The 115,343-nt window shown below is 38.3% G+C and carries 91 protein-coding genes and 4 tRNA genes (2 of these 95 cut by a window edge); 34 read left to right on the plus strand and 61 right to left on the minus strand.

Going from position 1 to position 115,343, the window contains the following annotated elements; translation table 11 throughout:
* A protein-coding gene (locus DKG80_RS12925) for a tellurite resistance TerB family protein (RefSeq protein WP_109831779.1) crosses the window boundary here: on the minus strand, positions 1 to 98 show its 5' end (the start). The gene continues 298 nt to the left of window position 1, outside the view; 98 of the gene's 396 nt are visible here — the first part of the coding sequence; it begins with the start codon at positions 96 to 98; the stop codon falls past the left edge of the window.
* Positions 99 to 170: 72 nt separating this feature from the next.
* On the opposite strand from DKG80_RS12925, the gene DKG80_RS12930 reads away from it, so the two are divergent.
* Together DKG80_RS12930 and DKG80_RS12935 are read left to right on the plus strand one after the other, a co-directional pair.
* Positions 171 to 761 carry an acyl carrier protein phosphodiesterase gene (locus tag DKG80_RS12930; protein WP_109831780.1) on the plus strand — a complete coding sequence of 197 codons (591 nt, stop codon included), beginning with the start codon at positions 171 to 173 and terminating at the stop codon, positions 759 to 761.
* Complete coding sequence (locus tag DKG80_RS12935; protein WP_109831781.1) at positions 758 to 1,198, plus strand: hypothetical protein; 441 nt, start codon at positions 758 to 760, stop codon at positions 1,196 to 1,198. Before DKG80_RS12930 ends, DKG80_RS12935 begins: the two co-directional genes overlap by 4 nt.
* A gap of 25 nt (positions 1,199 to 1,223) precedes the next feature.
* On the opposite strand, the gene DKG80_RS12940 is transcribed toward DKG80_RS12935, so the two are convergent.
* Positions 1,224 to 2,300, minus strand: a complete 1,077-nt coding sequence (locus DKG80_RS12940; protein ID WP_109831782.1) for an LptF/LptG family permease — start codon at positions 2,298 to 2,300, stop codon at positions 1,224 to 1,226.
* Between the two features lies 1 nt (position 2,301).
* A complete protein-coding gene (gene tgt / locus DKG80_RS12945) occupies positions 2,302 to 3,432 on the minus strand; it encodes a tRNA guanosine(34) transglycosylase Tgt (protein WP_109831783.1) in 1,131 nt (376 codons plus the stop codon).
* A 44-nt stretch (positions 3,433 to 3,476) separates the two neighbouring features.
* On the opposite strand from tgt, the gene DKG80_RS12950 reads away from it, so the two are divergent.
* The 3 genes from DKG80_RS12950 (at position 3,477) to rsmG (ending at position 5,987) form a co-directional block, all read left to right on the plus strand.
* Entirely contained in the window at positions 3,477 to 4,610 is a 1,134-nt protein-coding gene (locus tag DKG80_RS12950; RefSeq protein WP_109831784.1) for a glycosyltransferase, read from the plus strand.
* The gene (locus DKG80_RS12955; RefSeq protein ID WP_109831785.1) at positions 4,601 to 5,209 is read left to right on the plus strand and encodes an RNA polymerase sigma factor; all 609 of its coding nucleotides are present in this window, start codon (positions 4,601 to 4,603) and stop codon (positions 5,207 to 5,209) included. The genes DKG80_RS12950 and DKG80_RS12955 overlap by 10 nt, the downstream gene beginning before the upstream one ends.
* Before the next feature lie 154 nt (positions 5,210 to 5,363).
* Complete coding sequence (rsmG, locus tag DKG80_RS12960; protein WP_109831786.1) at positions 5,364 to 5,987, plus strand: 16S rRNA (guanine(527)-N(7))-methyltransferase RsmG; 624 nt, start codon at positions 5,364 to 5,366, stop codon at positions 5,985 to 5,987.
* A 110-nt stretch (positions 5,988 to 6,097) separates the two neighbouring features.
* Here the strand turns inward: rsmG and DKG80_RS12965 are convergent, their stop codons facing one another.
* The 5 genes from DKG80_RS12965 to DKG80_RS12985 form a co-directional block, all read right to left on the minus strand.
* Positions 6,098 to 7,648 carry a polyamine aminopropyltransferase gene (locus DKG80_RS12965; RefSeq protein ID WP_245907011.1) on the minus strand — a complete coding sequence of 517 codons (1,551 nt, stop codon included), beginning with the start codon at positions 7,646 to 7,648 and terminating at the stop codon, positions 6,098 to 6,100.
* 4 nt (positions 7,649 to 7,652) lie between these two features.
* Positions 7,653 to 8,015, minus strand: a complete 363-nt coding sequence (gene speD / locus DKG80_RS12970; protein WP_109831787.1) for an adenosylmethionine decarboxylase — start codon at positions 8,013 to 8,015, stop codon at positions 7,653 to 7,655.
* A 160-nt stretch (positions 8,016 to 8,175) separates the two neighbouring features.
* Positions 8,176 to 9,045, minus strand: a complete 870-nt coding sequence (locus DKG80_RS12975; protein ID WP_109831788.1) for a DUF350 domain-containing protein — start codon at positions 9,043 to 9,045, stop codon at positions 8,176 to 8,178.
* Between the two features lie 13 nt (positions 9,046 to 9,058).
* A complete protein-coding gene (locus DKG80_RS12980) occupies positions 9,059 to 9,883 on the minus strand; it encodes a hypothetical protein (RefSeq protein WP_221409128.1) in 825 nt (274 codons plus the stop codon).
* A gap of 62 nt (positions 9,884 to 9,945) precedes the next feature.
* The gene (locus DKG80_RS12985) at positions 9,946 to 10,503 is read right to left on the minus strand and encodes a DUF4178 domain-containing protein (RefSeq protein ID WP_109831789.1); all 558 of its coding nucleotides are present in this window, start codon (positions 10,501 to 10,503) and stop codon (positions 9,946 to 9,948) included.
* A 675-nt stretch (positions 10,504 to 11,178) separates the two neighbouring features.
* Between DKG80_RS12985 and DKG80_RS12990 the strand changes: the two genes are divergently transcribed.
* The 5 genes from DKG80_RS12990 to DKG80_RS13010 all read left to right on the plus strand — a co-directional run bounded on the left by DKG80_RS12990 (position 11,179) and on the right by DKG80_RS13010 (position 16,609).
* Complete coding sequence (locus tag DKG80_RS12990; protein ID WP_109831790.1) at positions 11,179 to 12,264, plus strand: serine hydrolase domain-containing protein; 1,086 nt, start codon at positions 11,179 to 11,181, stop codon at positions 12,262 to 12,264.
* 149 nt (positions 12,265 to 12,413) lie between these two features.
* Positions 12,414 to 12,683, plus strand: a complete 270-nt coding sequence (locus tag DKG80_RS12995; RefSeq protein WP_221409129.1) for a hypothetical protein — start codon at positions 12,414 to 12,416, stop codon at positions 12,681 to 12,683.
* A gap of 191 nt (positions 12,684 to 12,874) precedes the next feature.
* Positions 12,875 to 13,603 (plus strand): YqjF family protein, encoded by a 729-nt coding sequence (locus DKG80_RS13000; protein ID WP_109831792.1) that lies wholly within the window; start codon positions 12,875 to 12,877, stop codon positions 13,601 to 13,603.
* Between the two features lie 540 nt (positions 13,604 to 14,143).
* Positions 14,144 to 14,710: a helix-turn-helix domain-containing protein gene (locus DKG80_RS13005; protein ID WP_109831793.1), complete on the plus strand. Its 567-nt coding sequence runs from the start codon at positions 14,144 to 14,146 to the stop codon at positions 14,708 to 14,710.
* 252 nt (positions 14,711 to 14,962) lie between these two features.
* Entirely contained in the window at positions 14,963 to 16,609 is a 1,647-nt protein-coding gene (locus DKG80_RS13010) for a sulfatase family protein (RefSeq protein ID WP_109831794.1), read from the plus strand.
* Positions 16,610 to 16,807: 198 nt separating this feature from the next.
* Here the strand turns inward: DKG80_RS13010 and DKG80_RS13015 are convergent, their stop codons facing one another.
* Positions 16,808 to 17,971, minus strand: coding sequence for a hypothetical protein (locus tag DKG80_RS13015; RefSeq protein WP_109831795.1), 1,164 nt, complete (start codon positions 17,969 to 17,971; stop codon positions 16,808 to 16,810).
* A gap of 314 nt (positions 17,972 to 18,285) precedes the next feature.
* Between DKG80_RS13015 and DKG80_RS13020 the strand changes: the two genes are divergently transcribed.
* The 9 genes from DKG80_RS13020 (at position 18,286) to DKG80_RS13060 (ending at position 34,536) form a co-directional block, all read left to right on the plus strand.
* Complete coding sequence (locus DKG80_RS13020) at positions 18,286 to 19,449, plus strand: LamG domain-containing protein (protein WP_109831796.1); 1,164 nt, start codon at positions 18,286 to 18,288, stop codon at positions 19,447 to 19,449.
* 271 nt (positions 19,450 to 19,720) lie between these two features.
* A complete protein-coding gene (locus DKG80_RS13025; RefSeq protein WP_109831797.1) occupies positions 19,721 to 23,326 on the plus strand; it encodes a glycosyl hydrolase 115 family protein in 3,606 nt (1,201 codons plus the stop codon).
* A gap of 279 nt (positions 23,327 to 23,605) precedes the next feature.
* The gene (locus tag DKG80_RS13030) at positions 23,606 to 25,855 is read left to right on the plus strand and encodes a T9SS type A sorting domain-containing protein (RefSeq protein ID WP_109831798.1); all 2,250 of its coding nucleotides are present in this window, start codon (positions 23,606 to 23,608) and stop codon (positions 25,853 to 25,855) included.
* Positions 25,856 to 26,110: 255 nt separating this feature from the next.
* Positions 26,111 to 26,962, plus strand: coding sequence for a LamG domain-containing protein (locus DKG80_RS13035; RefSeq protein ID WP_109831799.1), 852 nt, complete (start codon positions 26,111 to 26,113; stop codon positions 26,960 to 26,962).
* 508 nt (positions 26,963 to 27,470) lie between these two features.
* Positions 27,471 to 28,052, plus strand: a complete 582-nt coding sequence (locus DKG80_RS13040) for a hypothetical protein (protein ID WP_109831800.1) — start codon at positions 27,471 to 27,473, stop codon at positions 28,050 to 28,052.
* A gap of 108 nt (positions 28,053 to 28,160) precedes the next feature.
* Positions 28,161 to 29,861 carry a tetratricopeptide repeat-containing sensor histidine kinase gene (locus tag DKG80_RS13045; RefSeq protein WP_162555871.1) on the plus strand — a complete coding sequence of 567 codons (1,701 nt, stop codon included), beginning with the start codon at positions 28,161 to 28,163 and terminating at the stop codon, positions 29,859 to 29,861.
* Positions 29,862 to 29,892: 31 nt separating this feature from the next.
* Positions 29,893 to 30,654 carry a LytR/AlgR family response regulator transcription factor gene (locus DKG80_RS13050; protein ID WP_109831802.1) on the plus strand — a complete coding sequence of 254 codons (762 nt, stop codon included), beginning with the start codon at positions 29,893 to 29,895 and terminating at the stop codon, positions 30,652 to 30,654.
* Between the two features lie 172 nt (positions 30,655 to 30,826).
* Positions 30,827 to 33,505 (plus strand): sialidase family protein, encoded by a 2,679-nt coding sequence (locus tag DKG80_RS13055; protein WP_162555872.1) that lies wholly within the window; start codon positions 30,827 to 30,829, stop codon positions 33,503 to 33,505.
* Positions 33,506 to 33,858: 353 nt separating this feature from the next.
* Positions 33,859 to 34,536 (plus strand): class I SAM-dependent methyltransferase, encoded by a 678-nt coding sequence (locus DKG80_RS13060; protein ID WP_109831804.1) that lies wholly within the window; start codon positions 33,859 to 33,861, stop codon positions 34,534 to 34,536.
* A gap of 91 nt (positions 34,537 to 34,627) precedes the next feature.
* Here DKG80_RS13060 and DKG80_RS13065 read toward each other — a convergent pair whose 3' ends face one another.
* On the minus strand, positions 34,628 to 35,479 hold the full coding sequence (locus tag DKG80_RS13065) for a nuclear transport factor 2 family protein (RefSeq protein WP_109831805.1): 852 nt from the start codon (positions 35,477 to 35,479) through the stop codon (positions 34,628 to 34,630).
* 203 nt (positions 35,480 to 35,682) lie between these two features.
* Between DKG80_RS13065 and DKG80_RS13070 the strand changes: the two genes are divergently transcribed.
* Entirely contained in the window at positions 35,683 to 36,639 is a 957-nt protein-coding gene (locus tag DKG80_RS13070; protein WP_109831806.1) for a TRM11 family SAM-dependent methyltransferase, read from the plus strand.
* Entirely contained in the window at positions 36,629 to 37,432 is an 804-nt protein-coding gene (locus DKG80_RS13075) for a DUF1853 family protein (protein ID WP_109831807.1), read from the plus strand. The genes DKG80_RS13070 and DKG80_RS13075 overlap by 11 nt, the downstream gene beginning before the upstream one ends.
* On the opposite strand, the gene DKG80_RS13080 is transcribed toward DKG80_RS13075, so the two are convergent.
* The 24 genes from DKG80_RS13080 to DKG80_RS13195 form a co-directional block, all read right to left on the minus strand.
* Complete coding sequence (locus tag DKG80_RS13080) at positions 37,416 to 37,811, minus strand: DUF5367 family protein (protein ID WP_109831808.1); 396 nt, start codon at positions 37,809 to 37,811, stop codon at positions 37,416 to 37,418. The genes DKG80_RS13075 and DKG80_RS13080 overlap by 17 nt on opposite strands.
* A 64-nt stretch (positions 37,812 to 37,875) precedes the next feature.
* Entirely contained in the window at positions 37,876 to 38,718 is an 843-nt protein-coding gene (locus DKG80_RS13085; protein ID WP_109831809.1) for an NmrA family NAD(P)-binding protein, read from the minus strand.
* A 92-nt stretch (positions 38,719 to 38,810) separates the two neighbouring features.
* A complete protein-coding gene (locus DKG80_RS13090) occupies positions 38,811 to 39,668 on the minus strand; it encodes a helix-turn-helix transcriptional regulator (RefSeq protein ID WP_109831810.1) in 858 nt (285 codons plus the stop codon).
* Between the two features lie 122 nt (positions 39,669 to 39,790).
* Complete coding sequence (locus DKG80_RS13095) at positions 39,791 to 40,681, minus strand: ChaN family lipoprotein (RefSeq protein ID WP_109831811.1); 891 nt, start codon at positions 40,679 to 40,681, stop codon at positions 39,791 to 39,793.
* Positions 40,682 to 40,755: 74 nt separating this feature from the next.
* Positions 40,756 to 41,457: an HmuY family protein gene (locus tag DKG80_RS13100; RefSeq protein WP_109831812.1), complete on the minus strand. Its 702-nt coding sequence runs from the start codon at positions 41,455 to 41,457 to the stop codon at positions 40,756 to 40,758.
* A 48-nt stretch (positions 41,458 to 41,505) separates the two neighbouring features.
* On the minus strand, positions 41,506 to 43,698 hold the full coding sequence (locus tag DKG80_RS13105) for a TonB-dependent receptor (RefSeq protein WP_109831813.1): 2,193 nt from the start codon (positions 43,696 to 43,698) through the stop codon (positions 41,506 to 41,508).
* Between the two features lie 5 nt (positions 43,699 to 43,703).
* Entirely contained in the window at positions 43,704 to 45,125 is a 1,422-nt protein-coding gene (locus DKG80_RS13110; RefSeq protein WP_109831814.1) for an FMN-binding protein, read from the minus strand.
* Positions 45,126 to 45,217: 92 nt separating this feature from the next.
* Positions 45,218 to 46,156 carry a sirohydrochlorin chelatase gene (locus tag DKG80_RS13115; RefSeq protein WP_109831815.1) on the minus strand — a complete coding sequence of 313 codons (939 nt, stop codon included), beginning with the start codon at positions 46,154 to 46,156 and terminating at the stop codon, positions 45,218 to 45,220.
* A 531-nt stretch (positions 46,157 to 46,687) separates the two neighbouring features.
* Positions 46,688 to 47,140 (minus strand): SRPBCC domain-containing protein, encoded by a 453-nt coding sequence (locus DKG80_RS13120; protein WP_109831816.1) that lies wholly within the window; start codon positions 47,138 to 47,140, stop codon positions 46,688 to 46,690.
* Positions 47,133 to 47,462, minus strand: a complete 330-nt coding sequence (locus DKG80_RS13125) for an ArsR/SmtB family transcription factor (RefSeq protein WP_109831817.1) — start codon at positions 47,460 to 47,462, stop codon at positions 47,133 to 47,135. Before DKG80_RS13125 ends, DKG80_RS13120 begins: the two co-directional genes overlap by 8 nt.
* A gap of 316 nt (positions 47,463 to 47,778) precedes the next feature.
* Positions 47,779 to 48,156, minus strand: a complete 378-nt coding sequence (locus tag DKG80_RS13130; protein ID WP_109831818.1) for a hypothetical protein — start codon at positions 48,154 to 48,156, stop codon at positions 47,779 to 47,781.
* A gap of 8 nt (positions 48,157 to 48,164) precedes the next feature.
* Positions 48,165 to 48,554 carry a hypothetical protein gene (locus DKG80_RS13135; RefSeq protein WP_109831819.1) on the minus strand — a complete coding sequence of 130 codons (390 nt, stop codon included), beginning with the start codon at positions 48,552 to 48,554 and terminating at the stop codon, positions 48,165 to 48,167.
* Positions 48,555 to 48,770: 216 nt separating this feature from the next.
* Positions 48,771 to 48,965, minus strand: coding sequence for a hypothetical protein (locus tag DKG80_RS13140; protein WP_109831820.1), 195 nt, complete (start codon positions 48,963 to 48,965; stop codon positions 48,771 to 48,773).
* Positions 48,962 to 49,429, minus strand: a complete 468-nt coding sequence (locus tag DKG80_RS13145) for a hypothetical protein (RefSeq protein ID WP_109831821.1) — start codon at positions 49,427 to 49,429, stop codon at positions 48,962 to 48,964. Before DKG80_RS13145 ends, DKG80_RS13140 begins: the two co-directional genes overlap by 4 nt.
* Positions 49,430 to 49,930: 501 nt before the next feature.
* The gene (locus tag DKG80_RS13150; RefSeq protein ID WP_109831822.1) at positions 49,931 to 50,461 is read right to left on the minus strand and encodes a hypothetical protein; all 531 of its coding nucleotides are present in this window, start codon (positions 50,459 to 50,461) and stop codon (positions 49,931 to 49,933) included.
* Between the two features lie 1,515 nt (positions 50,462 to 51,976).
* Positions 51,977 to 53,266, minus strand: a complete 1,290-nt coding sequence (locus tag DKG80_RS13155) for a sensor histidine kinase (RefSeq protein ID WP_109831823.1) — start codon at positions 53,264 to 53,266, stop codon at positions 51,977 to 51,979.
* Positions 53,263 to 54,618: a sigma-54-dependent transcriptional regulator gene (locus DKG80_RS13160; protein WP_109831824.1), complete on the minus strand. Its 1,356-nt coding sequence runs from the start codon at positions 54,616 to 54,618 to the stop codon at positions 53,263 to 53,265. Before DKG80_RS13160 ends, DKG80_RS13155 begins: the two co-directional genes overlap by 4 nt.
* A gap of 68 nt (positions 54,619 to 54,686) precedes the next feature.
* A complete protein-coding gene (locus DKG80_RS13165) occupies positions 54,687 to 55,901 on the minus strand; it encodes an ABC transporter permease (protein WP_109831825.1) in 1,215 nt (404 codons plus the stop codon).
* The gene (locus DKG80_RS13170; protein WP_109831826.1) at positions 55,898 to 57,160 is read right to left on the minus strand and encodes an ABC transporter permease; all 1,263 of its coding nucleotides are present in this window, start codon (positions 57,158 to 57,160) and stop codon (positions 55,898 to 55,900) included. Before DKG80_RS13170 ends, DKG80_RS13165 begins: the two co-directional genes overlap by 4 nt.
* A 2-nt stretch (positions 57,161 to 57,162) precedes the next feature.
* Positions 57,163 to 57,828, minus strand: a complete 666-nt coding sequence (locus DKG80_RS13175; RefSeq protein WP_109831827.1) for an ABC transporter ATP-binding protein — start codon at positions 57,826 to 57,828, stop codon at positions 57,163 to 57,165.
* A gap of 6 nt (positions 57,829 to 57,834) precedes the next feature.
* Positions 57,835 to 59,277, minus strand: coding sequence for a TolC family protein (locus DKG80_RS13180; RefSeq protein ID WP_109831828.1), 1,443 nt, complete (start codon positions 59,275 to 59,277; stop codon positions 57,835 to 57,837).
* The gene (locus DKG80_RS13185; protein ID WP_109831829.1) at positions 59,274 to 60,518 is read right to left on the minus strand and encodes an efflux RND transporter periplasmic adaptor subunit; all 1,245 of its coding nucleotides are present in this window, start codon (positions 60,516 to 60,518) and stop codon (positions 59,274 to 59,276) included. Before DKG80_RS13185 ends, DKG80_RS13180 begins: the two co-directional genes overlap by 4 nt.
* A 423-nt stretch (positions 60,519 to 60,941) precedes the next feature.
* Complete coding sequence (locus DKG80_RS13190) at positions 60,942 to 62,120, minus strand: DUF1501 domain-containing protein (protein ID WP_109831830.1); 1,179 nt, start codon at positions 62,118 to 62,120, stop codon at positions 60,942 to 60,944.
* Positions 62,121 to 62,123: 3 nt separating this feature from the next.
* Positions 62,124 to 63,500 carry a DUF1800 domain-containing protein gene (locus tag DKG80_RS13195; RefSeq protein WP_109831831.1) on the minus strand — a complete coding sequence of 459 codons (1,377 nt, stop codon included), beginning with the start codon at positions 63,498 to 63,500 and terminating at the stop codon, positions 62,124 to 62,126.
* A gap of 181 nt (positions 63,501 to 63,681) precedes the next feature.
* Here DKG80_RS13195 and DKG80_RS13200 point away from each other — a divergent pair, with 181 nt between their 5' ends.
* Genes DKG80_RS13200 through DKG80_RS13210 form a run of 3 tightly spaced genes read left to right on the plus strand, consistent with a single transcriptional unit; the run spans position 63,682 to position 66,086 of the window.
* Positions 63,682 to 64,770: an aldose epimerase family protein gene (locus tag DKG80_RS13200; RefSeq protein ID WP_109831832.1), complete on the plus strand. Its 1,089-nt coding sequence runs from the start codon at positions 63,682 to 63,684 to the stop codon at positions 64,768 to 64,770.
* Positions 64,771 to 64,815: 45 nt separating this feature from the next.
* On the plus strand, positions 64,816 to 65,517 hold the full coding sequence (locus tag DKG80_RS13205; protein WP_109831833.1) for an SDR family NAD(P)-dependent oxidoreductase: 702 nt from the start codon (positions 64,816 to 64,818) through the stop codon (positions 65,515 to 65,517).
* A complete protein-coding gene (locus DKG80_RS13210; RefSeq protein WP_394342235.1) occupies positions 65,511 to 66,086 on the plus strand; it encodes an NADPH-dependent FMN reductase in 576 nt (191 codons plus the stop codon). Before DKG80_RS13205 ends, DKG80_RS13210 begins: the two co-directional genes overlap by 7 nt.
* Before the next feature lie 416 nt (positions 66,087 to 66,502).
* Here the strand turns inward: DKG80_RS13210 and ftsZ are convergent, their stop codons facing one another.
* From ftsZ to mraZ, 13 genes are all read right to left on the minus strand, one after another.
* Positions 66,503 to 68,179 (minus strand): cell division protein FtsZ, encoded by a 1,677-nt coding sequence (gene ftsZ, locus DKG80_RS13215; protein ID WP_109832050.1) that lies wholly within the window; start codon positions 68,177 to 68,179, stop codon positions 66,503 to 66,505.
* 139 nt (positions 68,180 to 68,318) lie between these two features.
* Positions 68,319 to 69,614, minus strand: coding sequence for a cell division protein FtsA (gene ftsA / locus DKG80_RS13220; RefSeq protein WP_109831834.1), 1,296 nt, complete (start codon positions 69,612 to 69,614; stop codon positions 68,319 to 68,321).
* A 5-nt stretch (positions 69,615 to 69,619) separates the two neighbouring features.
* Positions 69,620 to 70,387: a cell division protein FtsQ/DivIB gene (locus DKG80_RS13225; RefSeq protein WP_109831835.1), complete on the minus strand. Its 768-nt coding sequence runs from the start codon at positions 70,385 to 70,387 to the stop codon at positions 69,620 to 69,622.
* Positions 70,384 to 71,766 carry a UDP-N-acetylmuramate--L-alanine ligase gene (gene murC / locus DKG80_RS13230; RefSeq protein WP_109831836.1) on the minus strand — a complete coding sequence of 461 codons (1,383 nt, stop codon included), beginning with the start codon at positions 71,764 to 71,766 and terminating at the stop codon, positions 70,384 to 70,386. Before murC ends, DKG80_RS13225 begins: the two co-directional genes overlap by 4 nt.
* The gene (murG, locus tag DKG80_RS13235) at positions 71,763 to 72,872 is read right to left on the minus strand and encodes an undecaprenyldiphospho-muramoylpentapeptide beta-N-acetylglucosaminyltransferase (RefSeq protein WP_109831837.1); all 1,110 of its coding nucleotides are present in this window, start codon (positions 72,870 to 72,872) and stop codon (positions 71,763 to 71,765) included. The genes murC and murG overlap by 4 nt, the downstream gene beginning before the upstream one ends.
* Positions 72,872 to 74,032, minus strand: coding sequence for an FtsW/RodA/SpoVE family cell cycle protein (locus DKG80_RS13240; protein WP_109831838.1), 1,161 nt, complete (start codon positions 74,030 to 74,032; stop codon positions 72,872 to 72,874). The genes murG and DKG80_RS13240 overlap by 1 nt, the downstream gene beginning before the upstream one ends.
* Complete coding sequence (murD, locus tag DKG80_RS13245; RefSeq protein WP_109831839.1) at positions 74,029 to 75,402, minus strand: UDP-N-acetylmuramoyl-L-alanine--D-glutamate ligase; 1,374 nt, start codon at positions 75,400 to 75,402, stop codon at positions 74,029 to 74,031. Before murD ends, DKG80_RS13240 begins: the two co-directional genes overlap by 4 nt.
* Positions 75,403 to 75,405: 3 nt before the next feature.
* Complete coding sequence (mraY, locus tag DKG80_RS13250; protein WP_109831840.1) at positions 75,406 to 76,620, minus strand: phospho-N-acetylmuramoyl-pentapeptide-transferase; 1,215 nt, start codon at positions 76,618 to 76,620, stop codon at positions 75,406 to 75,408.
* Between the two features lie 7 nt (positions 76,621 to 76,627).
* Positions 76,628 to 78,091: a UDP-N-acetylmuramoyl-L-alanyl-D-glutamate--2,6-diaminopimelate ligase gene (locus DKG80_RS13255; RefSeq protein WP_109831841.1), complete on the minus strand. Its 1,464-nt coding sequence runs from the start codon at positions 78,089 to 78,091 to the stop codon at positions 76,628 to 76,630.
* A 1-nt stretch (position 78,092) separates the two neighbouring features.
* Positions 78,093 to 80,195: a penicillin-binding protein gene (locus DKG80_RS13260; protein ID WP_109831842.1), complete on the minus strand. Its 2,103-nt coding sequence runs from the start codon at positions 80,193 to 80,195 to the stop codon at positions 78,093 to 78,095.
* Positions 80,188 to 80,556, minus strand: coding sequence for an FtsL-like putative cell division protein (locus DKG80_RS13265; RefSeq protein WP_109831843.1), 369 nt, complete (start codon positions 80,554 to 80,556; stop codon positions 80,188 to 80,190). Before DKG80_RS13265 ends, DKG80_RS13260 begins: the two co-directional genes overlap by 8 nt.
* Before the next feature lie 13 nt (positions 80,557 to 80,569).
* Positions 80,570 to 81,490: a 16S rRNA (cytosine(1402)-N(4))-methyltransferase RsmH gene (rsmH, locus tag DKG80_RS13270; RefSeq protein ID WP_109831844.1), complete on the minus strand. Its 921-nt coding sequence runs from the start codon at positions 81,488 to 81,490 to the stop codon at positions 80,570 to 80,572.
* A gap of 3 nt (positions 81,491 to 81,493) precedes the next feature.
* The gene (mraZ, locus tag DKG80_RS13275; RefSeq protein ID WP_109831845.1) at positions 81,494 to 81,934 is read right to left on the minus strand and encodes a division/cell wall cluster transcriptional repressor MraZ; all 441 of its coding nucleotides are present in this window, start codon (positions 81,932 to 81,934) and stop codon (positions 81,494 to 81,496) included.
* Between the two features lie 308 nt (positions 81,935 to 82,242).
* On the opposite strand from mraZ, the gene DKG80_RS13280 reads away from it, so the two are divergent.
* The 7 genes from DKG80_RS13280 (at position 82,243) to DKG80_RS13310 (ending at position 85,676) form a co-directional block, all read left to right on the plus strand.
* Positions 82,243 to 83,550 (plus strand): MFS transporter, encoded by a 1,308-nt coding sequence (locus DKG80_RS13280; protein WP_109832051.1) that lies wholly within the window; start codon positions 82,243 to 82,245, stop codon positions 83,548 to 83,550.
* Positions 83,547 to 84,851 (plus strand): lysophospholipid acyltransferase family protein, encoded by a 1,305-nt coding sequence (locus tag DKG80_RS13285; protein ID WP_162555873.1) that lies wholly within the window; start codon positions 83,547 to 83,549, stop codon positions 84,849 to 84,851. Before DKG80_RS13280 ends, DKG80_RS13285 begins: the two co-directional genes overlap by 4 nt.
* 2 nt (positions 84,852 to 84,853) lie before the next feature.
* The gene (gene arsC, locus DKG80_RS13290) at positions 84,854 to 85,195 is read left to right on the plus strand and encodes an arsenate reductase (glutaredoxin) (RefSeq protein WP_109831847.1); all 342 of its coding nucleotides are present in this window, start codon (positions 84,854 to 84,856) and stop codon (positions 85,193 to 85,195) included.
* A gap of 96 nt (positions 85,196 to 85,291) precedes the next feature.
* Positions 85,292 to 85,380 (plus strand) — tRNA-Ser (locus DKG80_RS13295).
* A gap of 42 nt (positions 85,381 to 85,422) precedes the next feature.
* Positions 85,423 to 85,496: transfer RNA gene (locus DKG80_RS13300), tRNA-Arg, on the plus strand.
* Between the two features lie 22 nt (positions 85,497 to 85,518).
* Positions 85,519 to 85,593 (plus strand) — tRNA-Pro (locus DKG80_RS13305).
* Between the two features lie 11 nt (positions 85,594 to 85,604).
* Positions 85,605 to 85,676: transfer RNA gene (locus tag DKG80_RS13310), tRNA-Glu, on the plus strand.
* A gap of 280 nt (positions 85,677 to 85,956) precedes the next feature.
* Here DKG80_RS13310 and DKG80_RS13315 read toward each other — a convergent pair.
* The 11 genes from DKG80_RS13315 to DKG80_RS13370 form a co-directional block, all read right to left on the minus strand.
* Positions 85,957 to 86,991 (minus strand): LacI family DNA-binding transcriptional regulator, encoded by a 1,035-nt coding sequence (locus tag DKG80_RS13315; RefSeq protein ID WP_109831848.1) that lies wholly within the window; start codon positions 86,989 to 86,991, stop codon positions 85,957 to 85,959.
* Between the two features lie 640 nt (positions 86,992 to 87,631).
* Positions 87,632 to 88,636 carry an L-rhamnose/proton symporter RhaT gene (locus tag DKG80_RS13325; RefSeq protein ID WP_109831850.1) on the minus strand — a complete coding sequence of 335 codons (1,005 nt, stop codon included), beginning with the start codon at positions 88,634 to 88,636 and terminating at the stop codon, positions 87,632 to 87,634.
* A gap of 107 nt (positions 88,637 to 88,743) precedes the next feature.
* A complete protein-coding gene (locus DKG80_RS13330) occupies positions 88,744 to 89,787 on the minus strand; it encodes an aldose epimerase family protein (RefSeq protein ID WP_109832052.1) in 1,044 nt (347 codons plus the stop codon).
* 133 nt (positions 89,788 to 89,920) lie between these two features.
* Positions 89,921 to 91,009, minus strand: a complete 1,089-nt coding sequence (locus tag DKG80_RS13335) for a mandelate racemase/muconate lactonizing enzyme family protein (RefSeq protein WP_109831851.1) — start codon at positions 91,007 to 91,009, stop codon at positions 89,921 to 89,923.
* A gap of 69 nt (positions 91,010 to 91,078) precedes the next feature.
* Positions 91,079 to 92,518, minus strand: coding sequence for an aldehyde dehydrogenase (gene aldA, locus DKG80_RS13340; protein ID WP_109831852.1), 1,440 nt, complete (start codon positions 92,516 to 92,518; stop codon positions 91,079 to 91,081).
* Positions 92,519 to 92,635: 117 nt separating this feature from the next.
* Positions 92,636 to 93,400 (minus strand): SDR family NAD(P)-dependent oxidoreductase, encoded by a 765-nt coding sequence (locus DKG80_RS13345; RefSeq protein WP_185140170.1) that lies wholly within the window; start codon positions 93,398 to 93,400, stop codon positions 92,636 to 92,638.
* Between the two features lie 83 nt (positions 93,401 to 93,483).
* On the minus strand, positions 93,484 to 94,503 hold the full coding sequence (locus tag DKG80_RS13350; RefSeq protein WP_109831854.1) for a zinc-dependent alcohol dehydrogenase: 1,020 nt from the start codon (positions 94,501 to 94,503) through the stop codon (positions 93,484 to 93,486).
* A 628-nt stretch (positions 94,504 to 95,131) separates the two neighbouring features.
* Positions 95,132 to 97,342, minus strand: a complete 2,211-nt coding sequence (locus DKG80_RS13355) for a T9SS type A sorting domain-containing protein (protein ID WP_109831855.1) — start codon at positions 97,340 to 97,342, stop codon at positions 95,132 to 95,134.
* A gap of 87 nt (positions 97,343 to 97,429) precedes the next feature.
* A complete protein-coding gene (locus tag DKG80_RS13360; RefSeq protein ID WP_109831856.1) occupies positions 97,430 to 98,977 on the minus strand; it encodes an Ig-like domain-containing protein in 1,548 nt (515 codons plus the stop codon).
* Between the two features lie 18 nt (positions 98,978 to 98,995).
* The gene (locus DKG80_RS13365; RefSeq protein ID WP_109831857.1) at positions 98,996 to 100,732 is read right to left on the minus strand and encodes a RagB/SusD family nutrient uptake outer membrane protein; all 1,737 of its coding nucleotides are present in this window, start codon (positions 100,730 to 100,732) and stop codon (positions 98,996 to 98,998) included.
* Positions 100,733 to 100,750: 18 nt separating this feature from the next.
* The gene (locus DKG80_RS13370) at positions 100,751 to 103,882 is read right to left on the minus strand and encodes a SusC/RagA family TonB-linked outer membrane protein (RefSeq protein ID WP_109831858.1); all 3,132 of its coding nucleotides are present in this window, start codon (positions 103,880 to 103,882) and stop codon (positions 100,751 to 100,753) included.
* Positions 103,883 to 104,272: 390 nt separating this feature from the next.
* On the opposite strand from DKG80_RS13370, the gene DKG80_RS13375 reads away from it, so the two are divergent.
* Complete coding sequence (locus DKG80_RS13375; protein WP_162555874.1) at positions 104,273 to 105,808, plus strand: tetratricopeptide repeat protein; 1,536 nt, start codon at positions 104,273 to 104,275, stop codon at positions 105,806 to 105,808.
* A 392-nt stretch (positions 105,809 to 106,200) separates the two neighbouring features.
* Here the strand turns inward: DKG80_RS13375 and DKG80_RS13380 are convergent, their stop codons facing one another.
* The 3 genes from DKG80_RS13380 to DKG80_RS13390 are packed head-to-tail and all read right to left on the minus strand — an operon-like array spanning position 106,201 to position 112,752.
* Entirely contained in the window at positions 106,201 to 107,901 is a 1,701-nt protein-coding gene (locus tag DKG80_RS13380; protein WP_109831860.1) for a hypothetical protein, read from the minus strand.
* A gap of 39 nt (positions 107,902 to 107,940) precedes the next feature.
* Positions 107,941 to 109,710, minus strand: coding sequence for a RagB/SusD family nutrient uptake outer membrane protein (locus DKG80_RS13385; protein WP_109831861.1), 1,770 nt, complete (start codon positions 109,708 to 109,710; stop codon positions 107,941 to 107,943).
* 18 nt (positions 109,711 to 109,728) lie between these two features.
* Positions 109,729 to 112,752 carry a SusC/RagA family TonB-linked outer membrane protein gene (locus tag DKG80_RS13390; protein ID WP_162555875.1) on the minus strand — a complete coding sequence of 1,008 codons (3,024 nt, stop codon included), beginning with the start codon at positions 112,750 to 112,752 and terminating at the stop codon, positions 109,729 to 109,731.
* 464 nt (positions 112,753 to 113,216) lie between these two features.
* Here DKG80_RS13390 and DKG80_RS13395 point away from each other — a divergent pair, with 464 nt between their 5' ends.
* Both DKG80_RS13395 and DKG80_RS13400 read left to right on the plus strand, forming a co-directional pair.
* Positions 113,217 to 114,872, plus strand: coding sequence for a sulfatase-like hydrolase/transferase (locus DKG80_RS13395; protein ID WP_162555876.1), 1,656 nt, complete (start codon positions 113,217 to 113,219; stop codon positions 114,870 to 114,872).
* A gap of 135 nt (positions 114,873 to 115,007) precedes the next feature.
* Positions 115,008 to 115,343: the 5' portion of an RNA polymerase sigma-70 factor gene (locus tag DKG80_RS13400; RefSeq protein ID WP_109831864.1), read on the plus strand. 243 nt of this gene lie beyond the right edge of the window; 336 of the gene's 579 nt are visible here — the first part of the coding sequence; its start codon is at positions 115,008 to 115,010; its stop codon lies beyond the right edge, outside the window.

A 115,343-nucleotide genomic window follows, 5' to 3' on the forward strand; every position in this document is an offset into this window, starting at 1 on the left:
GCTTTAGCCACTTCATTGATAAGCTCCACTTCTTCATCGACCACCTCTCCATCAATTTTAGCTAATTGTATCAAGGCGTTCAAATGAATTTTAGACATAGCTGTTTTGTTTAAATATGGTCTCTAACAAATATAGGAAATAGATATAAAAGCCTTAACTTATTAGTAGAAATGAATTTTTTAGCGCACCTATACTTATCGTTCGACAACGAGGAAATAGCCGTCGGCAATTTTATCGCCGATACGGTCAAAGGAAGAAAGTATACTGAGTTCCCTAAGGGGATTCAAAACGGCATTCTTATCCATAGAGAGATCGATAGATATACTGATAGTCACGAGATCGTCAAAGCAGGGAAACGACGATTATCCGAATACAGACACTACTCTAGTGTAATAATAGATATCTTCTATGATCATTTCCTAGCTAAGAATTGGCATCAATATTCAAAGGAACCTCTGGACAAATTCACAAAGCGTAACTACCAATTAATTTATGATCAAATCGATGTAATACCAGAGAAGGCAAAGCACATCTTATCTTATATGGAACCTGGTGATTGGCTGTACAATTATCAGTTTATGGAAGGAATTGAATTTGCATTGAATGGTATGTCTCGCAGAAGTTCGTACACCAACAATATGGATATGGCTATCAAAGATTTAAAGCGAGATTACAAGCTATTGGAAAAAGAATTCAGAGTGTTTTTTATAGAAGTAATGGATCACATCCATAATTTTACCGATCAATTAGTGAATAAATGATCGTTTCTAAGCCAAATTCTTCTACCCTCCTTTCCTTAAGTATTTTTCTCGCTATTGCCTTTGGGCTGTTTATCTATGGCATGGTATCTATCACAAGTGCCACTGATAAGTTTTGGTGGACAGTATTGATATATTCTTCTGGGCCTATCGGAGTGATGGTAACAATAAAGGTCTTGACTGGTATCAAAACAATGAGAATCGGGAAAGCCAAATTTGAAGTAAAATACCCTTTCAGAATTAAGAATGTAAAATTCGAAGGCTCAGATATTCAATCTTGGAAACATGAATCTATCAAAACCTATGGAGGTCAATACGATGAAATTACATGGATTCTAAAATCAGGAAAAAAAGTAAGCTTGAGCAAACAAGAAAACTCTGATTTCGACAAGACTTTGAAATATATGAATTCCAAGTTCTCTAAAATTAAGACCTCGTAAATCCTCTAATGTGCTTGGATTTTGATTACTTCGGCACTGCCTTATAGAGTAAAAAGGTCACAATTGTCCCTACAATATTTGGTATCCATATGGCTAAAAGTGGATTCATGGTACCAGCCTCGGCTATAGCTTTGACTAAAACAAACATGATGATAAATACAAAGGCTATCACAAATCCTAAAGCGATCTTAAACCCGGTACCTCCACGAGTATTTTTTTCTGCTGCTACTGCTACTCCCATTAAAGTCAAAATAACAGCTGTAAAAGGTGTCATATAGCGGATGTAAATTTCGTTTTGATATATCGCTATATCATCAGCACCCCGATCCTTCAACAAAGCCACATACTCTCCAAGTTCGTCTAAGTTCATAGCTTCCTGCAACTGATACTTATTTTTAAAATCTTCAGGGTTTAGATTCAAGAGAGAATCTAATTCTTTGCCAGTACAATACTTCTCTCCAAAACTCGTCACCTCTCTTCGATGGAAATCTTTGAACCTCCATTTACCAATAGAATCTACCCATACCATTTTCTTGGCAGTGAGTTTCTCCTTCATTTGATGATTCTCGATTTTCTCTAGAGTAGCCTTATATCCAGTATTCGACTTGTTATTATACCTCTGAAGATAGAGATACAAATCTTCACCAACCTTGAAATGTATATCTCTTTCATTGAAGTAAAATGGCTTTTTGAGATACTCTATTTCAAACTGAATTCTAAATTTATTGGAGTTAGGTATCCACCAACCATTAGCATAAAAAGTACCTGCTGAGATCAATACAGACGCTGCAAAAAATGGAAGCATCATTCTTCTAAAACTAACCCCACCTGCCAAAATCGCTACAATCTCAGTTTTAGCAGCCATAGTAGAGGTTACTAATACGGAGGCAATGAATATTGTAATGGGGGCTATCAAATTGGCTATCCAAGGGATAAAGGATAGGTAATAGTCAAAGATTAAATCTCCCTCGACTCCATTTCGAACAAACTTCTCGTTCTTCTCTGTAAAGTCTATCGTCACGATAATCAATACGAGCAGACCTACTACAAATACGAAAGTGGTCAAGAAGCGCTTAAATATGTACTTATCTAATAGTTTCAACCTAAAGTCTCTTTGTCAATTTAGGAATCATTTGATTTTTCCAGCTAGCAAAATCCCCAGCTTGAATATGAGCTCTAGCTTCTTTTACCAGCCATAGATAAAACGATAGATTGTGAACACTTGCTATCTGCGATCCGAGCATTTCATTACTTTTTATTAAATGACGAAGATATGCCTTGCTATAGGCTACATCCACATATCCTGCCAAGTTAGGGTCAATGGCTGAAAAATCCTTAGCCCATTTTTCGTTCTTAATATTGATAATACCTTCAGATGTGAATAACAATCCATGTCGAGCATTACGAGTAGGCATCACACAATCAAACATATCAATCCCAAGTGCAATACATTCCAGAATATTTTCTGGTGTACCTACTCCCATTAAATAACGAGGTTTATCCTTAGGTAAAATGTTACAAACTAGATCAGTCGATGCATACATCATTTCAGCTGGCTCACCTACCGAAAGTCCTCCAATAGCATTGCCCTCTCTGTCAAATGAAGCGATGGCCTCAGCAGATTGCTCTCTCAAATCATGATAGGTACTGCCTTGAACAATTGGAAAAAGTGCCTGACTGTAACCATACTTAGGCTCAGTCGCATCAAATCTATCACAGCACCTTTTCAGCCATCTATGGGTCATTTCCATGGATTCTCTGGCATACTTTCTATCACATGGATATGGTGTACATTCATCAAAAGCCATTATTATATCTGCACCGATGGTGCGCTGAATATCCATTACACTCTCGGGAGTGAAATTATGCTTAGAACCGTCGATATGCGATTGAAACTTTACTCCTTCTTCCGTGATCTTTCTTCGATCCTTCAGAGAATACACTTGATATCCTCCACTATCAGTCAAAATAGGCTTGTCCCAACCATTGAACTTATGAAGCCCTCCAGCTGATTCTAGCACGTCCAATCCAGGTCTCAAGTATAAGTGATAGGTATTACCAAGAATGATCTCAGCCTTGACGTCTTCTTTCAGTTCTCTCTGATGAACCGCTTTCACTGTCCCCGCTGTCCCGACTGGCATAAAAATAGGCGTTTCTATCTCTCCATGATCAGTAGTGACCACTCCAGCTCTAGCCTTTGACTTAGTATCTTCTGCTTGTAATTTAAAATCCATGTGGTCGGCAAAATTATGAGTATTTGGAAAATAATGTTTTACCCATGTCCACATATATTTGCTTCCTATTCGACCATGATATGATTTCAGAAATTTTATTCTATACGACTGCTGCTATTCTATTCATCCAGACTCTTTATTGGGGACTTAGTTGGGTGAAAATTCTCAACCATTACCCTACTAAAGAAAGCACTCCTAAACCTACATCCGTCATAGTTTGTGCTCACAATGAGATTGACAACCTAAAGGAACTAATCCCTTTACTTCTCGAACAGGATCATCCAGAGTATGAAATAATTGTAGTGAATGACCGCTCCAATGATGGAACCTATGATTTTCTTCTCAACTATAACCACCCTTTGGTCAAGCCAAGTAGAGTAGATACGGTTCACGATCATATCACAGCAAAAAAGTATGCAATTACTCTAGGAGTGAAGGCTGCACAGTATGAAAGACTTTTATTCATAGATGCGGATTGTCGTCCAGACTCTTCGAAATGGATCCAAAGCATGACTAATAACTTTGAAGAGGATACCAATTTTTCAATAGGAGTCTCATTATATAATAAAGGAAAAGGACTTCTTAATTACATTATCAGACTAGAAACCCTTTTTACAGCCATCAACTACACAGGATTCGCATTGCTCGGCAATCCTTATATGGGAGTAGGAAGAAATCTAGCTTATCGAAAATCTAACTTCCTTGAAAATAAAGGTTTCAACAAATATCAACGAATCACTGGAGGAGATGACGATTTACTAGTCAACCAATTAGCTAAATCTAAGACAACCATTGTGGCATTAGGAAAAGATGCATTGAACCATTCTATTCCTAAAACTTCTTGGGGAGAATGGTTAAGGCAAAAGACGAGACATATCTCCGTCAGCAAACATTATCGATTCTTGGACAAACTATTGCTTGGGATTCAAAACCTTACGCACTCGCTATTTTGGGTTTCATTGGTTAGTTTAGCGCTTAGTACCGATCAGTACATATTGCCAGCCGGACTGCTTTTGTTTAGAATGTTTTTCATGGCTTTTCTTTGCCATAGCACATCCAAAAGATTCGGAGACCGTATGAACATTGGACTAGTCCCTATTTTGGACGTTTTGTATGTATTTTACGTTAGTATCGTAGGTACTAAAGCGATTTTCACGAAGAACGTTAGATGGAAGTAAATAAGCAGTTTTCTGATAAAGCACTCAAAGATTTCAAACTCATAGACAAAGCCGTAGACGACGGCAATGAGCAGGCTTTTGCCGAACTCATGGAGCGATATAAGCGTCCGGTCTATCATATGATCCTCAAAATGATCCGAAATACGGACGATGCTGAGGATCTAACCATAGAGGCTTTTGCTAAAGCTTTTAAAAACTTACACAAGTTCAAAAAAGACTACACTTTCTCTACTTGGCTGTTCAGAATCGCAACGAACAATACAATCGATTTCATCCGAAAGAAGAAATTGAAGACTTTCAGCTTAAATACCTCATTCACTGATGACGCTGGAGAATCTGTCAATATTGATGTAGAGGATAATAACCTAAACCCTCAGGAAGAAGCTATAAAGGCCCAAAAAATCGAACTTGTACAGATGTTCGTGACCAAACTTCCTCCTAAGTACCAACGACTCGTTAAACTGAGGTATTTCGATGAGCTGTCTTATGATGAAATAGCTAAGACTCTAGAAGCCCCATTAGGAACTGTCAAGGCTCAGCTTCACAGAGCGAGAGAATTGATGTACGATTTAGTGAAGGATAAGAAACCTCATATATAGTCAAGCTAAAGAAAATAACATTAGAAGCCCCTCAATTTATGCAGGGGCTTTTTTATATCACGAGACCATTGAGTCTCCGATTTATTATTAACTACCTCAAGTTCTCTTCAAATTCTTTCCCCTCGAAAATAAGTACGATTAGTACATTTGCCGCATGATCGATTTAAAAGCATTTTTCCCTGATCTTACTGGAGATCAAATTAAAAAGTTTGAGCAGTTACCTGCTCTTTATGAGGACTGGAATGCCAAAATCAATGTGGTTTCAAGAAAGGACATTGAAGAATTGATGACTCGCCATGTCTTGCATTCTTTGGGTATAGCTAAGGTCATGAAATTCGTTGATGGGTCTGACATACTGGACATCGGTACAGGTGGTGGTTTCCCAGGCATTCCTTTAGCCATCATGTTTCCTAATTGCAAATTTGTACTTGTAGATAGTATTGGTAAGAAAATTAAAGTGGTCAATGGAGTCGCTGAATCTCTGGGTTTGACGAACGTCACTGGTATTCATGAACGCGCCGAGAATATCGATCAAAAATTCGACTTTATTGTCAGTAGAGCGGTGACTCGTATGAAACCATTCTACCAATGGACTAAGGGTAAGTTCAAAAAAGAAAACAACAATCCTCTCAAAAATGGCATCCTGTATCTCAAAGGTGGAGACTTAGAAGAAGAAATGTCTGAGTCTAAACTTCGATACAAAATGCATGACCTTTCTAATTTCTTTGAAGATGAGTTCTTTGAAACTAAGAAAGTCGTCTATGTGGAAAAGCAGTAGGTAATTGATAGTCAGTAGACCATAATCTAGAGACTATAGTTCATAGTAGAAACCTTAATAAGAATCCAAGTTTAAATCTATTGTAGGAATAATTCAGCAACTCAATAGAATCAATACAAATCCCAATTCCCTTTCAAGTAGTACTTGTATAGTACTGGATCATGGATTCGGTTGACTCGGATGCTGTCTACTTGTGACCCGTAGAAATTCTTACCAAAAGAAGTCATCATTGTCATTGCTTCAGTATTTACCCATTGCGTCGGTACGTTGAATTGAAGTTGTTGTAACCCTTTTTTAAGATTGGGATGCTTGGATTTTATTCCCAGCGCCCATCCCCATTCTCCCATTGTGATGACTTGGTGATGCATAGGAACTACTTCGAAACCAGCCTCTTTCATTGTTAAATTAACACATCTGAAGGCTTTCGTCGCGAAATACGGACTGCCTGCCTGTGTAACTATAACTCCATTTGGACGAAGTCTTCTATAACAATTACGATAAAATTCATAGCTGTACATCCTTCCTAACTCTACACTTCGTGGGTCAGGTAAATCAATAATGATCACATCATAATAGGCGCTATCATTCATCACATACTGAAAGGCATCGTCATTAATCACTTGTACTTTCTCTTCACTTAGTGAGTTTTGATTAATTGAGGTAAGAATAGGATGAGTCCTTGCCAGCTCTGTCATTTTAGGGTCTAGATCTACGAGCTTAGCAGTCTTCAGAGAAGGATATTTTAAGACTTCTCTCACTGCACATCCGTCACCTCCTCCCAAAATAAGGACTTCAGTGGGGTGCTTAGACAAAGTCATAGCAGGATGAACCAATGGCTCGTGGTACATCACTTCATCTCTAGAGCACAATTGCTGATTTCCATTGAGGTAAAGCCAATAGTCGTTTTTCCATTGCGTGATGACTATGCGCTGATAGGAAGTCTGCTCAGTAAAGACGACTTTATCCTTATATCTGGATTGTTCTCCGAAGAGAATAATTGGCTTGGTGTATATGCTCCCTAATACAATCGTCCCTAATACAATAGTGGCTGCTGCAATTAATATTCTTGACTCTGACTTTAGAATTAGCTTCCGAGTGGTTAGCAATAGACTAACAGCAACAGCCAAATTCACTATACCAAGTACAAAAGGCGTATACATGAGTCCCAAAAATGGCAAACCTATAAAAGCAAAGAACACTCCTCCTAAAAGACTACCGTAGTAATCGTTCTCAAGAATACCCGAGATATTGTGTCGCAGCTCTTGAAACTCCTCGTTGATCCGAATCACTAGTGGAATTTCCATTCCTATCATCAAACCAATCAAAATGGACAAGACGTAAATGATGACTTCATGGAGAGTACTGTATGCGGCCATCGTATACACTGACAGTGGCGCAAAAGACACTGTGAATGACAGTACAAACTCAATGATGATGAATTTCACCAGCAGATTTCCGCCTATGCTTTTACTCAGTCTACTCCCCAGCCCCATTGAGAATAGCATAAGACTAATAATCATGATCCACTGAAAGATGGAATCTCCTAAGAAGTAGGTAGCTAAAGTCGAGAGTACGTATTCGGCTACTACTCCAGAGAATCCTGTAGCGAATATGGTAGCTTTCAGCAGTAGTGATCTGCTGATTTTAGAATTGGAAGTCAAAATACTAAGACTGAGAGTGGACTTGGTGAACTGAGGAGCGCTGAACTTCTTGAATATTCTCACAAGAAATCCCCATCGAACTAGAATTGAAGAGCTGCTCGATCAAGCTCAATTCTATTTGGCCTTTGCAGGTCAAAATATCAACGCACGCAAAATTGTTTTCCGGCCATGTATGAATGGTCAAATGGGATTCACTCAATAGCAACATGGAGGTCAATCCCTGAGGGGTAAACTTGTGAGAGCACTTATCCAAGACTGTCAAACCAAGTTTATTGGCTATTTCAATTAAAAACGCTTCGACTACCGCAGCGTCTTCCACTTGAGTAGTCGAGGAGGTTTTCAGATCGATCAAGTAATTATATACCATGGCGTATTACTTTATGGCGCAGTTTTGGAATGGATCTAAGTCTCTTAAAATACTCGTTCCCCCTTATTGAAGGGGGAATAACTCTTATCTGTATTACCATTCCCTTTCATATAAGGAATCTGAAAATTATCTAACTTATTCAAACCCTTCCTTCATTTTCTTAAAAGCACCAAGTAATCAGTACTGACCCTCCGATGTATCCAAATGCTTCTACGATAGCTGCACCGATATTAGGATGTTCTTGATTGATGATTTCGTCTGTCAGCTTCTCTCCCGGTAGCAAGATCTTATCCGTCAAGTATCTCATCACTGGAAGCATAATCATACCTATCCCGATTTCTAGACCTGCCTCTGTCAGACTTGTAGACCAACTTTCAAAATCACCTGACAATCCGAAACGAATCAAGTTACCCATAGCGATAATCGCTCCTGCTAGACCTACTCCTACCGCTACATTTCCTTTTTCGATGTGTTCGTGAATATCATATGGAGTAATCATGTTGTACACTCTGAATACCAATATCAATGACAACAATCCACTCAACCAAAACCCAATGGCTAGATGTATACCTGACATCAAGTCTCCATTACCTTCGCCTGTCACGGCTCCGAAGATGATCAAGCCAATAGCTATCGACACAGACCCTTCGATGATTCCTGTTCCTACATTTTGATCTTCTATGATCTCCTTTCTGACTTTAAACTTTCTCAAAAGCACCTTATCGGTAAATAACATAGATACATTCAAAAGTACAATTGCTAATGAAGCATAGATAGCGATCATCTCTACATCCATCCATAGTCCTTGACTAGGACCTACAATTGCACTACCTATCGCTAGTAATAATCCTATAAAGTAGCCTACGTGAGCTATGCTAAATGCTAAATTGTCTTTCTTGACAAGCTCTTGCTTTACATCAATTGACTTATTGAGCAATTGGTAAACGACCTTCCCTATGAAGAAGAAAATCAAAGCGGTGAAGGCATATACCAGTCCTTCGTACGCTGTATTTAAAAATTCTTGTAACATCTTCTTTCTTTAATTATTTACCAAAACCTCCACTTCTCGATCTATATCCAGTGCTGCTTGAGCTTCTAGAGTCATTTCTAGATGTCTTGCTATAGCTACTTCCTGAACTGTAACTTCTGGATGAGCTCGCTGCAGCAGATCTAGCCACATTGTTTCTTACCTTTTGCTTGAAAGAAGAAGGTCTACTTCCCCAGTTTGTCTTTTGCCCCGTATTCGAAGAAGTGTATGATCGAGTACCGTAGTAGTTGTTCGGACCATAGTAGCTTCTACCTGTACCGTAGTAGCCTCCGTAGTAGTTATTCCAATAGCTATATCGCGCTGGATAGGCAATCATATTGAACATGGAGCTCATGAAAGCATATCTACCATAAAACTCCCAAAAGCTATTTCCTCCAGAGTCTCTACGCCACTGTCCATACTTCTCATTTCCCACATAGTTGTCATACCCAGCAGGAGATGTTTCCTTGTGCAAGACCCCATTCTTTTTAGACACGATCGTCATGCCCATGTCATCAATGTGCTGCTCAAACTCCACTGGAGACACGTCGTACCAAGTGGTCTCACGAGCCATCACTGTATCTGGCTTCTCTATGATCACTCTATACTGATGTCTATAAATGTCTTCAGATTCATCCGCATCCATATCATAAAGCAGGATACTGTAAGTTGGCTCATCGGACAACTGTCTGATCAGCTCGTCTATAGGAGACTTGCGCCACTCACTCAATCTATCTCTAGATCGATCTTCGTACGAGTTGCTTGATCCTCCACTACAAGTCTTGAACACGATGAACCCGACGAGTAGGACAATAATGATATTAATAATGTTGTTATTCATAGGTCTCTTAATATGGTATCTATAGGATAATTATAATTTGCAATTAGTATCAAAGTGAGGTGTCAGTCAGCCGCAGGAACGATGTTAGAGATTTCATGTTCTTCGATGTACTTACCTTGAAACACCTCAAATTTCTTCTCGTCCCACTGCTCGATAGTCAGTACCAGCTCTTCTCTCCTATCTTCATAGCTCCAGCTAATGAACTCATCCCATACATCGGGCTTGTTGTTGATATCATGGAAGTAGCCAGAGGCTTCTTCATCCAGATAGTAATCTACTCCTTCATAGGTTATCTTGTTGAGAGGCTGTTTACCATCCATCAAGTCGTTGAAGATATCGTCTCCTAAGCTGGCTAAACTCAACTTCTCCGTCACTGTGATCAGTAGCTCCCCGTCTTCTTCGATCTCTAGATAGAATACACCTTTGGAATTGGAGATTTTGAACTCACGGGTGAAGTGATTGTCTCCCCAGTCGTATTCGTAGATTTCCTCTACTACCCAACTCTCTAGCTCGTAGTCAAAGATAAACCCAACATCCAAATCATGGATTTTCATGTTGGTCACATCGTAGTGAGGTTCTTCTTCTTTCTTCTTCCCAAAAAGGTTTTTGAATAAGGACATTTGGTGATTATTTAGGCTTAACAGTTCTATTGATAAGACGCAAACATAAAATGACTGCAACTATTAGTAGTCATTGAAAGGGAGAATGTTACAACTTGACAAGAATTCTTTGGTTCACTTCGCCTCACTGACTCGTAGGACGCCTCAATGTTCACCCGAAAGCTTCCTGCAATGTGCAGCGCCTCGTCCCGAAGACCCGAAACCTTCCTGCAGCTTGCAGCGCCTCGTCGGGTAGACCCGAAAGCTTCCTGCAGGTTGCAGGAGACCGTCGGGTAGACCCGAAAGCTTCCCGCAGATTGCAGGAGACCGTCGGGTAGATCCGAAAGCTTCCCGCAGGTTGCAGGAGACCGTCGGGTAGATCCGAAAGCTTCCCGCAGGTTGCAGGAGACCGTCGGGTGGATCCGAAAGCTTCCCGCAGGTTGCAGGAGACCGTCGGGTGGATCCGAAAGTCTCTCGTAGGTTGCAGCGCTCCGTCGGGTGAAGCTGAAACCTTCTAGGTAGGTTGCAGCAGACTTTCGGTCTCACCCGAAAGTATCTCTTTTTCCTGTGCTATTTGAAGGGAGTCTTTGTAGATTAACGCCTCCTTTATTCACCAGCTACATATCAGGAAGTATTGTTTGCTATCTATTGGTTTATTGGTGGTATCAAGGGTAAAACACAAATTTGATTTTTGCAATGAACAACTCTTTTTTAGCCCTACTTTTAGCTACATCCTTCGTAGTGTATAGCTGTGATAACATTAAAAAAAAGACAGATCCTGAAAAGGAACAACAAGCTATCAATGACTATTTTGATCAAATTGACAGCTTAATATTAACAACCAGTCCGAGAAAGTTTAATGGGGTAATCTCAATTACTCAAAATGGAAAAAGTGTTTACTCAAAGGCTTATGGATATTCCAATCTTGACAGTCAAACACCAATAAGCTTGAATGACAACTTCCGAATTCAGTCTAATAGCAAACAAATCACCGCAGTAATTATCCTAAGAGAAGCCGAGAAAGGTAATATAGAACTTCATAGTCCTATCAGTAAATACTTGCCTGACTTCACTACGACATGGGTTGACTCGGTTACTGTACATCAGTTAGTCAATATGTCTGCGGGAATAGCTGCTTTAGACGAGCCGTTGCTTTTTGAACCTGGAACGAGCTTTCATTACAGTAATCCTGCCTATGGACTACTTGGTAGAATAATCAAGAATGTTTCAGGAAAGAAATACACTGAATTAGCAAATAGCTTATTCAAAGAAATAGGAATGAATGACACTTATTGCTATCAGTTTGACGGAGAAAATCAAAAACTAATCAACGGATATCAATGGACTGGAAGTGATTACAACTTTGTTGAATTTTCAGAGCTAGGATTTACAGAAGACACTTGGAATGACTTCATACCTACTGGCGGAATAATCTCTAATGTAAAAGATCTACATACTTGGGACACCAAACTTCATCATGGAGAGCTGTTAAAACCAGCGTCGTACGAAATCATGACCAACTCAGAAGTCCCAGATTTGTTTGCTGCTTTGAGTGATGAAGAGATGTCCTATGGATATGGAATTGATATTGCACATCAGCCGTTTAGGTATTTAGGACATGGAGGTTCTGGGTTTGGTTTTGTATCAATCAAGTTCATTATACCGGAGCAAGACATGGATGTGATAGTCCTAGAGAACTTGTATCATACTGATATCCCTACAAGATATCACTTTGAAAAGGAGATCAGAAAAATATTGATCAATGGAGACTCAACTAAATAGTAACTCCTATCGAAAACATATTTAAAAACCTTAATTACAACAGTGTTTCAGAGCTACTGAAACATGTCATAGATCAGTATAGAGATGCATGGCTACAACCTGATAAAGCAGATGAATTGCTTGAGCTAGCTCTTCAGCATTTGACTCTTTTGAACATCAAATACCCAAACCACCCTTTGATCTTAACTAATATCGGCGCTATTCTTTCTGATCTTGGAAAACACAAGGAAGCTTTAGCTTACCTTGAGTCCGCCAAACCTGAAAATTCAGCTGACAGAAACTTAGTCAAGAATATGGGTATCGTTAAAATGAACTTGGATAATGAAGACTTAACTGCAAGAACCTATTTCGATAAAGCCAAAAACTTACAACCTAACGAGCTTACTATCGAAGCATTTTTTGACCCTCATGGGTATTGAGTGAATTGTTCTTTGGCTGGTTACGTTTTATGTACTTTCAAAAAACATTTAGCACGTAAAGTATTTGTTGCTTCTTACCGAAAGGAATTTTAGCTGAAGTAAAGGTTGGCGATTCTTTACTTAACATATTTGACTGTCCAAAAGATCAATCCCTCACGATAATCCCCAATGAATATAGGAATAAGAAAAACATGACGAATCATCAAATTTTGGAAACCGTAGATCATAGACCTTGGGAACTAGCAAAAGGCAAATGGAGCTACTATCAAGAATGGAATCAGGTAGTTTTTCTTCATTGGAAAGTAAGTCAATCAATTCTAAGAAAGTTTGTTCCTGAACACCTTGAAATTGATTTATATCAAAACCAAGCATGGATATCTTTGGTAGTTTTTAGAATGGATAACATAAGACCACGACTCCTTCCTTCATTCCCTCCAATTTCTAATTTTGACGAAATCAACATCAGAACCTATGTACAACAAAATGGAAAGTCTGGAGTTTATTTCTTAAGCATTGAGGCTAGCAAACGTCTGTCGACATTAATAGCAAAGAACTTATCAGAACTACCCTATAGATACTCTTCAATCAATAGAAACTCACTATCAAACTTTAGTTCTAAAAACACCAACTATAATGACCATCTCAACTTCACATATGAAGTCAAAAATGAAACTCCCAAAAAATCAGAGTTAGACCTATGGCTAACAGAACGGTATGCTTTATTTCAGACCTCTCGATACGGCCTTAATAAATTTGAAATACATCACATAGAATGGCCAATCAAAAACATTAAACTTTCAACATTGAAATATCACTATTCTAGATTTCTAGAACTATTCAGTGGAGAACCAAACCTGGTGCATTTTTCAGAGGGTGTACAAGTACTTGCATGGGCTAAGGAAAATCAAAATATAAAATGATCCCCCAATTATACTATCAGCCTAATTGACCATTTTTAATCACTATAATCGTACTATGGATAAACAATCAATAAACGAAATACCTCAATCTTTCGAGCTTGATGAGCTGATTGAAACACTTATTGTTCTTGACAAAATAGAACGCGGCAAACAGGATGTTCAAAATGGAAATACTGTATCCCACACTGAAGCAAAAAAACGACTCCGTAAATGGTTGAAATAGTTTGGCAAACCATACTCTCCGAAACTTAGTTAAAATAAGGTGAATTCATAGAAAAAGACTCTTAAACAATAATTGAGATCATTTCAATTTGATTTAAAATATGTAGTATGAAGGCATCTCTTGGACTAGAAGCCTGCAAACTACAAGTAGACTTAGAATAACTAGCCTTCCTCCTTTGATAATTCTACGATGAAAAAAAATCTAGTAACCAACTTATCCAGACAAGCATGACGTAAAGGTGTCGCAGACGTGTCGTAGCGATTAAAAAGATCAGAATATACTTTTGTTCATCATTTAATAATGAAAATGTCAAAAGCATGAAAACGAGAATTAAAGAGCTGAGAAATAGAAAAGGATTATCTCAAGAAGAATTAGCTGAAATGTCTGAACTAAGCTTGCGAACAATACAACGAATTGAGAATGGACAAACTGAACCACTTGGAGACTCCTTAAAAAAAATTGCTTTTGCACTTAAAGTTGATCTGGATGAGCTTACAGATTGGGTTGTTCAAGAAGACATTGTATTCTTAAAAATACTGAACTTATCTGCTCTGACTTTTTTATTATTCCCAATTCTTGGTGCTATTATCCCATACTACATGTGGAATTCTAAGAAAAACACTATAAAAGGGATTCAAAATGTAGGGACTAATGTTGTAAACTTTCAATTGACCTGGAATTTACTTCTGTTTTTAGGTGTAATTCTGACTACTGCATCAACCATAGTTCTTAGCAAAAGCCCTTCCATTGCCATGCTTATTTCACACAATGGCGTATTGATCAGTGCCTTGTATACTGTGAATTTCTTACTGATAGTATTTAACACGACTAGGATTCAAAATGAAGAACCTTTAAAATATTACCCGAAAATTAAGTTCTTGTAGCATAGACAACCTATTTACATTAATTAAATACTCTTACTGATCTACCTATCGAAATTTAAGTCAGTTTAAAAGCAAAACACTAAACATTGCCAACGCTCAAAAACCTCATCAACCGTTGCCTTAAAGGCTTCAAATAAATACGCCCCTACAATTGGCGCAATGCCTCCCCCTTTGAATAAGTAATGTATATGCTCAATGCAAATGGCTCTTGAGATTAAGCCTTAAATTGGTGTTTGGAAATATGTACCTAATATGAATATACTAACAAGACTAACGCTGGCTATACTGATAGCCGCATCGATCGCTTCATGTTCGCAAGTAAAAGAAGAGAAAACTGAAGCTACTCAACCCAATATCATCTTTATCATGTCGGATGACCATACTACGCAAGGTATCGGAGCATACGGTAGTCGCTTGGCGAGCTTGAACCCTACGCCTACTATCGATCGGCTAGCGAAAGAAGGTATGATGTTCAAAAATGCTTTTTGCACTAACTCTATCTGTACACCATCCAGGGCATCCATCATGACAGGACAGTATGGACAGGTCAATGGTGTCTATGACCTTAGTGGAGCGCTAGACTCTGCACACCAGACCTTGGCGATAGAAATGGGAAAGTTGGGTTATAACACAGCTATCATTGGTAAGTGGCACCTTAAGCACGCACCAGAGGCATTTGACTACTACAATGTCCTTCCGGGACAAGGCGACTACTTTGACCCTACTCTATACAGTAGTGAAGAAGTGGCAGAAAAGACCTTATTCAAGTTCGAAGAAGGGATGGAAAGAGAGGTCAACGCCACTAAGTACGACGGACATAGCACCGATGTGATTACTGACCTGACGCTAGAGTGGTTGAAAAATAAAAGAGACAAGTCAAAGCCTTTCTTCTTGATGCACCATTATAAAGCTCCTCATGATTTCTTTGAGCACGCCCTTAGATATGAGGACTATCTAGCAGATGTAGATATCCCTGAGCCAGCCAGTCTTTGGAACAATGAAAACAATGGCTCTATCGGAACGAGAGGTATCAATGACCAACTGATCGACACGATTGGTTCTTCGATTGGACATCGAAACATCATCCGAAATATGGGAATGCACATGGAGATAGATCCTTCGATTCCTGATCCTGAGTACAAGAGATTGGCTTACCAAAAATACCTGAAGAAGTACCTCAGATGTGTAAAAGGTGTGGATGACAATGTCAAAAGACTATTCGACTACCTAGACGCTGAAGGTTTGATGGACAACACTATTATCATCTATACTGGCGACCAAGGTTTCATGCTAGGCGAGCACGACTACATAGATAAAAGGTGGATGTATGAGGAATCTATGCGCATGCCTTTCTTGGTGAGATACCCAAAAACCATTGCAGCTAGGACGCAAACTGATGCTATCGTCAACAATACAGATTTTGCTCCTACTATAATAGAATTGGCTGGAGGTACTGCTCCTGAATCTATGCAAGGTTCTAGTTTCAAATCAATCCTAGAAACAGGACAAGAACCTGAGGGCTGGCAGCAAGAGACTTACTACAGATACTGGATGCACATGGCTCACAAGCACAACAATCCCGCACACTTCGGTATTCGTACCAAGGACTATAAGTTGATTTTCTTCTATGGTGTAGACTACAAGGAGCGTAGCAACGAGGCTCAAGCATGGGCTCACAACCCTGCTTCGATGGGAGACTTCCAGACTCCAGCAGCTTGGGAACTATATGATATGAAAAACGATCCGAAGGAAATGAACAATATCTATGGTCAACCGGGCTATGAAGAAATCACTGCGGATCTGAAAGCAAGACTGATCAAACTGAGAGAGAAAGTAAAAGAAAACGACGCTGACTTCCCTATGGTTCAAAAGGCCGTCCAAGAAAACTGGGATAATTGATACCCGATTTTTCAGTTTAGACCATTAGGATAAGCATCATAATGAGAGCTACGTGGTAATCTGTATCTATAACACTACTAATGGATAACAGATTACCACGCTACTCTTTCTTTTCCTAGTCATCATGTTTTGTCGAAATCGATTATGTCAGAGAAGATCTAAGGAATGATCTCTAGGATTTTCTAAGCACCAATCAATCTATTCCCTATCCAGTAAAACAAACTCCATATCATAAGACTTGCGGAGCCATCCTGTCACTTTGAATAAAGCTATGAAATCATCATCTGCCTCCAACTCGTGTCGTTGATAAAATGCAGCTAAAGAATCCTTCTGCGTGAAGTAATCCAATGCGCTGATTGCTCCACAGTCTTGATCGGATAAGAAAAACCTCATCTCATTGCCAGTAGGAGTCGAAATTTTGGCTACGATAGTATAGTCGGTGTTCTTATTATCTTGAGTGATGATATCTCGATAAGTTACTTTCTTCTTGGTCACAGGGTCAGTTCGCTCGAGCACCTGACTTCTGTAGTTGTACTGAGGAAACTTCTCTTTTAAGATATTCTGAAGCACACCCATTGTCTTAGACTGACCGAAGTATACCAAGTTCTGATTATCCAGCTGCGAAACACTCCATTCAGATATTTGCACGATGTCAAATGGGTAGTCATATTTAGCCCAAAACTGTGCTATTTCTTTGCTACAATACGGTGCTGCCCAGTTAAAATAATGATGCTGGCTTGGATAGAGTTTATCTTTTAGTTCAGGGTTATGAAGAAGGTAATCTTCTAGTTCATCAGCAGAATTGATTTCATAGTCTCTAATGATGCCTTTGGTACTAGTCAGCGTAGGTCCCTCTATCGTAAAGTAATCACCAAAAACTACAGTGGTACTCATCCCATTATTCATTAGACCTTTCCAAAAATCATCTATTGATGGTTTGGTAACGAAGAATATGGCGATTGCTAAAACTACCATTGCTATAGCTCCATATATCCACTTTGCTAGTGAGATATTTTTCTCCGCATCATGGGTTTGCGTAGCACGGTAGGATTCAAACTGAACTTTATATTGCCCTTTAGCTATTTGGAAAACGATCTCGTTGGAGTTGGCAGATTGATAGTATTCATCCAGCTTTTTTCTCAGATGATAGACATACACTCGGACTTTGTTATCCCACTTTACTGGGTCATACTTCGTACTAAAAAGTTCAGTTCCGATAGTGACCTCTTTCACGTCCTTGTCAGCAAGGGTTGACTCTACCAAAAACCTCAAGAGACGTACATTGACTTTGGATCGTGAAAAAGCCTTGTCGGAAATGATTCTGTCCAGCTGTTCTAGTATTTCTTCTTTACGGTAATCCATCAATGGATAAACCTACAACAGCCTAATTCAATTAACAATTCTTTATTCAGTCAGTTCAAAAACAATATTGACACTTAACAGCATAAACACCTAATAAACTAAAACTTACATAGCATATTAACGGTTTAAATCTTTCTTTTCAGTACTATCACTACCTCTCTATCAGAAAGCTTAAGTAAAAGCACCCAATCGAATAATTGTTCAGTTGTTGTTCGAATTCTATCTAGGTATCTAATATCTATTTCACAGTCATTAATTGTTAGCATTGAATTTGAGAAATCAAGTACGAAATAGATAATCTAAATTAAGTGACAATGAAAATCCAATTGCTACTATTAGCTGTTGTAAGCTGCTGTTTACTTTCATTCAGTGGATACCATAAAAATGAAAAGAATAAAAAAACAAAGAAGGAAGACATAGCCAACATACCTCTACCTAAAATGCTTGACAAAGACCTTAAATGGGAATTTCAGGCAGATCTATCTGACGACTTCAACTATGAGTTTGATCCAGTAAATGAGAAAACAACATTCGGCAAAGGAAAATGGGTCAATTTCTACCACGCCAACTGGGATGGCCCAGGGACTACATACTGGAAATACAATCATGTATCGGTAGATGGCAATGACCTACTAATCACTTCATCAAGGTGGGATAAAAAGAATGAGTTCAACCCTATCTACAAAAAAGGAGTGAAAATGAATAAAATAGATGGCGGCATCAATGCAGGATGCATCACTTCTACCAAGAAAGTGAAATACCCAATATTCATTGAGTCCAGCGCCAGTGTGGCCAATATTACACTGGCTTCAGATGTATGGCTTCTAAGTCCGGACGCTACACAAGAAATCGATATCATGGAATGCTATGGAGGTAAAGGACAAGGAAACGAGTTCTTTGCTAAATCTATTCATGTCAGCCATCATTCTTTTATCAGAAAGCCGTTCACAGACTACCAACCTAGAGACAAAGGGGCTTGGCAAAATCGTAGTGATGTCAAAGCGTGGGGAGATCACTGCTGGAATGGCGGCGACCGAAAATATGTAAGAACTGCAGTTTATTGGAAAAGCCCAGTTCACTTCGAGTACTATATCGATGGAGAACTAGTAAGAGTTCTTTATGACAAAGCGCTGGCTACTAAAGTCAATGGTAAGTGGCAATATGGCTACCCAACAATGACTGATGGGAAGTTGGATGTAGAGAAAGGTAAGCAAAGGATCGAATCGTTCAGTACGATGGACACTTATTCATTCAAAGAATTAAAGAAAGCTAGCAAGAAATCTTCCGTAAGCATCATCGATCCGTACGAGTATCAAGGCGGTAAAGGATATACCAAGGAACTTGATATCATCATCAATATAGAATCGCAAGACTGGCACGTAAAAGCCGGCAGAACTCCAAGTGACGAGGACTTAGCTAACCCTGACAAGAATACTATGAAAGTGGATTGGATCAGAGTATTCAAACCTGTGAAATAATCCAGTCTCAACCATTGAGCAGTCATCGCAAGTGTAGGTCTCTAGCTTACTCTTGTGATGACAACTTTCTCTTCCTCCTCTTTACCTATAGCCCCCTAAACCGACATCAACTACCTGAAATACTATACATTACAATCATTTTAAACGGTTAAAAAACGTAATTCGAGTCTTATAATCGCTTGCAGCCTTATACATCATATACTTTTGATCCAAGGCTTTCTTGTCGTCTTCTGACAAGCCAGCACTTTGAGTATAATTGATAAGACAAAGCATGAAAAAACAGCACTCTTTTTTCGCGGTTTTGATCCTAATGATGATCGCTACTGCATGTGTACAGACTAAAAATGATTTCCCTCTTTTTCTAGAAGGTCAAGTTCCTACCCTCTACGTTGCCAAAGATGAAGCTCCGCAAATCCGAAGAGCAGTCTTCGATCTTCAGAAAGATATAGAAGCAGTCACTGATCAAAAGCCTGACATAGTAAATAGCATCGATGAAGCTGGTAAAAATGTGATCATCATCGGGTCAGTTAACGATCAGGTAATAGCTAATCTGAAGAGTCTAAATCATCTAGACGAAGCCCAAGGTATAGAAAAACTAAAGCAGGCATTTTTATTAAAATCTCTAGACAATCCTCTAGACAAAATTGAGAATGCCTTAGTGGTGGCTGGTAGTGATGCTCTAGGAACTGTATATGGAATCTATGAAATCTCAGAGCTTATCGGAGTGTCTCCGATGTATTGGTGGGCAGACGTAGTGCCGAAGAAAAAGGATCAGGTAATACTAGAAGATTGCCTTGTGCTCCCGAAAGAGCCTTCTGTGGAATACCGCGGTATATTCATCAATGATGAAGAAGCTCTAACTCAGTGGAGTGAAAAAACATCGGTTGAGAAACTGAATGGACACCCAAGTCCTGAAGTTTACAAGCGCATATTTGAACTTCTTTTACGCCTTAAGGCCAATGCTATTTGGCCAGCAATGATGCAGCGTAGTGCCTATTTCTATGAGGCCAGAGATGAAGATGGAACCCCAATCAATCCTAAGAACGCAAAAGAATACGGCATCTATGTAGGTTCTTCTCATTGTGAAAACATGGCGAGAAACAACTTCGCAGAGTGGTACGAATGGGCTGATGCGCACGCTGACATGTATGACGCTAAGGGCGTACCAGTGTGGGACTACACGGTAAACCCTAAGACCATAGAGGCTTACTGGCAAGAACGTTTAAATGAAGCCAAGGACTATAATATGATCTACACTTTAGGTATTAGAGGTGTTCATGATTCTCCTTTCTTGTACGAGAACTTAGAAAACCCAACACTAGAGAATAAGGTGAAACTGCTACAAGGGGTAATCAACCGTCAGCGCGAAATGATAAAAGAAACGTTCGGCTCTGAAGATGCAGTACCGCAAGTGTTCGTTCCTTACGAAGAAACTGGTGAGCTATACAACGGGGAGAGTAAAGACGGAAAAGAAAAATGTGAAGGCATAAAGCTTCCAGAAGACGTCATGATGGTATGGACAGAAGATAATTTCGGGTATGCTCGTCAGCTACCTAGACCACACGAGCAAAAACGTGCTGGAGGAAATGGAATCTACTATCACTTAGCCTATCAGGGTGGCGCAACTTATGACTGGTTATACACTACTCCACTCCCTCTAATTCAGGAGGAACTAAGAAAGGTATATGACCAAAATGTGAGAAAAATCTGGATGGTGAATGTGGGAGATATCAAGCCTGCTGAGATGGGACTTCAGTTTTTTATGTCTCTAGCCTATGACATAGATTCATATCCCAAAAACACAACTAAAGATTTCCTTCAAAAAACTGCTAAACAGCAATTCGGAGTAAACGATAGCGAAGCAAAAGATATAGCTCAGTTAATCACCGATTTTCACAACTTTTGCCGTTCTAAAAAGCCAGAACACTTATTTCCATTCTGGGATTGGAAATATGAAAACAATGGACGCTATCGTTTTGCTAGTCTTTTTGACTTTGGTGATGAATCGCAACGCAAGGTTCAAATAGCTAATGAATTAGAGCTAAGAGCTAAGTCCATTTACGACCAACTTGACGAATCTGCAAAATTACCTTTCTGGCATCTGGCTTACTATCCTATTCGATCGACACGTCTAATGCACGAAAAATCTGTTTACTATAGAAAAAACGTCGCTTATGCCAAGCAGGGTCGCTTTGCCAGTGTCAATGCTTACAAAGTTCTATCAGAAAATGCGGAAGCAGCTATTCAAGCTGATTTGGAAGTATATAAACAAATAGCGGATGGAAAATGGAATGGAATCATGGATCCATATGCACTTTATAATTTCCAAGAACGCATTTTCGATGTAGCTAATATTCCAAACAATTTAGTCTATGACGAAAGCTTCAGCGAAGAAGCTGTTAAAGGAATTGGATCGATATGTGAAGGTCAGGCAATCGGTGATGAAAAAGTAGAACTACGTTTCTCATCATTCGAGAATAACGAAAGGTTTATTGATATTTTCAACCGTGAAGAAAAAGCTAACCAATGGTCTATAGAAAGTGATGTTGACTGGATCAAATTCTCAAAAAGCAGCGGGACTTTAGATATTGAAGAACGTTTATGGTTGAGTGTTGATTGGGAGAAAGCCACTACTGGAGATAATATAGCTACCGTCACAGTGAAGGACACCCAAGGTTTCACAAAGTCATACCCAGTAAAAGCTACGAAGTACGACCTCAAACTAAAAGAAAAGTCATACATAGAAGGAAATGGTTTGATAGCTATAGAAGCTGAGCATTACACAGCTAAGCACGATAGTAAAACAGCAAAATGGTCTGAATATGAGAATTTTGGCTACACAGGTTCATCCATGTTTATCCAAGGCGGTACTAAGGTTACGAATGACATACAGTCCAATGCAGCAAGTCTAGAATACTCGGTATACTTCGCCAGCACTGGTACTTTCTATGGTCAGCTATACCGCATACCTACTCTCAATGAAGGTAAAGGCAAAACCTCAGAAGTGGCTATAGGGCTAGATGAAAATACTCCTCAGGTTCTCTCGGGGATCAGACACAAGGGTCAGCGCACATCAGCTACTCTGCCAAGTGGTGCTAAAGAAAGATGGAGCTGGGAAAACAACATTCTGACTCATATTGAAAAGATGCCTTTTGAAATTACCGTAGAAAAAGCAGGTTATCACACTATCAAAATATATCAAGTAAATACCGGAATAGGTCTAGATCGATTGGTAATCTGTACAGATGAACAAGCTAAGTCAACACAAAAAAGAGCTTTACTGGGTGCTCCTGAGAGTTATAACAATATAGTGGCTTATACTCCTGCGAAGAAAGCTCAATTACCAAAAATCGCGAAGGAAATAGCTAAAGTGAGAAGCTACCCTAAGCCTGAACCATTAACTGATGCGAAACTCAATTTTGCATTATACTCAATGATCGATGCTTTAGGGTTTACTCCTGTGAATCAACGTCATGTTTTCGATGAAAACAAAAATCAATTTGGCTGGCGTAAATCAGATGCGAACCGCATATGGCATCATCACAATGAGGCTTCAGAACGCGTCATTTTCTGGCAACGAGATGGCCTTACAGGTAAGAAGGAAGCCAAGTTCTATGTAAGACTCAAGAAAGGTAAATACAAGGTAAAATACTATATGGGAGACGCTCGAAACAAAGCTGAAATGATCTATTTCAAAGGAAAAACTTTCGACATGTCATTTGCCATAAACGGTAAGAGCTTGATGAAAAATGAGAAAGTCTATTCTGGTAAACAAAAGATAGAAACAGTAGAAGTCGAGATTGGCAATGATGAGTTACTTGAACTGACACTATCTGGTCAGTGGATAATAAATGCACTGGAAATCGACAGAATGTAAAGGCATATCCTGATAGCGAGGAATAAACAACCGTAGCAATCGATCTAAGTTGCAGCAGATCTGAACTCGAATCGTTTCGTTCCTCGCTATTACACATCTGATTTACCTAAAGCACTGCTCTTCAAGGCAATGTAAACTAGACAAAAACCTAATGATACCTAGATACGCTCTGTGTGACACCTTAACCTATGAAGCATAGGTGTGATACAGTTCGTATTTTAGTTATCGCTGAATTATCTCTTCCTAACCTAATGATTATTATGATACAGATTAACTATTATGAAACAATTTCTACTCACAGTATTGTCACTGATCCTAGTGATTCCAATTCGAGCTCAAGTCAAAGTAAATGTCAATCTCAATGTAAAGCATAAGCTCGGAGATGTTGAGACCTTTGACCGTCAAAAATTTGTAAATTTTCACAGCACAGTAGATCAAAAAAACTGGCAAACTGACAATAAAATAGATGACCTAATCGGAGATTTTCTTGGCAAAAGAGATGTTCATATTGGTAGAAATACCGGAACTATAAAGTATGCGCTCAACAGCGTAGTCACTGAAGACCCTACTCGCCCAGGTTTTGCTGATCCTGCTAGTATCGCCAGCTACGGCAAAACGGTGAGGAAAGGCTATGATTCAAAGGAATGGGCGCAACAATACGAATACCTAGATGATCAAATATTATGCAATCAAATTCATCCTTTTTATCCTGATGGTAAGAAGACTAATAAAGGGTGGGCATTTTCTCAAACTGACACCGAGGAAGAACCTTTAGGCACTGCCTCTGGAGAGTTTTTAGGTCGTTTTATCCAAGAGTATTATGGAACGACTGACGAGGGTTCTCCTGAAGAAATTAAAGGGAAGCCATTTCCTAATTTTGTAGAGATAGTGAATGAACCTCTTTGGGACCTAGTAACAGTTCCTACTAGCAAAGGTGAAACTCCTCATAGCCTGACCAAGGCATTCGAATTTCACAGCAACGTAGCTAAAGAGGTTCGTAAATACAACGCTGATGTACAAATCGGAGGGTACTGTGCCGCTTTCCCTGATTTTGACAAGGACAACTTCCAAAGATGGCATGACAGAGATAAACATTTCATGGATGTAGCAGGTGCTGATATGGACTTTTTCACCATACACTTATATGATTTCCCTACATTCAACAAAAAAGCTAAGTATCGTAAGGGTAGTAACATGGAAGCTACATTGGATATGATGGAGCAATATAGCTGGATGAAATTCGATAAGGTGAAGCCAATTATGATATCAGAGTACAATGCTCAAACCCATGACTACAACAAACAAGGCTGGTCAGGGTACAGAGATTGGCTCAAAATGAAATCGACGATTTCTATGATGATGCAGTTCATGGAACATGCTAACAATATCAACTACGCCATGCCTTTCTTTATGCTAAAAGCAGAATGGCAATATAACGCTGACGCAGGTCCTACCTCAGTTCACGGTGCAAGAATGCTTCGCAGAGAAAACGAGCCTACCAGCTACTCTGGCGACTTCGTTTATACAGAAGTAATTAAATTATATGATCTTCTAATGGATATCAATGGCACACGTGTCGATTCATATTCGAACAATCAAGATATTATGGTTGATACTTATGTAGAAGGAGATAAGGCATATGTTATGATCAACAACCTTGACTTTGTAAAACATGAGATTGACCTAAGTTTATCAGGAATAGATATTTCTGCTACTGACATAGAAGTGAGACACCTTCATCTCAACGGAACTAGTGACAGATCTATGCCCGTTTTAGATATCGACAAGTATTCAGAATTACCAACTGATCTGACGATTGATCCTGAAAGTACTTATGTCATCGTACTCACATATCCATCTGATATTACCATCGATGAACAACTAGATGAAACAAAGTATTATGCTGAAACCTATCTACAAACAATCGAAGCCAACTCAACTATTGCTTTTGATGTGAACGATGTTAGTCTGTCAGATCATGGTGAAGCGGTTCTTCGTCTTGGAGTAGGACGTGATCATGGTTTATCTCTTTCTCCTACTATCAAAGTGAATGATACTGAAATTACACTACCTTCAAACTTTAGAGGTGGAGATCAGGCAGACAGGGATAACTTCTTTGGAGTACTAGAAATTCCATTTTCATATGATCTCCTAAAGAAAGACAATAAAGTAGAGGTAACTTTCTCAGACAATGGAGGACATGTCAGTACTGCCATCCTTCAGGTATCCAACTTCAGTACAGACTTAGGAAATAGAGATGTCGCTACTGATGTTAGTTCTCTGGAATTCGAACCTTCAGACATCGTCATATACCCAAACCCTACTAAAAACCACTTCATTGTCGAAGTTAAAAATTCTTCTCAGCCTTTTCAGGTTAAAGTTTACTCAATGGGTGGAAAATTAATGCACCATTACTCTGATGCACATAATCTTCAGAAATTCGATACTGATACTTTAAGTACTGGTGCGTATTTAGTAGAAATTGAAAACCAAAACATCAAAGAACGATCTCTTCTGATGGTAGAATAATATTTAGTTAGTAGTATATATATCATTAGACCAGCCTTCGTGAGGAGGTTGGTCTTTCTCATAATAATCTATTCGCCTTAGAATTATAGATAGATGACAACTAGCCCAACCCTAAAATTTGACTAAATCTAATTCTCTTTATTTCCGGTTCGAAAAAGACATAATACACACTGTTTCAATCAATAAACAAAAAGAGGGGAATAGTATCAAGACCTACTTTCGTAAATCTATCTATTCAAAAAAGGAAGTATAAAGATGAAAGACATTATTATCACAGCAGCGCTTAGTCTACTATTTTTGGCTAGCTATGCTCAACCAGAAATAGCTGGTAAAAAGTGGAAAATAGTCAAGGAACTTAGCGATGAGTTCAAAGGCAAAAAGATCGATGAATCTAAATGGAATATCGATCCTCTCAAACACCCAAACCTCAATTGGCTTGGTAGAGAGCCTGCTATATTTAAGAGAGAGAGTTTCGGAATCAAAGATGGATATTTGACCATCGAAGCTGGTAAACTTCCTGAGTCTGTTAAAATCGAAAATAACGGAAGGTCATATGACTATAAGTACCATGGAGGGATCTTGAGATCATGGGTTACTTCTTCTATTGGTCACTACTATGAGTGCCGCATGAAGATGAACAAAACCGAAATGGGAGGCGGTTTTTGGTTATGTCACAGAGGTGAATGTGGTGATAAAACTGAAATTGACATCACTGAATCTGTAGGAGTCCTCACTGAAGAAACTCACAAATGGGCACATAGATGGGATCAGATTATGCATTCTAACTCTATCCATAGAAAAACTGCTTGTAACGATGAGAAAAGAGACTCTGGAGCGACGTACCCTTCCACCAAAAACCACGAAAAGTTCTATGTCTATGGATTCTATTGGAAAAGTGCTACTGAGCTATTGTTCTACCTTGATGGTGAATATCAATATACTTTGACACCACCGATACCTTTTGATAACGATCTCTACGTGCAATTCTCCATAGAAGCTTATAACTGGAACCCGATCCCGAAGGAAGGCAGTATGGTTGCCACTGGTACTCTAGAGGAACGAACTACGCTAGTGGATTATATCAGAGTGTATAAGCTGGAAGAATAAGTGGTTATCTACTTTTATTCCTTCCTTACTCTTTCGTCTCTAAACTTAGCAAAGAGTAAGCGACACAATAATTGCCCTACCCGAATTGCTATTCATAACATGTCACTCAGAACTGAATAAGCATCTACTCTATTAATATTTTTACTTTGGTTGTCATCATCTTAATGATTGAGACGACCAAAGTAAACCTAACACCTATTTTCTTAGCCCTATACAATCCAATCACCTTCCTCATATAGAAGGATCTAATAGCTTTTGTAGAGAGAGTTTCATTCTCTCTATGGAAACCGCTGTCTTTAATATCAAAGGCTTTAAAACTAATACTGAGATAAGTATTTCTTATTGTGCAGTCAGGTCAGTCAGAAAATTCATCTGAAATTCTATAGAAAATTATAATGATACGTTAGGTACAATACTGTATTTTTATACTCTAAAAATTTCTGCACCCAAAAGGAATAAAGACCATTTGAGCAGTAAGGATAGTTAATAGTTCACACTAAAAAATAACATGGAATTAAAAATTAAAAAAGAGGTTAATAAGGCGGATAAAGTCGTTTCAAACATTGAATTTAACGACAATGCTATTGCGGAAATAGTTACGTTTTGGACAAACGTTAAATACCAATCACCACAATTCCCATTGGATCTTACGCCAAATGACAATCAACTCAATACATTATATAAGGATGGGAAAATACCTTCCTTTGGAGTTAATCAAACTATTACTTTTGAAGTAACGGTACCTGAGGCTGGCCCAATAAGCTTACCCCAAATAATACAGTTAAAGGTTAATTTCTTAGGAGAGCAACATGATCCTGACAACATCCCTACTTTAGACACATGGAATAAATACTTTAAATCAACTGAAAATCTAAAACTAGTCTGCACACCTGATGGATCAGCATACCTATCTCCAGGAAATAAAGAATCTAATTCGATTACAGTTTCGGTAGTAGACAATACCACAGATGATTCCTCTAATAAGTCCAAATACTTTTCCTATGAAGTGTTAGTAGCTTTTGACATAAATGGAGATACCTATTACGCCAACTTTGACCCTCTTGCAAAAGTGACTTCGGGCAAAACTTAATTGACTGGATTGTAAATTATACCTGTGAATTATCTCAATATACTGGTCCTATTTTTTGTTTTGCTTTCTTTAGATGGAGTGGCTCAAAACAGAATAAAAGCGGACAGTTTGATAAAGAGGCTGAACTCAAACACGCTATCTAAAGAGGAACGTTTTGAAACTTTATGGAAGATATCAATAGAACATCCTGATGCTGTATTGGCTATTCAATATGCCAAAGAATCTTTAGATTTAGCTATCAATATGGATCAGCCTCTTCTTCAAGCTAGAGCTTATGAAGAGATTAGCGTGAATGAACGTTTACTTGGCAACAACGCAAAATCTATGGAGGCTAGCTTAAAGGCTTTAAAAGTAGCTGAGCAGCTAAATGCTGAGGATATGAAAGCCTCGATATTAGTGCAATTAGGATCTAACGCTACGAATGATAAAAACTATAGCCAGGCAAGAGTTTATTTTCATAAAGCAATCACTGCGTATCAAGAAAATGGTAATCTGATACATTTAGCACTTACCATTAATAATTTAGGAGAAGTCTTTCGGCTTGATGAACAACTTGATAGTGCTTTGTTTTACTTTAACAAAGCCTTAAAAATCAATGATTCATTAAACCACCCAGTCATAAATTCTTATGCCTTAGGTAATTTGGGAATGGTCTATAATGCACAAGGTCATCTAAAGGATGCTCGAAAGGCTTTAAGATCATCACTAGAAATGGTCACAAAACTAGGTGACCCTTATACCCATTCAGTATATCTCGCCGATTTGGGGCTAGTCAATCAAAAAGAAAATCATTGGAAACAAGCCTTATCAGACTTCACTGAAGCACTGCAAATCGCCCAAAAGAATGGACTGAAAGAACAAATTCGAGATATCAGTAGATTGTTGGTTTTGTATTTCAAATCAAGAAACAATTATAAAGAGGCTTTGCACTATCAGGAACTTTTCCAAATCTATCAAGACAGCTTGGTTAACAAAGCAAATGTGAAGAAACTGGAACAACTAAAAGCTAATTATCAAATCGACCAGAAAGAAGCAGAAATCTACTACCTCAATGAAATTAATGAACGGCAAAAGCATGAAATCATAACGGTGATTGTCATCATGATTATTTTCATAGTACTGAGTTTCTTACTGTATAAAAGTAACCATCAAAAAATCAAAGCTAATTCAGCGCTTCTATTGCAAAAAGAGTTGATCGCAACCAGAGAAGAAGAAAAAGCTTTACTGCTAAAGGAACTAAATCATCGAGTGAAAAACAACCTACAAATGATAAGTAGCTTACTCAACTTACAAGAAAATGAACTTAAGGGACATCCAGCGGAACCGGCCATTGCTGCAGGAAAACATAGGGTAAATGCATTAGCACTCATACATCAGAAACTATACCGCGAAGAGGTACACACCAAAATTGAGTTAAGTGATTATATAGAAGAACTAGTTCAAAATTTATGTTACTCTTTCAATAGCAAAGTCAATCCTTCTATTTCAATCGAAAAAGTATCTATTAGTATAGATCAGACTATACCAATTGCTCTAATCATCAATGAACTTGTCACCAATGCACTTAAGTATGCTTTTAAGGGAATTGAGCACCCCGAACTCGGTGTGAATGCCAAATTAAACGATCAGCATTTGATACTGGAAATACAAGATAATGGAGTAGGTTTTACTCCCAATTCACAAGAGAAAAACCATTCTTTTGGTATTAAACTGGTGAATTCACTGGTCACACAGTTAAAAGCCAGTATTACCATTTCCAGTAATAGCGGAAGCCTATGGGTTGTCTCCATTCCTTATCAAAAAACCTAAAATTTGATTCTACATTCCACCATTATAGTTTATGACCCCAGAAAGAATAAAAGTACTTATCGTAGAAGACGAAATATTGTTAGCACAAGACATTGCCTTGCGCTTATCTAAACAATATGATGTAGCAGGTACAGCATCGAGTGTAGATGAGGCCATTTTGTTACTTGAAAAATATCAAGATATCGACATACTTCTCCTTGACATTATGCTCGAAGGTGAACAAGACGGTATTGATCTAGCCAAAATTATCAATGACAGGTTTCATCTGCCTTTTATTTTTCTTACTTCTCATGCTGATATCGCCTTGGTTGAACGTGCCAAGGCTGTTCGTCCCGCTGCCTATATGCTCAAGCCATTTAATGATCGTGAGATTCCTGTTGCGATAGAACTGGCATTGTCCAACTTCTCGTATCAACCCAAAGAACCGGTACTTCATAAAAAGAACCCGTTCCTACCTACAGAAAATGAGGTTTTGAATATTTCCGACAGGTTGTTTCTTAAAAAAGACAATCACTTTCAGCGTGTATCATTGAGTGACATATCACTACTAGAAGCAGATGGAAATTACACGACAATCTATACTCAATCTGATCAATATATTTACTCAACATTATTGAGAAAGATGGAAGAGAAACTACCTTCAAATCAATTTATTCGTGTCCATAGAAGCTTTATTATTAATATCGATGCCGTAAATGGTTTTGAAGGAAATCTCCTATTTATTCAAGACAAAAGAATCTCAGTAGCCAAACAATATAGAGAAACGGTGTTTAGCATTTTTAGCCCTTTTTAGCCCAGAAGATTAATCACAATTGGTCAATCTCCACTTTTCACCCTTCATCCGACCAGTGAAAAATTATAACCAAAAAGAGGTCAACCGAAATCTAACATTTATTGCCCCGCTGTGACCAACTGGTAGTCAACATTTTTGTCCTCATGCAGATGACATTAAATTTTGAATGACAATGACTACACGAATTTTAATAGGGTTGATTGTACTAGCACTAGCAATTGGCAATTCAATCACAGCCTTAGCACAATCCCCCGTTGACTTCTCTAAAATGGACAAGGAACGTATTCCTTCCGATCCAGCAGTACAATGGTATCAATTTGGTCCAGGTGGTGCAGGTAATAACTACCATATCTACTGGCACTCAACTGATCCAAATACTGCATTCCTTGGTCCGAATATGGGAAACTCATATCGTACAACCGACAGAGGATGGACTTATGATGGTATCATGGACCCCGATGGCCCTGGCTATAAGTCTTGGAATCGTGGACCAGTCGAAATTTATTCTCCTGAGTTTTCTCACCAAGATGAGAACTTTGGAATCTGTGCTATGGAAAACGCCAACTATGTATACACCACAGTTAATAAAGGATTGAACTGGAAGCGTAGAGACGACATCAGTGCCCAGTTCAAAGACCAGCACATCAATACCTTCGAAGTAGACCCTACCAATGACAATATTTGGTATGCTGGTACTGGACATGTCCGTGATGCCAATCACATGTTCTTCAATCACAAAGCCCCTCACGGCATTTTTGGTTCTCAAAGAAAAGTACCCTTACCTGGTGGAGGAACTGTAGACTTTGGTCATCGAGGTAAAATCTTTAAAAGCATTGATAAAGGTGAAACTTGGAAAGAAATCACCCCAAAGGGTATAGAGCCTCTAGCTCAAATCACCAAGATCTTCGTACACCCAGGCAATCCAAAGGTAATTTTTGCACCATCGACTTATGGTTTTTATAAAAGTAAGGATGGCGGTAAATCTTGGAAGCTTCTTGCAGGAACTGGCCTAGACAACGACATCATTCGATCTGCTGACATGCACTATGATAAGAGAACAGGAAAGGTGACCCTGTACGCAATCGACCTTGTCAAATATATTCCCAACGGCAAAAGTATGTCCTACAATGGTGGTATATATAAAAGTACTGATGAAGGAGAAAGCTGGGTCAACATCAATGCTAATATGCCAATCAAAAAAGACCTATTGAGTAGCTTTTTTATCAAGAAGGGTTACTACAAATATGGCCTAGCGAAATACTTCCAGATCCATGAAAAGGAAGCTATGAGTCTCTACCCTGAACTACCGGATGAGATGCTTCATTCGATCAGTGTAGTGAGAGTCAACCCCTCAAACCCTGATCACGTGATGCTAGTGAACAACTACAAATCTCAATTTACTTTCCCCGGAGGTATGCTATGGCGTACAGACAATGGCGGCAAAAGCTGGTATGTCACGCTGAGAAATGGAAAAGCATGGGAAGGCAAAGACAAAGCCCTTTGGGAAGCTAGAAATAATCCTACCGCACACAATGTATCTTGGGTAAGTCAAACAGAATGGGAAAATCGTGATGAATATGACCGAAAAGCAGGAGCTTCTATAGAGTTCAACAGTGATGGGTCTACGATCATGTATCAAGTGGCAAAAGTAGTCTGTATCTCCAATGACAACGGTGATACGTGGCTAGAAAATGACGAGCAAGTAGCTACAAAGGGTACGGAAAACTGGGTAGGAAGCGGGAATAGTAATCTCCCAGGAAATGAAATTGTACAAGACCTGCGTCTTAAAAAAACAATATACTTCTGCTCAGGCGAAAATACGATCTGGACAAATACCAATGACGGTGGAAACATAAGATCCAATGGACTGGCAGTAAGAAAACTACATAGTCCCAACAAGGAAAAACCTATGGAGTGCTCTGTAAGCTCAGTAATCGTTGACCCAGAAGATGATAAGACACTCTATTGTGTTCATAATCGACAGGCATTTTTCGGTAAAGTGATGAAATCAACTGATGCTGGTGAGACTTGGGCCCAGCATGGTGTAATTTTTGATCCGAAAAAATATGGTAATCCTGTAGGATTAATAGTCCCTCAGCAAAACTTGACAATCGACCCTAACAACCCCAATAGGTTTTATATCAGTATTCCCGATAAATCTGTCAACGATGTAACGGGAAGACCTCCTAAATCATTTGATATGCATGGAGTACTCCGATCAATGGACGGTGGTAAAACTTGGAAAAACATTAATGATGGTCTTCCTAATAAAAAAGCAGTTCAAAAAATAGGCCTTGATGATCAAAACAAAGGAGCGATGTATGCCGCTATTTCTGGTACAAACAGCAAACCAGGTGGGTTGTTTCAGTTAAAAGATGGCAGTGACACTTGGGAGAAAGTCAATATACCAAAAGGTATGGTCAGTGTCCATGATTTTTACTATTCTGAATCTGACAACAGATTTTATATTTCAGGAGGAACGATGAAAGGAAAAATCCAGCATGGAGGCGTATGGTACAAAGAAGGTACAAAAGACTGGCAACAAGTATTCCCATATCAGTTTACCAATAACATTAGAGTCTCTAAGACTAACCCTAATGTATTGCTAGTTTCAATACCTTCTAAAGGGACGGATATGTTAAACCCTGGTATCTATAGATCACTAGATAAGGGTATTACTTGGTATAAAATCAACTCTGGCAACATTCAGTCTGATAGATTAAATGACTTAGATATCAACTACCACAAGGATGGAGTCTACTACAGCTCAACATATGGAGCAGGCTATTACTACGCAATCGACCGAAAGATTATTCCTGAAGGGGATATTAATTCTTTAGGGATTAACTAATACTACAAGAGTAAGATCATATTCCAAAAACCGATCTTCATCCCGGAGGTTTTCATGACCAACCATGAAAACTATCCGGGAACTTGTAGCTTCTTATTCCTAATAAGTGATCACACCTACTATAGGAATGGTTATTCGGCATAAGAAATCTAGAATAAAATGACCTTCCCCTTACCAACACTTGTCAACTATGCTTGCAAGGTGTTGGTAAGCATAATTACCAGACCCTGTCAAGCATAGTTGACAGACGCTGTCAAGGCAAAACCTAAAAAACATTGTGAATAAGGAGTTCTTAGCCTACATTGGTTTTTGTAAAAAGTCTGTAATTCAATCAAAACAAATCATCTAAAACCATGGCTGAATCTCTCAACTCTGACCAAGAATTAACACTTGAAGAACTTGCTTCTCATCTAAGAAAGCCTGAAGGAGAAAAGGGCAAAGAAGTTGGCACCCTAATGAACGATGGCAACAAGTATATTTGCTTAAATACTTACCATATACTAGCTCCTCAAAATAAGGATCACATTCTTGAAATTGGGATGGGTAATGGGTTCTTCATTCGCAACCTCCTTGAGATGGCTGATGATTTGTCATATGTGGGATTAGATTTTTCTTCTACGATGGTAGCAGAGGCCTCTCGTATCAACGAAGACTTAATAGATCAAAACAAAGTGCAGTTCGAATGTGCTTCTATCGAAAAAATCCCATTTCCAGACAATAGCTTTGACAGTATTACCACCACCAACACGCTCTACTTTTGGCCACAGCCTAATGAAAATATCAAAGAACTCATCAGAGTACTCAAGCCTAATGGCAAACTCCTCTGTGCTTATCGCTCCAAAAACTGTCTGGATAGTCTTGAACTAACTCAATTTGGCTTTCAGAAATATGAAATCAATGAATTAGAATCGATGTTTAAAAGTGCAGGATTATCAAATATCTCTACTCAAATCATAGAAGAACCCGATCTCGAACTAGACGGAATAGCGCATAAAATAGAAGGAATCTTTACTAGTGGGGTTAAAGCTTAACCCCCAAAAAGGTTACTTATCGTTTGATTTATACTGATCAAAAAAAGCCCTGACCATTTCTAGCCAAGGCATCACAATAATTTAGGGCATCTTAAAACTTGCCATTTGAGTTTTTCCATTCTTCTTCTGGAAGAATATTCTCTATAACATCCCAGTGCTCAGCAATTTTGCCGTTTTCAACTCTGAACAAGTCATAGAAGGCATTATAATCATCTCCAAAAGTTCCTTCACTTACTGTCAAAACGAAGTTCCCTTCACCCAGTACTCTATGAACTTTATCATATTTGAGAAAAATTCCTTGTCCAGCTAAAGCTTCAAGTGTTGCAGTAAGTCCTGATACTTGATCTGGAATACTAGGATTGTGCTGAATGTAATTGTCACCATCAAAATAGCCTGCTAGTTTATCCATTTCTCCATTTACCAAAATGTTATTTACAAATTGACTCACTAGTTCTTTATTCTCTTCAGTCTTTTCAAGATCAGTGATTTCAGTAGGGCCATCTATCATAGTATGTCCACTTGGGTTTGGCTCTGTAGGGGTTTCTTGAAAGTTGTCCCAGTGCTCTACAATTTTACCATCCTCAAATCGGAAGATGTCAAAACCAATCTTTGGTCCAAAAAAGTTGTAATCAGTATGAGTAAACACGAAATCACCATCTTCAAAAGCCCTCACAGTATTTACTCTAGCAGAGTTAGGAGGTAGTTGAGCAAGTACTTCGCCAAAACCCTCAAGTCCATCCGCAACACTTAGGTTGTGTTGAATATATTTATCAGGGTTGATATAGCTACTAGGCTCCGAATCACCAGTTTCAATGCTTTTCAAAAGAGCTACAACCTTCTCTTTGTTAGTTATTTCTGTTTGTCCATCGGAGTTATCGTCATCTGAGCAAGCAAAGATTGCAACTCCAAAAATCATCACTATGCTTAAAAATATCTTATTCATTTTTCTGTAATTAATTTAACAGCACAAAGGTGTAGGCAGGTCAAAAAGTGAGGATAATACATATAACGCTTTACATGGTAATTTTGAGCCGACAGATACTATTTTGAAAAGAATAGTATGACGACTTTCAATAAATGTAACTTCAGAATAGAACTCCTTGCACAAGCAGACTATAGCTTTGCTGCAAATAGCTCCTCATCTGAATGCAAAAACATCGTTACATCTATTCCTTCAAATATGATTACCATCACAGTGAACTGTGCAAGCTGGAATCTAGACAGCTGTTCGGTAAAGAGGAGAAAGACAAACTGCTTTTTTGTGATAAAGAAGTAGAGCCATCCATAAGCCCTTTCATTAAAAATAGAATCGAAATTGTTTCCTCCGCAAGCGATTATGATCGACTCTTAATGGACGTTTGGGACAAGCATATTCAGACTCCTGGTTTTAGGACAGAGTATATCAATTTGGAAGGAGAAAAGGTTGAGTTTAGCGAGAGGCGTAGAATCGAAACGGACTTTGGTTACTGTGTCGATGCAGCTCCAGATTTTAAGAACCCAATGATTACCTATGGGATTTGTTTCATAAGAGGTGTTTGGTATTTCGGCATTTTGACCAAACACAGCATAGAATGGCTCAAGCACAATGATAAACCTTGTTCATTTAGCAATTCCATAGAAATGATCACAGGAAAAGCCTTGGTGAGTATTGCTTCTCTAGGTATTCGCGAACAAAAACTACTGGATGGATGCTGTGGTGTAGGAACAGTACTGTTAGAAGCTTGTATCTCAAAATTTTCAATTGAAGGCTGTGACATCAACGACAGCTCATATAGCCATACACTTGAAAACCTCAAATTCTATGGCTACGAAGCCAAAGTTCACCATTGTGATATCAAGGATTTGGATGGTAGATATGATTCCGTAATTATCGACCTTCCATATAACCATTATGCCTATGCAGATGATGAGATTGTCTGGAACATCATCGAATCAGCAGCTCGGTTGGGTAACAGAGTAGTGATTGTTTCCATCGCAGACATTAGTCAAATGATACTGCAAGCAAAACTCAAAGTCGTAGATCATTGTCTAGTTGACAAAGCTGGTAAGCGGAAGTTTACGAGAAGAATTTGGGTGTGTGAAAGTCTAAGTAATGATGAATAATATTGATAAGAGAGTCACAGGCTATCTAAATACTTCAGTTCTATGGAGAGATACACTTCAAGGCTTGCAGCAATATCAACCTAATAAGACTACCACAATTGATACCTCCTCCATTGCCTCCAGCGAGAACATCCGCTTGGGTAAGCTCACAGAACAGTTTGTATTGGCTGAGCTTGAACGAGACCCCTCACTGGAGGTGATGGTCACCAACCTTCAAGTATTCAAAGACCGTGTGACTATAGGTGAACTAGACTGCTTACTCAAAACACCCAATGAATGCATTCACCTAGAAATCGTCTACAAATTCTACCTCTATGATCCTTCTATTCCCGACGAACTTAGCCGATGGATTGGTCCAAATAGAAAGGATAGCTTGGTATTTAAATTAGCAAAGCTAAAAGAGAAGCAACTACCTCTTCTCTACCACCCAGAAACTCAGAATTTGCTCCAAGAGTTAGGAATTGGGGCTCTGGACTTTGAGCAGCAAGTCTATTTCAAAGCACAACTTTTTGTTCCGTACCATTGGTCTAAAACAGATTTGCCACTGATAAACAATGAATGTATCATCGGTTATTACTTAAGACCTGACGATCTGACCAACTTCTCGGACTTTGAATTCTATATTCCTAACAAACTAGACTGGCTTATTGAGCCTCATCTTGATGTGAAATGGATGTCTATAGATGACTTAAAAAAACATCTATACACCTTACATTCTAATCAAGTTTCACCTATGTGTTGGGTAAAAACTACTGATGCTCAACTTCAGAAGCTCTTCATTGTCTGGTGGTAGTTGATCTTGCTACCGACCACGAAGTCCACCAAACGACTCCGACATACTCCATTCCTATGAGCCAAAAACCTACGTCTCCATAAAAGCTCGAATAGCTTCCTCCTTCTGGGATAATGAAGAATGGAACAGTCACCAATCCATCCAAAAACGCAGTAACGATAAACATCAATACGCCCAATACAAGTCCATTGGCTAAGCTTCCATTTCTATAATAGACTTTGGCTCCGCACATTGACAAAGGCAATATTGCTAACGCTACTACTATATTTCCTTGCAGCTCTTTGTTAGCCATTAAGTCAATAGTCAACCCTATCGTATAAAGTGCTACTCCCAGTATCCAAACAATGATTGCTATAATTACAGCTCTTATATAATTCATGATTGATAAAATTTGAAGGATTGCTCTTAAGGATAAACCCTTCGAGCAACCCTAAGTCTAGAATTTATACAGCAGCTTCTTGAGTTTGATTCCAAACACCAGTCTTAGCCGTTTCGGTTACATATTGGCTAAAGTCCTTTGCCTTTCGCCCTAGAACTTTCTCGATATCATTAGAGATCCTGTTGTTTCCCGGAGCATCCAATACGTTTCCGAATAGATAATTGATCAACCATACATGGTCTGCTGGTACGCCAGCACCTTCCAAGAAGGAGATATACTCTTCTAGAGAAATTGGTGTAAAACCTATTTTTCTTCCTGTCGCCTTCGAGATCTCATCAACTACTTCCTCGAACGTAAGAGTTCTAGGACCAGTAAGTTCATAAAGTTGACGAGCATGATCATCGGAAGTAAGTGCTGCCACGACAACATCTGATATGTCATCGGTATCTACATATGGAACTTGAGCCTCAGGTTTTGGTAGAGCCACATGACCTTCCAAAATCGGTTGGATAAAAAAGCTCTCGCTAAAATTTTGACTAAACCATGATGCTCGGACTATAGTATAATCAATCCCTGAATCCATTATGATCTTCTCACAGGCTTCAGCCTCTAGCTCTCCCTTTCCAGAAAGAAGTACTACCTTTTTGATTCCTGATTTGATAGCAAGGTCAGCCAATTGCAGTATAGCTTCCTTAGCACCTGGAACCGCTAGATCTGGCTGAAAAGTGATATAAACTTTCTCCATTCCTTCTAATGCTGGAGCCCATGTTTCAGACTTATTCCAGTCAAATGGAATATTCGCACTTCGTGACCCTATTCTGACATTGTAATCCAAAGCATTCAGCTTTTGAGCTACTTTTCTTCCTGTTTTACCTGTTCCTCCAATTACTAAAATATTCGTTTTCATATTACTTGGTTTTAAATTTTTGATAATTCAAAACTCAAGAATCACCATTTAAACGGCTTGTTCAGGAAGTATAGTGATTTGTTCGAAAGGTATTATTGACTCAATCTACTGGGACGGTAACCAAACTTTTGATGAAATGCATTGGAGAACGAACTAAGACTATCATAACCGACTTGCCAAGCAGCCTCTTGGATCGTCAAGCTCTCCTTTTGAATAAGATCATGAGCCTTGGTCAGACGTTCATTTTGTAAATACTTAAAAACTGGTAAACCAAACATGGCCTTAAAATTGGTCTTGAGTTTAAAGGTATTCAACCCTATTTCTTGTGCTAGTTCAGTGAGTGAAGGAGGGTTTTCGAAGTTCTGGTTTAAAATATCTTTAGCCAGATTAAGTTTTTGTCTTTCATCACTTGGTATTGACTGGTCAGGTATCTGGGACAGTTGTCCAAAGAAGTGTGCCAAGAGCGTAGTTACTTGATTTTTGAAAAACAATACCTTGGCCTTACCCTGATAATTTGTATTAAAAAGCTGATCGACGCATGCTTGCATCTCTGGAGGCATGAAAAAATTAGGTCCTTCTACATAATGATCATTTGGATTCACCAATTGTCCCAGCATCTCTCCAAATAACTCTCCTTCTAGCTTAGGAAGTTCTGTAAGGTTAGTCATTTTAGTAGCAATAAGAATACACTCTAGCGGCTTCGATGCAGAGACTAAATGTTCGAAATCAACATTCTCATCTGCATAAAATGAAAGAGCCATTCCTTGTGTACGACTAAACGATCTCGCTTTATCTCCATACCGAACAGTCAAATCTACATTACCTGCCCCATAGAATGCTACCCCTAGCACTGGCTCTTCAAACCCACAAACATCCAACGTATCGCTGGATGCCTCGCTTGTTTCTACAAGCACTGTGAAATCCTGATAATCAAACACATCTCGTATCATAGCCTCAATATAATATAGTGGAGAAAATTAAGGACGTTCTTCGCGCCCAAAAGTTATCTATCTATCAGAAGCTATTGATCAACTAGAAGTGCGGAATTATGCATAAAACTATCGCGATTATCTCAGTGATTAGTTTGCGTCATATTTGCTGGACAAACAATTGTAAAATCATTAGTGCCTTTATTTAGATCATCGACAGCCGAAATATCTTCCTGAGAGACAAATGAAATTACAGCTACCTTAAGCTTCTTATTGTAGTTTTTGACATACCAAGCTGTTCCTTCGTGATTCTTTGAATGGAAATTACCATTGAAATGAATCATAGTTGTCCCCTTATTCTCTTTCATTCCCTGGACGATGTAATATCCCATAGTAGCATCCTTAATTGCTTGAGCTGCAATGAAATTATCGGCATTCATCTTCATACCATGACCATGTCCCATCATCGCCCTCATCTCTTCGTAAGATTCTAACTCAGGGATAGTAATTGGTAGTGGTGGTAATAGTTTTTTCTTAGCTTCTTTATTCAATGTATCTAGTATCGCTATACCTTTCTTTGCCACCATGCTGGCATATCTACGTGGTACGTTGGTGGCATAGAATGGCAGACTTTTCTCCTTTGCAAAGTCTACCAATGGGGCATAATCTGTCTTATAGTTATTCCATGCCTTTCCATCTTTGATTAGATGTGACTCCTTGACAAACCCCGATAAATATTCATTCAAAACTAGCTGAGCATCTCGCTCAAACATCTCAGCTCCAAGGATCAGATTTCCATTCTTTTTGTCATACAGGCTCATGGTCAGCTCAATTTGCAACCAGTGTGCAATAGGGTTGTTATGCTGCTCTCCGAAAAAAACTATATCGTAATCTTTCAGTGCTTCAGCCATTTGACCAAAGTCCGTAGTCTTACCTTCAGAATCAAAAATCTGATAGGCTTGGAGGGCTTGAGCAGAAATTTGAGATACACCGAGCAGAACAAAGTAGAACGTGAATAAAAATATTTGCTTCATAATATTTATGATAAAAAACGTCATTGCAATCTACGTTAGTGAGAGCAATGACGTTTGTAACTGAGTCGATTCTATTATTTTAAAATTCTTTCAAACTTAAACTTAGGAAACCCTTTTACTCCTTCATCATTGTAAAAACTGGTAAAGGCTAACTTAAAATACATTCCGTCTGTAGTTTTGATTACAAAAAACTCATTCGCAACGATCTCAAAAAGGAAAGTAGAAAAATCAAGCTGTTTCCATGCATGACCTATCACATCTACTTCAGTAGAAAGTGTTAATTCCTCCACTTCTGAAACGGTAATATTACTATAGTCAATGTCAGTTACCTTGACTGCGCTTGTTACACCTTTGTTTAACAGTACTCCTGTGACTGAGTAGGCAGTTAATGCACCTGTTCCAGTACCATCATCCACTCTACCATTATATTGTGAGAATACAATATCCCATCCTTCCATTCCTTCTGCTACATCTTTTCCTTCTTCCCATAGATCAAATTCTGTAAAGTCATCTGAACTTTTGTGAATACCTAAGGTATCAGCAGCTACCGTTTCAGAAAGAGCATCAAGATCTACGAAAACTTGTCTATTATAGTCAAGTTTGATTTTTTCCTCTTTCCTAGTATGATGATTATAGGCCTCTTCATATACATCAGGAGAGCTATACATAGCGACTTGCAATTCATCTTCACCTGCATACGGTGCTGGCTCTTCTTCTTCACATGCTGCGAACATTATCGCTCCAACCAACATCATCAATAGCGTATACTTTTTCATATCAATTTATATTTATTAAGACTTATTCTAATTAATTGTTAAATTTTTTTAAACTCTTTTTAGGTTGAACTTAAATGAAAGAAAATAGGATCGACCCCAAGCAATAATCACATTTCCACCAGCTGAATGTGCTCCTCCACTTGTCGTACTTGAGATATTGTCGACGTCAAGAATATTCTTCACACCCGCAGTCAATACATATCGTTTAGCTGCAAAATTCTTCGTGGCAGACCAATTCAGAGTACTATAGCCTTCTACACTCCCTTGTGAAATATCCTCTCCATTAGAAAATAACTGAGTTCGTTGTCCTGTGTATTTGAAATCTAATTGTGTAGACAGATCTATTCTTGGATAATAGTACGAAGCCATTCCTACCAAATCATTGGAATACTGGAAATCATACTTTCCTGCCTCTAATGGATCATAGCCTATACCTGTAAGTGTATACCCTAGGCTGAATTTCCAGTGGTTATTTCTGTTGTACAGCATGGATGCTGTTCCTCCATGAGTTCGCTTCTGAGCTATGTTAGCATAATAAAAAGCGGTCCCATCTTCATTCTGAGCCAGATCGATTACGTCATCCAAGTGGTTGAAAAAAGTAGTTATTTCCGGCTTGAATATAGAGTTCGATCCTATATCAATTATCTGGGAAACAGAGGTGGATATATTTATAGAATGCTCTGGTATTAAGTCTTCATTACCAAAAATTTGGTGATTAGCATCTACAAAAACGAAATACAATTCTTTCATCGAAGGGGCTCTAAATCCCTTTCCAACAGAAGCTTTGGCTTCGAACCTATGATCTGACTTGTACATCAAATGAGCAGAATATATTACCGGAGCGGAGTAGACATTGTGATGTATCAACCTTATACCCGGTTGAAATGTGACTTGATCTAAAAGTTCAAGTTTCAAATCAGACCACAATGCATAATCGGCTAGTCTCTCATTAGATAGTATTCTGTCACCTTTTCCACTCTCGTTGTTTAATTCAAAACCAGCTTGAATCTTTATTAAATCTGATATCGCACTAGAATAGGACAGTCTACAATTCCAGTTATCAAACTGGTCTTCTATCTGCTCATCTGGTTGCTCATCCTTTATCCCTCTTGAGTAATTATATACATATTGGCGAGAAGAACGATTGTATGTATTGTAGGACATTAAACCACTTATGGTAGAATTCTCTCCAATGGATATCTTACTATCTGCATAATAACTGTGACGTATAGTTTCAAACTCTCTATCTCTTGCGGTGGATGTTCCATCTAGGTAATCCCCTTTATAGTCAATCAATTCCCAAGACCTTCTGACTCCTACCTTTAAATTCCAATTCTCTTTATTGAGGTTATAATAGCCGTCAAGGTTCAACTGAGATTTTGGATTCCAGACCATGCTTCTGGTCGACTTATCCTTATCATGTCCATCAAACATTCGATAGCCCGCCGACAAACTATATCGATTTCCCCCCGCATTACCGGATACATTTGCATTCGCATTATATTGACCGACAGACTCTCCATATAAGACTGCCGAACCATCAATGGCGTAGTATTTATTTTCTTTTGTAATAATGTTGATGGTACCAGCAAGTGCATTCGAACCATAGACTACTGACATCGGACCTTCTACAATCTCAATATGATCAACTTGAGACATATCAATCTGAGATAAGTCAATGTTTCCACTTTGACGCCCAATCACAGGTACACCGTCAATGAGAAGTTTGACGTGTTGTCCTTCTAGACCTTGCATGAATATTTGAGAACCTAAAACACCATCTTGTCTAAGGTTAATGTTTGGTTGGAATCGAAGCGCATCGTTTATGTTTTGCACTCCCTGCTTTTCTAAGGTCAAAGAGTTGATTACTCCAACTTTGTAGATTGATTCATCCGCGCGTTGTACATCTATACTAGCCGTTTTAATCACCTGATCCAACATCAACAAATCTGGTTTAAGCTGAACTACTTGTTCCTCATTATTGACCAGATTCACTTTCTGAGTTTTGTATCCTGCATATGAAATAATGCATTGGATTCCCTGTTTATATGGAATGTTAACTAGTCCATCTATATCTGTAGCGAAATAGGATTTCTTTCCTAATTCATCCAATAAACATACATGAGCACCGACTAACGGATCATTGCCGTCTTTTACTGATAGTCGAATTGTTTCTTTGCTATTTGCTAATAAAAAACTACTGATAAACAGACACAGTATGATCAAAGAGTACTTTTTCATAACTCTCAGTTAAAGGTGATTTTTTTGTTGAGGATTGAGAATCTTGACCGAGTATTAGAAGCGTCCTTGAGAGCATCAAGTACACAACCTGTAGGACAAGCGAGCCTACACCATAGCATAGGATATCTCATGGAAATCACTACAAATGCCGCAGCTACATAAAACCAATATGAAGAGACTTCAGTGCCGAATAGATCTGGGAATAGCTCATAGTTTCCGAAAGTCTTATAACCATAGATAAAACCTCCTACTAACACGATGGTCAAGACGTAGCGGAAATACTCTGCTTGTTTATTAGTAATGAAAAGCTTCTTCGATTTGAATGGAGAATACTTCAATGAGATCATCTGTGCTGCGCCAAAAGGACATACATACGAGCAGTAAGCATTCTTACCCCATACAGCTGCTAACAAAGTTAACAATGCGTATAGTCCTAAAAATAATGACACTTCTGTCCCCATAAATGGCATCAGAAAAGTCACGTATGTGAAGGAACCATTCAACCCAAAGCCAACATAGATTAGAGTCAAAACTGAAACTAAAAGTCTTGACTTCTTTGTCTTCTTGATCTGTGGCAAAATGGCATATAAGAAGATCGCTGCTATGACGACAATGTGAAGTATCCACCAATAGGTGAGTTTTGCCGAAACATGAAAGTTATTAAGATCAAAAGCATAATAGGTAGACAGTAACTGAGGAGCAGTAACGGAAAAAGCTTCTGTCACCGCATCTGCCATAGCTTTGGCAGTGATAGTCGCTCCAGAAACTGCATCGATGGTCTCCGGTTGTTGATCCAATCCTAGTCCGGCATATTGATCAAGGTAGGTGCTTCTTAAGATCTTTCTGAGATAACTTTCGGTCTCCTTGGAAGTGATATACGAAACTTCTTCTAGTGTACCGCTCAGGGAAGTTTCCATGCCCAAGTATATTGGACCGGAAAAACCCTGTACGGTATTATGAAGCATATTTTCAAAGTATAAAGTCTTCAGTTTTCCATGACTATATATCTCAGCATAACACAATTCTCCTTGCATTTTGATATTGATCTCAGCATTATCCCCATGCTTAACAATCAACCTTTCACGCATAGCAGCTGACCATTCATTATTGTGTAGAGACTCACCCATTTCACTATCAAATGACAGCATCCCAGCGGCCTTTACGTTTGACTTGGCCTTTGGATTGACTAATCCGTATTCACCCAGTACATAGCGAGAGCCCTGTGAGATTAACCCCGCTTCTACTACTATAGACCTTTGAGTATCAGTAATCAACTGAGGTGAGAAAAACTCATTTTCTAAGGTATTCACATGAGATAGGATGCCCGATCTCTCCAAGGGACCATAGATTGCAAAAAATATAAAGAGGCTAAGCAGGCAGGCCGTAATGACAGACTTACGATAATCTATCGTCAATCGCTTAGACATGATTTCGTGTATTAAGGAGTTAAAGTAGGTAGCCTGACCATCATCAGGCCACCTTTTTTCTCTCTTTAGAGAAATTGTACGATGAAAAAATCTTATTTATTTGCTATCGGTTGCCCTTTAAGGTCAGCAACTGTTTCAGCAACAATCTTTACTACCCATCTGTTGATATTTGGGTCAGGAAGAATAGCATCTTGCTTATAGGCCACTCGAGATTGATCTTCTATCATATCCACCCCGTTTTGAACTATTTCACCTTGAAAATGCTCGTCGTTAGCAACTAAGACAGGGATGACCAAAGCCCTTTCTTCCAACTCTAAAATCTGTTCTATAGCTTTTTTGGTTGGTTCTGAGGAATATCGAACTAGGTGCCCACACCAGCCGTAAGATATTGACCCGATACCTGTTTGAGCTTTTAGATACCTACCTATGTCCTCTACCATCTCTTCCCATTGCTGATTAAACTCTTCATCACCGTAGGCAATTAATGCAACACCTTCATCACCGCTACCATCGGATAGCGCTTTCGCTCTACGAGTTATGTTTTTCTTCAATACGGTAGGGAAATCAAGTAATGGAGTCACTATTACTTTGGCCTTAGCATTATAGGTTTCTATACCTTCAGCTTTAAGATTGGCTTTCACTTTAGGGTCGTTAGCCAAACCAGCGATATTTGGAATATCATGGCTGGTATGAGATGATATTGTTAAGAAGATGGGTACTACTATGACTTTATCATACTCTTCGGTATCAAATTGCTTAAGCTGAGTAGCAATAGAGGGCTCCGTGTATTCCATAAATGCGGTACGCACATCTAGGATATCACCACTTGCCATTATTTCTTCCTTGACATCTACTTCAATATCCTTAAGCATCTGTCTCCAACCTTTAGAGTGCGAACCATGGTTAACTAACAATACTCCAATCTTTTCGCCTTCCTCCAAAGCAGAAGTTTCAACCGTCTCTTTTTTTTTGGTACATGAAAGTAGGCTAGCTGTTAGTAGTACTGCAATTGCTAAGATTATCCTTTTCATTATTTATTTTTAATCAATCTAAATAAAATTAATAATCGCTAAATTAGATTAATTCTAAATAACTCAAAGATAATTAGTCATTTTTTTGAAAAGTCCTGATGTAAATCAGGAAAGCCAACCCATTCAGATGAGTTGGCTTTGCTCCTACTTTATCAAAAACAGATAACCTTTCTGTATTTTTTATTTACCGAATTTCATCTCAAAAACAGAGACTCTTAGTTCATCGGTTGATTATGAAAAATAAAAACCGTGATTCATTAGTATTCCAGCTCGATCGCAATTGCATTGCGGTGTTCTTTACATGATCATGTATTTATGACTAACCGAAATAAGATCGGAGAAATTGAGTGAGATTCTACTCTTTATATAGACTTGATGGTATAATTTGAGAAAAGACATAGAATTTAGTTTGAACATGGAGATCGCATCACAGATGCTATTTATAGATACAATCGCAATGCAATTGTGATCGAGCGAGAACTTCTTTGTGCGAAGAAGAGATATCTATTGTTGTTGTTAGCTCTTTCATATCTATTTCAAGTTTATTACCAATGATTCTAATCTGTCAAATGCAGAACCCCAACCATTATAGAATCCCATTTTCTCCTGTTGTTTGCAATAATCTTCCGTTTCGTGAATAACGCTAAAAGTGAATTTGGTTTGATTATCAAGTTTTTCAAAAGATGCGTGCAATTCTACATTTTCCGTCATTGGTCTAAAATCTGCACTAGTTACAATTTTTTCCATCTCTACAATCTCTTTGTAAGTGCCCTCCGATATAAATTCTGTTCCATCAGGCATTGGCATTGTATACTTCCATTTCCCACCAACTTTAAAGTTGTGTTCAATAACTTTTAAATCCATTCCAGGAGGTGCCCACCATTTAATAATATGCTCCGAGCTTGTCCACGCTTCCCATACCAGTTCGATTGGTGCGTCAAAAATTTTTTCTAGTGAAAGTGTTCTGTTTTTTAAATTACTCATTTCTATCCTTTTTATTTCTAAGCTGATTTACATATTCTTCAAAAGAGTTAATTCTCTTCTCCCATTGTTTATGGTATTTTTCCACCCATAAGAAAGCAGGAATTAAATTTTGATGATTGACATAACAAAAGCGTTCTCTACCTCTTTTTGCGATAGATACGATGCCACATTCATCAAGAATTTTTAAATGTTTTGAAATAGCTGGTCTGCTGATTTCAAATCTTTCAGCTACTTCATTTACTGAAAGCTCTGATTCAGAAAGAATATCTATAATTTCTCTTCTTACAGGGTCAGCTATGGCTTGAAAAACATCTCTTCTCATAAGTCACGTAACTATTCGGTTACGAATTTATATGTAATCATTTAGTTACACAACTGAATTTGTCAAAATTTAATGCGAATGGGTAATTCTGAAATTCTCACTCTATCGCAAATGTTTTGCGATTGAAATCTATGTTTATAGAGAGTTATCTAGCAATTGCATTTCGGTATCTTTATATCAATAGAGTATTGAAAAAGAATTCCGTTAAATATGGAGATCGCTTCTCAGATGCTATTATAGATACATTGCGATAGAGCGGGGAAATACCTCAATAATCTTATGGATAATAATGTTTGTTACAGCACGTCTATTTGACTTACTCATTTTCAAGTTCCTTAAATTTCTGCTTGTCCGTTAGTTTGGGTTCTGAAAGTTCGTAATGCTGATCGTCAAGTAAATCGAAATCAACAATATTCAGATATTCGTCAACGATGACTCTCTCGATTTTCACTCTACCACCACCAGCCCGATGTCGGTCTTGTCCATTCTTTTTCACACCGGAAATCCAAAATTCATCTCCAGTTTCAATATCATAGAAGTTCCCTGCCGTCCCGCCAGATTTCAGCTTCTTGTATGCGTGTCCGTTGAAGTAGACTGTTTGTCCTGACTTAGAGAATTCGACTAATCCAATCCATGCCTCACCTCGATCGTTCTGATCAGTTTTATGTTCGATATACATGATTCGACTTTGCATAATTTAAGTTATTTGTTCAGCCAAAGTTCTCTGAAAAGAGGGGTAACAACCCAACTATCCTCAATATTCTCATTATCCCAACAACTCCAATAGAAAATTGTGAATTGATGTAGATCAAAATCCTTTAGAAGTAGAGGTTTGACTAATGCCCACTTCAGTTTAATCAACTCAATACTTCCCTGATCCTCGAGTGCTTGAATTATCATTTCCATCAATGAAAACTTTGTGTCTTCATTTTTGATTTCTTTGTTATAAGCCTGAATATAATCGTCTATTCTTTCTGGTTCGGCAATTTCATATGTCCAATCTTGCGAAAGACTATCTATCGTATAATTAAAAAGTGTTGCTAGTTCTTCCCAATTGCCACCAAATCTATATTTAGGTTCTATTATTTCCATCTGGAGTTTTGTACTACAACAACCGAGTATATAACACTCAATTTTTCTTTTACATAGATACACAATACTATAAACGACGACAATCAATTACAAGAGGTAATAGGTGACATATACCCCTGATCCAGCCAAGTTATCTAGCAATTGCATTGCGGTGTTCTTTACATGAATATGTGTCTATATTTAACCAATATAAGGTTAGAGACAATGAGTGAGACTCTATTTTTCTATAGGATTAGTGGTGTCGTGTGAGTCAAGGTATAAGACTAGTTTGAACATGGAGATCGCATCACAGATGCTATTTATAGATACAATCGCAATGCAATTGAGATCGAGCTGGAAGTTTTCATCTAACCTTGTCCACAGGAAGCCAGACATGTAATAATGACTATTAATAAGTAATATTTTTTTCATTTGTTGCTTGATCTTGATTCGAATTCACTCAAATAGTTACCAAGAAGTTCAGCTTGTTCTGAGTTTATCCGTCCTATCTGTTCAGCTGCAACTATGTTATCTGTAATATTATCAAATTCATGAATATCTTTGATCCTGCCTCTTTTTAGGACTATTCTTATGATATCCTTTCTTTCAAAATCTAATTCCTCATAAAAAACTTGCTTCCAGAATTGCTCTATGTGTTCACCATCACTTTCGTTCCAATAAGTTAGGTAATCATTTTCCAAAAACTTCAGGCTCTCAACTTTTCGAAACTGGAGTTCTGGATTCAAAGCAAGTCTTTTACATTCAGCTCCGAAATTCAAGATGTGAGATTTTAAATCATTTGGAAATGAGGTTGAAGTGTTGATTACTTCTTCAGCTATCTCAATGGTTCTAGCTAACCGTTTAGCTCGTTCATCATATGTTATTCTTTTCGCCATGCAGTGTAATAGATGCCAACGCCTCAGTATGAATTCTGACGTTTGATATTGTTAATGCTTCGGATGTAAAATAGCCAATCCCGCTCGATCGCAAAGGTTTTGCGATTGAAACCTATGCTTATATAGAATTACCTAGCAATTGCATTGCGGTGTTCTTTACATGAATATGTGTTTATGGCTAACCTATGTAAGGTTATAATTGTACTTTTTATATAGGCTTAGTAGTATCAATAGAGTATTGAAAAAGAATTCAGTTGAATATGGAGATCGCATCACAGATGCTATTCATAGATACAATCGCAATGAAATTGCGATCGATCGGGTAATACAAAGAGCTCGATATATGAGTTAAGCCAGTCTATTTTTTTAAGTTAGTTATCGATTACGTCCAACTAAAATGAGCATACGTCTCAATTGCTAGAAGCACTGAAATTCCCCATTCGTATTATTCTATCAGATAACTCAGTTCGCATATTCATTTTAGTGTCTGTTATCATCTTTTTAAGCTACTAATGCCCAAAATTTTAGCGTCAATGTTAAAAAACAAATGGCAAATAAAATTCCATATATCATCGTTCTAGTTTGGTCTTGAAAACCTCTACCTCGCGTGTTAAGCACTCTTGATTTCTTTAAAAATTTTTTTGGCAAAACATGACTAGATTGAGCTATAGTGTCTTCACTTTCTTCTATTTCAAGATATTGTACCAGCTCCGATTCAGTTAACTTTTTATTAGTCATTAGTTCATTTAAAAATGAGAACGCAGCAGCACTATAGGCTCCCGCTCTATCCTTCATTTTAAGTTGTATAGATATGTAACGATATACAAACACGGTTATCGCTACTACAAAAAAAGATATCAGAATTGTTATTTCAATTTGACTCTGTACTGGAATCTTGAATAAATTAATTAAACCAGCAAAAGCCATATACAAGACCAGACCAGCCCAAGCAGAAGTTTCTTTATGGTTGTGATAATTCGCATAATACTGATTTGTACTTTTATAGAAATCTATTATCTGATCTTTATCCATTTGATTCAATTTTTAATCATTGATGATAACAACCGAGTATATAACACTCAGTTTTTTTTACACTGAAATATAATACTGTAAACGACAACAATCAATTACAAACGGTAATAGATGACATATACCCCTGATCCAGCCATGCTACTCTTATGGTTGAAACTTTTACATATCTCAGCAAAAACTACAACTAGCTGTTTACCAAAGTAAACAATTCATTGGAAGCCGTATCTAATTCAAAAGTTTCCGCAGTCCGTCTATGAGCAGTTAGTATGTTAAATAACGCTTTGAGAGCCTTTTATTGTGCTGGAGCTTGGTTGCAGAGCTTTAGCAAAGAGACAAAGCGTCCTATGTTTTAGCAGATTCCGGTTTTGGGGACTGGGACTTAAATTATGGTATTTTAGAAGTGTATTATGGACTTAAGGGATTGTATTATTATGATTGAGATGTTTATTATCGTAATTCAGATGTACATTATGATATTGTAGATTTACATTATGGCTACTGAGAAGAACATTATGGTAATCAAGTTGTATTTTATGGATATTAAGTTTTAAGTTATGGTAACTAATCTGACTGTTATTGATATATAGAGGTTGATTATTAACCATAAGTTGAACAACTGGCTATTCATAATGTAATGCCTGAGACCGATAATAAATCACTTGAACTTGAATTGCCGTTTGATAACCTTTCAGGTTCGATTCTCTGATGCTTGGATTGAGTCAAATACTTATAAAATCTTGAGTACTCCTAATACTATTTGAGAGTCTTATCTGGTAGTAGGTAAGTCTTGCTGATAAACTCTCTCTTGATTAGGATATATAGAATCCAGAAGATAACTGCACAAAATAGTATGTTTGAATAGCCTAACGAGCTTTAAATAAACGTTTTCTCTACTTTCTTGCTTGACAAAGAAAGTAGCAAAGAAGTCAAGTCTGTAAATCAGAAGGCTAAATTTCAACTCCACTTCACTAAAAATTTTACATAGAGTCTATGAAGCTGAGTTCGATCAATAATTTTTCAAACACTCTGCAAAACCTCAATCTATTACACTTAATCAAGCTTTTGCCTTCAAGCCAGGCAGGCTCTTCCTTTTTTCATTGCCAAAAAAGGAAGCAAAAAGTCTAGAAAATTATAAACTCTCCCGATACGCTGCGCTATCGGGATCAGACAGTATAATTTTCATTCTTTCTTGTGAAACGTCAAATATATGAATCAATAGGTTTTTAAATCGAACTGAGTCTATGACACATTTACACTTTCGGCACCTGTATTTATCGAACTGTCGGACAAACACTTTGTCTTTTGTGTAAGTTTCAATCATACTTTATATAAACTCGTCGTCCCTCCTCAAACAGTAAAATTTTTGGACGCTTCTTTCCGTCAAAATTCTTAACGCATCTGATTTAAGGACCATTTCTTAGTGCGTGCTTTTTTGAGGTATAATTCTATACATCTTACTCTTTCATCATATTTAGATAATTGCGAAGGTCTCAGTAATAGATTTTGATAGCTCTCTCAACCGAATTTCATCTCAAAAACAGTGATTCCTTGATCGTTGGTTGATAATGAGAAATCAAAACCATGATTCATTAGTATTTCCTTTGTCAGGGTCAAACCAATTCCTTGTCCGTTGGCTTTAGAAGTATAAAAAGCTTCAAATATTTTTTGCTGCTGATCAGCTGAAATTGGTTCACCATTGTTTTCTATTTTCAAACTATGTTGGTCTAGACTTACTTTCACATAGCCTTCTTCTTTGATGGCTTCTATGGCGTTTTTGACCACATTACTCAAAACCAATTCGATCTGAGAGGCGTCTATGTCCAACCACATCGGTTGGTCAGGTAAGCTTTCTTCCCAATCTATCGACTTCAAATCATGCTCATACAATACACCAAGTCTATGAGCTATATCTCTAAGGTCAGATTTTTCAAGGTTTGGCATCGGTAGTTTAACTACGTCGGCATAATTCCTCATGAAAGTATTCAAGGCATCATTTCGATCTCTTGATGACTTAATAGCTTCAGCCAATTTATCAGAGATATTCTCTCTGATCTGCTCTTCAAACCGCAGTGTACTATTCAGTACTGAATTAACTGCTCCTATCGTATTATTCACTTCATGTGCCATTACTCGTATTACTTTTTCGTAAGACACTTTCTCTGCTTTGATTAACTCGTTTGTTAATTCATCCATATGAAAGAATACTCTTTCTGCTCCTTTTTCGTAAAAAGAGCGCTTGGTGCATTTATACCTTTTGACTCCATCCAAATGAACTACAGTGCTTTCATTTAATGGTATTCGATTCAATCTCTTTGCCAATACCGAATCTAACTCTTCTAGTAAAGCTCCTTGAGCTTTATTCGCTACGACGCCTAGCATTTGCTCTGCTGAGGGATTGAGACTGGATACTTGGTGATTAAAATCAAGAATCAATATTCCTGACTTTGAATTTTCAATGAGCTTATCCAAAAAGAAATTTTTCTCAGTCAAGTGTAATTTCTCGGACCTGAGTTGTACAAGCATGAGGTTAAATACTTCGATTAGATTATCCAGATCCTTTTGCCCGACACTTTTTACTCGAATACTGAAGTCTTGATCCTTCAAGGCTTCTACTCCAGCCATCAGCAATCTATGCGGCTTCAAAAAAGACCTATATAATGCTAAAGAGATGCAAAAGGATGATACTAGTAAGACTTCTGAGACTACAAAAAATACCTTGTCGTACTGATACAAAGTCACTACTAGTGCTACTTGTACCAGATGAATCAAAACGATAAACCAGATGAACTTTGCTCTTAAACTCATTTTTGTTCTTGTGTTTTGATTCCATATTTTTCTAACCTTCTGTACAGCGCTCCTCTGCTCAACCCAAGTGCGTCTGCCACTTTGCTCAAGTTGTGCTGGTGTGTTTCAATGGCATTCTTAATCATCATTTCTTCGACTTGATCTATGGTCATATTTTCTGGCAACTGGCCTGTAGCTTGATGACTATCTGATGACAGTATCTGAAAATCTCCGACCTGCAATTCATCATTCATACTCAGTAGAAAGGTTCGTTCCAATTGATTTTTTAGCTCTCTAATATTCCCTTCAAAGAACTGAGAGGAAAGCCACGCAATGGCAGAGTCTGAAATTGTGGTTTTTCTTTTATAAGCTGAATTGAGCTGCTTGATGAAAAATCTAACTAGATGGGGAATATCAGATTTTCGCTGTGACAGCGCAGGCAACTCTAGCGAGACTAGATTGATTCGATAAAACAAATCTTCTCTAAACTGACCATTTTTAATCATCTCAGGTAAATTCTTATTGGTAGCTGCTACTACTCTGACATCAGCATTTTTAGTCCGACTATCACCTAAAACCTGATACGTTTTATCTTGTAGTACCCTGAGCAACTTTACTTGTGACGCTAGATCTAAATCCCCTATTTCGTCTAGGAATATTGTCCCTCCTTCTGCCATTTCGAATCGACCTACTCTGTTGGCATAAGCATCTGTAAATGCTCCTTTCTTATGTCCAAACATTTCACTTTCGAATAAAGAGGTAGAAATCCCTCCTAAGTTCACCTTGACAAAAGGCTTGTCTTTTCTTAAGCTATTTCGGTGAATGGCTTCTGCGGCTAGTTCTTTTCCTGTTCCACTGGGTCCTAGTACTAATACTGGCGCGTCTGTTTGGCTTACTCTAGAGATCATATTAAGTGTCTGCACTATCTGCGGCGACTCTCCGATAATCATACTAAAGTCAAATTGCTCATCTAGCTGGACGCGAGCGGAAGGAAGTTTGGTCTTTTTTGATAACTCTAAAGCTGTCCGAATAGAGTTCATCAGATGACCATCGTCCCATGGTTTATTGATGAAGTCTGCCGCTCCCAGTTTCATCCCTTCTACGGCTAATGGGATCGAGCCCCATCCAGTAACGAGAATCACAGGTATATGAGCAAAATTGGATTTTAGTTTACCTAGAAATGCCAACCCTTCTTCACCTGAGGTACGATCCGTATAGTTCAAATCCAACAAGATCAACTCTGGCTGATCTTGTTGGATAATTTCCATGCCTTCATTTGGATGATGAGCTGTTCGAGTTTCAAACCCTTCTATATCTAGGAGTAATCTAAATGCACTCTGAACTGCTCTATCGTCGTCTATTATTAGAATCATGCTATTAAATTATCATATTCCATGTTTTCTCACCTGCATTTAGAATTACTTATTATTTCCTAATAGTACTACTCTTGTCGTAAAGCTATTGCTGGGTCTACCAATGCAGCTTGTCTACTTGGTAAATAAGCGCAAACTACTATCAATACTGACACTGTTGCAAAGGCTAATGCCATCGCTACATAATAAACCTGTCCATCCAGATCAAATGCGTTGAGCAGTGGGAATTGAATTGCGATCAATAGCCCCGGAATCATTCCTAGAAGACCGACCATAAGCATCTCGGTAATGAACTGTTTGTAAATCTCTAAGGTATTGGCTCCTATTGCTCTTCGCAATCCTATTTCTGCACTACGTGTAGATATGTTATACCACAATACTCCAAACAAACCTATGAAGATATTGATGACCAAAAACACAACTATGACTAGTAATACAGCGGTCGGTATGAGTCTCGTACCCATGTTTGATTCGCGCATCTCTGGCAAGCTTTTGACTATGACATTGGTTCCGGGAAATTCTTGGGTGATGGAAGTGACCAGTTGCTGTTCGAATTCCTTCCCTATTCCTTTCTTCAACTTGATGAAGATTGGATCTCCAGCGGTCCCTTGCATATTGTTGTCCCAGACAGATGGACGTTGTCTCACATCATAGGGCAAATCCAACGGTTCTCGGTACAATGTTCTGATAAATAATTGAGGCTCAGTAAACGTCAATTCTCCACCGTATTTGAAGTTATCTATTACTCCTACTATGATAACATTGTCTCGTTCTGTTAGCTCTAGTTCTTTTCCTATAGGATTTTCTCCTTTGAAAAAGTCTTTTTGAAATGCCTGATTGATGACTGCGGGTCGCAGTTTCGAGGCATTATCTTCACTACCATACCATCGACCTTCTACTACATTCAAACTCATGATATCTCTAAAATCATCTTCAGCATCAAATGTGATGACTGGCTTTTTCACATCTTTATATCGAGGTATTTGTCTCCAGTAGCGAAACATAAATGGAGTATTGCCTTCCATCATAGTGGCTTTTTCTATCTCCTTGTATTCTGGAAGTGTTTTAAGAATCTTTTGGTCTATTTGCTTGTCTTCTGGCGAAGACGCATCTATCATCCAGACATCGTCATACGTAAAGCCAATAGGTTCTTTAAAATTCATATAGAACATGGTACATATGGAGTACAGGCCAAATACTAATAGGAATGTCCCTAATAGCTCTAGAATCAGAATGGCATTGCGACTCTTATTATTCCAGATCAGTTTAAATATCTGTTTCATTTGGTGCTGTTTTTTAAAGTTTTAACAATTGGGGTTTTGGCTAGTTTCAAACTAGGAGTGACTCCTGACAGGATAGCCAATATCAAAGCAGAACCGATTCCTACTATAAAAGACCTACTACCCGGTGCTATTTGAGAGTTGAAGAATATTCCAGAATCATTAATCAAATAGATAATAATGAAAGTAGCTGCTCCTGCGATCAATGCCCCTAGAAGGGTAATCATTATGTTTTCAATCATGAATTGTATAGCCAGATGCTTGGTCGTCGCTCCAAATGATTTTCGAGCTCCAATTTCAGGGAAGCGCTCCATGATCCTGGTAGAGTTCAAACTGATGAGATTGAGTCCTGGGAGAAAGAGATACATTAGTATTACAGTACCGAATAACAAATAAGGTACGTCTTCTATTTCCATGAACTGACCTAATGAATCTGCGTAGATATCGTGCTTTTCCCAAACATCCATCGTTGCTGGCTTTGGCTTTGCATAGGCACTGTCAAAGTGAGTTCCTGAGAAATCTAGTTTTGCCAACTTATCTGCAAATTCTTCTTGAATTTTTGAAATGTCTGATTGCTGGTGAGCCAAAAAGGCAATTTGAAGGTGACCGAAATAACCCCATTCTTGATGCTTAGTATGGGTAAATGGCAACCAAATATTGGAATAAGCAGAAAATCGAATGGCGTCCACATTTTCTACCACTCCCATGACTCTAAAGGGTACTCCTTTTAGTTGAACTGTTTTTCCTACACACGGTTCTCCGTTGAAATATATCTCTCTGGACTTTCTATCTAGAATGACGATTTTGTCATCCTTTTCGATTTCATCTAGCGTATACCCTCTTCCTTCTAAAAACTCTAAATCAACTAACTGCCAATAGTTTCCATCTGTAAAGCGCATTGTCAATGGTTCCCTTTTACCATTTCTGTATGCATACACTAGGTCATTGGTTAAATTAGCTCCTGAGTATGCTGCTACCAGCTCTGGGGTTTTCATCTTGTAGGCATAGTCTCGGACAAATCTGTAAGAGAATGGGTTATTGGATTGATCTTCTGTTTTACGCTTTGTCATTCGCAATGTGTGAGCGAATATGGCTCTATCAAACTTGGATTCGGTGCCTTTAGAGGCAAAGATATGATCCACAAAAACCGTAGTGGCAAACAAAAGTGTTAGCGTCAAACTGATTCCAAACAAAGTAACAAACGCGTATAACTTGCGACGCATGAGCACTTTCCATGCTATTTTTATATAATTCTTAAACATGATCAATTCACTAAGCTTCCGTCAAACAATCTGATAATTCTGTTGGTCTTCTGAGCCAAAGCTTCATCGTGTGTCACCATCACGATAGTGGTTCCTTCCTTGTTCAGTTCCATTAATAGGTCCATAATTTCATGTCCCATTCGACTGTCCAAATTCCCAGTTGGCTCATCTGCCAAAATGATCTCTGGACTTCCTATAATCGCTCTAGCAATAGCGACTCGCTGTTTTTGACCTCCAGATAACTGTGACGGATAGTGGTGAACTCTTGCGCTTAAGCCTACTTTTTCAAGCACTGACATGATTCGTTCCTTTCTTTCTTTGCTTGAAATTCCTTTTCGGTAGAGCAGTGGCATTTCCACATTGTCATAGACGGTCAGGTCATTGACTAAGTGAAAACTCTGAAAGATGAAACCAAGGTTTTGGTTTCTGAACTCGGCGAGTTTTGTTTCTTTTCTATTTGTAACTTTTTCACCTTGAATTCTCACTGAGCCTGTGCTAGGCATGTCTAACAACCCCATGACATTGAGCAAAGTACTCTTGCCGCAGCCTGATGGTCCCATGATCGATGCGAATTCCCCTTTTTCTATTTTGAGGTTGATTTGGTTTAATGCAAGTGTCTCAATCTCCTTGGTTTGATACACTTTTTCAACATTGCTTAATTCAATCATAATTTCCTAAATGGTAAGTTTCCTGTTATTTTCAAAATCGTATAATGTCAGTTTTCTGATCAAGTAATAGGATTCCCAGTAGCTTCTCAACGCTCTAATGTAGTCCTGTTTGCCTTGATCTTTTTCGTCTCGAGCGATATTCAAATCTGTGATATCAATATCTCCGAGCATAAATCGCTTGGTAGCTATGTCAAATCTATTCTGTGAAATCTTATCTGCCGAACGGGTGTATTCTACCAGTTCCTGAAGCATTTCAAATTGTTCTATGACTGCTACCACTTGTTGTTTTAAATTCTCCTCTTCCTGTACTATTGAGAACTGTGTCAGCTTCAATTGTGCATCTGCTGATTTTCTTTTGGCTTTTTGCCTTCCCCAGTCGATTATCGGCATACTGAATCCCAAACTTACTGTCTGAAGGTCCTGCACGTTAGAGTATGCATCTCCTATATTGTCTCCTACATTGGTGACTCCATATTTCACAGACAGATTTGCATTGAGTCCTGACTCTTTTTTTGACTTGCTAGAGTTTTGTTGTGCTTCTAGTAGTCTTCTATTTAATTCTACTGCTATTTGGCTATTGGTCATTGCCATGCTTCGTGCATCTTCGACATTGACCTCGAATATGTTGTATTCCTCTGGTAGTGAAAGTACAAATCCATTAGACTCTCCTAGTCCAGCATATGACCTCAGGCGTACGGACGTTGATTTAATTTCCAATCTAGCATTGGCTACTGCTTTTCGTGAATAAATCACCGCCAGTTTCAACCTCAATAAATCGTCCTTGGAAATCTGTCCTAACACATGCTTCTTTTCACCTATCATCAGAATGGTATCAGCTATTGACAAGTTTGAATTGGCCATTTCCAAATTGACTTGGGCTAGCATCCAGTCAAAAAAGAATCTTGCGGTATTCAAACTGATTTCCTCTCGCTCTTCTACAAATTCTTTCATCCCTTCATTGTAGCGAACTGGTTCCAGCTTCTTTGCCCACTTCAATTCATTGAATGAGGAGAGCGGCTGGTCATACCCTATGATGAGCGGAGAAGATCCATAATTACTTGTTCTCAGATCGAAATTGTCCGCGCGGTTCAAAACAGAGCTAAGAGACAACCTTCCTCCAGTAGCAGCGATCCCCTGATCTACTGAAAGTGTGATATCATTCTGACTTTGGTGTACATTTCTAAACTGAATACTTCCGTCTTCTTGAAACACTGGTACGCTTTCCTTTCTGTACATGGGTAAGTTCCCCGAAAGCTTCACTTGTGGCTTGAGATAGGATTGAAATTCCCTGTATCTCCACTGACTAGTTTCTAGCGCTGTCTTGTTTTTCTTATATGATATTGATTTGGAAAGAGCCCTGTCAATTGCTTGCTCGAGTGTGAGCGTTTCTTGAGCAAAGACTCGACTTTGAACCAAAATCAATAGGAATATTATTGCTGTAGTTCTCATTTGATGTTGACGTATTCTAGGTGTTCGTATTTGGACATATCAGAAATGATTACTTGCTGTCCTTCTTTGACTCCTGTCAAGAGCTCGACTTCTGCTAGACTACTTTCTCCAAACCCAATCTCAACTTTCTCAGCTCGATCTCCATTGATGACAAAGGCTTCGTTTTTAGTTCCTCCTTTGTAAAATGACCCGTTTTCGACTTTAAGCACATTTTGTTGAAAAGCTGTGACTACGAAAGCATCTGTTTTCAGATTGGGCCTGAGCCACTCTGCGGATTTATCTTCTAGTTGAATTTCAAATCTTACCTGTCTATTTTCTACTCTAGGATGAATTACTCCTATTTTACCAGTCAATGAATCTTCATTAGACACAATGATTACTTCTCCTCCTACGAATAACTCACTGACGTTCATCTCAGCGATTTGTCCTTCTGCTTTGAAATATTCCAAATCTGATATCTTCACCAGATCAGCCCCGATATTGACTGTGGTTCCTACTTGGTCATTTACCCAAGTAAGTACACCTGGTTTCTTGGCTATGATTTGAGCTTGGTCTAGTATTTCCTGATTGACTTGAATGTTCTTGGCTTGCATAGCGATTTCCAGCTCATTATCTCTTATCTGGACTTGCATACTTCTTTTGCTATTATCTATCAATACTGACAGATGCTCAAGCTCTAATTTGGCTACTTCATAGTCCAACTCTGTTCTTTCAATTTCGTCCTGAGTACTTCCCCCTATTTCCAATAGCTCTCTCTTTTCCTGAACTAATTTCCCTAGACTTTCTACTCTTAGTTTTTTGATCTTGAATTGCATCTGAAGCTCTGCTAGCTTCTTTTCAAAATCTAATTTGAGTTGGAGCAACCTGTTCCTTCTAATTTGTAATTCATCCTTTTGTCTTTCCAGTTCAATTTCTTTTTGAGAGGTATTGAGAATAAGGATGGTGTCTCCTGTGCTTACCTGTTGTCCTGTATTGAAATTGACTTTAGTTATTTTGGCCTGAAGAGGACTTGCAATTACTTCTTCTCGTTCTGGTATGACTGTAGCCACAGCTGTAAGTGATGCTCTAAGGTCTCCTCTTTCTACTCTAGCTATCAGTAAATCTTCTTTTGATAAAGTAGGTCTTAGTACACTATTAAACCCGAGCACTAGACAAAGAACTACCGCGACTACTCCGCTGATAGTTATGACCTTTTTGCGTCGTTGTTTAACCTTGGTTTCGTTTGAGATTTGTCTATCCATTTTATTGAATTATTTCAATTCTGGATAGCCAATGGGCGTGCCAAAAATAACAACTACCTGTAAAAGTGGTAGTTACAAAAATTATTCACTTTTCAAGTGTCCATATATGGACAGTATATTTCGGAAGTGGACATTTAGAGTCCTTTACTTTGACAAATCCGATTTGACTTGAGGTGTAACTAAAATGCAGTCTTCAGACAGGATTGATTTGTTAGACTTTCAATACAAGTTTATTTAAGGGTTCCTTGAAAATACTTTTAACTATTTCAATTGTGGTGTCTATGTTCTTTTTGCTTGATCAAAAAGAACGAAAAAATCAAGTCCGTAAATCAGATGGGTTGAGAACCAATCTTTCTTAGTGCAAAATTCTTTCAATTGTTCTTAAGCAGCTTCTATTTATTTTTTGAAATGGCTTAATCAGTACTAGACTATATTCAACTTCTTGTGCTGACCAGATATAATCCCTGTGCTGTCACCTCCTAGCCAATTGTCAATAATCGTGGCGTATACTGACCTAAAGTCGATTTGATATTTCAAATCACCTTTGTCTAAGTCTGTAAGGTCAGGGGCTCCATTATAGAATCCGGGATTCTTTAATGCTCCTCCCATCATGTAGACATTACTTGCAGTACCATGATCAGTTCCTTTGCTACCGTTTTGAGCTACTCTCCTCCCAAATTCTGAAAAGTTCATGATCAGCGTATTGTCCCAACTACCAGATTGTTTCAGATCTTTGACGAATACCTCAAGACTTTTAGAATAGTCTAAATGCAATTTCTTCTGACGCTGAACTTGGTTGAAATGTGTATCGAATCCTCCTATCGATAGGTAAAACACTTCTGTCTCTGCTCCTCCATTGATCAACTGTGCGGTAAGCTTAAAGTTTTTACCCGTTTGAGAGTTAGGATAAGTAAGCTGTGTCTGTCCTTTCCAATTCTTTTGATTGACATATTGAGCAGCATCTACTGTCTCGACCATTGTTTTACGCAGATATCCGAGATTCGAGTGTTCATCTTCGTGTTTAGCAGTTTGCTTTATCTGAGCATCCCTAGTCGTCTGAAACATCTGATTTGGGTTGGTCGTGGCCAATGCATTAAAACTTTGACCTTTCATGGCTAGACTCAATGAGGAATCTACTTCAATAGCCTCATATGGTTTACTTCCCTGTTTAGAGTCCATATACTTGCCTAACCAGCCGTAGGAAAGGTATTCATTGGAGCCGCTAGCTGTATGCCATATATCCATAGATCTAAAATGTGATCGGTTTGGATTTGGGTAACCTACACTATTGACGATAGCTAAGTCTCCGTCGTCATAGAGAGACTTAAGCGCAGTCAAGTACGGATTAAAACCCAATTCGTCTGTTGCTTTTAAGACATCAGCAGGCTGAATAGCGATTTCGGGTCTTGATTGATAGTATATATCATTAGTATATGGTACAATGGTATTCAGACCATCATTCCCTCCACTGAATTGAATGATTACCAGTTTACGACCTGTTTTGTTAACTGGAGCGAAGCCTTGTACAAACTGGGGTACCATCAATGTACCTGCGCTAATGAAGGCTGATTGTTTGAGAAATTTTCTTCTATTTGTCTTCATGGCTTAGCAAAGTTGAAATTCTGGTGTTTTAGAAATCGCTATTATTGAGTCTATCAATTGACTTTCTGACTTTGATTCGAACTTTGTCTCATCAACTGGCACTTGTAGAAGGTATTCTTCCATTTGCACCTTGGTATCTTTAAAGCTTTTGAAATCTTTTTTCATTTGACGTTCATCTACTTCACTTCCCAACTTCTTAAGCTTACCATATATTTTTAATTGGTCATTATCATCTCCGCTCTCCTTTACTTCTAAATCAAGCTCTGAAGACAGTAGAATAATCTCTGTAAGTCTCGCTCTAAGTAACAAGGTACTACTATCTATCCAAGCTTGCCCCCCTGGCCAACCAGCCACATTCGGTGGATAAAATAAGGTTTGTCCAAGTTGCCGCTGAATAAATACTTGGCCATCCCAATTGTCATATGAGATACTGAGTGACCTTCTCAACCCTACCATCAAATCTATTGGGGACTTAATCTTGGACCCGATATTCTTTTCAGCGTAAAACCAATCAGAGGTAAAAACTAGTCTAAGGACTGGCTCTATTTCATAATTGCCATCATAGAAGGTGTTTACCATCAGATCTAGCTTTTCAGCATCAACTTCTTGATCATTGACTAGGTATTTATAGAGTTTGCTGCATATGTATCGGGCAGTCTGCTTGTTCTCAAGTAACATGTCCAGTACATCCTCTCCTTCGAACTCACCAGTCTTGCCAAAAATCGTTTTGGTATCGCTGTCATGAACTCTTTTTCTCAAAACGAAATCTCCTTGGCTATTAAATGCCCAACCGGTGAAAGCTCTTGCAGCTTCTTTAATATCGTCTTCGGTATATCCATTGTCACGACCAAGGGTAAATAGCTCCATGACTTCACGGGCAAAGTTCTCGTTTGGGCTACCTTTTTTGTTTTGTTGGTTATTCAGGTATTGGAGCATCGCAGGCTCTTTCGAAATACCAAAAAGAAGATCTCGGAAGTTGCCAATGCTATTTTTTCTAATAGTATCTAAATAGCCCTGCATGAAAAATGACCTGTTGGAGCTACATGCGAAATGATCATGCCAAAACAAACTCATACGCTCTCTTAGCATTGCATCTGAATTAGCCATCTGTTCAAGCCAATCATTATTGAGTTGTTTGATGGCTGTTCTTGACTCTTGTTGTAGCCTTCTCTTTTCATCAGCAGGCATATCCTTCATTTTCATGTAATCAAGAGTATCCATTTCGACTACATTTATGGCTGTATACTGCTGGCTTTGAGCCAGTGCCTTTTCATACAAATCTTCTGGCTTCATTTCGATTCCATCTTCGACCTCAGGATAGGAAGTAAAGAACCCTGCTCTCCAGTAGAAGTGCTGTACTTGTCTTTGATTAAGCTTCATAATTCATCTGTCATTCTGTAAGATTCACTCCTTTATATAATTCGCATAGGAAGGCTCTTGATTAAGTAATATAATCATTATCGAAAAAATGGGATGGTAGGTCTGTATCAGGGTAAAATCACCCCTGTTCTTTGAATAAAAACCTACCCTGTTTAGGGAAGTACTTTCTTAATTTACTTGAATGAAATATTTAATACTATTACTATTCTTACTCTGCTTTGCTGGGTGCAAATACACTCATCACAACACTGAGTTTTGGGGTAAACATGACAACAAAGACGTTTATCTGTATACACTGACTAATGACAATGGGGTGTCTTTTCAAATAACTAATTACGGAGGACGAATGGTTTCCTTAATGGTTCCTGACAGAGAAGGCAAACTTGGAGATGTGCTGTTAGGGTTCGATAACTTGGAGCAATACACTGAACCTAACCCTGCATTTGGTATGATAGTAGGTCGATATGCGAATAGAATCCGCAATGCTCAGTTTAGTATCGATAGTACAACTTACAATTTGACAAAAAACGCTGGAGAGCATAGCATACATGGTGGTGGGGAGTTTGGAAATGTAGTATGGGATGGAGAACTCGTCACCACGGGTGAAGAACCAGCGCTAAAACTTCATTATATATCCCCAAATGGGAGCCACGGTTTCCCTGGAACATTAGATTGTTATGTGACTTATACTTTGACTGCTGATAATTCTGTCAAAATAAAATTCGAAGCTACTACTGATAAAGCTACTCATGTCAATATGTCGTCTCATGCTTATTTCAATCTTTCGGCATTGAAGTCAACTATTGTCAATCACTTGGTGAGAATGAATGCCGATAGATATACTGTAATAGATGAAGATATTGTGCCTACGGGTGAAATTGATTCTGTAATTGGTAAGGATTGGGATTTAACAAAGGAGATCGAGCTGTCTGAAAATATTAACAAACTCAATCACGGCGGATATCATTACAACTATGTCTTCAATAAACCTATTGGCTTGCTCGAAGAAGTTCTTAGTATAAGGGAACCTAAGTCTGGAAGAACTCTTACGGTATCCACTACACAACCGGGCGTTCAGTTTTATACTGGCAATGCTATTAGTGATACTTTCGTAGGAAAATACAATATCCGCTATGGAAAGCATATGGGACTTTGCTTAGAAACTCAGCACTTCCCTGACTCTCCTAATCACGGTAATTTCCCTTCTTCTCTTTTACTACCTGATGAAAAATATGAGGAAGTCGTTATTTACAAATTTGGAGTAGAATAACTGAAGGTTGTTACAACCGTACTTCTATAGAAATAACTCTTAATTATGACGGATCAAAAAGTAGCTTTAGTCACTGGTGCCAATAGAGGTATCGGTTTAGAAGTGGTTAAACAATTATCTTCTCTAAACATCAGAGTGATTCTTGGGTGTAGAATCGAACAAAGTGGACGTGAAGCGATTCAAGGTTTTGAATATCAAAAAAATATCACTGTCAAGGCTCTCAATGTTAATATACCACAGCAGATCAAAGAAGTAATTGGTTTTATTGAAACGGAATTTGGTAGACTTGATATTGTCGTTAACAATGCTGGTATCAACTACGATACTCATAATTCGTCGCTGAATATTGCTATTGAAGAAATTCAACAAACCATGGAAACCAATCTATATGGCCCTTGGAGAATTGCTCAGGCTGCTATTCCTCTGATGAAGAAAAATGGGTACGGCAGAATAGTCAATATCAGTAGTGAGTCGGGTGCTCTGTCAGGTATGGGAGCAGGTACTCCTGCTTATTCTGTTTCGAAAACAGCCATGAATGTAATGACGATTAAGCTAGCTCATGAAGTATCTGAGTTTGGCATACTAGTTAATTCTGTCTGTCCAGGGTGGGTCAGAACTGATATGGGAGGAAGCATGGCTCCTAGGTCGGTGACTGAAGGAGCGAGTGGTATTGTTTGGGCAGCTACTTTACCTGACAATGGCCCCAACGGTGGCTTTTTCAGAGACGGAAAGTCAATAGATTGGTAAATTCTAAGTTTCATACTTTTGCATCTCAATTAGATATTACCGACTCTATGATCACTATTATTAGCGGAACCAACCGAAACGATGCCAAGTCTCCACAAATCGCCAAAGTCTATCAATCGCTGTTATCAGACAAAGGTGTAGACTCAAAAATCATTGACCTTAAGGATTTACCCATCGACTTTATTGGTACGGCTCTCTATGAAAACTCTGGTAAAAACGAATCTTTCAATGAGCTCCGTAACTTGATGCACGACTCTAAAAAGTTCGTCTTCATCGTCCCTGAATACAACGGCTCTTTTCCTGGAGTATTGAAGGCTTTCATGGATGGTATGATCTTCCCTACTACATTCAAAAATAAAAAAGCGGCCTTAGTGGGTCTATCTTCAGGAATTCAGGGAGGAGGTCTAGCTCTAAGCCACTTAACGGATATTTTGAACTACTGCGGGACTCATGTATTGGCTCAAAAACCTAAACTCTATCATATCGAGAAGAACTTTGATGGAGAAAAACTATCAGAACTATACGAGTCGCTATTGGTTGAACAGATAGATTTCTTTGTAAATTTTTAACCACAGAGATATGATTAAATGGTCATCAAAAGCATCTTTTTAGGCTCCTCCGCGGCGGAGGAAGGTTTTTACGCATGACAAAAGTTCGCTCCGCTCCGGAGGAAGGTTTTTACGGGTGACAAAAGTGTGCTCCGCTGCGGAGGAAGCTTTTTACGCTAAACAATTGGTCGCTCCTCAGCGGAGCTAAATATCTTGATGGAGGCGTCTTGAAAGAGGTTGAGAGGTTTTACTTTAATACTGATATAGTCTAAAGTATTCATTTTCAACATATGCGGGCAGTGACGTCACCCGTCGGCACGCTCACTATCCCGCATAGAAGAAAACTTGACAGAAAATATTTTAAGTCGATAGTCCTAAGACGATAGCTTATAGACAGATTAAAACCATGAACTACGATCTATCGACTATGGACTCTTTTAGTCTACATTATCGTGTAAGAACTTATTATTTCCCAGTTCACTATCACCGTTAAGGTTATACCTAGAAACTAAACTCTCATTAGACATAGGAGACTTTTTAAGAGATACCTGCTTGCGCTGATATGCTGGAACCTCGAATTTCTCTTTATAAGAATTCGTATCAATAGAATACTCTTCAGAAATTCCTTCTAGCTTCTTTCTCCTTGCTTCTGACTGCTCCATGAGTTGAATTTTTCTTGACGGAGGATGAGCCATTCCGTTCAACTCTTCAAGTGGCGCGTCTATTGGCTCTGGATTCTTTTGAGACTCAAGAAACAACTCCTGCATTTCTAAATTAAATGCTTCTTTGTCCTCTTCTTGATCTGATTGAGCTGATGGTTGTTCTTGAACAGGCTCTGGCTTCATGAACTCAAACGATCTCATTTTGGATTGAAAGTCCTGCTCAAACGTTTCATCTATATTGTTCTCAGGAGCCTCATTGGTAAACAAATTGTACTGAGAGTCTCTATTCAAATCGAAGTACTTTTTTTCAGCCTGATCACTACTTGACGGAGTCATAGGAGCTTGCTGTGGAGTCTGTGGCTGAACAATATGTTGCTGCACAGGGGCTACAGGTGCTTGTTGAACAGGCTGTGTCGGCTGTACTGGCTGAGACTGAGGCTGCTGCACTACTTCTGCTACAGGTGCTTGCTCTTTCTTCTTCTCATCAAAACCTGTGGCAATTATTGTTACTCTGATGCTTTCTCCTAGTTCAGAATCAACACCGTGACCAAAAATCACTTCAGCTTCATCACCAGCCATATCTTGCATGAAGTCAGTAATTTCCATTAATTCATCCATCTTCAATTCGGCTTGATCTCCTGAGATGATTGACAATAGAATTTTTTCAGCACCCGCAATGTTTTGATTATTCAATAGCGGCGAGTTGATCGCTTCTTCTGCTGCTCTTATGGCTCTGTTTTCGCCTGTAGTTTCTGCTGAACCCATTACGGCTCCTCCAGAATCTGCCATTACGGTTTTAACATCTTCAAAATCGACGTTTACATAACCTGGAACCGTGATGATTTCTGCGATACCTTTGGCCGCCGTGGTCAATACATTGTCTGCTTGACCAAATGCTTGGTTTAGTGAAAGATTTCCAAATACTTCTAGCAGTTTGTCGTTAAGTATTACCAGTACAGTATCACAATTAGCTTTAAGCGCGTCCGCTCCTGCCATTGCTTGGTTAAACTTTTTCTTCCCTTCAAATCTGAATGGCATCGTAACGATTCCTACAGTTAAAATACCTAGTTCTTTAGCCACTTGAGCTATCACCGGAGCAGCACCTGTACCTGTACCACCTCCCATACCTGCAGTGATAAATACCATTTTGGTATCCTCACTGAGCATGTTTCTAATTTCTTCTTTGTTCTCTAATGCTGCGTCTTTGCCTTTCTCTGGATTGGCACCCGCACCGAGTCCTTCAGTAAGATTGACTCCTATCTGAAGTTTATTAGGAACTGGACTTGTATTCAAAGCTTGCGAGTCTGTATTGCAAACAATGAAATCGACCCCTGTGATTCCTTGGTTATACATGTGGTTGACGGCATTGCTACCACCGCCTCCTACTCCGATCACCTTGATGATCGACTTATGATGAGTAGGCAAATCGAATTTAAATGCACTTTCTGTCATAGTACTATTATTTATTTTCTGTCTTCTGTCTTTACCCTTCGTCATTTGATTCTAGTTGGTCATTGCGATTGACGAAGGAGTTCAACAATCGTCTGCTAATTACAAACAGATTGCTTCACTGCGTTCGCAATGACTATTATTACCTCTCTTCGAAGTCATCTATCAAAATGCCTTTCAGCTTTTCTGATACCTTTTTCCATACATTATCTCCTTTCACAGCAAATTTCTTTTTGCCATTGTATGATACGCCTATTCTTTCTGTCTCAAAGAACCTATTATCTCTATCATCTAACCCCATGAATCCACACAATACCAATCCGACTGATGTTGCATACATTGGGCTCTTGATGATATCTACTTTACTCTTACCTAAGTGCTCATTAGGGAAACCAATTCTAGCATCTAAGCCGGTCATGTATTCAAATAACTGCTTGATTGATACGAGTTGTGAGCCACCTCCTGTGATCACTATGCCTCCTGCTAACTTATGTTCATAGCCACTGGTAATGATCTTGGTATGAACCATCTCTATGATCTCTTCCATTCTAGCTTCTATGATTCTAGAAAGGTTCTTGATAGATATCTCTTTTGGCTCTCGATTTTTAAGACCTGGTATGGATACGATCTCGTTATCGTTTGCCATTTCGGCCAATGCCTGACCAAACTTGGTTTTCAATAGCTCTGCCTGATGATTGAGCACATTACACCCGTCCTTGATGTCTGATGTGATGATATTACCTCCGAATGGTATCACGGAAGTATGTCTAATCACATTCTCATGGAAGATGGCGATGTCTGTAGTACCACCTCCAATGTCGACAAGGCAAACGCCTGCCTCTTTCTCCTCATCACTGAGTACAGAAAGGCTTGATGCTAATGGCTCTAGGACTAGGTTATCTACTTCAAGACCCGCTCTTTCTACACATTTATTAATGTTTTGAATAGCATTGGTTTGAGCTGTGATTACATGGAAGTCTGCTTCCAATCTCACCCCTGACATTCCAACAGGGTCTTTTATTCCTGCTTCGTAATCCACTATATAATCTTGTGGCATCACGTGAATAATCTCGCTCCCCGGAGGAATCACAATACGATACATATCGTTAGTTAATCTGTTTACATCCTCTATGGTAATTTCATCATCACTAGAATCTCTGGTGATAGACCCATGATGAATCGAACTCTTGATATGCTGTCCTGCAATACCAACATTAACTACGCCGATTTGCACACCAGACTGCTCTTCTGCTTCAGAAACAGCTTTCTTGATAGCGTTGATAGTCTTGTCGATATTGGTTACTATACCTCGGATCACTCCGTCAGATACTGCTTTACCCATACCTAAGACTTCTAACTTTCCGAAGTCATTTTTTCTACCCACGATACAACAGATCTTTGTTGTACCGATGTCTAGACCTACGATTATTTCTTCCATACCATTTATTTTTTACAGACTATTTGATCTTTAAACTTGAGGCTTACGCGCTCATAAGTATTCCATCCCTTATAAGGCAAAATACTTTTGTAGAAAGCCATTAGCTTTCTGAATTTCTTTTCTACATCTTCTGCCTTACCAAACTCAACTATTTGCTTAGTCACCTGGGGCTGAAGTTCTATTTCTAAATTCTTTTTGATCACCATCATTGCGATCTGTGGGTTCCAAAATTTATGATCAACTATGTATTGAATCATTTTGAAAATCTCTTCCCCTTCTTCAGAGTCTCTGATATTGTATTCGTCTATCCAGTATTCATTCTCTAACATCACCAACAAAACTCTTGCTGTATAGTGACTTGATTCTGGTAAAATCTCTCCATCAGTACTGACATAGTAATCCTCTCCTTTGCCATTCACTATTCTGGCTATTGGTCGGTTTTGTTTGACCTCTATAGATAGTGCTCCGTGAATATCCACAAATGCTTGAGCGTCATCCACGAATTGATGATTTTCAATTCGTTCTTCTACTTCTTTCAAATTCAGTGCTCCTAGATTCGAGTTTAATAAGTAATCCTGCCCTTCTTGATTCAAAAGCTCCATTACATCAGACTGATCGATGAAGTAGTTTTCGAACTGGTTGTCTACGTTAATAGTGATATCAGTAATGAAACGCTCTTTGAGCCTTGCATTACCAAACCCTATTAATATCATCAGTCCAAATAGTGCTAAGCCGTATTTCGAAGAGGACAATATGTTTTTTATACTCTTCATATATTCAATAGCTTTTCTTTAATTGGTAATACCAATGTATCAATATCTCCTGCACCCACTGTCAATACTAGATTGGGGGTATTCTCGTCGAAGTACTCTAAAACGTCCTCCATCTTGTATCGAGCCACTGTTTTAGCATCCACTAGCTTTCCTACTATGTCTGAAGTCACTCCTTCTATTGGCAACTCTCTCGCTGGATAGATATCTAGTAACAGTACATGATCTGCTAATGATAAACTCTCTCCAAAACCATCCATGAAATCTCTAGTACGAGTAAATAGGTGTGGCTGGAATACTACGGTAATTTCTCGATCTGGATACATGCCTTTTACCGACTTCAACAATGCTGTGATTTCTTCTGGATGGTGAGCGTAGTCATCGATCATTACCAAATTTTTGGTATTGATAATGTATTCAAACCTTCTCTTCACTCCAGCATAGCTGGCCATACCCTTAGCTATGTCAATGGCATTCTTTACCAATCCTTTTGAAGCTGAAATTGCTGCAACTGCATTGGATACATTGTGGTATCCAGGCATTGACAATGACAGTCCTGATACTTTACGGTCACTTGATTGGTAGTCAAATTGAAATTTGGCTTCCTTGATCTGAAGATTACTAGCAGTAATTTCTCCTGACTCTAATGCATAGGTCTGGATGTTAATATTTTCAAATTGAGTCAGATCTAATTCTGATGCTGCCTTTTCTTCAATGAACAAGTGACCATCTTCCTTGATATTCATAATGAAATCTTGGAAGGATTCTTTTAACGAATCTTTGTTTCCATATATATCTAAGTGATCTGCGTCTGTAGCTGTGATAATGGCGATATCTGGATGCAGAGTCAAGAATGATCTATCAAACTCATCGGCCTCTACTACGATTGCCTCATTCTTCGTTCCAATGATCAAATTAGAATCATAGTTGGTCATGATACCTCCTACAAACGCGCTACAGTCAACGCCTGCTGACTTGAGTATATGTGCCACCATAGAGGATGTAGTTGTCTTACCATGCGTACCTGCAACTGCAATGGTGAACTTTGATTCAGTCAACATTCCCAATACTTGTGAACGCTTATATACCTCGTAGCCATTGTCTAAAAAGTGATTGTAAAGCTTAAGATCTTTTGGAATAGCTGGAGTAAATATGATCAGGCTACCATTCACATCTTCTCTTACTTCTGATGGAATATTAGATATAGCATCTTCGAAGTGAATCTCAATTCCCTCTTCTTGCATGGTGTTTGTCAAGGCAGTAGGAGTCTTATCATAGCCAGATACTGCATAGCCATTCGCATGAAACCATCTTGCGATAGCACTCATACCTATCCCTCCGATTCCTAAGAAATAAACGCTATGTAGATTTTCTAATTTCATTTAATCAATCTAATCACTTCGTTAGCAATATCTCTCGCGGCGTCTGGACGCGCCAATGTTTTTATATTTTCCCCCAGCCTAATCTGGCGCTCTTCGTCTTTAACCAGTGCTATAGTTTCATCAATCAAGTCTGTAGGTGCGTCTTCGTCTGTAACCAGAAGTGCTGCATCCTTCTCTACCAATGCCATTGCATTTTTGGTCTGGTGATCTTCTGCAACATTGGGAGATGGTACGAAAACCACTGGTTTACCTACCAGACACAATTCTGAAATAGAAAGTGCACCAGCTCTTGAGATAACTACATCTGCTGCTGAATAGGCTAGATCCATTTCTTTGATAAAAGGCATTATTCTTAGAGAAGGAGTATCTAAATGACTTACCTTTTCTTTCATTTCCTCGAAGTAGAATTTACCAGTTTGCCAAAGTACTTGAACTCCTTCATGCAACATATCTTCTATGCGATCTACTATAGACTGGTTGATAGTTCTGGCTCCGAGACTTCCTCCAAGAATAAGAACTGTTTTCTTTGAATCTTGCAATCCAAATTGCGACAAGCCTTCAAGCTTTTTATTAACTGAATTTAGGATATCTCTTCTCACAGGGTTTCCTGTCATTATCAGCTTTTCTCTAGGAAAAAACCTGTCCATTTTCTCATAAGCGACACAGATTTTATCCACTTTATTAGCTAGCATCTTATTTGTCAAGCCTGCATATCCATTTTGCTCTTGAATAAGGGTCGGAATTCTCTTTTTACTAGCAGCATATAATAAAGGAGCACTTGCATACCCACCAACACCTACTACTGCATCAGGCTTAAATTTCTTTAATAGCTTGAATGACTTCAGAATACTGAAAATCACTTTGAATGGGAATACTAAATTATCTGCTGACAAGCTTCTTTGTAATCCACTGATCCATAATCCCTCTATAGGAAAACCAGCTTCAGGAACCTTTTCCATTTCCATACGACCTTCTGCTCCTACAAACAAGAATTCTGTATCAGGGTACTGAGCTTTAATAGCATTAGCAATAGCAATAGCTGGATAGATATGCCCACCTGTACCGCCACCACTGACCATTATTCTATATTTCTTCTTCTCTGTCATTATGCTCCTGCTACTTTAAAAGCGTTACCCGATTTAGATGTTCCCAATTCCTCTAATTCTCCTCTACTTACACTTAGGATAATTCCTATCGCAATTCCGACAAAAAGCTGAGATGTACCTCCCATACTTACCAGTGGAAGGGTCAACCCTGTGACTGGCACAAGGCCAACAGCAACTGCCATGTTTATTAATGCTTGAATTACTAGTGCAAAACTTAATCCCGCCGCCAATAGTCCTCCATATGTTTTCTCACTAAATGTTACCAAACGCATTCCTCGATAAAGTAATGCTAGATATAAAAACAGGACTACTACTCCTCCAAGCATACCATACTCTTCAACTATAATGGCATAAATAAAATCTGAATATGGATGAGGTAAAAAGTTCTTTTGTTGACTCTTACCCGGAGCAAACCGTACAGGTCCTCCATTGGCAATGGCTATGTAAGACTGCTCTACTTGAAATGGTAATTCGTCTGCCTTAAAAAATGTTTCTATACGACTTATCGCTGTATCTCCTCTTTGTCCAAATGTTATTGCGGTCATTCCAGCAATTCCTCCTACGAGAACCAACATTCCTAGATACTTCATAGGTACACGACCAATGAACATAATCAGCATACATGTCATAAAAATCATTGCCGCACTGGACAGATTTGTCATTGCAATCAATCCACAAATCCCTCCTATCCATAGAATCATCGGAATAAATGCTTTTTGAAAGTCGTCTATGTTGTCTTGTCTCTTCGCTAGCATCGAGGCTAAGGAAACTATCAATGCAAACTTGGCTAAATCTGATGGTTGGAACGCCTGATTAATAAATGGTATCGTGATCCAACGAGATGCATCATTAATATTGACTCCAAATTTCCAAGTGATAATCAACAGCGGTACTGAAATGATCAACGCAAATCTTGACAACCTTGAATAATATCTGTAATCGATTCTATGCGCTACCCACATCGCTAGAAAACTCAATACAACTAATGCTGTGTGTTTGAATAGATAATATTCGGTATCACCGCCCATTCTATTGTAGGCCAAGGTACCTGTAGCACTGTATACTACTAGAATACTCAATAGTGACAATGCAAAGACTATTCCCCAGATCACTGGATCGCCTTTCAAATTTCTATCTAACCATGCTTTTACTTCATTCATTGCTGTGCATGTTTAGATTGTTCTATTCTTTTCAATTCCTGTATGGCTGCTTTGAACCTATCTCCTCTGTCCTCATAGCTATTAAACAAGTCAAAACTTGCGCATGCTGGAGAAAGAAGAACTGTATCTCCTGAATTCGATAATTTAAGCGCTTCTTCTGCTGCTTTTTCAGCACTATCCACTTCTTGAAGTACTTCTACATCTTCTTTGAAAGCCTTAATAAGGTGTTCATTATCTTTCCCTAAACAGATCAATACTCTTACCTTATCTTTAACCAATTCAGCAATTTGATTGTAGTCATTACCTTTATTAACTCCTCCAGCAATCCAAACTACACCTGAGTGCATAGCATCTAGTGCATAATACACTGCATCAACATTAGTAGCTTTTGAATCATTAATGAATCGAACGCCTTCGATCTCCTCTACAACTTCCAATCTATGAGGTGCATTCTTAAAAGTTTTTAACCCCTTCAAAACCTGATCCAAAGTCACTCCAAATTCCATTGCTATCTGAATGGCAACTATCTGGTTATAAATGTTGTGCTTTCCTAACAATGGCAAATCGTCTTGAGACAAGACTTGAGAGTCATGAGGATTATTGAATACGGCATAGCCATATTCACTATATGCACCTTCCAATACAAATTCATCAAGCCTGACTGACTTTTGAAGAGCATTGACTCTATACAAACGAGCTTGAATATTGTGATCATCACCATTAAAAATGAATGTTTCCCCTTCGGTCATGTTTTGCACAATATTGAATTTAGCATCTGCATATAGCTCCATGCGATATTCATATCTGTCCAAATGATCAGGGGTTATATTCAAAATAGCGGCTACATCTGGCTTAAATTCGTCTATGTCATCTAGTTGAAAACTACTTAGCTCTAGCACCAAATATTCTGGATCTCTATCTAGTAATAGATTGGATAGACTGTTGCCTACGTTACCTGCTGATTCTACATCTAATCCTGCAGACTTTAGTAAATGTGTAGTCAATAATGTGGTAGTAGTTTTTCCATTACTACCTGTGATTCCTACTATTTTCGCATCTGTATATCTACTAGCGAATTCTATTTCTGAGATAATTTGAATTCCAAGAATTTTTATCTCTCGAATTATTTCAACAGAATTAGGAATCCCTGGACTTTTAACTACTTCTACCGCTAGCTCAATTTTCTCAATCGTGTGACCATTTTCTTCATAGTCTACACCCAATGACTGAAGCTCATTCTTATTGGTATCAGAAATAGCGCCTCCATCCGACAATAGACACGGCAACCCTTGCTTAACAGCAAGACGAACCGCTCCCATGCCGCTTTCGCCGCTACCAAGGACACATATAGAATAAGCTTTTTCTATCATCGGTTATCTTAGTTTTAAGGTTGCTAAAGTCATAATCGCTAACAGAATCCCTACGGTCCAGAATCGTGTAACGATTTTAGTTTCATGAATATTTTGCTTCTGATAATGATGATGAAGTGGTGACATCAAGAAAACCCTACGCCCCTCACCATATTTTTTCTTTGTGTATTTGAAATAACTCACCTGAATAATCACAGATAGGTTTTCTATCAAAAAGACTCCACATAAAATCGGAATCAATAATTCTTTTCTAACGATCAAAGCCAATACGGCTATTACACCGCCAATCGATAAACTCCCTGTATCTCCCATAAATACCTGAGCTGGAAATGAGTTATACCATAGAAAACCAACACAAGCTCCTATAAACGCTGCAGCAAAAATCACTGTCTCAGAGGAACCTGGTATATACATGATATTGAGATAGTCTGAGAAAATGACATTTCCTGATAGATAAGCTAAAATCGCTAAAGTACCTCCTATTATTGCAGAGGTACCTGCTGCCAAACCATCAAGCCCGTCTGTAATATTTGCGCCGTTTGATACAGCTGTCACTATAAAGATCACTGCAAAAACGTAAAGTATATTAGTATAGTCTTCAAGAAATGCTGGCAACAACCATTTGTAATCAAACTCATTATCCTTGACAAATGGGATCGTAGTAATTGAACTCTTTACATCTTCAAATTTGAGATCCTTAATATCCATACCTGAAGTGATTTGCCCTGCATCTGCAAAATCTCTAACTACAATGTCTTGATGATAAACCATTGTGACTCCAACTATCAGCCCTATTCCGATTTGACCGACAATTTTGAACTTTCCTGATAGTCCTTCTTTGTTCTTTTTCTTGATTTTTAAATAATCATCCAAGAACCCGATCAGTCCCATCCACACTGTAGTTACTAGCAATAGGATCACATAGATATTGTCTAGTCTGGCCGTTAGTAAAGTAGGGATAACTATCGCAGCGATAATCATTATTCCACCCATAGTTGGAGTACCTTTTTTCTGTAGCTGACCTTCAAGACCAAGATCACGTATGGTTTCTCCCATCTGATTTCTCTGCAAAGCCCAGATAATGTACTTACCAAAGAAAATGGTGATCAATAATGAGAACGCAATAGCAATACCTGCTCGAAACGAAATATACTGAAACACACCTGCCCCTGTAAGGTCAAATGTTTTGTCAAGGTATTCAAATAGATAATACAACATCGTTCAACTAGTTTTTAAATAGGGCCAACATTTCTTTCAATACTTTTCTATCATCGAAATCAAAACGCTCTCCTTTGATTTCTTGATAGGTTTCATGGCCTTTCCCTGCCACTAGAATAACATCACCCGCTTGTGCCATAGAACAAGCAGTCTTTATCGCTTCGGCTCTGTCTTGAATGACCAAAGCCTTTCGCATGTAAGATCTACCTACCCCTTCCATCATTTCATTAATGATTTGTTTAGGGTCTTCAGATCTTGGATTATCATCTGCGAATATTACCTTATCGCTATGCTTTACAGCAATGGATGCCATCAGTGGGCGTTTGTCTTTATCTCTATCACCTCCACAACCCACTATTGTAATCACTTGCTCATTGCCAGTTCTAAGACCTTCGATAGTTTGGAGGACATTCTCTAAAGCATCTGGAGTATGAGCATAATCTACTAGTGCTATTATATCACTAGCTGGATCAACTACTTCAAATCGACCAGCCGCTGCTTGTAACCCAGATAAAGCCATCAATACTTCTTCACTATCTTCACCCAACAGTTCTGCGACAGCGTAAACCGCCAAAAGATTATAAGCATTGAACGCTCCTACCAATCGGAACCAAACATTCTTCCCATTGATATCTAGTTCTAAGCCTTGATAACTATTGGTGACTATTTTGGCTTTGTAATCTGCCATGTACTTCAGCCCGAAAGCATTTTTAGATGCTTTGGTATTTTGGAGCATAATCTGGCCACGTTTATCATCTGCATTAGTTAATGCAAAAGCTGACTTAGGTAAGCCATCAAATAATTTCTTCTTAGTATTAATATAATTCTCAAAAGTACCATGATAGTCCAAGTGATCATGAGTGATATTCATGAACACTGCACCAGCAAATTCTAGACCTGCAATCCTATGCTGATCTATAGAGTGAGAACTCACTTCCATGAAAGCAAACTGACATTGTCCTTCTACCATGTCTGCAATAAGCGCGTTTAAACTCACTTGGTCTGGTGTAGTATGGGTAGACGGTATCACTGCGTCTCCTATTTTATTTTCGACGGTAGATAACATTCCTACTTGATATCCCATTGCAGAGAATAATCTATGCAATAAGGTCACCACTGTAGTCTTACCATTCGTTCCTGTTACTCCTACCAACCTAAGTTTAGAAGATGGATTTCCATAAAAGTTCGATGCAATTACCCCTAAAGCTTCAGCGCTATTATTGGTCTGAATATAAGACACGCTTTCAGCTAAATTTTCGGGTAAATCTTCACATATGACAGCTGCGGCCCCTTGAGCGATAGTCTGAGCTATAAATTTATGTCCATCTACTTGGGTTCCTTTCACTGCTACAAAAAGTGACCCTTCTGTAACCTTGCGAGAGTCAAAGCATATATCCTTAACCTCAAGGTTCATATCACCTACTGAGGAAACTAAATTGACTTTATATAAAATATCTTTCAGTAGCTTCATATCAACCTAACTTTAGTGTTACTTCATTTTGGTTAACAATAGAACTACCTGGCGAAATCGATTGAGTAGTAACTCTTCCAAAACCACTAAACTTCACTTCCACCTTCTTATTCTCTAATATATACAGGGCATCACGCAAGGTCATCCCTCTTACATCTGGCATCACTTGATTATTATTGGTCAGTTCTCTCCATTGAATAGAATTGTCTTTTATCCTTGTTTTTACCCACTCGGCGTCTTCTCCTCCATGGTTTGAAATTCCAAATTCATTACAAATCATGTTCAACTCTGATTTGTGTCCAGCTCTGATCACGGGAAATATCTCTGTCAAAATATCTTGCCCTTCGAATGGATCATTTAACTCCATATCAATAGCATAAATTTTATCGGCTATCTCCTTAAATACCGGAGCAGCTACATCACTACCGTATATTCTGAATCTTTTAGGATTGTCAATCACCACAATAGCACTGTATTTGGGTGCTTCTGCGGGAAAGTATCCAGCAAAAGATGTGTAATATTTATTCGTATAGCGACCATTGACCACATGCTTAGCGGTACCTGTTTTACCGGCGATTTTATAATAAGAATCATTGATATTTTTGGCAGTACCATCTTCTACTACACCTTCAAGCATTTCACGCACTTTCACTAATGTGATGTCTGAACATATCTTTTTATTAATTACTTGAGGTGTTTCAAATTCCTTTAATGTTCTATCAGCAGACTTTACCTCCTTAACAATGATTGGACGAATCATCTTACCATCATTCGCTACAGCATTGTACAATGTCAAAGTATGTAATGGCGTCATTGTAAGCTCATATCCATGTGAAATCCATGGCAAGGAAACACCACTCCAAGTAGAGTCTTCTGGGGTTTTAATATAAGGTTTACCCTCACCTACCATTTGAAAACCAAGCGGCTTAGTCAGCCCCATATCTTGCAACCTATCTATGAACCTTGAGGGATCATCTCCAAATTGATCAACTATCAGCTTTGCCGTACCGATATTCGAAGACTTCTCAAAAACCTCTTGTACAGTCAACTTCCCGTATCCACCTGGTTTATGATCTTTCATGACTAAATCATAGAATTCCATCTCTCCCTTACCAGTATCGACTGTATCAAGAAGACTTATTCTTGAATCTTCAAACAATGCAATCATACTTGCCAACTTAAAAGTAGAACCTGGTTCTCTTGACCCTTGCGAACCTACAGCGTAGTTGTACCGCTCATAGTAATTTCCTTTAGCGTTTCGGGACAAATTCGACATTGCTTTAATCTCGCCGGTATGCGTTTCCATTACAACTACACAGCCATAATCAGCATCATTGTTATAAAGAGCTTTAACTAGTGCTGATTCAGCTACATCCTGTAAGTCAACATTAATCGTCGTAACTATGTCTTTTCCATTTACAGGCTTAACTTCTGTACCATCAAAAACAGGTTTCTCTCCTCCAGCTGACAACCTCTGATACAGTGCTTTCCCGTTCCTACCTTTTAGCTGATCATTGAAACTATACTCTAGTCCTACAATACCCTTATCTTCATTATTGATGGTACCAATCGTTCTGTATGCCAAAGAAGAAAATGGTTTGAATCGTTTATCAACTTTTTCAAAGATGACTCCACCTCGCATTCTTCCTTCTCTGAAGATCGGCCATGTGGTCATTTCTTTCTTGATCTGGTAGTTGATCTCCTTTCTATTTAAGACCAAATATTTATCATTTGCTAATCTGGCATTATGAATTTTACGCTTATAATATCTTGCATTCTTGTCTTTGAATACTTTTGATAATAGTAAGGCGAGACTATCTATTTGATGATTGTATATCCTATCAGCACACCTTGTTGGATCAAAAGCCACTTTATAAAAAGGCAATGAGGTAGCTAAAAGACTTCCGTTATCTGAATAGATATTTCCTCTTGTAGCTTTAATATTCTTATACTTAAGACCAATAGTGGCGGCTTTTTCTTTCCACTTCCCACCATCTACGTTTTGTAAATAGCCAATCTTAAAAATGATCGCTACTGAAAACAGTAAAATCGCTATATAAGCGACGCGTACACGGAGCAATATGTCTGATCTATGACTACTCATCGCTCACAATAATTTTATAAGGAGGGTCAATACTCTCTTTAAGACCAAGTGCATTGGCTTTCTTAGCAACTTCAGACTGCTTACTAGTGTACATATAGTCAGCCTTGAGTGTTGTAAAATCTGCACGTAGATCTTCCACCTCAACTCGAAGTGAAGACATTTTACGAATATTTTTTTCTGCGTAATGAAGGTTACCTATGTAGACTATACAAAGGACGGTAGAAAATAAAATGGGAAATAAGAACTGAATTGGCAGCCCCTTTTCAAAAACACGTTGTACGTTAATGACGTTTTCTAAGAGCGCAAAGAAGCTTCTCTTACCTGCGGTCGGACGGGACGATTTCAAGGTGTTGGAAGCCATGGGATTCGGTCTTTTAAATTTTTATTGCTACTCTCAGTTTGGCACTTCGTGCCCTGTTATTTTCGTTTATCTCTTGATCACTGGCCACTATAGGCTTGCGATTCAAGGCTTTAAAGGGTTTTATTTCATTTCCATAAAAGTCCTTCTCTACCTCTCCAAAAAACTTTCCTTTATTGATATAGTTTTTCACCGGCCGATCCTCTAGTGAGTGATACGACATGATGACCAACCTTCCATCGGACTTGAGTAGTTCAGCGCTTTGCTCCAACATCTCTTCTAGTGCTTTCATCTCTTCATTTACCTCAATGCGAATACCTTGAAATACCTGAGCATAATACTTAAACTCTTTTCCTCTCGGCGCAAATGGCTTGATCACCTCTAGCAAATCAAAAATTGTATTTATCGATCTACTTGAGCGTGCTTTACAGATTGCATCAGCTAAAGTTTTAGCATTCCTCACTTCTCCATATTGTCCAAGAATCTTATGTAAATCAGCTTGCTCATATGTATTAATCACTTCATTGGCAGACAGTTTCTGACCTTGATTCATCCGCATATCCAATGGCCCGTCAAACCGTGTCGAAAACCCGCGGCCGGGTTCATTGATTTGATGAGAGGATACGCCGAGATCTCCGAGAATCCCATCGACCTGCTTAATACCATGCAACCTGAGATACTTCTTGAGATATCTAAAGTTTGATTGCACAAATGTGAAAGAACGATTTTCTATCAAGTCCGCATTTTCTCTGGCATCATCATCCTGATCAAATGCTATCAATTTACTCTTTGGATTGTCAAGCCCATCGAGTTTATCCAGGATCGCTTTTGAGTGCCCTCCACCGCCGAACGTCACATCGACATAGATTCCACCAGGCTTGAGATCCAACCCCTCTATACACTCACTGAGCATAACCGGATTGTGATACTCACTCATAGTTTATTCACTCAAAAATTCTTGTGCTAAATCTGAGAAATCGTCATCCGTACCCATGTATTGATCATACACTTCAGGATTCCAAATCTCAATAGTATTCCCAGTCCCAATCACCATAGCCTGTTTTTCAAGCTTTGCATGATCCAACCAAGCTTTCGGAATCAAAAAACGTCCAGCACTATCAAGCTCGACTTGCACAACTCTCCTAAAAAAGTTTGTCTTCAGTTTTCTTTGGCGGGCATCGAATTCACTTAAACCAATGAACTTCGATTGTATCTTCTTAAACTCAGGCATAGTGTAGAGCACGAGGTTTGAATCAAACCCCTTCATTGCAACCAATTGATTGCTAGACGCTTCAGGTAGATTAGCCTTAATCTTCGCAGGTAAGACTAACCTACCCTTAGCATCCAACTTACACTCATATTCGCTTGTAAAAAAAGCCATAAGAGTTATAGAAAAATATAAACCACCATTGCAAACTTAGACAAGTTCTGACACAATCCACCACTTCATGACACTTTTTACCACAAAAATTAAAAAAACATAAAAACAAGCTTAAATCACATATAAATCAGCGCATTACAAAACCATACATTAACCTCCTAAAATGACTCATACAGCTTGAAAAAATAGAAAAAGAGAGTTTTATCCACTTAGTGGTATAAAATCCCATAAACTCCCAAAAAAAAGAAAAATAAGAGTTTAACATACCCATAACTACACTTATGATCCGAGAGCTTTATCTTCACAACATGAAAATCAACGACAAGAAAACAATCAACGCTTGGTGCTCTTATGATCTTGCCAACTCGGTATACAACCTTATCATAACTACAGCAATATTCCCCATATATTACACCAATGCTACAGAAGCAGCTTTTGGAGGAAGTACAGTTAAATTCTTTGGCTTAAGCATCGATAACTCTGTCCTCTACAGCTATGCTATTTCATTTTCTTTTTTAATCTCCGTGATTTTCTACCTGACACTTTCCGGAATAGCCGACTATAGAGGTTCAAAAAAAGCTTTCATGAGACTATTTACTTATCTAGGATCATTCTCATGTATCAGCTTATACTTTTTCACTGGAGCCAACATCGAACTAGGAATAGCTTTAGCAATACTGGCAAGTGTTGGGTATGCTTCATCTGTCGTTTTTTATAATGGCTTTTTACCAGAAATAGTAACAGAAGATAAGTTCGACAGTGTAAGCGCCAAAGGGTTTTCGATGGGATATATAGGGAGTGTGTTTTTACTGGTGATATGTCTTGTTTTGGTATCCGTACCTGAGACATTCGGTTTTATAGACAGTAACGGAGAACCTTCAGCAGGGGCTGCGACTCAATTTTCTTTTCTATTGGTAGGTCTATGGTGGTTTGGATTTTCTCATATTGCGTTTAAAGCTCTTCAGGACAAACCAACCGGTAATCCAATCAATAAAGAGGCTATTAATAAAGGCTTCAATGAACTCAAGTCAGTATTAAATCAAATAAAAGACCAACCTATAATAAAGAACTTTCTTAGCTCCTTTTTCTTTTATAGTATGGGAGTACAGACAGTCATGTTACTAGCTCCGCTTTTTGCCGCATCAGAAGTAGGAATGGAAAGTTCAGAATTAATTATTGTCATTCTTCTTATTCAACTTGTCGCTATTGGAGGAGCAACTCTATTTGCTAAAGTTGCAGAAAAGAAGGGTATTAAACTTTCTATTTCCGTCATGGTAATTATATGGATGGGGATTTGCGTTGCAAGTTTTTTAATCAAAGACAAAGTTCCTTTCTACATTATGGCAGGAGTACTAGGTTTAGTTATGGGTGGCATTCAATCTGTATCTAGATCTACTTACGCTAAATTCATACCTAAAAACACGATGGATAATGCTTCTTATTTCAGTTTTTATGACGTATCTGAAAAAGTTGCTATTGTTCTAGGAACTTTCTCCTATGGCTTGATTGATCAAATCAGTGGAAGTATGCGAAACTCAGTACTCATCATGGGACTATTTTTCGTTATCGCATTGATTATTTTACAATTGACGAAGATGAAACCGACCAAGGATTGATATACGAAACAACTAAATGTGCTGTAGCCTTTGCCGTTAAGCGTTTCTACCAGACACTTGAAGTCAAAGGCTATGACAACGTCCCTCAGTCGGGTCCTATAATATTGGTGAGCAACCACCCAAACACACTGATGGATCCTTACATCATAGCTACTCAATTCAAAAGAAGAGTAGGTTTTCTTGGCAATGCATCCATTTTCATCAACCCCATTGCCAAACGGATTCTAACCTACTTCAATGTAATCCCAGTTTATAGAAAACAAGACGTCAAAGACGGACAAAAAACAGATAATAGTTCAGCATTTAGTGCTTGCTATAAATATCTTGAAAACAATAATGCATTGTTAATATTCCCTGAAGGTACAAGTGTAAAAGAATATCGCTTGCGAAAAATAAAAACTGGCACTGCTCGCATAGCTCTAGGTACTGAAAAACAAAACAACTTCAATCTTGGGGTAAAAATCCTACCTGTTGGACTTTACTATAACAACCCTACCCAATTTGGCAGCAAAGCATTTATGCAAATTGGAAAACCTATTGATATAAAGCAATTCAAAGAGTACTATCTAAAAGATGAAATAGAAGGAGTACAATCATTAACTAAAGTAATTAGAAAATCCCTTACGGAGCTTACAATTAACATTAACAACAAAGAAGATGAACAGGTTTTCATTGATCTAAAACAAGTATATAAATCTCATCTTAAAGAACTCAACAAAGAACTGAAAGACTTCGAAATGGCTAAAGAAATGACCAATGCCATTATATACTTTAAAACCTCATTTCCTGAGAGATACAAATCCTTAAAGTCTCGAATCCACTTCTGCGCAGAATACATTAAAGACCACAAACTCAGAATACTTGAAGAAAAACCTAAAAAAAGACATTCTTTCGTATCCATCAGTAAGCTTTTGATTGGCCTCCCTCTTTTTGTATTTGGATGGCTGCAAAACGCCTTCCCATTCTATGTACCAGATTGGCTTTCTAGAAAATTAACAAATGAAATCGAGTACAAAGCGTCTATATTAGTTTCAATAGGTTTGTTACTATTTCCTACTTGGTACTTCCTATCCTCTTATTTATTCATCCAAACTACCTCCTTTCACTGGAGCATAAATCTAGCATACATTGCATTGCTACCATTATCCGGTGTTTTTGCTATAAAATACAGTAATGTTTTCAAGAAATTAAAGACTGCTTTTCGTTCGAATAATACGAATTTTGCTGAGTTTAAAGAATCTAGAAAGGAGCTAATTACCGAACTAGACAAGGCAAGAGAAATATATCTTAACAGATTATAGTTATGACTAAAATATATCACAACCCGAGATGCTCGAAGAGCCGTCAAGCTCTAGCACTATTAGAAGCAAAAGGCGAAGAAATAGAAATCATTAAATACCTTGATGAGACGTTTACTCCTGCAGAGCTTCAATCGGTAATAGACCTATTAGGTATTTGTGCTTTTGATTTAGTTCGTAAAGGAGAAACGATTTATAAAGAAGAGTACAAAGACAAAGAAATGACTGATGAAGAGTGGGTACTCGCTATGGTAGAAAATCCAAAATTAATCGAGCGCCCTATCGTAATCAAAGACAATCAGGCAGTTATCGGTAGACCTCCAGAAAATGTTTTAGAAATCTTATAAAATTTCAAAAAGCGCTTTGCAGTTCTCGATTTTATTCCGCTATATTTGCACCTCGTTTCTGAGGGATACACATCAGAGACGGGGAAATTGATCCCTGGAGAGGTGGGTGAGTGGCTGAAACCACATGTTTGCTAAACATGCGAACGGGTTAAACCGTTCCGGGGGTTCGAATCCCCCTCTCTCCGCAGAGACACTTCAAATGGAAGTTTTGAAGTTAAAAAATTGCTGGTCTGCTAGCTCAACTGGATAGAGCAACTGCCTTCTAAGCAGTAGGTTTCAGGTTCGAGTCCTGAGCGGATCACTAGAAATTCGATTGTGAATTTCGGGGTGTAGCGTAGCCCGGTTATCGCGCCTGCTTTGGGAGCAGGAGGTCGCAGGTTCGAATCCTGCCACCCCGACAATAAATTACGCTCCGTTCGTCTAGGGGTTAGGACGCCAGGTTTTCATCCTGGTAACAGGGGTTCGATTCCCCTACGGAGTACAAAAGCTCGATCATCTGATCGAGCTTTTTTTGTATCTAGCTATTTAAACACATCTAAATCGGACCCTATAGTACTTCTATTATTGAAGAAGTTGAATATGGAGATATAATGGTTTCTGATGGTTTCTGATGGTTTCTGATGGTTTCCGATACTGATCAATCAGTAAAATTGGAAAGGTAAGTAATTGGAGATTTTTTGCTCACAAAAAGTTTTGATCGAAAAAGAATTAGATTTTTAAGTAACTGAGCTAATATCAAACCTATAATCTATCAATTCATGTTACGATGCATTTTCCAATCGAAGCTTTTCTTTGATACTTAAAGTAGATTCCCTGAGAACCAATTCCGTTTTCATTTCTTCCTGAATAAGTTCTATCTGTCCATTTATGTGACTTAAAAGAATTTCCGCTGACCGAACTCCCATTCTGAAATCTGGTTGCTCTACAGTGCTCAGTTTAGGACTCATATGTAAAGCTATGGGTTCATCTGCAAAACCTACTACCGACACTTGATCAGGAACAGCTATATTCTCAGACTTTAACCTCTCTATTACTTCAAAGGCTTGATAATCGCTATAAGTCATAACAGCTTCTATTTCTCCCTCCTTGATCAATCTAATTATCCTATCTAACCAATCTATCTCATCAATTGATATCTCCCACTTTTGATCGAAAGGCAAAGAATTTCTTTTCAAACCTTCATGGTATCCAACTTTTCTGGTGAACGAAGTAGAGAGATTCATAGGTCCTGAGACATACCCTATTTTATTTCGCCCTTCCCTAGCCAAAGCATCTACTACTTTTAGACACCCCGTAAAATCGTCACTAATAACATAAGAGACATCTAAATCTTCACACATTCGATCCACAAAAACCAACGGCGTATCGTCTTCTATAAGATCCAGATAATGATTGAATTCGGAGCTTTCACGAGCTAAGGAAGCTATAACTCCATCCACTCTCATTGATCGCAGCATAGAGATAATTTCACGTTCTCTTTCAAGACTTCCTTCATGAACATTGATAATGAGATTAAAGTCTGTTTTATTAACTACCTCATTGATACCTGATAAAACTCGGGCAAAATAATGATGAGTAAATTGGGGTAAAATGAGCCCAATCAACCCTGTTTTTTTCTTAGAAAGATTTGCTGCAAAGGGGTTAGGTTTATACCCCCACTTCTCTGCCAGCTCTAAGACCGAAGCTTTTGTTTTAGCACCTATTCTACCTTCATTGCTGAGCGCACGAGACACAGTAGAAGTAGACACTCCTAGGGCTTTCGCTAAGTCTTTAATACTTACTCGATCTTTGCTCATTGTTTTTGCTTGTTCAAACAAATTTAGCAATTTCCCTAAAATGCAATTATCATCCCCTTCCTCAAAAAAGGCCTCTTCATTCTATAAATAGATTTTTAAACTTATCTAGCTATTACTCGGGTTTGAAAATATCATTCTCTCGAAGATGGCTCTAATGGTTCAAACCTCAGATGCAGTTCCTCGACTCAAGAGCAAGAGGTATCTCAGGGGTTTTGTTCAATCTCGATATAAGAATCGGAGAATTAAACTCTTTCGACTAGTATTCCGATTAAAAAACTCTCTTTTTAAAATATTAAACTCTCTTATTAAGGCAGTAAAATTCATTCTACCTACATTTAAATTCTTTATTCTATTATTTACTCTTTAATAGAACAAAAAATATCCTTTCTCCACAATATTCAATCCTATTCTAAGTCACTTAAGTCTTTTTACCACTATCAAACGTCTCTTAACAAAAGAAATAACTCTTATATTCTTCTATTAAATGCTTTACCTCTTTCAACACCTACTTTTTTAACCTAATAAATCAGTACTTTTCACTGTTTACCACAAAAAAAGAGCTCGACAACATTGCCGAGCTCTTTTAGCATTTCATTGATATCAAATCAATTAATATTCTTGACTTCCTTTTTGACTAGAGTTATCCTAACCCATTACCTATCGCCACTATGATAATTCCAATGATCATACAAGCAAGTCCAGTATAAAGAAGACCTTTTGCTTTTCCGGAGGCTTTTGCCCACTCACCTGTGATAATTCCTGACACGATTGCTACTGCTACCGAGACTGTATTAAAAATAGCATACCCTACTGTTCCTCCTGTAGCACCAAGCTTATAAGCTGCATATGCAAATGCCACTGATGCAGAGAAGTTGAAAATACCCATGATAGTAGCTAAAAATGCATTTTTCCCAAAACTTGGTGAAGCGAACTTACCCCATAGTTTTTTAGCGGTCAGTTGTTGAGCAAAATATGCTGCGATAGCAACTCCACCGGCCATGTATATGATATACATAACAGCTACAGAGCTCATCCAAGCTGGATTACCGTTTGCCTCACAAGCTTCAGCTATTACTCCGAAACCTACTGTATTTGCATAGCTAAATCCTGTAGCCAAAAGACCTCCGACTATTGCGATGATGATACCTAAGCCCATTGAGCCATCAGAGCTATCTTCTCCTCCTTCATCTTTTTGACGGGTCATACCTGCTTTACCATTTGCTATTACTCCTATCAATACAACAAGAATACCTGCCATGATGGTAGAGAATACGTTCATTGCTGGTAAACCATCAACCATAAACGGTATCAATGATCCAACCAAAATAATAGTACCGATGAAAATTGAGAAACCTAACGAAAGACCAATATGATTGATTGCTTTACCCCACATCATTACGCCGATACCCCATAACAAACTTGCTATGATCATTCCTGTCAAAACTCCTACCGGAATAGAAGCTAAAACTGCACCAAACCCGTCTATCAATGTAAACGCAGCGATATTGGGAATGACGAAAGTGTTAATTGCAAAAAATAAACTCCAAGTATTTTCGAATTCAAAATCCTTTGTAAACTTTTCTGGTAGAGCATATAACCCTAGCAATAAACCTGCTAGCACCGCCCAAATAATTCCTATTATCATAATTCCTTAGTTTATAGTCGAGAGTAAATAGTCCAAAGACATAATCCACTTCTCATTAATAATTACATTCTATTAAAGTCCATCTTCTATGGACTGTGGTTGATTGATTAAAATTCTAATTTGAATACGGTTGTACTCTTAAATTCTTCTCCTGCCTTTGTGATTGACTTTGGAGAACCTTCTATATTCGGCCCATTTGGCCATCTATGAGTCTCACAGCAGAATCCTTTATATTGACCATATTGAAGACCATTTTCTCTCTTCAGGTCATCCGAAGTATACTTTCCAGTGTATAACAGCATACTTGGTTCAGTACTGCTAACTTCTAGTTTGATTCCTTTAGCTTTATTTTCTACAGCTGCATATGGCTTCAACTCTTCTGCTGCATTATCAAAAACATAGAAGTGTTCAAATCCACCCCCCATAGCTTCATGAACATCTCCTATCACTTTACCTTCTCTTAGGTCATCTACAGCACCTGCAACGCTTATCACTCCAGTCCCTGCTCCAGTTTCATCACAGTCAATCTTCTTATCTGTATATACTGTAGCCGTATGTCCCAATACCTTTTCCTCAAAACCTGATAAGTTCCAGTATGTATGGTTGGTCATTGACAATGGTGTATCAGCATCAGTAGTTGCTAAGTATTCGATTTTGATTTCATTTTCACTAGTTAGCATGAAAGACACTTGAGCTTCAACTGTACCTGGAAAACCTTCTTGTCCGTCTGGAGAGGTCAATGAAAATACTAATGTATTTCCTTTTATCTCTGAAGACCAGACTTGCTTATCAAAGCCTTTAAGTCCACCATGTAGATTGTTTTTACCGACCATTTCAGCTAGCTGATAATCTTTGCCGTTTAGTGAAAACTTCGCGTCTTTTATTTGAGAGCAGTACCTACCAACTGTACAGCCAAAGTACGGAGCGTTCGCTTTATACTCTTCTCCGAAATAGCCTTCTAGTGTATCAAATCCACAAGCTATTTCCATTTCTTTTCCCTCTACCGGTAAAGTGATCGATGTGATCGTCGCACCATATTCGGTGATTTTCACTTTCATTCCATTGGTATTGGTCAAAGTAAAGATCTTGACCTCTTTACCTTGAAGTTGGCCAAAATTTTCTTGTTCTATATTAGTCTTATCTGTCGTCATCATTTCTGTTTGGTTTCGGTTTAAGTTTTTATGTTCATAGTCTATAGACCACAGTCAATAGTTTGAATGGTCAAGTAGATAAAATGTTTTTCAACTGTCATTATTCTCCTATCGACTTTGGTCTATTATATCACTACACTTTATGTGGTGCTAATTTTTCCCAATTGAAGGTAACGCCGGTTCCTGGTTCGTCTGATGCTACAGCTCTGTAGTTTTCAGCGACAAGTGGTCTCGTTGTATATTCATCGATTGGAAAACTATGCACTTCCAGCCAGCCTGCATTAGTCTGAGCACTGATCAAGCTTACGTGAAGCTCTTGCATACCATGCGCGCACACTGGAATATTGTGTTTTCTTGCTAATTCTGCTACTCTTAACCACCCTGTGATACCTCCACAATTGGATGCATCTGGCTGGATAAAACTAAGTTTAGCTTGATCAAAAGCATATTCAAATTCATGAATCGTATGAAGGTTCTCTCCCATCGCAAGTGGTACATTCGTAGCATCTGCAATCTTTCCAAAACCTTTATAATCATCTGGAATTGTTGGTTCTTCAAACCATGTAATATTGAATTCTTCCATTCTTTTTGAACATTCAATGGCTTTCTCTACACTCATCGAGTAGTTAGCATCTACCATGAAAGTCACATCTGGACCTATGAATTCTCTTACTGCTTTGATTCGCTCTATATCTTCATCTAGGTTCTCTCTACCGATTTTAATTTTCACGGCTTTGTAGCCACGGTCAAGATATTCCTGCATGTTTTTTAGAAGCTTCTCGATTGGAAATTGTAAATCAATACCTCCACAGTAAGCTTTACAAGTCTTGTCAGCTCCTCCAGCCATTTGCCATAATGGCTTGTCAGCATTCTTGCACTTGATATCCCATAGTGCGATATCAACTGTAGAAACAGCAAAAGAGACTATACCGCCTCTTCCTACATAGTGCATATGCCATTCTAAAAAGTCATATATACCGTCAATATCAGTACCATCCATTCCTATCAATGCTGGATTGATATCATTCTCTAGCATTGCCTTGATTGAATGACCACCTTTACCTCCTGTATAAGTATAGCCAGTACCTTCGCTTCCATCTTCCAAAGTAATCGTAGTAGTGATTAACTCGAAGTGGGTGTGATCACCGTGCTTTGCATCACTCAATACTTCTGGAAGAGGCACATTAAACAACTGTACCTTTATATCTTTTATTTTACTCATAAATTAGTCTGCAGACCAAAGTCAATAGCCCATAGAATAGTTGACTACGGGCTATCTTCTATGGACTTATTAGTATTTCACGTAGAATGTTTTCTTCTCAAGGTATTGTTCGAAACCGTACTTCCCGTCTTCTCCTCCACTACCAGACTTTTTGTATCCGTTGTGGAAACCTTGATGCTGCTCGCCATGACCTCTATTGATATAGATTTCACCGAACTCAAGCTCATCTGTCAACTTAGCGATATTCTTGTAGTTCTGAGTGAATACCATTGCAGCTAGACCGTACTCACATTCGTTAGCCCATTCGATTACTTGATCAAAATCATTGAATTTGATCACTGGAAGAATTGGACCAAATGATTCCTCATGTACAATCGTCATATCCTGAGTTACATTCTCCAAGATTGTTGGCTCGAACCAGTGTCCTTTCTCGAATTGAGCACCTTCAGGCTTCTTACCGCCTATTGCTACTGTTGCGCCTTCTTCGAGTGACTTTTGTACTAAATGCTCCATGTGAGTCAACTCCGAAGCATTCACTTTAGGGCCCATTTCTACGTCTCTTTCAAGTGGGTTACCCAACTTGATTTCTTTAGTCTTAGCTATGAATTTCTCCATGAATTTGTCATAGATATCTTCATGTACATACATTCTTTCATTACATGTACATACCTGACCACAGTTATCCCATCTAGAGTGGAATGTAGCAGCTACTGCTTCGTCTATATCTGCATCTGCAAATACGATTGCTGGAGCTTTTCCTCCTAACTCAAGCTGAACATGAGTCAAGTTTTCAGAAGCAGTTTTGAAAATCTGTTGACCTGCAGGAGTAGAGCCTGTCATAGTTACCATTTTGGTGATTGGAGATGCTACTAATGCATTACCCAATACTCTACCAGATCCAGTCACAATATTTAATAGACCTTTAGGAAGACCTACTTTGTTGGCGATATCACCAAGTTCAAGAGTCGCTAGTGGAGTCTCTTGAGTAGGTTTTACAACGATTGAATTACCTGCTACTAAAGCTGGACCTATTTTTCTACCTGCAAGTGCTAATGGGAAGTTCCAAGCTGTAATAGCTACTACTACTCCTCTTGGAATTTTGTGAATATAAATGTGCTCATTTTCATTGTCAGATTGAACAATATCTCCTTCAAACTGTCTAGCCCAATCACAAGCGTATTCAATGAAAGTTGCGGTCACTTCAACTTCAATTTCAGCTAAAGAGATGATTTTACCTTGCTCTCTAGTCAGTAATTCAGCCAATCTTGATTTGTTGGCTCTGATCTCAGCAGCAAACTTTCTCATTAGCTCAGCTCTTTTACGAGCAGGCCATTTTTTCCATTCTTTTTGAGCTGCTTCCGCTGCTTTTAGTGCGTTTTCAGCGTCAGCTTCAACACCCATAGCGGTAGTTCCTACTTGACTTTCATCAATTGGACTATAGATAGATGCTCTTTCTCCAGTTGTAGACTCCGTCCACTCACCGTTGATAAATAATTGGTAGTCTTTCATTTCTTTATTTAGTAATGGGTACTGAGTATTTAAGTACTAGTACGACGTTGTTTAAGGTTTATTTAAAAAAGCAAATGGCATCAAATGCACAGCTTTGATACCATTTAATAATGCTATTTAGCGTCCCATCCAGCCGCCATCTACTAGCATGATAGATCCATGCATATAAGCTCCAGCTTCAGAACATAGGGTCACTACTGGTCCTGCAAAATCCTCTGGTAATCCCCATCTTCCTGCTGGAATTCTTGATAGAATTGACTCTGATCTTACTGGATCATTTCTTAAAGCTTCTGTATTATCCGTATTGATATAACCTGGTGCGATAGCGTTTACATTGACACCTTTTCCAGCCCACTCGTTAGCGAAGGCCATAGTCAACTGTCCTACTGCCCCTTTAGAAGCTGCATAACCTGGTACTGTAATTCCTCCTTGGAATGTCAATAGTGATGCAGTGAAGACAATCTTACCTGATCCTCTTTCTACCATCTCTTTTCCAATCTCTCTAGTCAAAATGAACTGAGCGTTTTGATTCACTTCTATCACTGTATCCCACATATCATCTGGGTGCTCAGCTGCTGGAGTTCTAAGGATAGTTCCTGCGTTGTTTACCAAAATATCAATTACTGGATAGTCACCTTTCACAGCTTTGATGAATTCATATAAGCTTTCTCTCTTAGAAAAATCACATTGGTATGCTTTGAAGTTTTTACCTCTAGCTTTTACCTCTTTTTCTACTTCACTTCCTTCTAGCTCTAGAGATGCACTTACACCTATAATATCAGCTCCAGCTTCTGCCAATCCAACGGCCATTGCTTTACCAATACCTCTTTTACATCCTGTTACTAAGGCAACTTTGCCGTCTAATTTAAATTTATCTAGTATGCTCATTTGTTTGTTTAGTATATAATCAGGAGACGATGGTCGATAGAACTCTGTGAACTACAAGCCATCGTCTATCAACTGTTTTATGCTTGGCAGTCAATTAAATATTTCATCCCTGCTGGGTTGTTATCAATCGTCTCAAAAATCGATTGGATATTGTCTAGGGTGTCAACTTTGGTAGTTAACTTTTCGAATGGAATAAAGCCTGAAGCTGCTATTCTGATTGCTTCTTCATAATCATCTTCTTCGTAAAGCCTAGCACCTAATAGCTCAATTTCAGACCAGAAGAATTTGAAAAGATCTACTTTCTTTTTCTCTCCACCGTGAATTGCTACCATTACTATTCTTCCTCTCACATTGAGAACTTCTGTCATCGCATCTACACCTGGCTGTGATCCAGAAACTTCAAATGCACAATCGATCATCTTCTCCTCAGTCAACTCGCTGATTTTTTCAGTCAAGCTTTCTTTGATTGGGTTGATCGTCGTGAATCCAAGCTCTGACAGCATCTCAAGTCTGTTCTCATTTACCTCTGAAATGATCACGTTAGCTCCTTTTTCCTTTAACACATATGCGATCAAAGTTCCGATAGGTCCTCCTCCTATTACTAGGCAATTTTCTCCAGCTTGAACTCTACCAATTTTCACGTCGTGCGTAGCTACTGACAATGGCTCTATAAATGCTCCATTTTTCAATGACATTCCTTCTGGAAGTTTGTGCAAAGTGTATGCAGGAACTGTCCAACTGTTTTGGAATGCTCCAGCTGAATCAATACCAATAAACTTTAAATTTTTTCCTACATGTGCGTGGCCTTTGTCGAATGGGTGCGGCTCTCCAAAGTGCAATGGTCTTACTGCTACTTTGTCTCCAACCTTTACGTTAGTTACACCTTCTCCAATTTCTGCTACAGTTGCACTTGCTTCGTGACCTACAGTCTGTGGTGGGTTTACTCTTGCGTCCATTACGCCGTGATAGATGTGTACATCTGTACCACAAACGCCACAATACGCTACATCTAATCTTACTTCTCCTGCGCCTGGGGCTACCTTGGTCCCTTCGCCTATCTCAAATACTCCTTTACTTACGTATTTTGCTGCTTTCATTTGTATTGTTGTATAATTTCAATCTTACCAAAAAAACGGCACTTTGAACAGCCAAAGTACCTACATGTAATAGCCCAGTACGAACGAAAAATCGCCGTATACAAATATTGTTTGTCTAAACTTCAACCTCCTTCATACGCACTCAACGATTACTGAACAAACTGAACAGAGCCTCTTGTTGACATGGATTAATCCTCAACAGAGATGTTTTGTTCTATCATCGCAAAAGAATCACAACCTCAACCTTCTTCTGAGCAGATTTGTTTTTAATATGAACATATTCGTCCACTGAATGAATTACATCTATGAAAATGAGATTTTCAAATAAAATTTTTGCGAGAGTGTGATCATAAGGTTAACCCTGAAACAAAATGATTATTCAAACTCAACACTTATGACTTATCATCTTGACAATTACTTATTCTAGTAGTTGAGTAAAACTTATGCTTATGACATCTCTCTAAACTTATCAAGCTATCTCTGCTATTGAATATCTATGGTATTCTTATCACTGAGCTTATCCTATTCCCTAAAACAAAACTGCCCTTTAACAAGAGACAGATTGTGGGGTTTTAACAGTAGAAATTCCAATCATTATATCCTTATAGAGATAGTTCGTTTATCTTGTTCATTCGACTATCATTTTACTTGTATAACTATCCCCATCTGCAATCATATTGAGTATATATACGCCTGCTTCCAAATCGGCAATATTAATTTCAACTTGACCAGACTTAACCTTGATTGTTTTGACTGTTTTACCATCCAGTGTTTTGAAATTCAATAGTCCATGTATATTCCTTGAAGGAAACCCTACTTCAATTGAATTGGTGGCTGGATTAGGGGTTATATCTAGTGATTTTTTATTTATACTAGTTTTTATTCCTAGACTTAGGTTTTCATCATTGTATTCACTGCGTTTGATCTTTCTAGAGTGTTCAAAGACTTGCAATGCTACACTACTAACATGTCCACCATCGTCTTCAAAAATAACTTCAACTGAATTAGAAGCAGCAATCAAATAGTTTGGAACCTCGATCTCCAATACTCCAAAAAAGGTTTCCCGATCTACTTGCTTATCTCCGCGAATATTGGCGGGAACATATAAGTCTTCTCCATTGAATTTGACTATTGGTCGAAGATTTTTTCCATGATCTCTACCTAAGCCTAATCTTAATATACCCTCTCCATTAGTACCTTTTGACACATTATTTATGGAGAAAGTAATTGGTCGACCAGACTTAATCTCTTGTAGATAAGTCTTAGCATAATATTTGGTCTCTTTAGATACATGATTCATTGTGACATCATTCGATAATTCGATCTTCATTATTATCGTTCCTTCTGGCTTTAAGGTCATTGTTTTTGGAATACTTGATCCCGTAGTCCTGGAAATTTCCGTTCCCTGATTTTTCAGAAACATTTGCTTAACTTCAACACTACTTACTTGGTTAGTTTCTAGTCCAAGTGCATTGAGTGAGACTTCTACTGGGTCAAATTTTAAATTGTTGATAATAACGAAAGCAATGTCACCTTCAACATAACCATCTACCATCAAATCCAAATTGGTTGAGTATGTGTCGATTCTCGTTCCCTTTACTTCTGCCCACAACTCGTACACCTTGACCATATCTGTATACACCCATTGTCCGGATAAGGCATTCGGTTCGTCTTCCATCCTGAGTAAACGATGATTGTAAGTATTATCCACTGATGTAGTTCCCCATTTAGCTTTGATAGGAAGGAAGTTAACAGTTTTGTTAATGATATCTGCACGCTCCATAAACTGGAGCATCATCGAGTTAACAGACTTGTTGTGTAACCAGTCTCTGTATCTGGACCATGGACCAAAATAATCATGCATCTGTGCTCCATATTCTGAAATCATAAATGGCTTGACTTTATTAAATTTCATATAACTGTACTGCTCCATAATATCGAAGGTAGCTTCCATATTGCTCCCTTTTCGGTATTGTTCTTTTCCTTGAAGAGCTGGAAAGTCATAAAGGTGAATAGTCCAATAATCCATCTTTTCTCCTGCAATATCCATGAAGGCCTTCCATCTGTCATTCCATTCTCCAAAATTGTCTGCTTCATGATCTGGAAATGCTGTACAATATCCCCCTATCTTAATATTTTGATTATAGTCATGAATGGCATCTGCTACTCCATTATGGAATTTGAAGATATCTTGAAGGCTCTCATCACCAAATTCAAATAGATGCCAAACTGGCTCATTAATTACTTCTAAGTATTTCGGAGTAGGTTGTCCAGAAGCCCCTCCATTTCCATAAGTAGCTTGAATGTATCTTCCCATATACTCCCCTGTCGCTGTTCCAAATGATTCTTCCCCGGTATCAACTTGGGAAAAAGACCATTTTTCAGAACCTATCTCTTGACCATCAGGCCAAAACGGGTGTAATTGAGCCGCTAGTATCTGATCGTTTCGATCTTCATAGGCATGCCAGTCGGTTTTGTTGATATACTTGTTTTTAATAGAAGTTCCGTTTGCAATAATGTCTACTGGATTCGCATATCCTTTCCTTGCAGGATCTTCTCCTACTGCGTTGTTAAGATACCATGTGATAGTCCCAGTATTCCTCCCGAGATAAACATCGTATCCTTTCAGAAAGTGCTCTCTTACATTTGCAATCTTATTATCTCCATCCCATTCATCTTCAATCACATCTGCATGAATGGCTACAAATTTGTTTCGGTCAAATTGATCTATATCTCCTAATTGATGTTTTACATCAAAATTGACATCTATTACTATCTGTGCCTGTAAATAGCTCGTAACTCCTAGTATCAAAGTCAATATCACTCCCCTCTTGTTCATTTGATATATTGTTTATTCAAAAAATGGTTTAGGATAAAAAAAGAAACAGAGATCGATATACACCGATCTCTGTTCCCAGTTAAAGTATTAATTCATGGGTCTTGGTTCCCATAGACGCAGTTCTACATCGTCCAGCCATAGCGTACCTCCATCAAGCAACCTGAAGTAACAATATGTTGAAATTGAACTAGCATTAAATACCTTAGAAATCTGATGCCATTGATTAAATGATACACTACTGAAAGTGGTTTCAGCTTGTGTACCCCAATCTTCAGGTATAAATAAACCTATTTGATTGAAAGTCCCTGCGCCTGTAGCTGCAGTCACATAAATCCAACCTGAGAGCCTATACTGAGCTCCTGCTTCTATTGGGGATCCAAATGGGTCTGTATTATTTAGAGCTTCTGCGAATCCTCCATCTAATCCTACAAATTTCAAACTGTTAGATCCTGTTCTAGCAAAATCAGTAACTACCGAAACTGTTTGTCCTAAGTCAGCCCCATTCCAATAAACCTGTCCCCAATTCGAAGAACTTGATCCTTCAAACCCGCCTTGAACTTCTAAAAGATTATCCGCACCAAAATCTACTCTTTCGCTAAAATCTGTAACCAATACTCCGTCAGAAGTCATTAGACTACCAGCTGTAAAATCAACAGTAACAGTATCTGTATTGTATAGAGTTTCCTCACTAAAAGTGATAACTACTACGTTTTGTTCACCTGCCTTTAGATCGATTGAAGAAACTAGAGGTTTAATTTCTATCCCATTATTCTCGATCAATATATCAAAATCACTAGGGTTGATTGTGGTAGCATCCATTTCTCTGCTGAAGTTCAATTCTACCTTGTTATCAACTTCTGTCAATGCATCTAAATCAACAGGATCCGAGGAAGGAACTACTTTGATAAAATCGCGAAAAACTACTGTATCAATACCTGCTGGTCGAGTTCTTCTAGCTAAAAAAACGGCATCGTAAGTACCTACTTTTTTATACTTGACAGTAGTCACATCAGCTGTACCAGCTTCCAAATCTGCCGCTACATAGTCTACTCTAGCAGGGTCACTCCCATCAAGCATGTATATTAATTCCGCTGGTTCCCCTGTTGCTGTATAAGAATAACTTACACTCCTACTTGAAACAACTTCGTTTAGTGCACCTGTTGACATGTCTAATGATGATTCTACATTTCCATCTTTGTCCAGTCTTTGCCCAGTTATAGTAAGCCTTACAGAGTCCAATACGTCTACAATAATCAAACTATCATAAGATGTCTCTTCTTGCTGAAAACCATTGATGTAAAACGGTTCACCAAAATCTAGAGAAAGTTTAACCTCGTGCTTACCTGGCTCTGAAAAAACAAAATAATCTAAATCTGCTGTTGACATAGATGTACCTGTACTCACTGCAGTCCCTATATTTTCAGGCAGGGTCCAAGTCCTTGAAATCACACCTGAAGACACATCAGCAAATGTAATAGAGTCATTTACCTGAACTTGATTACCAAAATTGGTCTGATTATTATATACTACAAGGTTCTTTGAAGTTTCACCTGGAGCCTCGTATTGATCTTCGCAGGAGCTAACTATCACAAGTGCGATGGTTGCTACTGATATATATTTTAATAACTTCTTCATGTCCATAATAGTTTAGTCTTATTCTGATGCAGTTTCATCTGCTGTGACATTTAGTCCAGTATTTATTTGAACTTCACTTGTAGGTATTGGAAAGTAATCTCTTATCTCACTATAGTTAGCCAGAGCTGTAATGAAGTCGGGTCTAACCCTTGCGAGGTACAATGGAGCTATTCCTTCTATTGCATCATAATTGTCAAGCTTCCATTGTTCATCAGAAGCTAATATGGCCCACTGTGACTCAACCAACCCCCATCTAACAAGATCCTTCCATCTATGCCCCTCAAAGCATAACTCTAGTGGGCGCTCTACTAATCTAATATGAGTCAACAGGTTTGCAATAGTAGGAGAAACTTCTTCAGCTACTCCATATCTCATGGCGCTTCGATGCAACGCTGGAAAAGTGTTCATAGAAACTGCCGGACTACCTGTAACAGGCCGATCTAAATAATCAGTAATCGTACTTGCCCCTGCTCTGAATCTGATTTGATCTAGAATATCAATAGCGTCTGTCACTGCATCAGTAGCTCCGGCTTCTAGAATCGCTTCTGCGTACATTAGTAGGATATCAGCATACCTGATATGTCTAAAATTAATACCTGATCGTTCTAAACTTGCATCTTCAAACTCTAAGTGATACCAATTAGAGTGTTTTTTCACATATCCACTTTGACCAAAACCAAATGCTGTAATATCCACAATGTTTTGCCCATAATAAGTCCCTGTACCTTGAGCGTTTGCTATGCTTGCTTGAAGTCTATTAGATTCCTGTCCATCGATTCGTTCATTCATAAACATTTCATGCAAATAGTAGGTAGGTAAAACAGTATTGTACCCTCCTACATTTGTTTGTGCCATTTGTCTATTCATCGATGTGGCTTCAGCACCTACTTCATTGGTGTTATCATCAATTTTGTTCCCGTTCACATCTGGCACCAATACTTCAGAATAATTCACTTCAAAGATCGACTCACTATTGAACTCGTTTGTATGAGACCAGTTATCCAAAATATTTGGGGTCAGTGCATAAATCCCTTCATCAATAATCTCTTTGAATTCTTTTGCTGCATCTGTCCATTTACTATCGTACAAATAGACTTTACCTTTCATAGCTGTCGCAGCTCCCCAAGTAACTCGTCCTGTATTATCAACACCCGACCATTGAGTAGGTAGATACTTCTTTGCAGAATCTAAATCAGGCATAATAACCTGATTAGTCACCTCACTGATTGTGGAAAATGGTTTATCAAAATCATCGCTAGAAACAGGAATCTCAGTATGAATAACAGCCCCATTGTACGAATGGGCAATTTGGAAATAAAAGAATGCTCTCAAGAATCTAGTTTGAGCCATTATTAGTTTTTTCTCTTCAGCTGTCAGTGTTACTTTTTCATCTTCCAGATACTGTAACACTTGATTGGCTCTGAAGACACCTATGTACAACTCATTCCATTTTGTCTGAACATGCTCTGTAGCATCTGTAAAACTCAATGTTCCAAAGGCATCATGAGGAAACCAAAACTCGGTTGCTCCTAAATCACCCTGTACCATTTCGTAGGTTAAATTCGCTCCACTTACAGATTTGAATTGTAGTGCTCCATAAACGGTATTCAGTGCTTTATCAAAATCAGAACTTGATTCCCAAAATACCTCTGGAGTGATGGCATTTGGGTTTACTTCTGTCAAAAACTCATCCTCTTGACAACTTGTTGCTAGCAAGAAGACTGGTACCAATAAGGTATATAATATATTTTTCATCTTTCCGTGCTTTATCAATTAGAACTGTAATTGGATTCCTCCTAGGAATTTTCGAGTAATAGGGTAACTTCCACTATCAACTCCTCTGGTAAATAATCCGTCACCTCCCACTTCTGGATCGTAACCTTCATATTTGGTAAATGTGAATGGATTTTGGGCAGTGAAATACAATCTCAACTTTGAGATTCTGTCATTAAAGACTTTGGAAGGAAAGGTGTAGCCCAACGTAATATTTCGAATTCTCAAGTATGAACCATCCTCCAGGTAATAATCTGACCTCCCTCGGAAGTTGCTATGTTCCTGATTGTTTCTTGCCATAGGAATATCAGAATCAGGATTGGATGGAGTCCACATATATAACATATCTCTATGTCTGCTTGTACCATAGGCATGAAGCTTAGAGCCATTGTATATTTCTGCACCATAAGAGTAATAGGCTTGAACAAATAGATCGAAGCCTTTGTATTGAGCGTTGAATGCTAATCCTAACTCAAATTCGGGCATCCCTGACCCTCTATATACTCTATCAGCATCAGTGATTACGCTATCTCTAGCATCCATTATACCATCACCATCTGTATCTATAGTTAACTGATCCTCATACATCAAGTCCCCTATCATATAGGTTTCTTTCATTCCTGCTTGATACTTTTCTAATTGCTCTTCCGTCTTAATCACTCCTTGGTTTTTCACCAAAAAGAAAGCCCCTGCTTCGTACCCTTGGACTAGATAAGTAGTATAATCTACTCTATCTCCTCTGGATGCTACGGGTCTACCACCTGCAAAAGCTAGTCCTTCAATCCCATTTAGATTCGTAACTTCGTTAGTGTTTTTAGTAAATGTCGCGTTGATAGACCACTTAAACTCTGAAGAACTCTCTCTGTAGCCAAGTGCCAATTCCACTCCTTTATTGACCATATTACCAGCATTTACCGTCTGTCGATTGTAACTATCCGCATCTCTCGTTTGCCATACACCTGATGATGGAGCTACTTGCTCAGGAAGAATCATATCTTCTTTATCATTGTTATAGAAGTCCATGGTGAATGTGACTCTGTTCTCTAAGAATGCCATGTCTACTCCTATATTTCTAGAAATTGTTGTTTCCCAACCTATAAGGGGATTGTAGTACCTTCTCTGAATAGAGCCAATTCCGAGCACCTCTTCCCCTTCTCCTCCAAAAGGATAGTTGACTCCTGTCTCTATGATTGGCTGCCAGTCATAAGCTCCATCAGTTGATTGGTTACCTACTTGTGCATAGCTACCTCTGATTTTTAAAGAGTTTATAAAGTTTAATTCCGAAATATTTTGAAAAAATGACTCTTCACTAATATTCCACCCTGCAGAAAGTCCGAAAAAGGATTGATATCTATTGTCCTTAGAAAATACTGATGTCCCATCATGTCTAATACTAGCTGATAACAGATAACGTTCATCATACCCGTATTGAACTCTCAGCATTTTTCCTGCTAGATTTCTTGAGGAATTACTTCCTAAAGGTTTTTCAGGCGAAATACCTGCATCAAATACCTGTGTATTATTACTAGCCAAGCCATTTACTTTTGTAGTGACATCTTTACTATCAAATGCTTCGTAGGCCAATACCCCGGTAACTCCCAGATTATGCACACCAAATTTCTTTTGATAATTGAGAATATTCTCCCAAGTAGTTTTTTTATTAAATACAAACTCCTCTGTCAATACTGCCTGAGTTCTACCGCTACCTGATACACTATTTGGCCCAAAGACCAACATTTTAGGTTCGAAAAATTTTCTTCGATAGTTCCAATCATTTCTTCCCAAGTTTACCTTGTAACTAAAACCTTCGAAAAATTCATATTCCAAATTCAGTGCTACATTATTTGTGTTGATCGTTCTCTCATCTCTATTATTGATGATTTGAGATAAGTAACTGTATTGCTCTACATTATCACTAATAATAAAAAACTCATCATTGCCTAACGGATCCAAAGCATTAATACCCGGGTTATATGGCATTTGTACTACAGCTTGCTCATATATCTGCCAAGGTTCCTGAGACTGTTGTTCTTCAGAAAAGGACATAGAAGCAAAGGCTTTAAACTTCCCTTTGGTATATGTACCGTTAACTCTAGTTGTGATTCTATCATAATCGGAGTTGATCAGAACTCCTTCTTGATCGAAGTAGTTAACATTAGCATTAAATGTTAAATTCTTCTCTCCTCCCATCAAGTTCAAATTATAACTCTGCATCAATGCATTATCATTTTGAATATCTCCTACAAAGTCATTATTGATAGAAAGTGCATCAGGGTTAAAAAATAGAGCTTGAGGCTCCTGATTCAATGGTTTCAACTTTTCATGATTGACATAAAACTGATCTTGCGTATTGAGCAGTGGTGTACCAGAAGTAATGTTCTGAATACCAGCATAAGCTGAGAAGTCTACTTTCATTTGACCTGCCTTACCTCTTCGTGTCGTGATCAAGATCACACCATTAGAAGCTCTGACACCATAGATAGCAGCAGCAGCGCCATCTTTCAATACTTCTATAGACTCTATCTGTTCATTTGCTATCCTAGGATTATCTTGATAGGGTATCCCATCTACTACATATAGAGGTCCAGAAGCACCTTCTGCCACTGACCCCAATCCTCTAATTTGGATGTTGGCAACTTCACCTGGTCGTCCGCTTGAAGCTTGGACATTCACCCCGGCTACCTGACCTTGAATAGCATCACCAAGATCTGGAGTTGCATTTTTCAAAAGTTCGTCAGCTTTTAAAGAAGCTACTGCTCCGGTGACTTCCTTTTTCTTTTGAATACCATAGCCTACTACTACGACCTCTTCGAGTTCTTCGATATCGATCTCCAACTGGATATCAATCTGAGATCGACCTCCAATAATCACCTCTTTAGACTTGTAGCCGATAAAACTTACCACGAGGGTCTCTGCATCACTTGGCACTGAGAAAGAGTAATCTCCTTCTATATCAGTGATAGTACCTGTTGTAGTACCTTTTACTACAACTGTAGCTCCTGTGACAGTCGAACCATCAGAAGCATCTTTCACCTTTCCTGAAATCTTATTTTGGGCTTTTGTTGATAGAGTAACTCCCAAAAATAAGAATAGCATTACTGTACGTTTTAAAAACGTAAATAGTCGTTTCATTCACTTATGCTTTTATTACAAAAATTTAGTCCTGCACCTCCTTCCTCGGTATTATCCTATATGTATATCGGTCAATATTGAGCAAGAAAATGCATGATCAAATATGAAAACCAAACTGTCTATCAACGAGAAACATTACTATACTCCAACTGTACATTTTTTTCTTTTCGAAAGCTATATCACTAGACTCCTACTGTACACTTTTGTAATTCATCTGCATTTTGAGGCTTTATTTACGCTTTTTTCCTTTATTGCTTATCACAATTCGATTATTAACTACTGGATGAAAAGACTATGTTGAATGTGAGCACTAGACATTTATATATTCTCCTTTTGGCAATGTGGATAACTCCGAGTCTATGTAAAAGCACAGATAGACATAACAAGGCCTTGGAGTATTTAAGAATAGTTACTGAGCTTAAATACACAGAACCTGATAGTTCTCAGGCCATGTTAGGAGAAGCACTAGGAATTTTCCAAGCTCAAAACGACACACTAAATATTATCAAGACTTTCGTAGCACAATCCGACCTGAATGCTCATTTTGGAGAGTTTGGTAAGGCTTATGACAGATACTGGGAAGCACTTCTTCTTGCTGAGACTATCAATCATGATAATGCACGTGCCTCAGTATATAGTGGACTAGGATGGCTATATATTTTATACAATAGAAAAGATGAAGCCATAAAGTATTTTAACTATTCTATTCATATTCACAAGCGTATGATATTCGACATGCGTCTTGATCCTCAGGTATTAATGAATGACTATTACGCTCTAGCTACTTTCTATAGGAAGCGAGATAATTTACAAATGGCAAAAATTTACCTTGACAGTTGTATCGCAGTGTCTGCGCGTACAAATGTCAACCTTATTGACAGACCTTTTATTCGTGCTGAGTTAGGCTATCAAAGCTATTTAAGAGGTGAGTATAAAAAAGCTCTAGATCAATTATTAGCAGTGGAAGAACGGTTCAGAGAGTATTCTCCTGGATATCTCGTCATTCTTCATCACTTCATTGGACTGATTTATATGGAAATGGGACAATATAGAAACAGTGAAAAAAGCTTTTTAACATCAATTGAAGCCAATAAAAACTACAGAAGCCATCATGATATGATGCATCTGATTCACTTCGACCTTGCAGAACTGTATAGTAAAATGGCTAAATATAAACCTGCATATGAAGCGCTTATGATTAGCAAAAATCTAAGTGAAGAGAGCTTTGGTAGCCTTAGCTCCATCAATAGTGAATTCCTAGAGATAAAGGATGAGTTTAGAATACATACAGAACAAAAATTAAAACGAGAACAAGAAATCGAAAACCAAAGATTAAAGCAACAACAGAAAATTTCCAACCTCCAGTTATTGATACTTTCTAGTGCGACACTTACTCTAATACTTTCTATCATTTTTATCTATCGATTTTTACGCATCAAATACAAGGCAAAGCGTAAAATGCTTGAGCATAAGCGTGAAGTAGATCGAGAAAAGTCTAAAGAAGTATTGGAGATAAAGAACAAAGAGCTGATTTCATCTGCATTGCAGGTAATTCAGAAAGAAGAACTTCTCAGCGAACTAAAAGAACAATTGTTGACATTAAAAAAGACCCCAGATAAAAACAAAATCAACAAATTAGCTAGAAGTATCCAAATCAATTCTGATAACAACTGGGAAGAATTTGAGGCTCGATTCGTGTCTGTTAACACAAGGTTTTATACTGACTTGAATAATAAATTCCCCAAACTGAGTCAAGGAGATCAAAAGATCTGTGCACTTATCAAGCTCAACTTTTCTAGTAAGGATATGGCTAAACTTCTAGGAATATGTGTTGAGAGTGTTCACACTACTCGGTATAGACTGAGAAAGAAATTAGGACTAGAAAGAAGTGATAACTTGGAAGATTTCATTGCTAACATTGGATAACTTCCTCTCGTATTCAGATCACTCTTGTGTTTGATTATGTAGATTATCTAAGTCATTTATAAAAAGCAACTTACTGTGCATCATTTAGATCATGATAAGGTTTGAAAAAATAAATAGCTGTCAAGCCTCTATCAAGAAATAGATACAATTCATCTTATATCACAATAACAAGTAAAAAATATTTAGATAGTAGACTATCGTTTTTAGGGTAAAGAATTCAAGGTGAGTTTCTAATAAATTCAGAAGATATACTCTATCTGTATATGGTATTATGCGTATTCACATAAAAATTGACTAGATCTTTATACAATAAAAAAATGCTTTTTTGCAACACCTAATAAAAGGTATAACAAAAAGGCATTTAATAATCTAGTTCCTTAGGTCAACACTACTTAAGGCCTATTATTTTCATTAACTAAATTAATTTCATCAATATACAAGGTTCCAACACTATTTGGGGCTACTTCAAAAGTCAGATGAAATCCATTTTCTACTGGATCTGTTTCAAGATCTATAGAACTAGATAAAAAAGTCCAGCCACTAACAATATCACCTGGATCTACATCATCAAGTCTTATCAACTGATTCAATAATCGATAACCGTTATTATTATAGGATCTCTCATCTCCATCTACAACACCATTAAATACCCTCTGGTAAACTTTATTGATTCCAATTCTATCATCTACATACACCCGTATAGTATAATTATATGTACCTGAGGTCCATCTATAAAAATCATCAATTCCTATAGGGCTAAATACTTTTTTCCACCCTGGGGCGGAATTAGAAATAATTTTAAGACTAGAGTTACCTGCTGATACTTGTTCGTTTGAAGCTTCAACATGATTACCGTCCGATAGAGCTGTACTGTTGTATTCCCAATCTATGTTGTTCCCTTCAAATCCAAATACTATAGAATTAAGTTCAATATTTGAAGGTGTACTAACCAATATATCAGTAAAATACTGGAGCTTACGTTGTCGTTTCCTTATAGATCCTCCGTCATAGGTCACTAGGATATCATCATCGTTATATAATGGGTCTTCCACAGAAATTTCAATCAAGTTACCCTTTCCGGCAACCAAACTAACTGAAGTTACTGGAACATCTACTTGAGTAGTTACTCCCCTATGAGGATTAGTATAAGAAACAGAGAAAAACTCTTCCTGATCCATAAAATCGTCTACTGATACTTCTAGTAATATCCTTATTTTACCATTTGGACATAATGCTATTTCTTCTTGATAATTAATCGGCTCAGTGGATTCCACCACTTTCACCACCAGAGGAATTACTTTAACAACCGAATCTTCTGGTAATGGGATATCATTGAACCTTCCTTTTCTTTCTACTCTAATATTGCCTGCTACATTGTATCCAAGGTCGGAATAGGACACTGTCACAGACTCATCGGTATCGGAAGTAACCATCCCTCCCCTCAATTTCCATAACCTTCCAGTTGGATTTCCTTGATCTGATTGATCTATGAATGTAAGTTCTTCTCCTTCCTCTACTGTTAAAGTATCCCACTCAACTGGATTCCCTAAAGGAAACTCATCCGGACCAACAGACAGTATAGTCTCAGTTCCATGCACCACTTTAAAACTTGCCTTCAAAGTATCAAAAACTCTAAAGTAAAACGTGGTATCCATTACCCAAAGGTCTAATTCAGAGTCAAACACTGTCCCTGTACTATCGGCTATGGTACTGGTACCTATATTCATTGTCTCTATTTTGGTCACTGAATCCGAAAAAGTATTATAAAACCTTACTCTTGCACTTCCCAGTTGTGCAAACAAAATGTGTGCTGAAGGGTTACTAGTGATGGTATCTTTAGATTTTATAGCCTCATAAAGGTTTCCATCACTATCGAATCCTTCATTCAAGAAATAATTTCCTGACGTAACAGACCAGATGTGAGATTCCGCCCCTTGAGATAAATCCAAAAAAGATACTGAATTCCCTATAGAAACATACATTGTATCCTCTATAGGGTCAGAATGTCCGACTAACCACCCCAAGTCCTTCAATTCATTGGGAGCTTTATATTCGCTTTCACAGGCCCATACTCCCAGTACTACAAGAGCCATAATTAACGTTTTTACAAAATTATCCATCGCTCTATTAATCTATAGTTTACTATTTGATTGGCTTTCATCGATAGGAATAGGCCAGTATCCATTTCCTTCTACTGAATAATTTTTAGCTGCTGTGACATAGTCTGCAGGAATATCTTCCGCGGAATCATTCATCGAATTAGAAGCAGGTCCCTCTTGAAGCCTAGCCTTTTCGGTCCTTCCATTGAATGTATGGTCAATAATATGATATTCTCTAGTTGAAAGATCTTTATATCTGTCTTTTGTCACACCCCAGCGACGAAGGTCAATTACTCTTTCATTGTTTCCTTCTAAACAAAGCTCAAGAGGTCTTTCTTCATACATAATGGCATTCATAACCATATCTTTATCATAAGTCAAGTTATCATACTCTTGTATAGTACCAGCTCCCCTTAATTGAAGCCCCCATCTAGCTCTCACTTCGTTGATAAGGCTCAAGGAACGTGTCATATCAGGCCCTGTATGGGCCAAGCACTCGGCCTGCATCAAATAGACATCTGCTAATCGACATAAAATCACATTCTTGCCAGACCGCTGATTAGTCTCTCCAGCTAAAAGTTTTTCATTTGACGTAATATCGAAATTGGTGAGTTTCTTAAAATAGCCTACCACACCATTATTGAATTTAGCAGTAGCAATAGTCGATACTTTCTGATAATATGTCGTGATATCATCATGAACTAGAGCAGCCATAGCAGAAGCTCTTAATGAAACTGGTCTTAGCTCATCATCACTTGGATCGCTCGGGTCTCCCTCATTAATTATATTTCTACTATCTGAAGGGTTCATAACTTCAGACTGATAGGCGTCTACAAGCCATGCAGCCATGGTAATATCTTCAGAGCCTCCTGCTTGATTGGCTGGTGCAAAATGTCGAGCCCATCGATTAATAAAGCTTTCCTCATCATTGATATCTCCATCTACCTCTCGAACAATCGAATAATTGATTTCTAATATGGACTCATTATTAAACTCTCCCGCATCGGTGAACATTAGATCCATATCACGAACTAACTCATATCCGTATTCGGAAAGATTTTCCAAAATATCTTCCAAATAGACTTGCGCCTCAGCATATTCTTCTTGATATAAATAACTCTTTCCAAGCATAGCCGCAGCAGCTCCTTTGGTTACTCGACCTAGATTCAGTTCATTTGAAGAATACTGATAAGGAAGATTCTGATAAGCGTACTCTAAATCCTCTCTAAAAAACGCAATCACATTCTCTGAACTAGCAAACTCCTTATCAAAATCATCTAAATCTGCAATCTTGTCCCTTATGATTATTTCACCTTGATTATAGGTAGAATGCAAATAAAAGTGCATCAAGCCTCTAAAAAAACGGGCTTGTCCCATCTGAATTCTCCATTGATCTAGATTCGCAGCTACATACTCTTGAGGTAAAGAGTTCAAGGCATAAATAACTTGATTGGCTCTAGCTATTACAGTGTATTTAGCTTCCCAATCCCTTCCAATATCAATATCACTACTATTGTAAGTATGATCATACCAATTAGCAAGGCGTACAGATACTGTAGAGCTCAACCTTGCTTTAGGTACTCCAAGGTCAGATCTAAGAGTGCTAGCAACTTTACTGTGAACATAGTGATTTAGCATAGCTCCATACACTGCTGTAAGAGTTTCGTTAGTTTCCGATAGGTCTTTCCAAAAGTTCTCAGCAACCACTTCATTTGGATTCTCTTGATCCAAAAACTCCTCACAGGCCATCATACTAATCACTGTGAATACAGGAGTCAATATTTTTAATATCGTATTATTCATTTCGATTCTGTTTAAGGATTAAAATGTTAATTGAAGTCCTAACATGTACACAGCACTAATAGGATATGTTCCTCTATCCAATCCTCGGTTCACATTGTTGTTTCCATCTTCGATTCCTCCTACTTCAGGGTTGAACCCGTCGTAGTTGGTGAAGGTCAAAGCATTTTGAGCCGTAGCGTATATTCGTAGTCTACTTACACGAATCTGCTGAGTCAGTTTTCTAGGTAAGCTATATCCTATAGTAGCAGTTCTCAACCTGAGAAAGCTTCCATCTTCGACCCACAAATCATTCGCAGCCCGCATATTGACCGAAGAGTTAGTTTCATTTCTAAGAATTGGAATATCACTCTCAGGATTGACAGGAGTCCACATATATACAAGGTCTCTATGTCTCCCCCTTCTATAGGCATATGCCTTACTACCGTTCACTATTTCATGTCCAACTGATGCATACCAGTTCATAGTGAAATCAAAATTTTTGTACGCCAAAACTAGATTCGCACCTACTTCAAAATCCGGAAGGGGGCTTCCACTATAGATCTTATCATTATCGTCTACTATTCCATCTCCATTAATATCCAACCTTATTACATCTCCTAACCCTACTACATCAGGATCTAACTTTTTTTGCTCTTTTAATTGCTCTTCAGATTTAATGACACCATTTGTCTTCCACATATGATAATAGCCGACTTCTCTCCCCACAGCTATAGCAGACACTGATGCTGGATCTCCTGAAACTGACTGGCTTCCATCTAGTAATCTAAATTCGGTATTACCATTGATAGAAGTGACTTCATTAACATTCTTTGAAAATGTACCGTTCAATGCCCAACTAAAATCTCCGAGCTTATCCTGATAAGTAGCTGCTAATTCTATTCCCTTATTGACCATGTTTCCCACATTTTGGATCAAGTCATTTTCTTGATATGTACCAGCAGAAAGTGGTAGTCTAATAGGGAATAACATATCTTTCTTCTCAGTATAATAAAAGTCGGTATTCACAATAATTCGATTCTTTAGAAATCCTATATCAGCTCCCAAGTTGTATTGAACCGAAGTCTCCCATTTAACGTCAGTATTAGGATATTGCTCGATCGAAGTACCGGAGATAATAATGTTACCAAAAACATAATCATTTCCTCTAGCCAATGAGGCCAAATAGCTATATGGAGGGATCCTTTCATTGCCGACAGTACCATAACTCGCTCTAATTTTGAGATTGTCTGATATTGCCGATAATGGCTTCCAAAAGTTTTCATCTGCTACATTCCAGGCTACAGAAAAAGCTGGAAAAACTCCCCATCTATTTTCTTTACTGAAATTGGATGACCCATCTCGTCTGATACTTGCAGTCAATAAGTACTTGCTCTTGTAATCATACATGACACGACCTATAGTACCTACAGTGGCAATCACATAATCAAGTCCCGCAGGACTTTGTATAGAGGTCACAGTAGGAGCAAAAGTTCCATTGTCAAGTACATCAACCTTGTCATTAGCTAAACCTTGAATTGAGGCAGCAAAAGAAGTATTAGTTCTTCTATCAAATTCCATCAATGCCATAGCGATCACTCTATGGTCACCTACTTGTTTAGTGTAATTGACCCCTCCATTAATCGTTTGAGTAGACATTCGGCCAGCTATCTGATCTATAGAACTTCGAGTGGGGTCTACAGATATATCCCCTGTTTCAATATCTGTAGCTGAATATGGTGGTTGATAATTCTTGCTTAATTGGTTAGTAGTCGAAACCCCAACAGTGGAGCTTAATGAAAACCCATACCCCAATTCATAAGATAAATTCGAACTGGCGTTAAACCTATCTCTACTTCTAGTTTGTTTCCTCCTCAAGGATGCCAAAAGACCACTAGCTATCCCCTCTGTTCCAGATCCAAAAAAATCTATATTTTCAGTTTCAAAACTCAACTCTTCTTGATAAGGTCGATACCGGATACCGTTTAACAGTAAATTACCTGGTATCTGCTCTCGATCTTCATATGTATAAGACATACTTGTCCTCCATCTCCATTTATCCCTATTGTATTGAGTGCTAACTCTTACATTATATCTCTTAAAATAGGAATTCACAATAGTACCATCCTGATCAAATGCTCCCAAAGTAACGTTGTAACCAAACTCATTTGACCCTCCTGATATATTCATCGAGTATTGCTGGGTAGCAGCAAAATCATTTTGAACAAAATCATACAAATCTGTATTGTTCGAAGCCCACTCAGGTCTATTGTATATACTCGAAGATCCAGCCCCCGCGTATTTCCTTTGATTTTCTTCAAAGTATATTTGCTCATTTGTACTCATTAATGGTACACTTGAGGTTATCTGATTCACGCCATATGACCCATCGAAACTTACTCTCATATTTCCTTCTACAGGATTTCGAGTAGTAATCAAGATGACACCTGCTGCGCCCCTAGTACCATAGACCGCTGCGGATGCTGCATCTTTCAGTACATCAATTGATTCTATTTCACTTGGAGATAATCTTGGATCTCCATCTTGAGGCACACCGTCCACAACATACAGAGGAGTATTCGCTCCTGTCAATGAAGTGACACCTCTTATCAGAATACTCGATTCAGAGCCCGGAGCTCCTGAAACAGCTGAAACATTAACGCCTGCGATTCTACCCTGTAGAGCATTACCTATATCCGATGACACAAAATTTCTCACCTCATCACCAGATACTCTAGCCACAGCTCCTGTTACTTCTTTTTTCTTTTGCTCACCATACCCAATCTTAACAATCTCCTCCAATATTTTCATATCAGACTCCATTGTAATATTTATAATAGAGGCATTAGCCCCTCTCTCTACAGTCTTCATACCTATAAATGAAAACACCAACACATCTGTTTTCTCAACTTTTATATTGTAGTAACCATCTATATCCGTGATTGTCCCTGTAGAAGTACCTTTTATTAGTACGTTGACTCCTGGCAATTCATATCCCTCTTCAGCACTCGTAACTCTTCCTGACACTTCTAACTCCTGACCATATAATACTGATGTATTGACCATGCAGAAAAGTAAAAACGAAAAGTACAAGCACCTTTGGTTCCTTATCCTCATATTCTACCGTTTATTTTTATCAAAATTGATAGCTACAAAGCTCAAACAGTCTAATCTTGAAGATGTTGGAAGGCATCACTATACCGTTGGAAATAGTTTAAAACACCCTAAAACGTATATCAAAAGAAAAGCCATCATTCTAATGTTTTAACATCTTAAATGACCAAATCACATGCCTATATACTCTATTCTCGCCATAGTTATGAAAAACAACACATAAGACATGGATTCAAACATGACCTAACTCCCCCTCCTCTAACTTGCCCACTATCAAACATCACTGATACCCCTCCGTGATACACAACTATTAAGCATACATTCATAAGATGATTGACCATTTTCAGACTCGTAACAAACTTATACGCATAGCGGCTTTATGTTTCTCTTTATTATTTACCGCTTTAAACCTCTCAATGGGTGCTACAAAAGGCTCTCGACCAAACGTAATTATTATTTTGGCGGACGATCTAGGATACGGTGATGTTGGTTTCAATAGAGATGAGTCATTTCCCAAAGACTTAGGTATCATCCCTACTCCTAACCTTGACAAATTAGCTAATCAAGGAATTATTTGTACTAATGCACACGTCGCACACCCTTTTTGTGGCCCTAGCCGTACGGCTATCATGACAGGTCTCTACCCTCATAGAATTGGCGCTCAATACAACCTTCCTAACAGTATATATTCTAAAAACGGAATTCCTACAGAAGAAACATATTTCTCTACAATAATGAATAATTCAGGATATAGCACAATTGCTGTAGGTAAATGGCATCTCGGCAATGTAGAAGGAAAGCATCAACCACAAGATAGGGGGTTTGATGAATTCTTTGGATTTCTTGGGGGTGGAAAAAACTACTTCCGAAGCAACTATGATGGAATTTGGTACAAATACAATAACAAAAGCAAAGAATACAATGATCCTTCATTGTATAACACTCCCAAAGATAGACCTAATCCTAATGAATACTTAAACCCTTTACACAGAGGACGTCACTATGTTGACAGAAAAGAGTTTGGAGAAGAGGAATATCTTACTGATATCCTCACAGATCAAGCAATCGACTTTATCAATAGAAAATCAGATGAAGAAGCCCCATTCATGATGTATTTAGCATACAATGCCCCTCACACTCCTCTACAAGCACCAGAAGATGAGATCAGAGCTTTCAAGAGTGCAAACCCAAACTTTGAAAAACTAATAAGAAACAGCTCTTATATTAACGATTCAAAACCGATAGCTAAAGCAAAGACAAGTGAGAAGAAACAGAAACTAATCAACAAGTTTGTTGATGCAAGAATCACATATGCGACTATGGTAACCAATCTAGACACCAATGTGGGACGTGTGATCAAAACGCTTGAGGAAAAAAGAGAATTGGATAATACAGTTATCATATTTTTCAGTGATAATGGAGGCTATACCTATAGCAAAGGTGCGGTCAACTACCCTCTAGGAGGTCTAAAGGGAAGTGTTACAGAAGGAGGACATCGTGTCCCATTTTTTGTTCATTGGCCAGATAAAATTAAGAAGCCAGCAACCTACCAATATCAAATTGGAGCTATCGATCTTTATCCCACATTAGTGAATCTTGCAGGTGGAAAAATCCCAACTCATAAGAAAATAGATGGTAAAGATTTCATGGACAAAATAATTGCCGGCGAAGAAATAAGACCTGATGAATCTTTGTTTGTTATGAGACCTTTAAATGGATTTCAGAACGCTGCCGTAATTTCCTACCCATATAGAATTGTCAGACTAGGTGGTAAAGGAGTTTGGAAATTATACGATGTAAATGTTAACCCAGAACGAGAATTAGAAGGTAATGTAAACGGTACTACAGCCAGTGAAATCATATCAAATTTAGAGAAACAAGGGGCTAACTGGGCTCGAGAGTTTAAGGATGTTAGACCGGCATGGTTTGATCACAATCGAGGAAATGGACACCCTCATCAGATCCTTTGGTATGGCAAAGATAACGGTGGTAATCTTGCTACTCCTAAACTACCAGGGTTGGAAAAAACATTCAACGACCCCAACCTTAAAAGTGAACACGTTGTAAACTAACAAATTCATAATCAAGTTATTGTCAAGACTAAATTCTCACACTCTATCAATAACCTTACTATCCCTTGGAGAGAATAGAGCATTATTAATCAATTGGTAACCTTGAAGTAAAAAATGAAAAGTTAGATTTGCTAAATGTCCGCTCGTCAGCTCAATAGTCAAGTGTCCGAATTGAAGTCGGGCAATCATGATACGCTCAGAGAGTTGTTTGATTCTCATTTCGCTTATCTAATGAGGATAGCGTATTCCTTAACACAGAACCGAGAGGTATCGGAAGAACTGGTTCAAGATGTTTTTGTTTCCCTTTGGAATGGACGCGCCAATTTGAATGAAGACACTTCGTTCAATGGCTACCTTAATCAAGCAGTCAAAAATCGATGCTATACTTATTTCAGAAGGAAATCTGATTTTGATATTGTAGATATTGATGATGCTCCTCATTCGGATATTAGTATAATGTCAGATTGCAAC

It is taken from the genome of Reichenbachiella versicolor, assembly GCF_003171675.1.
GTDB classification, from domain to species: Bacteria; Bacteroidota; Bacteroidia; order Cytophagales; family Cyclobacteriaceae; genus Reichenbachiella; species Reichenbachiella versicolor.

Coding starts and splice junctions, on each gene's coding strand:
- DKG80_RS12930 (WP_109831780.1), top strand. CDS start 171: ATGAATTTTTTAGCGCACCTATACTTATCGTTCGACAACGAGGAAATA.
- DKG80_RS12935 (WP_109831781.1), top strand. CDS start 758: ATGATCGTTTCTAAGCCAAATTCTTCTACCCTCCTTTCCTTAAGTATT.
- tgt (WP_109831783.1), bottom strand. CDS start 3,432: ATGGATTTTAAATTACAAGCAGAAGATACTAAGTCAAAGGCTAGAGCT.
- DKG80_RS12950 (WP_109831784.1), top strand. CDS start 3,477: ATGTCCACATATATTTGCTTCCTATTCGACCATGATATGATTTCAGAA.
- DKG80_RS12955 (WP_109831785.1), top strand. CDS start 4,601: ATGGAAGTAAATAAGCAGTTTTCTGATAAAGCACTCAAAGATTTCAAA.
- rsmG (WP_109831786.1), top strand. CDS start 5,364: ATGATCGATTTAAAAGCATTTTTCCCTGATCTTACTGGAGATCAAATT.
- speD (WP_109831787.1), bottom strand. CDS start 8,015: ATGGTATATAATTACTTGATCGATCTGAAAACCTCCTCGACTACTCAA.
- DKG80_RS12975 (WP_109831788.1), bottom strand. CDS start 9,045: ATGTTACAAGAATTTTTAAATACAGCGTACGAAGGACTGGTATATGCC.
- DKG80_RS12980 (WP_221409128.1), bottom strand. CDS start 9,883: ATGAATAACAACATTATTAATATCATTATTGTCCTACTCGTCGGGTTC.
- DKG80_RS12985 (WP_109831789.1), bottom strand. CDS start 10,503: ATGTCCTTATTCAAAAACCTTTTTGGGAAGAAGAAAGAAGAAGAACCT.
- DKG80_RS12990 (WP_109831790.1), top strand. CDS start 11,179: ATGAACAACTCTTTTTTAGCCCTACTTTTAGCTACATCCTTCGTAGTG.
- DKG80_RS13000 (WP_109831792.1), top strand. CDS start 12,875: ATGACGAATCATCAAATTTTGGAAACCGTAGATCATAGACCTTGGGAA.
- DKG80_RS13005 (WP_109831793.1), top strand. CDS start 14,144: ATGAAAACGAGAATTAAAGAGCTGAGAAATAGAAAAGGATTATCTCAA.
- DKG80_RS13010 (WP_109831794.1), top strand. CDS start 14,963: ATGAATATACTAACAAGACTAACGCTGGCTATACTGATAGCCGCATCG.
- DKG80_RS13015 (WP_109831795.1), bottom strand. CDS start 17,971: ATGGATTACCGTAAAGAAGAAATACTAGAACAGCTGGACAGAATCATT.
- DKG80_RS13020 (WP_109831796.1), top strand. CDS start 18,286: ATGAAAATCCAATTGCTACTATTAGCTGTTGTAAGCTGCTGTTTACTT.
- DKG80_RS13025 (WP_109831797.1), top strand. CDS start 19,721: ATGAAAAAACAGCACTCTTTTTTCGCGGTTTTGATCCTAATGATGATC.
- DKG80_RS13030 (WP_109831798.1), top strand. CDS start 23,606: ATGAAACAATTTCTACTCACAGTATTGTCACTGATCCTAGTGATTCCA.
- DKG80_RS13035 (WP_109831799.1), top strand. CDS start 26,111: ATGAAAGACATTATTATCACAGCAGCGCTTAGTCTACTATTTTTGGCT.
- DKG80_RS13040 (WP_109831800.1), top strand. CDS start 27,471: ATGGAATTAAAAATTAAAAAAGAGGTTAATAAGGCGGATAAAGTCGTT.
- DKG80_RS13050 (WP_109831802.1), top strand. CDS start 29,893: ATGACCCCAGAAAGAATAAAAGTACTTATCGTAGAAGACGAAATATTG.
- DKG80_RS13055 (WP_162555872.1), top strand. CDS start 30,827: ATGACTACACGAATTTTAATAGGGTTGATTGTACTAGCACTAGCAATT.
- DKG80_RS13060 (WP_109831804.1), top strand. CDS start 33,859: ATGGCTGAATCTCTCAACTCTGACCAAGAATTAACACTTGAAGAACTT.
- DKG80_RS13065 (WP_109831805.1), bottom strand. CDS start 35,479: ATGAATAAGATATTTTTAAGCATAGTGATGATTTTTGGAGTTGCAATC.
- DKG80_RS13070 (WP_109831806.1), top strand. CDS start 35,683: ATGCAAAAACATCGTTACATCTATTCCTTCAAATATGATTACCATCAC.
- DKG80_RS13075 (WP_109831807.1), top strand. CDS start 36,629: ATGATGAATAATATTGATAAGAGAGTCACAGGCTATCTAAATACTTCA.
- DKG80_RS13080 (WP_109831808.1), bottom strand. CDS start 37,811: ATGAATTATATAAGAGCTGTAATTATAGCAATCATTGTTTGGATACTG.
- DKG80_RS13085 (WP_109831809.1), bottom strand. CDS start 38,718: ATGAAAACGAATATTTTAGTAATTGGAGGAACAGGTAAAACAGGAAGA.
- DKG80_RS13090 (WP_109831810.1), bottom strand. CDS start 39,668: ATGATACGAGATGTGTTTGATTATCAGGATTTCACAGTGCTTGTAGAA.
- DKG80_RS13095 (WP_109831811.1), bottom strand. CDS start 40,681: ATGAAGCAAATATTTTTATTCACGTTCTACTTTGTTCTGCTCGGTGTA.
- DKG80_RS13100 (WP_109831812.1), bottom strand. CDS start 41,457: ATGAAAAAGTATACGCTATTGATGATGTTGGTTGGAGCGATAATGTTC.
- DKG80_RS13105 (WP_109831813.1), bottom strand. CDS start 43,698: ATGAAAAAGTACTCTTTGATCATACTGTGTCTGTTTATCAGTAGTTTT.
- DKG80_RS13110 (WP_109831814.1), bottom strand. CDS start 45,125: ATGTCTAAGCGATTGACGATAGATTATCGTAAGTCTGTCATTACGGCC.
- DKG80_RS13115 (WP_109831815.1), bottom strand. CDS start 46,156: ATGAAAAGGATAATCTTAGCAATTGCAGTACTACTAACAGCTAGCCTA.
- DKG80_RS13120 (WP_109831816.1), bottom strand. CDS start 47,140: ATGAGTAATTTAAAAAACAGAACACTTTCACTAGAAAAAATTTTTGAC.
- DKG80_RS13125 (WP_109831817.1), bottom strand. CDS start 47,462: ATGAGAAGAGATGTTTTTCAAGCCATAGCTGACCCTGTAAGAAGAGAA.
- DKG80_RS13130 (WP_109831818.1), bottom strand. CDS start 48,156: ATGCAAAGTCGAATCATGTATATCGAACATAAAACTGATCAGAACGAT.
- DKG80_RS13135 (WP_109831819.1), bottom strand. CDS start 48,554: ATGGAAATAATAGAACCTAAATATAGATTTGGTGGCAATTGGGAAGAA.
- DKG80_RS13140 (WP_109831820.1), bottom strand. CDS start 48,965: ATGAAAAAAATATTACTTATTAATAGTCATTATTACATGTCTGGCTTC.
- DKG80_RS13145 (WP_109831821.1), bottom strand. CDS start 49,429: ATGGCGAAAAGAATAACATATGATGAACGAGCTAAACGGTTAGCTAGA.
- DKG80_RS13150 (WP_109831822.1), bottom strand. CDS start 50,461: ATGGATAAAGATCAGATAATAGATTTCTATAAAAGTACAAATCAGTAT.
- DKG80_RS13155 (WP_109831823.1), bottom strand. CDS start 53,266: ATGAGTTTAAGAGCAAAGTTCATCTGGTTTATCGTTTTGATTCATCTG.
- DKG80_RS13160 (WP_109831824.1), bottom strand. CDS start 54,618: ATGATTCTAATAATAGACGACGATAGAGCAGTTCAGAGTGCATTTAGA.
- DKG80_RS13165 (WP_109831825.1), bottom strand. CDS start 55,901: ATGAAACAGATATTTAAACTGATCTGGAATAATAAGAGTCGCAATGCC.
- DKG80_RS13170 (WP_109831826.1), bottom strand. CDS start 57,160: ATGTTTAAGAATTATATAAAAATAGCATGGAAAGTGCTCATGCGTCGC.
- DKG80_RS13175 (WP_109831827.1), bottom strand. CDS start 57,828: ATGATTGAATTAAGCAATGTTGAAAAAGTGTATCAAACCAAGGAGATT.
- DKG80_RS13180 (WP_109831828.1), bottom strand. CDS start 59,277: ATGAGAACTACAGCAATAATATTCCTATTGATTTTGGTTCAAAGTCGA.
- DKG80_RS13185 (WP_109831829.1), bottom strand. CDS start 60,518: ATGGATAGACAAATCTCAAACGAAACCAAGGTTAAACAACGACGCAAA.
- DKG80_RS13190 (WP_109831830.1), bottom strand. CDS start 62,120: ATGAAGACAAATAGAAGAAAATTTCTCAAACAATCAGCCTTCATTAGC.
- DKG80_RS13195 (WP_109831831.1), bottom strand. CDS start 63,500: ATGAAGCTTAATCAAAGACAAGTACAGCACTTCTACTGGAGAGCAGGG.
- DKG80_RS13200 (WP_109831832.1), top strand. CDS start 63,682: ATGAAATATTTAATACTATTACTATTCTTACTCTGCTTTGCTGGGTGC.
- DKG80_RS13205 (WP_109831833.1), top strand. CDS start 64,816: ATGACGGATCAAAAAGTAGCTTTAGTCACTGGTGCCAATAGAGGTATC.
- ftsZ (WP_109832050.1), bottom strand. CDS start 68,179: ATGACAGAAAGTGCATTTAAATTCGATTTGCCTACTCATCATAAGTCG.
- ftsA (WP_109831834.1), bottom strand. CDS start 69,614: ATGGAAGAAATAATCGTAGGTCTAGACATCGGTACAACAAAGATCTGT.
- DKG80_RS13225 (WP_109831835.1), bottom strand. CDS start 70,387: ATGAAGAGTATAAAAAACATATTGTCCTCTTCGAAATACGGCTTAGCA.
- murC (WP_109831836.1), bottom strand. CDS start 71,766: ATGAAATTAGAAAATCTACATAGCGTTTATTTCTTAGGAATCGGAGGG.
- murG (WP_109831837.1), bottom strand. CDS start 72,872: ATGACAGAGAAGAAGAAATATAGAATAATGGTCAGTGGTGGCGGTACA.
- DKG80_RS13240 (WP_109831838.1), bottom strand. CDS start 74,032: ATGAATGAAGTAAAAGCATGGTTAGATAGAAATTTGAAAGGCGATCCA.
- murD (WP_109831839.1), bottom strand. CDS start 75,402: ATGATAGAAAAAGCTTATTCTATATGTGTCCTTGGTAGCGGCGAAAGC.
- mraY (WP_109831840.1), bottom strand. CDS start 76,620: ATGTTGTATTATCTATTTGAATACCTTGACAAAACATTTGACCTTACA.
- DKG80_RS13255 (WP_109831841.1), bottom strand. CDS start 78,091: ATGAAGCTACTGAAAGATATTTTATATAAAGTCAATTTAGTTTCCTCA.
- DKG80_RS13260 (WP_109831842.1), bottom strand. CDS start 80,195: ATGAGTAGTCATAGATCAGACATATTGCTCCGTGTACGCGTCGCTTAT.
- DKG80_RS13265 (WP_109831843.1), bottom strand. CDS start 80,556: ATGGCTTCCAACACCTTGAAATCGTCCCGTCCGACCGCAGGTAAGAGA.
- rsmH (WP_109831844.1), bottom strand. CDS start 81,490: ATGAGTGAGTATCACAATCCGGTTATGCTCAGTGAGTGTATAGAGGGG.
- mraZ (WP_109831845.1), bottom strand. CDS start 81,934: ATGGCTTTTTTTACAAGCGAATATGAGTGTAAGTTGGATGCTAAGGGT.
- DKG80_RS13280 (WP_109832051.1), top strand. CDS start 82,243: ATGAAAATCAACGACAAGAAAACAATCAACGCTTGGTGCTCTTATGAT.
- arsC (WP_109831847.1), top strand. CDS start 84,854: ATGACTAAAATATATCACAACCCGAGATGCTCGAAGAGCCGTCAAGCT.
- DKG80_RS13315 (WP_109831848.1), bottom strand. CDS start 86,991: ATGAGCAAAGATCGAGTAAGTATTAAAGACTTAGCGAAAGCCCTAGGA.
- DKG80_RS13325 (WP_109831850.1), bottom strand. CDS start 88,636: ATGATAATAGGAATTATTTGGGCGGTGCTAGCAGGTTTATTGCTAGGG.
- DKG80_RS13330 (WP_109832052.1), bottom strand. CDS start 89,787: ATGACGACAGATAAGACTAATATAGAACAAGAAAATTTTGGCCAACTT.
- DKG80_RS13335 (WP_109831851.1), bottom strand. CDS start 91,009: ATGAGTAAAATAAAAGATATAAAGGTACAGTTGTTTAATGTGCCTCTT.
- aldA (WP_109831852.1), bottom strand. CDS start 92,518: ATGAAAGACTACCAATTATTTATCAACGGTGAGTGGACGGAGTCTACA.
- DKG80_RS13350 (WP_109831854.1), bottom strand. CDS start 94,503: ATGAAAGCAGCAAAATACGTAAGTAAAGGAGTATTTGAGATAGGCGAA.
- DKG80_RS13355 (WP_109831855.1), bottom strand. CDS start 97,342: ATGAACAAGAGGGGAGTGATATTGACTTTGATACTAGGAGTTACGAGC.
- DKG80_RS13360 (WP_109831856.1), bottom strand. CDS start 98,977: ATGAAGAAGTTATTAAAATATATATCAGTAGCAACCATCGCACTTGTG.
- DKG80_RS13365 (WP_109831857.1), bottom strand. CDS start 100,732: ATGAAAAATATATTATATACCTTATTGGTACCAGTCTTCTTGCTAGCA.
- DKG80_RS13370 (WP_109831858.1), bottom strand. CDS start 103,882: ATGAAACGACTATTTACGTTTTTAAAACGTACAGTAATGCTATTCTTA.
- DKG80_RS13380 (WP_109831860.1), bottom strand. CDS start 107,901: ATGGCTCTTGTAGTACTGGGAGTATGGGCCTGTGAAAGCGAATATAAA.
- DKG80_RS13385 (WP_109831861.1), bottom strand. CDS start 109,710: ATGAATAATACGATATTAAAAATATTGACTCCTGTATTCACAGTGATT.
- DKG80_RS13390 (WP_162555875.1), bottom strand. CDS start 112,752: ATGGTCAATACATCAGTATTATATGGTCAGGAGTTAGAAGTGTCAGGA.
- DKG80_RS13395 (WP_162555876.1), top strand. CDS start 113,217: ATGGGTGCTACAAAAGGCTCTCGACCAAACGTAATTATTATTTTGGCG.